The organism is Nonomuraea sp. ZG12 (assembly GCF_052068115.1).
Taxonomy (GTDB): Bacteria; Actinomycetota; Actinomycetes; order Streptosporangiales; family Streptosporangiaceae; genus Nonomuraea.
The window spans coordinates 111,848-222,484 of sequence record NZ_JBQHCW010000008.1 but is presented as its reverse complement, the minus strand read 5'-3'; the positions used below and the strand labels follow the sequence as shown (position 1 = coordinate 222,484).

Annotated in this window: 111 protein-coding genes (2 of these 111 only partly in view); 52 read left to right on the top strand and 59 right to left on the bottom strand. The window is 71.1% G+C overall.

Annotated features, from left to right (window positions below; all coding sequences use genetic code 11):
• Positions 1-60, top strand: partial view of a DUF3866 family protein gene (locus tag ACTMTF_RS23790; protein ID WP_441112657.1) — the 3' portion only. The gene continues 1,041 nt to the left of window position 1, outside the view; 60 of the gene's 1,101 nt are visible here — the last part of the coding sequence; the start codon falls outside the window, past its left edge; its stop codon occupies positions 58-60.
• Here ACTMTF_RS23790 and ACTMTF_RS23785 read toward each other — a convergent pair.
• The 9 genes from ACTMTF_RS23785 to prcB all read right to left on the bottom strand — a co-directional run bounded on the left by ACTMTF_RS23785 (position 6) and on the right by prcB (position 7,327).
• Positions 6-497, bottom strand: a complete 492-nt coding sequence (locus ACTMTF_RS23785) for a DUF3291 domain-containing protein (protein ID WP_441112656.1) — start codon at positions 495-497, stop codon at positions 6-8. The genes ACTMTF_RS23790 and ACTMTF_RS23785 overlap by 55 nt on opposite strands.
• A 21-nt stretch (positions 498-518) precedes the next feature.
• Positions 519-1,190: a helix-turn-helix transcriptional regulator gene (locus ACTMTF_RS23780; protein ID WP_441112655.1), complete on the bottom strand. Its 672-nt coding sequence runs from the start codon at positions 1,188-1,190 to the stop codon at positions 519-521.
• A gap of 32 nt (positions 1,191-1,222) precedes the next feature.
• Complete coding sequence (locus ACTMTF_RS23775; protein ID WP_441112654.1) at positions 1,223-1,573, bottom strand: hypothetical protein; 351 nt, start codon at positions 1,571-1,573, stop codon at positions 1,223-1,225.
• Positions 1,574-1,615: 42 nt separating this feature from the next.
• Positions 1,616-2,476 (bottom strand): FKBP-type peptidyl-prolyl cis-trans isomerase, encoded by an 861-nt coding sequence (locus tag ACTMTF_RS23770; protein WP_441112653.1) that lies wholly within the window; start codon positions 2,474-2,476, stop codon positions 1,616-1,618.
• Positions 2,477-2,583: 107 nt separating this feature from the next.
• Positions 2,584-3,525 carry an FKBP-type peptidyl-prolyl cis-trans isomerase gene (locus ACTMTF_RS23765; protein ID WP_441112652.1) on the bottom strand — a complete coding sequence of 314 codons (942 nt, stop codon included), beginning with the start codon at positions 3,523-3,525 and terminating at the stop codon, positions 2,584-2,586.
• 77 nt (positions 3,526-3,602) lie between these two features.
• Positions 3,603-4,961 carry a Pup--protein ligase gene (pafA, locus tag ACTMTF_RS23760; protein WP_397013127.1) on the bottom strand — a complete coding sequence of 453 codons (1,359 nt, stop codon included), beginning with the start codon at positions 4,959-4,961 and terminating at the stop codon, positions 3,603-3,605.
• A 95-nt stretch (positions 4,962-5,056) separates the two neighbouring features.
• Positions 5,057-5,578: a hypothetical protein gene (locus ACTMTF_RS23755; protein ID WP_441112651.1), complete on the bottom strand. Its 522-nt coding sequence runs from the start codon at positions 5,576-5,578 to the stop codon at positions 5,057-5,059.
• 102 nt (positions 5,579-5,680) lie between these two features.
• The gene (gene prcA / locus ACTMTF_RS23750) at positions 5,681-6,457 is read right to left on the bottom strand and encodes a proteasome subunit alpha (protein ID WP_441112777.1); all 777 of its coding nucleotides are present in this window, start codon (positions 6,455-6,457) and stop codon (positions 5,681-5,683) included.
• Between the two features lie 21 nt (positions 6,458-6,478).
• The gene (prcB, locus tag ACTMTF_RS23745; RefSeq protein ID WP_397013133.1) at positions 6,479-7,327 is read right to left on the bottom strand and encodes a proteasome subunit beta; all 849 of its coding nucleotides are present in this window, start codon (positions 7,325-7,327) and stop codon (positions 6,479-6,481) included.
• A 169-nt stretch (positions 7,328-7,496) separates the two neighbouring features.
• Here prcB and ACTMTF_RS23740 point away from each other — a divergent pair, with 169 nt between their 5' ends.
• Together ACTMTF_RS23740 and ACTMTF_RS23735 are read left to right on the top strand one after the other, a co-directional pair.
• Positions 7,497-8,864, top strand: a complete 1,368-nt coding sequence (locus ACTMTF_RS23740) for an extracellular solute-binding protein (RefSeq protein ID WP_441112650.1) — start codon at positions 7,497-7,499, stop codon at positions 8,862-8,864.
• Positions 8,865-8,883: 19 nt separating this feature from the next.
• On the top strand, positions 8,884-9,936 hold the full coding sequence (locus ACTMTF_RS23735; RefSeq protein WP_441112649.1) for a DNA polymerase IV: 1,053 nt from the start codon (positions 8,884-8,886) through the stop codon (positions 9,934-9,936).
• Here the strand turns inward: ACTMTF_RS23735 and ACTMTF_RS23730 are convergent.
• The gene (locus ACTMTF_RS23730; RefSeq protein WP_441112648.1) at positions 9,912-10,592 is read right to left on the bottom strand and encodes an endonuclease VII domain-containing protein; all 681 of its coding nucleotides are present in this window, start codon (positions 10,590-10,592) and stop codon (positions 9,912-9,914) included. The genes ACTMTF_RS23735 and ACTMTF_RS23730 overlap by 25 nt on opposite strands.
• A gap of 347 nt (positions 10,593-10,939) precedes the next feature.
• Positions 10,940-11,149, bottom strand: coding sequence for a ubiquitin-like protein Pup (locus tag ACTMTF_RS23725; protein ID WP_189140514.1), 210 nt, complete (start codon positions 11,147-11,149; stop codon positions 10,940-10,942).
• Positions 11,150-11,299: 150 nt separating this feature from the next.
• On the opposite strand from ACTMTF_RS23725, the gene ACTMTF_RS23720 reads away from it, so the two are divergent.
• A complete protein-coding gene (locus ACTMTF_RS23720) occupies positions 11,300-11,713 on the top strand; it encodes a hypothetical protein (RefSeq protein WP_441112647.1) in 414 nt (137 codons plus the stop codon).
• A gap of 508 nt (positions 11,714-12,221) precedes the next feature.
• Here the strand turns inward: ACTMTF_RS23720 and dop are convergent.
• A complete protein-coding gene (gene dop, locus ACTMTF_RS23715) occupies positions 12,222-13,736 on the bottom strand; it encodes a depupylase/deamidase Dop (RefSeq protein ID WP_397013144.1) in 1,515 nt (504 codons plus the stop codon).
• 85 nt (positions 13,737-13,821) lie between these two features.
• Positions 13,822-14,901, bottom strand: a complete 1,080-nt coding sequence (locus ACTMTF_RS23710) for an acyltransferase family protein (protein WP_441112646.1) — start codon at positions 14,899-14,901, stop codon at positions 13,822-13,824.
• A gap of 184 nt (positions 14,902-15,085) precedes the next feature.
• Between ACTMTF_RS23710 and ACTMTF_RS23705 the strand changes: the two genes are divergently transcribed.
• From ACTMTF_RS23705 to ACTMTF_RS23685, 5 genes are read left to right on the top strand one after another with little or no spacing between them, the layout of a single operon-like run.
• A complete protein-coding gene (locus ACTMTF_RS23705) occupies positions 15,086-15,967 on the top strand; it encodes an ABC transporter substrate-binding protein (RefSeq protein ID WP_441112645.1) in 882 nt (293 codons plus the stop codon).
• A complete protein-coding gene (locus ACTMTF_RS23700; protein ID WP_441112644.1) occupies positions 15,964-16,806 on the top strand; it encodes an amino acid ABC transporter permease in 843 nt (280 codons plus the stop codon). Before ACTMTF_RS23705 ends, ACTMTF_RS23700 begins: the two co-directional genes overlap by 4 nt.
• The gene (locus tag ACTMTF_RS23695; RefSeq protein ID WP_441112643.1) at positions 16,803-17,564 is read left to right on the top strand and encodes an amino acid ABC transporter ATP-binding protein; all 762 of its coding nucleotides are present in this window, start codon (positions 16,803-16,805) and stop codon (positions 17,562-17,564) included. Before ACTMTF_RS23700 ends, ACTMTF_RS23695 begins: the two co-directional genes overlap by 4 nt.
• Entirely contained in the window at positions 17,561-19,165 is a 1,605-nt protein-coding gene (locus tag ACTMTF_RS23690) for an N-acyl-D-amino-acid deacylase family protein (RefSeq protein ID WP_441112642.1), read from the top strand. Before ACTMTF_RS23695 ends, ACTMTF_RS23690 begins: the two co-directional genes overlap by 4 nt.
• Complete coding sequence (locus ACTMTF_RS23685) at positions 19,162-20,055, top strand: serine hydrolase (protein ID WP_441112641.1); 894 nt, start codon at positions 19,162-19,164, stop codon at positions 20,053-20,055. The genes ACTMTF_RS23690 and ACTMTF_RS23685 overlap by 4 nt, the downstream gene beginning before the upstream one ends.
• A gap of 91 nt (positions 20,056-20,146) precedes the next feature.
• On the opposite strand, the gene ACTMTF_RS23680 is transcribed toward ACTMTF_RS23685, so the two are convergent.
• The 3 genes from ACTMTF_RS23680 to ACTMTF_RS23670 all read right to left on the bottom strand — a co-directional run bounded on the left by ACTMTF_RS23680 (position 20,147) and on the right by ACTMTF_RS23670 (position 23,964).
• A complete protein-coding gene (locus ACTMTF_RS23680; protein ID WP_397013158.1) occupies positions 20,147-21,070 on the bottom strand; it encodes a LysR family transcriptional regulator in 924 nt (307 codons plus the stop codon).
• Positions 21,071-21,144: 74 nt separating this feature from the next.
• A complete protein-coding gene (gene arc / locus ACTMTF_RS23675; protein ID WP_441112640.1) occupies positions 21,145-22,908 on the bottom strand; it encodes a proteasome ATPase in 1,764 nt (587 codons plus the stop codon).
• 204 nt (positions 22,909-23,112) lie between these two features.
• Positions 23,113-23,964, bottom strand: a complete 852-nt coding sequence (locus tag ACTMTF_RS23670) for a tRNA (adenine-N1)-methyltransferase (protein ID WP_397013162.1) — start codon at positions 23,962-23,964, stop codon at positions 23,113-23,115.
• Between the two features lie 55 nt (positions 23,965-24,019).
• Here ACTMTF_RS23670 and ACTMTF_RS23665 point away from each other — a divergent pair, with 55 nt between their 5' ends.
• Positions 24,020-25,117 carry a GNAT family N-acetyltransferase gene (locus tag ACTMTF_RS23665; RefSeq protein WP_441112639.1) on the top strand — a complete coding sequence of 366 codons (1,098 nt, stop codon included), beginning with the start codon at positions 24,020-24,022 and terminating at the stop codon, positions 25,115-25,117.
• 388 nt (positions 25,118-25,505) lie between these two features.
• Here ACTMTF_RS23665 and ACTMTF_RS23660 read toward each other — a convergent pair whose 3' ends face one another.
• A complete protein-coding gene (locus ACTMTF_RS23660; RefSeq protein WP_441112638.1) occupies positions 25,506-26,933 on the bottom strand; it encodes an FHA domain-containing protein in 1,428 nt (475 codons plus the stop codon).
• Positions 26,934-27,272: 339 nt separating this feature from the next.
• Positions 27,273-28,409 (bottom strand): site-2 protease family protein, encoded by a 1,137-nt coding sequence (locus ACTMTF_RS23655; protein ID WP_441112637.1) that lies wholly within the window; start codon positions 28,407-28,409, stop codon positions 27,273-27,275.
• Positions 28,410-28,523: 114 nt separating this feature from the next.
• Between ACTMTF_RS23655 and ACTMTF_RS23650 the strand changes: the two genes are divergently transcribed.
• Genes ACTMTF_RS23650 through ACTMTF_RS23640 form a run of 3 tightly spaced genes read left to right on the top strand, consistent with a single transcriptional unit; the run spans position 28,524 to position 31,299 of the window.
• Positions 28,524-29,384: a RecB family exonuclease gene (locus ACTMTF_RS23650; RefSeq protein WP_441112636.1), complete on the top strand. Its 861-nt coding sequence runs from the start codon at positions 28,524-28,526 to the stop codon at positions 29,382-29,384.
• A 59-nt stretch (positions 29,385-29,443) separates the two neighbouring features.
• Entirely contained in the window at positions 29,444-30,619 is a 1,176-nt protein-coding gene (locus tag ACTMTF_RS23645; protein WP_441112635.1) for a sensor histidine kinase, read from the top strand.
• On the top strand, positions 30,616-31,299 hold the full coding sequence (locus tag ACTMTF_RS23640; protein ID WP_397013171.1) for a response regulator: 684 nt from the start codon (positions 30,616-30,618) through the stop codon (positions 31,297-31,299). Before ACTMTF_RS23645 ends, ACTMTF_RS23640 begins: the two co-directional genes overlap by 4 nt.
• 37 nt (positions 31,300-31,336) lie before the next feature.
• On the opposite strand, the gene ACTMTF_RS23635 is transcribed toward ACTMTF_RS23640, so the two are convergent.
• The 8 genes from ACTMTF_RS23635 to metH form a co-directional block, all read right to left on the bottom strand.
• On the bottom strand, positions 31,337-32,359 hold the full coding sequence (locus tag ACTMTF_RS23635; RefSeq protein WP_441112634.1) for an ABC transporter ATP-binding protein: 1,023 nt from the start codon (positions 32,357-32,359) through the stop codon (positions 31,337-31,339).
• Positions 32,356-33,381 carry an ABC transporter ATP-binding protein gene (locus ACTMTF_RS23630; RefSeq protein WP_441112633.1) on the bottom strand — a complete coding sequence of 342 codons (1,026 nt, stop codon included), beginning with the start codon at positions 33,379-33,381 and terminating at the stop codon, positions 32,356-32,358. The genes ACTMTF_RS23635 and ACTMTF_RS23630 overlap by 4 nt, the downstream gene beginning before the upstream one ends.
• The gene (locus ACTMTF_RS23625; protein ID WP_397013175.1) at positions 33,378-34,391 is read right to left on the bottom strand and encodes an ABC transporter permease; all 1,014 of its coding nucleotides are present in this window, start codon (positions 34,389-34,391) and stop codon (positions 33,378-33,380) included. The genes ACTMTF_RS23630 and ACTMTF_RS23625 overlap by 4 nt, the downstream gene beginning before the upstream one ends.
• A gap of 83 nt (positions 34,392-34,474) precedes the next feature.
• Positions 34,475-36,241 (bottom strand): ABC transporter substrate-binding protein, encoded by a 1,767-nt coding sequence (locus ACTMTF_RS23620; protein ID WP_441112632.1) that lies wholly within the window; start codon positions 36,239-36,241, stop codon positions 34,475-34,477.
• Between the two features lie 46 nt (positions 36,242-36,287).
• Positions 36,288-37,280: an ABC transporter permease gene (locus ACTMTF_RS23615; RefSeq protein ID WP_441112631.1), complete on the bottom strand. Its 993-nt coding sequence runs from the start codon at positions 37,278-37,280 to the stop codon at positions 36,288-36,290.
• Positions 37,281-37,505: 225 nt separating this feature from the next.
• Positions 37,506-38,012, bottom strand: a complete 507-nt coding sequence (locus ACTMTF_RS23610) for a cellulose synthase (protein WP_441112630.1) — start codon at positions 38,010-38,012, stop codon at positions 37,506-37,508.
• Between the two features lie 281 nt (positions 38,013-38,293).
• Positions 38,294-38,938, bottom strand: a complete 645-nt coding sequence (locus ACTMTF_RS23605) for an HAD family hydrolase (RefSeq protein WP_441112629.1) — start codon at positions 38,936-38,938, stop codon at positions 38,294-38,296.
• A 113-nt stretch (positions 38,939-39,051) separates the two neighbouring features.
• Positions 39,052-42,513: a methionine synthase gene (gene metH / locus ACTMTF_RS23600; RefSeq protein WP_441112628.1), complete on the bottom strand. Its 3,462-nt coding sequence runs from the start codon at positions 42,511-42,513 to the stop codon at positions 39,052-39,054.
• Between the two features lie 147 nt (positions 42,514-42,660).
• Between metH and ACTMTF_RS23595 the strand changes: the two genes are divergently transcribed.
• Complete coding sequence (locus tag ACTMTF_RS23595; protein ID WP_397013184.1) at positions 42,661-43,515, top strand: PAC2 family protein; 855 nt, start codon at positions 42,661-42,663, stop codon at positions 43,513-43,515.
• 84 nt (positions 43,516-43,599) lie between these two features.
• Positions 43,600-44,154, top strand: coding sequence for a hypothetical protein (locus tag ACTMTF_RS23590; protein WP_441112627.1), 555 nt, complete (start codon positions 43,600-43,602; stop codon positions 44,152-44,154).
• Here ACTMTF_RS23590 and ACTMTF_RS23585 read toward each other — a convergent pair.
• Positions 44,151-44,846, bottom strand: a complete 696-nt coding sequence (locus ACTMTF_RS23585) for a sirohydrochlorin chelatase (protein WP_441112626.1) — start codon at positions 44,844-44,846, stop codon at positions 44,151-44,153. The two genes, ACTMTF_RS23590 and ACTMTF_RS23585, sit on opposite strands and share 4 nt — an antisense overlap.
• Positions 44,843-46,018, bottom strand: a complete 1,176-nt coding sequence (locus ACTMTF_RS23580; RefSeq protein ID WP_441112625.1) for a uroporphyrinogen-III synthase — start codon at positions 46,016-46,018, stop codon at positions 44,843-44,845. The genes ACTMTF_RS23585 and ACTMTF_RS23580 overlap by 4 nt, the downstream gene beginning before the upstream one ends.
• A 230-nt stretch (positions 46,019-46,248) precedes the next feature.
• Here ACTMTF_RS23580 and ACTMTF_RS23575 point away from each other — a divergent pair, with 230 nt between their 5' ends.
• Positions 46,249-46,731, top strand: a complete 483-nt coding sequence (locus ACTMTF_RS23575; protein WP_441112624.1) for a peptide deformylase — start codon at positions 46,249-46,251, stop codon at positions 46,729-46,731.
• Here ACTMTF_RS23575 and ACTMTF_RS23570 read toward each other — a convergent pair.
• Genes ACTMTF_RS23570 through ACTMTF_RS23560 form a run of 3 tightly spaced genes read right to left on the bottom strand, consistent with a single transcriptional unit; the run spans position 46,667 to position 48,499 of the window.
• Positions 46,667-46,948: a WhiB family transcriptional regulator gene (locus tag ACTMTF_RS23570; RefSeq protein WP_441112776.1), complete on the bottom strand. Its 282-nt coding sequence runs from the start codon at positions 46,946-46,948 to the stop codon at positions 46,667-46,669. The two genes, ACTMTF_RS23575 and ACTMTF_RS23570, sit on opposite strands and share 65 nt — an antisense overlap.
• Before the next feature lie 34 nt (positions 46,949-46,982).
• Entirely contained in the window at positions 46,983-47,903 is a 921-nt protein-coding gene (locus ACTMTF_RS23565; RefSeq protein ID WP_441112623.1) for a glycosyltransferase, read from the bottom strand.
• Complete coding sequence (locus tag ACTMTF_RS23560; RefSeq protein ID WP_441112622.1) at positions 47,900-48,499, bottom strand: D-glycero-alpha-D-manno-heptose-1,7-bisphosphate 7-phosphatase; 600 nt, start codon at positions 48,497-48,499, stop codon at positions 47,900-47,902. The genes ACTMTF_RS23565 and ACTMTF_RS23560 overlap by 4 nt, the downstream gene beginning before the upstream one ends.
• Positions 48,500-48,673: 174 nt before the next feature.
• Between ACTMTF_RS23560 and ACTMTF_RS23555 the strand changes: the two genes are divergently transcribed.
• Genes ACTMTF_RS23555 through ACTMTF_RS23515 form a run of 9 tightly spaced genes read left to right on the top strand, consistent with a single transcriptional unit; the run spans position 48,674 to position 57,980 of the window.
• Positions 48,674-50,302, top strand: coding sequence for a carbamoyltransferase family protein (locus ACTMTF_RS23555; protein ID WP_441112621.1), 1,629 nt, complete (start codon positions 48,674-48,676; stop codon positions 50,300-50,302).
• Positions 50,302-51,294 (top strand): glycosyltransferase family 2 protein, encoded by a 993-nt coding sequence (locus ACTMTF_RS23550; protein WP_441112620.1) that lies wholly within the window; start codon positions 50,302-50,304, stop codon positions 51,292-51,294. Before ACTMTF_RS23555 ends, ACTMTF_RS23550 begins: the two co-directional genes overlap by 1 nt.
• A complete protein-coding gene (locus tag ACTMTF_RS23545; RefSeq protein WP_441112619.1) occupies positions 51,291-52,394 on the top strand; it encodes a glycosyltransferase family 9 protein in 1,104 nt (367 codons plus the stop codon). Before ACTMTF_RS23550 ends, ACTMTF_RS23545 begins: the two co-directional genes overlap by 4 nt.
• Entirely contained in the window at positions 52,391-53,590 is a 1,200-nt protein-coding gene (locus ACTMTF_RS23540) for a glycosyltransferase (RefSeq protein WP_441112618.1), read from the top strand. The genes ACTMTF_RS23545 and ACTMTF_RS23540 overlap by 4 nt, the downstream gene beginning before the upstream one ends.
• A 2-nt stretch (positions 53,591-53,592) precedes the next feature.
• The gene (locus ACTMTF_RS23535; protein WP_441112617.1) at positions 53,593-54,141 is read left to right on the top strand and encodes a D-sedoheptulose-7-phosphate isomerase; all 549 of its coding nucleotides are present in this window, start codon (positions 53,593-53,595) and stop codon (positions 54,139-54,141) included.
• The gene (locus ACTMTF_RS23530) at positions 54,141-55,487 is read left to right on the top strand and encodes a PfkB family carbohydrate kinase (protein WP_441112616.1); all 1,347 of its coding nucleotides are present in this window, start codon (positions 54,141-54,143) and stop codon (positions 55,485-55,487) included. Before ACTMTF_RS23535 ends, ACTMTF_RS23530 begins: the two co-directional genes overlap by 1 nt.
• Entirely contained in the window at positions 55,484-56,158 is a 675-nt protein-coding gene (locus ACTMTF_RS23525) for an SDR family oxidoreductase (protein ID WP_441112615.1), read from the top strand. Before ACTMTF_RS23530 ends, ACTMTF_RS23525 begins: the two co-directional genes overlap by 4 nt.
• Complete coding sequence (locus tag ACTMTF_RS23520) at positions 56,149-57,021, top strand: glycosyltransferase family 9 protein (RefSeq protein WP_441112614.1); 873 nt, start codon at positions 56,149-56,151, stop codon at positions 57,019-57,021. The genes ACTMTF_RS23525 and ACTMTF_RS23520 overlap by 10 nt, the downstream gene beginning before the upstream one ends.
• Positions 57,018-57,980: a UDP-glucuronic acid decarboxylase family protein gene (locus tag ACTMTF_RS23515; protein ID WP_441112613.1), complete on the top strand. Its 963-nt coding sequence runs from the start codon at positions 57,018-57,020 to the stop codon at positions 57,978-57,980. The genes ACTMTF_RS23520 and ACTMTF_RS23515 overlap by 4 nt, the downstream gene beginning before the upstream one ends.
• A 90-nt stretch (positions 57,981-58,070) precedes the next feature.
• Here ACTMTF_RS23515 and mshC read toward each other — a convergent pair whose 3' ends face one another.
• From mshC to ACTMTF_RS23490, 5 genes are read right to left on the bottom strand one after another with little or no spacing between them, the layout of a single operon-like run.
• The gene (mshC, locus tag ACTMTF_RS23510; RefSeq protein WP_441112612.1) at positions 58,071-59,294 is read right to left on the bottom strand and encodes a cysteine--1-D-myo-inosityl 2-amino-2-deoxy-alpha-D-glucopyranoside ligase; all 1,224 of its coding nucleotides are present in this window, start codon (positions 59,292-59,294) and stop codon (positions 58,071-58,073) included.
• Positions 59,295-59,304: 10 nt separating this feature from the next.
• On the bottom strand, positions 59,305-59,955 hold the full coding sequence (locus tag ACTMTF_RS23505) for an NRDE family protein (RefSeq protein WP_441112611.1): 651 nt from the start codon (positions 59,953-59,955) through the stop codon (positions 59,305-59,307).
• A gap of 23 nt (positions 59,956-59,978) precedes the next feature.
• A complete protein-coding gene (locus ACTMTF_RS23500; protein ID WP_397013221.1) occupies positions 59,979-60,743 on the bottom strand; it encodes an SCO1664 family protein in 765 nt (254 codons plus the stop codon).
• A complete protein-coding gene (locus tag ACTMTF_RS23495; protein WP_397013223.1) occupies positions 60,740-61,288 on the bottom strand; it encodes a DUF3090 domain-containing protein in 549 nt (182 codons plus the stop codon). The genes ACTMTF_RS23500 and ACTMTF_RS23495 overlap by 4 nt, the downstream gene beginning before the upstream one ends.
• 9 nt (positions 61,289-61,297) lie before the next feature.
• Complete coding sequence (locus ACTMTF_RS23490) at positions 61,298-61,984, bottom strand: MSMEG_4193 family putative phosphomutase (protein ID WP_441112610.1); 687 nt, start codon at positions 61,982-61,984, stop codon at positions 61,298-61,300.
• A gap of 64 nt (positions 61,985-62,048) precedes the next feature.
• On the opposite strand from ACTMTF_RS23490, the gene ACTMTF_RS23485 reads away from it, so the two are divergent.
• Positions 62,049-62,996 carry an aldo/keto reductase gene (locus ACTMTF_RS23485; protein WP_397013227.1) on the top strand — a complete coding sequence of 316 codons (948 nt, stop codon included), beginning with the start codon at positions 62,049-62,051 and terminating at the stop codon, positions 62,994-62,996.
• A 126-nt stretch (positions 62,997-63,122) separates the two neighbouring features.
• The gene (locus ACTMTF_RS23480) at positions 63,123-63,989 is read left to right on the top strand and encodes a hypothetical protein (protein ID WP_441112609.1); all 867 of its coding nucleotides are present in this window, start codon (positions 63,123-63,125) and stop codon (positions 63,987-63,989) included.
• 27 nt (positions 63,990-64,016) lie between these two features.
• Here the strand turns inward: ACTMTF_RS23480 and fabI are convergent, their stop codons facing one another.
• Positions 64,017-64,781, bottom strand: coding sequence for an enoyl-ACP reductase FabI (gene fabI, locus ACTMTF_RS23475; RefSeq protein ID WP_441112608.1), 765 nt, complete (start codon positions 64,779-64,781; stop codon positions 64,017-64,019).
• A gap of 1 nt (position 64,782) precedes the next feature.
• Positions 64,783-65,478: a 3-oxoacyl-ACP reductase FabG gene (gene fabG / locus ACTMTF_RS23470; protein ID WP_441112607.1), complete on the bottom strand. Its 696-nt coding sequence runs from the start codon at positions 65,476-65,478 to the stop codon at positions 64,783-64,785.
• Positions 65,479-65,555: 77 nt separating this feature from the next.
• On the opposite strand from fabG, the gene ACTMTF_RS23465 reads away from it, so the two are divergent.
• A complete protein-coding gene (locus ACTMTF_RS23465; protein WP_441112606.1) occupies positions 65,556-67,049 on the top strand; it encodes a TldD/PmbA family protein in 1,494 nt (497 codons plus the stop codon).
• A complete protein-coding gene (locus tag ACTMTF_RS23460; RefSeq protein ID WP_441112605.1) occupies positions 67,046-68,416 on the top strand; it encodes a metallopeptidase TldD-related protein in 1,371 nt (456 codons plus the stop codon). Before ACTMTF_RS23465 ends, ACTMTF_RS23460 begins: the two co-directional genes overlap by 4 nt.
• A 73-nt stretch (positions 68,417-68,489) precedes the next feature.
• Here the strand turns inward: ACTMTF_RS23460 and ACTMTF_RS23455 are convergent, their stop codons facing one another.
• Both ACTMTF_RS23455 and ACTMTF_RS23450 read right to left on the bottom strand, forming a co-directional pair.
• A complete protein-coding gene (locus tag ACTMTF_RS23455; protein WP_441112604.1) occupies positions 68,490-69,500 on the bottom strand; it encodes a linear amide C-N hydrolase in 1,011 nt (336 codons plus the stop codon).
• A 53-nt stretch (positions 69,501-69,553) separates the two neighbouring features.
• A complete protein-coding gene (locus tag ACTMTF_RS23450) occupies positions 69,554-69,766 on the bottom strand; it encodes a dodecin (RefSeq protein ID WP_397013241.1) in 213 nt (70 codons plus the stop codon).
• Positions 69,767-69,864: 98 nt separating this feature from the next.
• Between ACTMTF_RS23450 and ACTMTF_RS23445 the strand changes: the two genes are divergently transcribed.
• Positions 69,865-70,179: a DUF3099 domain-containing protein gene (locus tag ACTMTF_RS23445; protein WP_441112603.1), complete on the top strand. Its 315-nt coding sequence runs from the start codon at positions 69,865-69,867 to the stop codon at positions 70,177-70,179.
• A gap of 312 nt (positions 70,180-70,491) precedes the next feature.
• Here ACTMTF_RS23445 and ACTMTF_RS23440 read toward each other — a convergent pair whose 3' ends face one another.
• The 3 genes from ACTMTF_RS23440 to ACTMTF_RS23430 form a co-directional block, all read right to left on the bottom strand.
• Complete coding sequence (locus ACTMTF_RS23440; protein ID WP_397013245.1) at positions 70,492-70,749, bottom strand: DUF6457 domain-containing protein; 258 nt, start codon at positions 70,747-70,749, stop codon at positions 70,492-70,494.
• 104 nt (positions 70,750-70,853) lie between these two features.
• Entirely contained in the window at positions 70,854-71,843 is a 990-nt protein-coding gene (moaA, locus tag ACTMTF_RS23435) for a GTP 3',8-cyclase MoaA (RefSeq protein WP_441112602.1), read from the bottom strand.
• A gap of 90 nt (positions 71,844-71,933) precedes the next feature.
• A complete protein-coding gene (locus tag ACTMTF_RS23430) occupies positions 71,934-72,728 on the bottom strand; it encodes a phosphotransferase (protein WP_441112601.1) in 795 nt (264 codons plus the stop codon).
• A gap of 105 nt (positions 72,729-72,833) precedes the next feature.
• On the opposite strand from ACTMTF_RS23430, the gene ACTMTF_RS23425 reads away from it, so the two are divergent.
• Both ACTMTF_RS23425 and aroQ read left to right on the top strand, forming a co-directional pair.
• Positions 72,834-73,988 carry an RtcB family protein gene (locus tag ACTMTF_RS23425; protein ID WP_441112600.1) on the top strand — a complete coding sequence of 385 codons (1,155 nt, stop codon included), beginning with the start codon at positions 72,834-72,836 and terminating at the stop codon, positions 73,986-73,988.
• 47 nt (positions 73,989-74,035) lie between these two features.
• A complete protein-coding gene (gene aroQ / locus ACTMTF_RS23420) occupies positions 74,036-74,491 on the top strand; it encodes a type II 3-dehydroquinate dehydratase (protein ID WP_441112599.1) in 456 nt (151 codons plus the stop codon).
• Here the strand turns inward: aroQ and ACTMTF_RS23415 are convergent.
• The 7 genes from ACTMTF_RS23415 to ACTMTF_RS23385 form a co-directional block, all read right to left on the bottom strand.
• On the bottom strand, positions 74,478-75,755 hold the full coding sequence (locus ACTMTF_RS23415) for a ferric iron reductase (protein ID WP_441112598.1): 1,278 nt from the start codon (positions 75,753-75,755) through the stop codon (positions 74,478-74,480). The genes aroQ and ACTMTF_RS23415 overlap by 14 nt on opposite strands.
• Before the next feature lie 63 nt (positions 75,756-75,818).
• On the bottom strand, positions 75,819-76,964 hold the full coding sequence (locus ACTMTF_RS23410; RefSeq protein ID WP_441112597.1) for a type III PLP-dependent enzyme: 1,146 nt from the start codon (positions 76,962-76,964) through the stop codon (positions 75,819-75,821).
• Positions 76,965-77,242: 278 nt separating this feature from the next.
• Complete coding sequence (locus ACTMTF_RS23405) at positions 77,243-78,940, bottom strand: endo-1,4-beta-xylanase (protein WP_441112596.1); 1,698 nt, start codon at positions 78,938-78,940, stop codon at positions 77,243-77,245.
• Between the two features lie 270 nt (positions 78,941-79,210).
• Complete coding sequence (locus ACTMTF_RS23400; protein ID WP_441112595.1) at positions 79,211-79,627, bottom strand: hypothetical protein; 417 nt, start codon at positions 79,625-79,627, stop codon at positions 79,211-79,213.
• A complete protein-coding gene (locus ACTMTF_RS23395) occupies positions 79,624-80,169 on the bottom strand; it encodes a TIGR00645 family protein (protein ID WP_263651970.1) in 546 nt (181 codons plus the stop codon). The genes ACTMTF_RS23400 and ACTMTF_RS23395 overlap by 4 nt, the downstream gene beginning before the upstream one ends.
• Before the next feature lie 72 nt (positions 80,170-80,241).
• Positions 80,242-80,391 carry a hypothetical protein gene (locus ACTMTF_RS23390; protein WP_397013259.1) on the bottom strand — a complete coding sequence of 50 codons (150 nt, stop codon included), beginning with the start codon at positions 80,389-80,391 and terminating at the stop codon, positions 80,242-80,244.
• A 116-nt stretch (positions 80,392-80,507) separates the two neighbouring features.
• Positions 80,508-80,714 (bottom strand): hypothetical protein, encoded by a 207-nt coding sequence (locus ACTMTF_RS23385; protein WP_441112594.1) that lies wholly within the window; start codon positions 80,712-80,714, stop codon positions 80,508-80,510.
• Between the two features lie 242 nt (positions 80,715-80,956).
• Here ACTMTF_RS23385 and ACTMTF_RS23380 point away from each other — a divergent pair, with 242 nt between their 5' ends.
• The 6 genes from ACTMTF_RS23380 to ACTMTF_RS23355 are packed head-to-tail and all read left to right on the top strand — an operon-like array spanning position 80,957 to position 86,974.
• On the top strand, positions 80,957-82,048 hold the full coding sequence (locus ACTMTF_RS23380) for an ABC transporter ATP-binding protein (protein ID WP_441112593.1): 1,092 nt from the start codon (positions 80,957-80,959) through the stop codon (positions 82,046-82,048).
• Complete coding sequence (locus ACTMTF_RS23375) at positions 82,041-83,129, top strand: ABC transporter ATP-binding protein (RefSeq protein WP_441112592.1); 1,089 nt, start codon at positions 82,041-82,043, stop codon at positions 83,127-83,129. Before ACTMTF_RS23380 ends, ACTMTF_RS23375 begins: the two co-directional genes overlap by 8 nt.
• Positions 83,126-84,070, top strand: a complete 945-nt coding sequence (locus tag ACTMTF_RS23370; protein WP_441112591.1) for a carbohydrate ABC transporter permease — start codon at positions 83,126-83,128, stop codon at positions 84,068-84,070. Before ACTMTF_RS23375 ends, ACTMTF_RS23370 begins: the two co-directional genes overlap by 4 nt.
• 5 nt (positions 84,071-84,075) lie before the next feature.
• A complete protein-coding gene (locus ACTMTF_RS23365) occupies positions 84,076-84,894 on the top strand; it encodes a carbohydrate ABC transporter permease (protein ID WP_397013266.1) in 819 nt (272 codons plus the stop codon).
• A gap of 2 nt (positions 84,895-84,896) precedes the next feature.
• Positions 84,897-85,181: a DUF2160 domain-containing protein gene (locus ACTMTF_RS23360; protein WP_225277217.1), complete on the top strand. Its 285-nt coding sequence runs from the start codon at positions 84,897-84,899 to the stop codon at positions 85,179-85,181.
• 14 nt (positions 85,182-85,195) lie between these two features.
• The gene (locus ACTMTF_RS23355; protein ID WP_441112590.1) at positions 85,196-86,974 is read left to right on the top strand and encodes an ABC transporter substrate-binding protein; all 1,779 of its coding nucleotides are present in this window, start codon (positions 85,196-85,198) and stop codon (positions 86,972-86,974) included.
• Positions 86,975-87,047: 73 nt separating this feature from the next.
• Here ACTMTF_RS23355 and ACTMTF_RS23350 read toward each other — a convergent pair whose 3' ends face one another.
• On the bottom strand, positions 87,048-88,586 hold the full coding sequence (locus ACTMTF_RS23350) for an MFS transporter (RefSeq protein WP_441112775.1): 1,539 nt from the start codon (positions 88,584-88,586) through the stop codon (positions 87,048-87,050).
• 143 nt (positions 88,587-88,729) lie between these two features.
• Between ACTMTF_RS23350 and ACTMTF_RS23345 the strand changes: the two genes are divergently transcribed.
• From ACTMTF_RS23345 to ACTMTF_RS23315, 7 genes are all read left to right on the top strand, one after another.
• Positions 88,730-89,308 carry a TetR/AcrR family transcriptional regulator gene (locus tag ACTMTF_RS23345; protein ID WP_441112589.1) on the top strand — a complete coding sequence of 193 codons (579 nt, stop codon included), beginning with the start codon at positions 88,730-88,732 and terminating at the stop codon, positions 89,306-89,308.
• Positions 89,309-89,481: 173 nt separating this feature from the next.
• Positions 89,482-90,375, top strand: coding sequence for an STAS domain-containing protein (locus ACTMTF_RS23340; protein ID WP_441112588.1), 894 nt, complete (start codon positions 89,482-89,484; stop codon positions 90,373-90,375).
• A complete protein-coding gene (locus ACTMTF_RS23335) occupies positions 90,375-90,740 on the top strand; it encodes an STAS domain-containing protein (protein WP_441112587.1) in 366 nt (121 codons plus the stop codon). Before ACTMTF_RS23340 ends, ACTMTF_RS23335 begins: the two co-directional genes overlap by 1 nt.
• Complete coding sequence (locus tag ACTMTF_RS23330; protein ID WP_441112586.1) at positions 90,737-91,138, top strand: anti-sigma regulatory factor; 402 nt, start codon at positions 90,737-90,739, stop codon at positions 91,136-91,138. Before ACTMTF_RS23335 ends, ACTMTF_RS23330 begins: the two co-directional genes overlap by 4 nt.
• On the top strand, positions 91,139-92,140 hold the full coding sequence (locus ACTMTF_RS23325) for an ATP-binding protein (RefSeq protein ID WP_441112585.1): 1,002 nt from the start codon (positions 91,139-91,141) through the stop codon (positions 92,138-92,140).
• Entirely contained in the window at positions 92,137-93,792 is a 1,656-nt protein-coding gene (locus ACTMTF_RS23320) for an ATP-binding protein (protein ID WP_441112584.1), read from the top strand. Before ACTMTF_RS23325 ends, ACTMTF_RS23320 begins: the two co-directional genes overlap by 4 nt.
• The gene (locus ACTMTF_RS23315) at positions 93,785-95,365 is read left to right on the top strand and encodes a SpoIIE family protein phosphatase (protein WP_441112583.1); all 1,581 of its coding nucleotides are present in this window, start codon (positions 93,785-93,787) and stop codon (positions 95,363-95,365) included. Before ACTMTF_RS23320 ends, ACTMTF_RS23315 begins: the two co-directional genes overlap by 8 nt.
• 30 nt (positions 95,366-95,395) lie before the next feature.
• Here ACTMTF_RS23315 and ACTMTF_RS23310 read toward each other — a convergent pair whose 3' ends face one another.
• Positions 95,396-95,728: a YnfA family protein gene (locus ACTMTF_RS23310; protein WP_441112582.1), complete on the bottom strand. Its 333-nt coding sequence runs from the start codon at positions 95,726-95,728 to the stop codon at positions 95,396-95,398.
• A gap of 48 nt (positions 95,729-95,776) precedes the next feature.
• Positions 95,777-96,118 (bottom strand): YciI family protein, encoded by a 342-nt coding sequence (locus ACTMTF_RS23305; RefSeq protein WP_441112581.1) that lies wholly within the window; start codon positions 96,116-96,118, stop codon positions 95,777-95,779.
• Between the two features lie 175 nt (positions 96,119-96,293).
• Between ACTMTF_RS23305 and rfaE2 the strand changes: the two genes are divergently transcribed.
• Both rfaE2 and ACTMTF_RS23295 read left to right on the top strand, forming a co-directional pair.
• Entirely contained in the window at positions 96,294-97,739 is a 1,446-nt protein-coding gene (gene rfaE2 / locus ACTMTF_RS23300) for a D-glycero-beta-D-manno-heptose 1-phosphate adenylyltransferase (RefSeq protein ID WP_441112580.1), read from the top strand.
• A gap of 5 nt (positions 97,740-97,744) precedes the next feature.
• A complete protein-coding gene (locus tag ACTMTF_RS23295; RefSeq protein ID WP_441112579.1) occupies positions 97,745-98,854 on the top strand; it encodes a glycosyltransferase family 9 protein in 1,110 nt (369 codons plus the stop codon).
• A 61-nt stretch (positions 98,855-98,915) separates the two neighbouring features.
• On the opposite strand, the gene ACTMTF_RS23290 is transcribed toward ACTMTF_RS23295, so the two are convergent.
• Positions 98,916-99,119: a cold-shock protein gene (locus tag ACTMTF_RS23290; RefSeq protein ID WP_189140445.1), complete on the bottom strand. Its 204-nt coding sequence runs from the start codon at positions 99,117-99,119 to the stop codon at positions 98,916-98,918.
• A 322-nt stretch (positions 99,120-99,441) separates the two neighbouring features.
• Here ACTMTF_RS23290 and ACTMTF_RS23285 point away from each other — a divergent pair, with 322 nt between their 5' ends.
• The gene (locus tag ACTMTF_RS23285) at positions 99,442-101,502 is read left to right on the top strand and encodes an AAA family ATPase (RefSeq protein ID WP_441112578.1); all 2,061 of its coding nucleotides are present in this window, start codon (positions 99,442-99,444) and stop codon (positions 101,500-101,502) included.
• On the opposite strand, the gene ACTMTF_RS23280 is transcribed toward ACTMTF_RS23285, so the two are convergent.
• Both ACTMTF_RS23280 and ACTMTF_RS23275 read right to left on the bottom strand, forming a co-directional pair.
• The gene (locus ACTMTF_RS23280) at positions 101,399-102,550 is read right to left on the bottom strand and encodes an acyltransferase family protein (protein WP_397013289.1); all 1,152 of its coding nucleotides are present in this window, start codon (positions 102,548-102,550) and stop codon (positions 101,399-101,401) included. The genes ACTMTF_RS23285 and ACTMTF_RS23280 overlap by 104 nt on opposite strands.
• 70 nt (positions 102,551-102,620) lie before the next feature.
• The gene (locus tag ACTMTF_RS23275; RefSeq protein WP_441112577.1) at positions 102,621-103,562 is read right to left on the bottom strand and encodes an alpha/beta fold hydrolase; all 942 of its coding nucleotides are present in this window, start codon (positions 103,560-103,562) and stop codon (positions 102,621-102,623) included.
• A gap of 246 nt (positions 103,563-103,808) precedes the next feature.
• On the opposite strand from ACTMTF_RS23275, the gene ACTMTF_RS23270 reads away from it, so the two are divergent.
• Positions 103,809-104,588, top strand: coding sequence for a lytic polysaccharide monooxygenase auxiliary activity family 9 protein (locus ACTMTF_RS23270; RefSeq protein WP_441112576.1), 780 nt, complete (start codon positions 103,809-103,811; stop codon positions 104,586-104,588).
• A gap of 79 nt (positions 104,589-104,667) precedes the next feature.
• On the opposite strand, the gene ACTMTF_RS23265 is transcribed toward ACTMTF_RS23270, so the two are convergent.
• Together ACTMTF_RS23265 and xylB are read right to left on the bottom strand one after the other, a co-directional pair.
• Complete coding sequence (locus ACTMTF_RS23265; RefSeq protein WP_441112575.1) at positions 104,668-105,903, bottom strand: ROK family protein; 1,236 nt, start codon at positions 105,901-105,903, stop codon at positions 104,668-104,670.
• A gap of 34 nt (positions 105,904-105,937) precedes the next feature.
• A complete protein-coding gene (gene xylB, locus ACTMTF_RS23260; protein ID WP_441112574.1) occupies positions 105,938-107,359 on the bottom strand; it encodes a xylulokinase in 1,422 nt (473 codons plus the stop codon).
• A gap of 90 nt (positions 107,360-107,449) precedes the next feature.
• Here xylB and xylA point away from each other — a divergent pair, with 90 nt between their 5' ends.
• The 3 genes from xylA (at position 107,450) to ACTMTF_RS23245 (ending at position 110,217) form a co-directional block, all read left to right on the top strand.
• The gene (gene xylA / locus ACTMTF_RS23255; protein WP_441112573.1) at positions 107,450-108,625 is read left to right on the top strand and encodes a xylose isomerase; all 1,176 of its coding nucleotides are present in this window, start codon (positions 107,450-107,452) and stop codon (positions 108,623-108,625) included.
• 248 nt (positions 108,626-108,873) lie between these two features.
• Entirely contained in the window at positions 108,874-109,185 is a 312-nt protein-coding gene (locus ACTMTF_RS23250; protein ID WP_397013301.1) for an STAS domain-containing protein, read from the top strand.
• Positions 109,186-109,314: 129 nt separating this feature from the next.
• On the top strand, positions 109,315-110,217 hold the full coding sequence (locus tag ACTMTF_RS23245) for a CAP domain-containing protein (protein WP_441112572.1): 903 nt from the start codon (positions 109,315-109,317) through the stop codon (positions 110,215-110,217).
• Between the two features lie 110 nt (positions 110,218-110,327).
• On the opposite strand, the gene ACTMTF_RS23240 is transcribed toward ACTMTF_RS23245, so the two are convergent.
• On the bottom strand, positions 110,328-110,637 hold the 3' portion of the coding sequence (locus ACTMTF_RS23240; protein ID WP_441112571.1) for an Atu4866 domain-containing protein. The gene runs 98 nt beyond the window's last position; the window shows 310 of its 408 coding nt (coding positions 99-408); its start codon lies off the right edge, out of view — the gene reads right to left on this strand; the stop codon is at positions 110,328-110,330.

Here is a 110,637-nt window from a genome sequence, read left to right as displayed (position 1 = left end):
CTGGCCTACTTCGTGGCCTCGGCGGCGGCGGGCAGGTTCGCCGCTTCGCTGCTGGCGTAGGAGTCCTTGAAGGTGAACGCCTCGGGGCCCGGCCCCTCGGCCCTGAGGCGTTCGAGGCGGCGCATCCCCTCGTCGAGCGCCGGGATGTGGCCTTCGGGGATCCACCACATCACGGTGTACGGCTCCGCCACCCGGTGGAACCACTCCCGGCGGCGGCGCAGCACCTCCAGGTGGCCGCTGCGGTAGACGTAGTTCCACAGCGCGTCCCGGGACTCCCATACCGAGAAGTTGACCAGCAGGTGGTCGCCGTAGTCGTGCGTGACGGTGGCGGTCGGGTCCTCTTCGCTCTCCTTGAGCCGCCACACGAAGCCCGGGGACCGGTCGGCGAGGTCGTTGAGGGGCTCGAGCAGGGCGACGAACTCGGCGAGTTCGGCGGAGTCGACGGGCGCGCGCAGGTGGCCGATGTTGAGCTGGGCGAGATGCATGACGCTCAGCACACCACTCCCTCGCCTTCTATGTCAATCCTCATTTGTTTTAGAGAGGGTGACGCAGCACTCCCCCGGGCGCGGATCCAGCCGCGCCCGGCCGGGATCCTCGCCGAGCCCCTCCAGCAGCCCCTGGCACAGGGCCAGGTTCATCGAGCACACCAGCAGCGGCTGCTCGTCCGACAGCACGTGGAAGGGGCAGTTGCGCATGCGCAGGGCGCCGTTGTCGGAGTACGGCTCGTAGCCGCGCCCGCGCAGCACCGACTCCACCGATTCGCCCGGCTCCCCGGCCTCCCCAGGCCCGCCGCCGTGCCGCCCGGCCAGCCGCCGCCCCGCCCTGCGGGCCGCCCGCTCGGCCCGCTCCTCGGCGCCCAGCTCGTCGACCACCTCGGCCAGCACCGCGGCCAGCGAGACGTAGTCGCGCGGCGGCAGGCTCACCACCCGCTCGCCCGCGGCCCTGCGGTAGACCTTGGCGGGGCGGCCGCTGCCCGGCCCCTTGCGCTCCTGGGGGCGGAACCCGCTCTCCAGCAGCCCCGCCTCGACGAGCTTGTCCAGGTGGTGACCGGCGAGGGCCCTGGACACCCCGGCGGCCTGCGCCGCCTCCGTCCGGCCCACCTCGCCGCCACGGGCCGCCACGGCGTCGTACAGGCTCCGCCGGACGGGATCCTGCAGCAGCCCCAGCGCCTGGAGGTCGTCGTCGCTCACAGCCGCAGTCTAGGGGAGCCCGCGCGACGGGCTCAGAGCCGCTTCTGGATCCCCTTCAGGACGCAGGCGCGGCTCGGCCTGGCATCCGACGCGCCGTACTCACGCCAGCACGCGCCCTTTTTGATCACGTAGATGGTCACTCCCGACGGCGCACCGTACCTCTTGTGCACGGCCTTGGCGTTGCGGAGCAGACGCGCGGCCACCGAGCGGCCCGTGCGCCGGGAAGCGGCGGCGGCGTGCACCCACGTCCAGCCCGCGTCCCCGCCCACCACGCAGGAGCGCACCTTCGCGCAGAACGGCGGCGGCGCGGCGGCCGAGGCGGCGGGCGTCAGGCCGAGCACGAGCGCACAGGCGGCGAGCACCGCCGGCAGGACACGGATCATGCCGCCCATTCGACCCCGATCATCCAGAATCGCGCAAGAGGCTCAGTACGCCGCCAGGACGTCGACCACGAAGACCAGGGTGTCCTGCGGGCGGATGCCGGACGGCGGGTGGCCGGAAGCGCCGTAGCCGTCGGCGGGCGGGACGATCATCAGGACGCGGCTGCCCACCGGGACGCCGAGCAGCGCCCGGTCCCAGCCTCTGATCACGCTCCCGTCGCCGATCGTGAAACTCTTCGGCCGGCCGGTGCTCCAGGTGGAGTCGAAGACCCGCCCGCCGTCCCAGATCGCGCCCGCGTACTGGGCGACGAGGAGCTGCCCGGTCTGCGTGGCGGGGCCGGTGCCGCGGGACAGGACCGTGGCGGCGAACCGGGCGGGGGCGGCCGTCCTCGGCACCGTCAGCCGTGGCCGGGAGTCACCGGTGACGCGCACGCCCGCCAGCGACCCGCCGTCCGCCTCCACCGTGGCGTCCGCGCCGTGGACGCCGAGGATGTCGACCACGTAGACCAGCTCGTCGCGCAGGCCGTCACCCGGCGGGATGGCGGCGACGACGCGGCTGCCCACCCTGCGCCCCCGCAACGCCCGGTCCAGGCCGGGCAGCAGGCGGCCGACGGGGAACGCCGCCGGGGCGCCGCGGTTGAAGCTGGAGTCCACGAGCCGGTTCGCCCCGCCGTCCCACACGTGCGCGGTGTACTGGACGATCGCCACGTCGTCCTGCTCCAGCGTCGCACCCTGGCCCGCGGCGAGCTCGTGGATCCGCAGCCCGGCCGCCGGCCTGCCGGCGGGGAAGACGACCGTGGGCCGGGCGCCGAACGCGCCCGCCACCGTCGGCTCGGGAGGCGAGCCGGTGCACGCCGCCTGGGCCAGCAGCGGGATCAGCAGCAACGCGATGGTGCGGCGGCGCATCGGCGACCTCCCGTGCGGCGAGGCCCGGCGGCGTCATGCCACCGGGCCTCGCGATGCTACCGCTTGCCGTGACCGCCGGTCAGCAGACCGCCGTCAGTAAGCGACGGTCAGTAGGCCGACAGGATGTCCACCACGAACACCAGCGTGCTGTTGGCGGGAATGCCCTGCTGCTCCTGAGCGCCGTAGCCGAGGTCCGGCGGGATGCTCATCACGACCCGGCTGCCGACCGGCACCCCGGCCAGGCCCTTCTGCCAGCCCTGGATGACGTTGCCCAGCGGGAACGCCGCCGGCTCGCCCCGGGTCCAGCTGGAGTCGAACTCCTTGTCGGTGCCCCAGATCTTGCCGGTGTAGTGGACGGTGAGCGTCTGCGTCGCCTTGACCTTCTCGCCGGTGCCCTTGATGAGGGTCTTGACGACGAGCTCCTTCGACGGCTTGTCACCCGTCTTGGTCGTCAGGGTGGGGGCCTTGTCGCCGCCCGGGTTGTCGACCTTGACGCCCTTGAGCTTGTCGCCGGTCTCCTTGCCGGTGGCGGCCTTCAGCGCCTCCGGCGGCGCGCCGACCACGTCCAGCACGAACACCTTCGTCGGCTGCGCGGGCACGCCCGCCTGCTGCTGCGGAGCGGAGTCACTGGCCATCACGGCCAGCAGGCGGCCGCCGTGCTTCACCTTGGTGAAGCCGTCCCGCAGCACCTGCGGGAGCTGCTCGTTGACCGGGATGGTCTCCGGAGCCTTGGTGTCGTAGGAGGACCCCTGGAAGGCGTTCTGCTTACCGTCCCAGTTGTAGACGGTCAGGTTGACGATGACCTTGTCACCGGCCTTCACGGCCGGGCCCGTGCCCGCCGTCAGCACCTCGAAGGAGGACTTGGTGGCGGGCGAGCCGGAGGGGAAGGTCACCGTGGGCTTGGCACCCACCTCACCGGTGACCTTCACCCCCGCGCCCGCCGCCGTGGACGAGCCCCCGGCGGCCGGAGCCGCCGGGGTGTCGGAGCCGCACGCGGCGGCGAAGAAGATCAAAGGCACGGCGGCCAGGACGGCCAGAGCGCGGCGCATGGACTTCCCTCGGAAAAAGACGTCAGATTCGCGTCACACTATCTGACTCCCGGTAGGGCTGAGGTAAACCGCTTTCTTTACATGCCGGCGATGAGTTTGTCGACCCTTTCGTCCACAGATCGGAACGGGTCCTTGCACAGAACCGTTCGCTGCGCCTGGTCGTTGAGCTTGAGATGCACCCAGTCGACGGTGAAGTCGCGCCGCTTCTCCTGCGCCTTGCGGATGAACTCGCCCCGCAGCCGCGCCCTGGTCGTCTGCGGCGGCACCGACTTGGCCTCGAAGATCTTCAGGTCGGAGGCCACCCGCTCCACCGAGCCGCGCTTCTGCAGCAGGTAGAACAGGCCCCGCTTACGGTGCACGTCGTGATAGGCGAGGTCGAGCTGCGCCACTCGCGGCGACGACAGCGGCAGGTCGTACTTCTTGCGGTAACGCTCGATCAGCTGGTATTTCGTCACCCAGTCGATCTCACGGGCCACCAGGTCGAGATTGCCCGTCTCGACCGCCCGCAGCGTGCGCTCCCACAGCTCCAGCACCCGGCGGGCGATGGCGTCGCCGCCGCGCCGGTCGACGAAGTCCTGCGCCTTCGACAGGTATTCCTGCTGGATCTCCAGGCTGGAGGCCTCCCGGCCGTTGGCCAGGCGCACCCTGCGCCTGCCCGTCATGTCGTGGGAGACCTCCCGGATGGCCCTGATAGGGTTCTCCAGCGACAGGTCCCGCATCACCACGCCCGCCTCGATCATGCGCAGCACCAGGTCGGTGGCGCCGACCTTGAGCAGCATGGTGGTCTCGCTCATGTTGGAGTCGCCCACGATGACGTGCAGGCGGCGGAACCGCTCGGCGTCGGCGTGCGGCTCGTCCCGGGTGTTGATGATCGGCCGGGAGCGGGTGGTTGCGGACGAGACGCCCTCCCAGATGTGCTCGGCCCGCTGCGACACGCAGTAGACGGCCCCGCGCGGGGTCTGCAAGACCTTGCCGGCGCCGCAGATGATCTGCCTCGTCACCAGGAACGGGATCAGCACGTCGGCCAGGCGGCCGAACTCCCCGTGCCTGCCGACCAGATAATTCTCGTGGCAGCCATAGGAGTTTCCGGCCGAATCGGTGTTGTTCTTGAACAGATAGATGTCCCCGGCGATGCCCTCTTCGCGCAGCCGTTTCTCGGCGTCGACCAGAAGGCCCTCGAGGATGCGCTCACCGGCTTTGTCGTGCGTGACGAGCTCGATGACGTTGTCACATTCAGGTGTTGCGTATTCAGGGTGGCTGCCCACGTCGAGATACAGGCGTGCGCCATTGCGGAGGAAGACGTTGCTCGATCGGCCCCAGGACACGACCCGCCGGAACAGGTAGCGCGCGACCTCGTCCGGGGACAGCCTGCGCTGTCCCCTGAACGTGCAGGTCACGCCGTACTCGTTCTCCAGCCCGAAGATGCGACGATCCATCACCTCACACTATGCCCACGGATCGGCCAGCGGGAGAGATCTCTCCGGGTGTTTTCCGCGCACCCCCGCCCACCTGCGGTTACGCCCCCGGGCCGTCAGGGCGTGAAGATCTCCTGCAGCTTGACGATCTTGCCCTGGTGGACGGTGATGAGCGCCGGCCGCCGGCCGTCCTTGGACCGCTTGATCAGGTCCGCCCTGGAGCAGCGCTTGCTGCCGAGCCCGGTCCTGCGGTCGACCGTCAGGCTCGTCATCTTCGACCCGCAGCCCAGCGCCGACAGGAAGACCACATCCTTGGCGATGGGCGAGGCATAGGCCCGCACGTCGCCCTCCGCCGGGCCGACGAACTGGCCCTCGGTCACCTTGCCCTTCTTCCACTTGATGGGCTCGTACTCGGCGACGGAACCGCGGAGATAGGTGATCCAGCCGCGCAGGACGCCGTTGTGCCGGGGACGGATCCGCTTGGTGAAGTCGTGCTTCGGATCGGCCTGGAAGCTCGTCCCGAAGATCTTCGGAGCCTTGTACTTCGGGATGGCGGCGGCATCGGCAGCCGCACCGGACGTCAGGATCATCGCCGCGGCGGCGCCAGTCGCGAGGAGGCTACGCGTAAGAGTCTTCACGGATCATTCGATGGCCGCCCGTGTCGCCGGGTTCAGCTCGAACATAGTGATACAAATCACACTCGACGGGCCGCCGGCACCTCGATGCCGGCGGCCAGGGACCTACAGCGGCGAAGAACCGTCGTCCACGTCGCCCTCGGGACCGGTGGGCGGCGGCTTCTCGCCCTCCTCCGCGGCGGGCGCGGGCGCCGCGGCGTCGGACGCAGGCAGCAGACGCTCCAGGCGCGAACCCGCCAGACGCTGGAACTTACGGTGCTCGCGATTGCGATCCAGCACCGCCACCTCCAGCTGCGTCGCCGGCGGCCGCTCCCCACCGGGCTCGGTCAGGGCCGCCAGCGCCACCTCCAGCGCCGCCGACAGCGACATCGACTCCCGGTAGCGCTCCTTCAACCGCGACGACACCGCCTCCGCCTGCCCGCCCATCGCCGCGAACCCGTGCTCGTCGAACACCGAGCCGTCGAACGTCAACCGGTAGATGGCGTCACCGTCGGGCTCGTCACCCACCTCGGCCACCACCACCTCCACCTCCAGCGACTTGATCGAGTCGGTGAAGATCCGGCCCAGGTTGGAGGCGTACAGGTTGGCCAGGCCACGGCCCGTCACATCGGAGCGGTCATAGGTGTAACCGTTGATGTCGGCGTAGCGGATGCCGCCGAGCCGCAACTCCTCGAACTCGTTGTAGCGGCCCACGGCCGCGAACCCGATGCGGTCGTAGATCTCACTGATCTTGTGCAGCGCCTTGGAAGGGTTGGGCGCGACGAACAGGATGCCGTCGACATACTGCAGCACGACGACGGAGCGGCCCCGCGCGATCCCCTTGCGCGCGTAGTCCGCCTTGTCCCGCATGATCTGCTCAGGGGACGCATATCCGAAAGGCATCGACACGTGGGGTGGTCCTTTCTAACGCAGCGGGGCGATGGGGCCGTCAGGGGAGATCAAGCGATCCTCGAGCATCCGCTCGACATAACCGGTCACCTGCTCCTCGCTCAGGCGCCGGAAACCGTCGGCGTCGACCACCGACACGATCGGCCAGATCTTCCGCGTCACATCAGGACCACCGGTCGCCGAATCGTCGTCCGCCGCGTCGTACAGCGCCTGGATCAGCGTCATCGCCATGTCGTCGGCCGAGGCGCCGTCACGGTAGAGCTTCTTCAGCGAACCCCGCGCGAAGATCGAACCAGAGCCGATCGCGTCGAACCGCTCCCGCTCGTAAGGCCCGCCCGCCACGTCATAGCTGAAGATCCGCCCGGCGTCGGCATCGGGGTCGTAGGCGGCGAACAGCGGCACCACCACCAGCCCCTGCATCGCCATCGCCAGGTTGCCCCGGATCATCGTCGCCAGCCGGTTGGCCTTACCGGCCACCGACATGGTGCGGCCCTCGAGCTTCTCGTAGTGCTCCAGCTCCACGCGGTAGAGCCTGGCCATCTCGATGCCGGTGCTGGCCGTGCCCGCGATGCCCATGCAGGAATAGTCGTCGGTGCGGAACACCTTCTCGACGTCACGCTGGGAGATGATGTTGCCCGACGTCGCACGCCGGTCACCGGCCATCACCACACCCCCGGCGAAGGTCGCGGCGATGATCGTGGTCGCGTGCGGGACCTGGTCGCCGATCGGCGTGGCCAGCATCTCATTCCGAAGCGGCAACAGCTCTGGCGCATATGAGCCGACGAAATCGGTGAACGAGGAACTCCCTGTGTTCTGGAAAAGCTGGTTTCTCAAGCCGGCGGGCAGATCCCTGTGCGATGCCACGCGACTCCCTCCAATGTCAGTGTCCCTGAAGCGACCCTACTGTTCTTGCGTCGCTGTCTGCACTTCCCACGATCAGCTCACGGCGAACCGATCACCAGATCGTTTCTTTACGCCCACGACAGCCCGTGCGATCGTCGATATGTCCGGACATCCTCAACAGGAGGCCGCCATGCGACTCCCGAGCCGCTTCGCGACGATCGCGGCCATCGCCGTCCTGGCGCTCACCTCCTGCGGAACCGGCACCCCCGCCCAAGGCGGCGGCATCACCCTCACCATCGCCGCCAACTCCATCTCCGGCGGCAAGAACTCCGAATCCGCCGACTGGATCAAACAGTGGGTCATCCCCCAGTTCGAGAAGACCCACCGCAACGTCAAGGTGCTCTTCCAGCCCAGCGGCGTCGACGACGAGCAGTACAAGACCAAGATCGCACTCGACCTCAAGGCCGGGACCGCCGCCGACGTCATCGACCTCGACGGCATCTGGATCGGCGAATTCGCCCAGGCCGGCTACATCGAACCGCTCGCCGACGTCGGCGGCGCCACCGTCGACTCCTGGAGCGGCTGGTCACAGATCCCCCAGGCGGTCCAGGGGCTCGGCGTCTTCGACGGCAGGAAGTACGGCCTGCCCCAAGGCACCGACGGCCGCGTCCTGTTCTACAACAAGACCCTGTTCGCCAAGGCGGGCCTGCCGGAAACCTGGAACCCCGACAGCTGGCAGGACATCATCGACGCCGGCACCGCGCTCAAAGCCGCGGGCGTGCCCACCCCCATCCAGATCAACGCCGGCAGCGCCATGGGCGAGGCCACCACCATGCAGGGCGTCCTGCCGCTGCTCGCCGGCGCCGGAGCGGAGATCTACGCCCAGGACAAATGGACCGGCAGCGGGCAGGCCATGAAGGACGTGCTCCGCTTCTACCAGCAGATCTACGGCGGCAGCGGCCTCGGCGACCCCGAACTCCAGCAGGAGGCCAAGGGCCGCGACAAATCCTTCGCCCGGTTCGCCGACGGCAAGATCGCCATCCTGGCCGAAAGCGACTACTTCTGGCGCTCCGTCATCGAACCAGGCGCCGGCGTCGCCCCCATGAAGGACCGCGACCAGACCGTCGGCTACACCAGGATCCCCGCCAGGACGCCCGGCGCCGGCATCCGCGGCCAGGACCACGTCAGCATGTCGGGCGGCGCCGTACGCGTGCTCAACCCGTCCTCCGAGAACCCCAGACTCGCCTGGGAACTGCTGGCCTTCATGCACTCCGCCGAGGCCACCACCTCCGAACTCGACGGCCGGGCACGCGTCAGCTCCCGCACCGACGTCAACGACGACGTCCTCGCCGGCGACCCGATGCTGAGCTACATCGCCGACGAGGTGCTGCCCGTCACCGCCTACCGGCCCGGCCTCGCCATCTACCCGCGGGTCTCCGTCCTCCTGCAGGAAGCCACCGCCGCCATCGTCAGCGGCAAGAGCCCCGACGAGGCGGCCGCCGCCTACCAGCGGGAACTGGAGGACCTGGCCGGCGCGGCCCACGTCTCCACCCCCTGACCAGGTGATACTGGACAGCATGAGGGACTGGATCCTGCACCTCGACCTCGACCAGTTCATCGCCGCCGTCGAACTGCAACGCCACCCCGAACTCCGCGGCAGACCCGTCGTCGTCGGCGGCGACGGCGACCCCACCCGCCCACGCACCGTCGCCGCCACCGCCACCTACGAAGCGCGCGAACACGGCGTCCACTCCGGCACGCCCCTGCGCACCGCCCTGCGCCGCTGCCCCGACGCCGTCTTCCTGCCCAGCGACCCACCCGCCTACGACGCCGCCTCCGCCCGCGTCATGGCCACCCTGCGCGACTTCCCCGTCGACGTCGAAGTATGGGGCTGGGACGAAGCCTTCATCGGCGCCCGCACCGACCGGCCGGAGACCCTCGCCACCGCCATCCAGCGAGCCGTGCGCGACCGCACCGGCCTCGACTGCTCCATCGGCATCGGCGACAACAAACACCAGGCCAAACTCGCCTCGAACCTCGCCAAACCCGCCGGCGTCCACCGCCTCACCAGCGACAACTGGGCGCACGTCATGAACGACCGGCCCACCGACGCCCTCTGGGGCATCGGCGCCAGAACCTCGGCCAAACTCGCCGAACTCGGCCTGCGCACCGTCGCCCAGCTCGCCGCCGCCGACCCCCGCGACCTCGCCGCCCGCTTCGGCCCCACCAACGGCCCCTGGCTCCGCTACCTCGCCCTCGGCAAGGGCGAGACCGAGGTCGTCACCACCCCATGGATCCCCAGGGGCCACAGCCGCGAGACCACCTTCACCCACGACCTCACCGAGGCCGCCGACATCACCGCCGCAGTCGCCGGCCTCGCCGAACAGGTCGCCGCCGACACCGCCGACGCGGGCCGCCTCGCCACCCGCGTCACGGTCAAGGTCCGCTTCACGCCCTTCCTCACCCGGACCCGCCAGACCACGCTCCCGGCCGCCACCGCCGACCCGGCCACCCTCACCCACGCCGCGCTCACCGCACTCGGGCGCTTCGACCTCACCCGTCCAGTGCGCCTCCTCGGCGTCGCCGTCGCCTACGACATGCCCGATCAGACTCGTACGGCCCGCTCGTAGAACGCCGACCGCGCCTCCTCCTCAGCCGCGATCAACGCCCGCACCTCCTCATCGGACACCTCGGGCGCCTCGTCGACCTCCAGCGAACTCTCCACGTACGCCAGCGCCCGCCACAGCACCGCCGGATCATCCCGGAACTGCCCGATCCCGGTGTTGCACGGCAGGCAGAGCGCGTACCGCACATCCCCGGTCCGATGACAGTGATCGACATGCTCCGGCGGCCGGACCCAGCACACCACGCACAACCCCTGCTGCCCGGCCACCATCCGCTCGACATCCTCATGCCGCATCCGGTAGCGCCGGGCCAGGTGATAGGACCGGGTGCGCGCCACCGCCCTCTCCGACCCCCGCTCGGGCGGCACCACGAACTCCGGCCAGAGAACCTCCCCCTCCAGGTAGAGAGCGGCCCGCTCCAGCACCGCCATGCCGTCCTCGAAGTGACCGAGCCCGTTGTTGCAGTTGAAACAGAGAACGCCGCGCACCTGTCCGCTCGCATGACAGTGATCGACGAACGTCCCCGGCACGGCCTTGCAGATGGCGCAGAGGCCGCCCTGCCGGGCGAGCATCCGCTCGAAGTCGTCTTCAGTGATGCCGTAGCGACGTTTCAGGTGATAGTTACGCGTGCTGCCGTACTTCTTCACCCGAACTTCCCGCATCACCGTGTTATGACAGGGCTTGCAGTAGGCGGCCAGCCCAGAGCGCTCGGCTCGATTCTTCCCGAACTCCGTGACCGCCTTCACTTCCGTGCAGCGAGGACAGCGCTTGTACCCCTCGGGCACATCGACACCCTCACGGACGGTCTTCCCCTGCGAGGCCCGCCGCTTCCTATAACTCTCAGTGGACCGCCTCCGAAAGCACAGCTTGCAATACCGCGCAAGCCCATCGGCCATGCGCGCATTGCGCCCAAACTCGGAGACGCGCTTCTCCACCCCACAATCCGGGCAAACCTTCAAAGCCTCCGGCGCCTCCACCGTCCCCCCCTTCTGAAGTTGTCCGTTCTACCCTACTGACCGCCCTTCTGTACGTAGCTGCGCACAAATTCCTCTGCGTTCTCTTCGAGAACTTCGTCGATTTCGTCCAGAATCGAGTCCACGTCGTCAGTGAGCTTCTCCTGACGCTCCTGCACCTCCGGCGCCGCCGACGCCTCGGTCTCTTCGACCTCGGACTCACGCCGACCGGTCTGCTTCTGTCCGCCGGTGTCCTTGCTGGCCATGTCCTACCTCCACGGTGGGGGACTACCTCTCTAGCCCATATCTTCCCCGAACGGGGCGACATTTCGCGCCGATCGTCCCGCGATCTTGCCGACTTGACTAGATAGTCCCGCTATCCAATACTGGAACCCCGCCCCACTAGGAGGTTCACCATGTCACCGCTGTCCCCCGCATCCCTGAGCACGGCCGGTGTGCTCCTCATCACGGTCCCGACGATCGCCTTCGGCGGCGTCTCGCTGCTGTCGTTCCTCATGCGCGACGTCCCCGGCTACCTGGACAACCCGGTCCGGCGCGGCCTGTGGCGGGCCGGGCACGCGCACGCCGGCGTGCTGGTCCTGTTCAGCCTGGTGGCGCTGCTGTACGTGGACCAGGCCGACCTGTCCGGCGGCTGGAAGAGCCTGGTGCGGACGTCGATCGTGGCCGCCCCGATCCTGATGCCCCTGGGCTTCTTCCTGTCGGTGGCCCGCCCGAGCGACACCAAGCCCGGCAAGCTGATCTACCTGACGATGGCAGGCGGGGTGTGCCTGGCGGCGGGCACACTGACGCTCGGCATCGGCCTCATCTGACGCCGCCTTTACGATGTAGATCAATGTCGCTGGCAACAGCTCGAAGCGCCAGGTGACAGTACAGCCGGACCACCTACGGCTACCGGCGCTTCCTGGTCCTGGCGTACGTCAGACCGGGTGTGCTCTCGCTCGCACCGATCGCAGCGGCGCCGTCCTGGCGACGGCCGCTATGAGCGCCTCATGCGGGCCGCCGCCCGGCGAGGGCGCCGAGCGGCCCGGAACCACGGTCCCGGCCGGAGGCGCCGGCGCCAGACCGCGCTCCGCTGACGCAGGGTCCGTACGCCCGCGACGGGATGTACGACGGCGTCGAGGCCACGCCTGGCGGTTCGGCAGGCGGCCGCGGTCCCGGCTCGGCCGATGCCGGTCGGCGGCGGGATACTCGATCGGTGGCGTGGGACGGAAGCCAGCCGCTGTATCGGTCGGGGTCCCGACGGGACGGAAGCTAGCCGATCGGTGGGTGGCCGATGGACGTGGCCGATGGGACGGAAGTCGGCCGGTGGGACGGGGGCTAGTCGCCTCCGGTGAGGGCGGCGACGAGGTCGGCGGCCGTGCGGCAGCGGTCGAAGAGTTCGCCCACGTGTGCCTTGGTGCCGCGCAGTGGCTCCAAGGTGGGGACGCGCTGCAGCGACTCCCTGCCGGGGATGTCGAAGATGACGGAGTCCCAGGAGGCTGCGGCGACGGATTCGCTGTACTGGCGCAGGCAGCGGCCGCGGAAGTAGGCGCGGGTGTCGGTGGGCGGGTTCTCGACGGCCCTGTCGACCTCGTCCTCGGTGATGAGGCGGCGCATGCGGCCGCGGGCGACGAGCCGGTTGTACAGGCCGCGGTCGGGGCGGATGTCGGAGTACTGCAGGTCGACGAGGCCGAGGCGGGGGTGGGACCAGTCGAGGCCGTCGCGGCTGCGGTAGCCCTCGAGGAGTTCGAGTTTGGCGACCCAGTCGAGCTCGCCGGCCAGTTGCATGGGATCTTCGGCGAGGCGGGTGAGGACGGACTCCCAGCGGTCGAGGATGTCCTTGTTCATCTCGTCCTGGGCGGTGCCGCGCTCTTCGACGTACTTGCGGGCCTGTTCGAGGTATTCCATCTGCAGCTGGATGGCGGTGAGCTTGCGGCCGTCGCGCATCGGGATCTCGTAGCGGCAGGTGGGGTCGTGGGAGACGGCGCGCAGGGATTGGACGGGGTTGTCGACGGCGAGGTCGCGGGTGAGGAAGCCGTCTTCGATCATGGCGAGGACGAGCGCGGTCGACCCTAGCTTCAAATATGTCGAAATTTCCGACATGTTGGCGTCACCGATGATCACGTGGAGGCGCCGGTACTTCTCCGGGTCGGCGTGCGGCTCGTCCCGGGTGTTGATGATCGGCCGCTTCAGCGTGGTCTCGAGCCCCACCTCGACCTCGAAGAAGTCGGCCCGCTGGCTGATCTGGAAGCCCTCGCCGCGCGAGTCCTGCCCGATGCCGACCTTGCCCGCTCCGACGACCACCTGCCGGGAGACGAAGAACGGGGTGAGGTGGCGCACGATGTCGGCGAAGGGCGTGGCCCGGCGCATGAGGTAGTTCTCGTGACAGCCGTAACTGGCGCCCTTGGCGTCGGTGTTGTTCTTGTAGAGCTGGATCGGCGCGTTGGCGGGGATGGCGCTGGCCCGCTGGGCCGCGTCGTACATGACCCGCTCGCCCGCCTTGTCCCAGATCACGGCGGCCCGCGGGTTGGTGCACTCGGGCGTGGAGTATTCGGGGTGGGCGTGGTCGACGTAGAGCCTGGCGCCGTTGGTGAGGATGACGTTGGCCAGGCCGAGGTCCTCGTCGGTGAGCTGGGTCGGGTCGGCTACCTCTCTGGCCAGGTCGAAGCCCCTGGCGTCACGCAGGGGGTTCTCCTCCTCGAAGTCCCAGCGCGCCCTGCGTGCCCGGGCGGCCGAGGCCGCCAAGTAGGCGTTGACCACCTGTGAGGAGGTCACCATCGCGTTGGCGCCTGGCTGACCTGGTACGGAGATGCCGTACTCGGTCTCGATGCCCATCACCCGACGCACCGTCATGCGCACCCTCTGTTCGTCCGGATCTGTCTATCCGCCGTTTATATGCCCGAGCCTATGCCCTTCACAGTGCCCCAGGGTCACAGAGTTATGGCACCGACGCCTTTTCATCCCGTACGACCGGCGTTGATGTGATTTGAGGTGTTCTGCGGGGCTTGAGTAGCCGCTGGATGGGGCGTTCGGCAAAGAAGTAGACGGCATACGACAGCAGGACCGCCACGAGCGTGGTGACCGTGGCCACCACCCAGGGCGGCAGATCGCCGACGAGCAGGGGGATGAGCGCGACCGCGATCGTGGAGTGGAACAGGTAAAGCGGGTAGGTCGTGGCGCCGAGCGCGGTGAGCCAGCCGCGCGGCCGCACGCGTAACAACCCGAGGGCGACCAGGGCCATCACGGTGAAGATGACCGTGATGGTGATGATCACGCTCAGGTCGGTAACGGGCATGTTCCTGAACCCGGCGAGCTCGATGCGCCCGTGCACGCGTTCGAGCGCCGAGTGCAGGGACATGGCCCAGCCGGCGACGACGTAGACCCACGGAAGCCAGGCGCTGCCGTGCTTGTGGATGAGGTAGAGGGCCATGCCGGCGACGAAGTACGGCGCGTAGCGGGGCATGACGATCTCGTTGAGCAGCGGGTCGCCGAGCAGTTCGGCGCCGAGCGCGGCGGCCAGCCAGACGCCCCCGAAGACCAGGACGCGGCCGTAGGTGACGCCCACCAGCACCAGGATCGCGATGAGCAGGTAGAAGCGCAGCTCGGCCCAGAGCGACCAGTAGACGCCGGCGGCGTCGGTGACGTTGAACAACCGCTGGAGCATGCTGGCGTTCACCAGGTAGTCGGCTGGTGAAAGTTTTGGATTGAGCGCCGTGGCGCCGGTCAACCCGTAGAGGGCGGCGACGGCGATCAGGCTGAGCCAGTAGGCCGGGTAGAGCCGGACGAGCCGGGAGCGGGCGAACGCGCCGAGCCCGCGCCCCCAGGCGCTCATGAGGATGACGAAGCCGCTGATGATGAAGAACAGCTCGACGCCGAGGATGCCGAGCCCGGCGATGGGGGCGACGGCGGGGAAGAGCTCGGCGGGCCGGTCTCCCCAGACGGAGGCGTACGCGATCAGGTAGTGGAAGGCCAGCACGGCCAGGGCGGCGGCGAACCGCAGAAGGTCGAGCTCGGCCAACCGGCCGTCTCCGTGAGCGTGCTTCGGCCGGTTGGGATGGTGCACGGCCACTTAGACGTCCCATAGATCACTTCGGTTCCCTTGATTCACAACTGTCACAGCGAGCATCGATATTTTCGTCGCTGAGAGCCGTAAGGCATCACGATCGTTGGGCTCCCGGACATTCGCTCGTCACCATGTCGCCATGCGAAATCACCTGGTCATCGCGTTGGTGGCGGTCTCCCTGCTTGGGGCGGGCTGCGGCAGGTCCACTTCTGGTACGGCGGCGCCGTCCGCTCCTCCCCCGAACGGCACGAGCACAGGCGGCACGAGCACGGAGCTGGTCCCCGAGGCGATCCGCGCGTCCGGGGTGCTGCGGGTGGCGACGGCGGAGGGGTATCCGCCGATGGAGATGTACAAGCCGGGCACGCAGGAGCTGACGGGCGTGGACATCGACCTGGCGAAGGCGATCGGGAAGCGGCTGGGGCTGACGACCCAGGTGACGAACGCCGCGTTCGACGGGCTCATCCCCGGCCTGCAGGCCGGGCGGTGGGATCTGGCCGTGTCGTCGATGAGCGACACCGAGCAGCGCCGCAACGCGGTGGACTTCGTCGACTACTTCCAGGCGGGCGGCTCGATCCTGGTCAAGAAGGGCAACCCGGAGGGCATCAAGGGCCTGGACGACCTGTGCGGCAGGAAGGTCGTGCTGGCCAAGGGCAGTTCCAACCTGGACATCGGGCTGCGGCAGAACGACAAGTGCGACAAGAAGATGGAGATCCTGCAGAGCGAGGACGCTCCGACGGGCCTGCTGACGATGGACTCGGGCCGGACCGTGGCGACGATCGTCGACTCCCCCGTCGGCCACATGTACGCCAAGGAAACCGGCAAGTACGAGGTGCTGGCGGAGCAGTACGACGCGGGCCCCTGGGGCATCGCGATCGACAAGAAGAACACCGGCCTGCGTGACGCCGTGGCCAAGGCGCTGCAGGAGCTGATGGACGACGGCGAGTACCAGAAGATCCTCGACGGCTACGGCGTCGGCGCGAACGCGGTGCCCAAGGTCACGATCAACACGGGCGTGTCGTGACGGCTCCCGAGCTGCCGATCGACGCGGTGCGTCCGGGCCGTCCCGGCAGGCTGGCCGTGGCCGGCCTGGCGGGGCTGGTCCTGGTCTGGCTCGCGTACACGATCATCGTCAACGAGAACCTGCACTGGGACGTGATCGCCGCGTTCCTGTTCGACGGCCGGATCCTGAACGGGTTGTGGATCACGATCGCGCTGACGATGCTGTCAATGGTGGTCGGGGTGGCGCTGGGCGTGGCGGCGGCGGTGATGCAGCTGTCGGACAGTCCGGTGCTGCGCGGCGCGGCGGGCCTGTACACGTGGTTCTTCCGTGGCACGCCGCTGCTGGTGCAGCTGATCTTCTGGTTCAACATCGGGCTGGTGTTCCCGGTGATCGGGATCGGGGTGCCGTTCGGCGGGCCGATGCTGGTGGAGTGGCAGGCGAACGCGCTGATCACGCCGTTCGTGGCGGCGGCGCTGGGCTTGACGATCAACGAGGGCGCCTACATGGCGGAGATCGTCCGGGCGGGCATCCGCTCGGTGGATCCGGGCCAGCGGGAGGCGGCGGAGGCGCTGGGCATGTCGCACCGGCAGATCCTGCGCCGGGTGGTGCTGCCCCAGGCGATGCGGGTGATCATTCCGCCGACCGGCAACCAGTTCATCTCGATGCTGAAGACGACGTCGATGGTGTCGGTGATCGCAGGCGCCGAGTTGCTGACGGTGGCGCAGCGGATCTATCTGGGGAACTTCGAGGTGATCGCGCTGCTGGTGGTGGCGTCGATCTGGTACGTGGTGCTGACGAGCGTGGCGAGCGTGGGCCAGCACTTCCTGGAGAAGCGGTTCAGCCGTGGGGAGGCCGGATGAGCGGCATGGTGCGGGTCCGTTCGGTGCGCAAGCGGTTCGGCGCGCTGGAGGTGCTGAAGGGGGTGAGCCTGGACGTGCCGGAGGGCGGTGTGGTGTGCGTGGTGGGCCCGTCGGGTTCGGGCAAGTCGACGTTGCTGCGGTGCGTGAACCGGCTGGAGAGCATCGATTCGGGGCGGATCTGGGTGGACGGGGAGCTGATGGGCTTCCGTGAGGTGGGCGGCCGGTTGCATCTGCTGAGCCCGGCGGAGCTGTGCCGCCAGCGGCGGAAGATCGGCATGGTGTTCCAGCGCTTCCACCTGTTCCCGCACATGACGGCGCTGGAGAACGTGATGGAGGGGCCCTGCACGGTGCAGGGCGTCTCGCGGGCGGTGGCGTCCCGCCAGGCCGGTGCGCTGCTGGACCGGGTGGGGCTGGCGGATCGCGCGCACCACTACCCGGCGCAGCTCTCGGGCGGGCAGCAGCAGCGGGTGGCGATCGCCCGGAGTCTGGCGATGGAGCCGAAGGTCATGTTGTTCGACGAGCCGACGAGCGCGCTCGATCCCGAGTTGGTGCAGGAGGTGCTGGGGGTGATGCGGGATCTGGCGACGAGCGGGATCACGATGGTCGTGGTCACGCACGAGATGGGGTTCGCCAGGGAGGCGGGTGATCATCTGGTGTTCATGGACGACGGGATGATCGTGGAGGAGGGGCCGCCGCGCGAGGTGCTGGCCCATCCCGCTCACGAGCGCACCCGCGCCTTTCTTGGGCAGGTGCTTTGAACGCCGAGGTGCTGATCCGCGGCGGGCTGCTGGCCGACGGCACGGGCGCCCCGCTGCGCCCCGCCGACGTGGCCGTGTCGGGCGGGCGCGTGGTCGTCCTGCCCGCGAGCCCGGACGACGGTACTGGCGGTACGGGCGGGTCCGGGGCGGCGCGTGAGGTGGTGGACGCGACCGGGTCGGTGGTGGCGCCGGGGTTCATCGACGTGCACACCCATTCCGACGCCGTCACCCTGCTGGGTGAGCGGGCGTGGGAGCTGGCGGTGGCGCCGGTGCGGATGGGCGTGACGACGGAGATCTGCGGCAACTGCGGCTCGGGCCTGTTCCCCGGGTTGCCGGAGCGGCTGGCGGAGATGAGGGGATCGAGCCGGGTCACCTTCGGCGGCCAGGTCCCGATATTTCGTGACTTCGAGGGGTTCGCGGAGGCGCATCGGGCCGCCCCCCGCTCCAATCATCTGAGCTCCCTCGTCGGCCACGGCACGCTGCGGGCGGGCGTGGTCGGCTACGCGGACCGGCCGGCCTCGCCGCGGGAGCTGGACCTGATGTGCGGCCTGCTCGGCGACGCGCTCGAAGCGGGCGCCACCGGCCTGTCCACGGGCCTGATCTACACGCCAGGCACCTACGGCGGCACCGACGAGGTCGTGGCCCTGGCGGCGGTGGCGGCCCGGTACGGCAGGCCGTACGTGACGCATCTGCGTGACGAGATGGCGCGCGTGGAGGAGGCGCTGGAGGAGGCGGTGCTGATCGCCCGCAGGAGCGGCGCGGCGCTGCACGTCTCCCACCACAAGACGGCGGGGCGGCACGCGTGGGGCAGGACCGAGCGGACCCTGGCCAGGATCGCCGGCCTGCGCGCCGACGGCATGGACATCACCTGCGACGTCTACCCCTACACCGAGGCCAGCACGTCGCTGGCGGCGATGCTGCCGCCGTGGGCCAACGACGGCGGCACGCGCGCGCTGCTGGACCGGCTCAAGGACGCCGGGCAGCGGGAGCTGATGCGGCACGCGATCGCCGACGGCGTGCCCGGCTGGGAGAACACCGTGGGCAACGGCGGCTGGGACCGCATCTCGGTGGCGTGCGCGCCCCGCAACCCGGCGTTGGAGGGCCGTACCATCGCCGAGCTGGCCGGCGATCCGGTGGACGCGGCGGCGGAGCTGCTGCTGTCGGAGGACGGCGAGGTGACGATCATCAGCCATTCGATGCGGGAGGACGACGTGCGGCGGGTGCTGGCGAGCTCGTTCTCGATGATCGGCTCGGACGGGGTGCCCAAACCGGGCCACCCGCATCCGCGGCTGGCGGGCACGTTCCCGCGCGTTCTGGGCCGGTACGTGCGCGAGCAGGGGTTGATCTCGCTGGAGGCGGCCGTGCACAAGATGACCGGGATGGCGGCGGCCAGGTTCGGCCTGCGCGAGAGGGGGGTGTTGCGGGACGGGGCGCACGCGGACCTGGTGGTCTTCGATCCGGCGACGGTCGCGGACGGCGCCACGTACACGGACCCCCTGCTGCCGCCGTCGGGCCTGAGCCTGGTGATGGTGGCCGGCGAGGTGGCCGTGCGTGACAACGCGGTCACCTCCGCCCGGCCGGGAAGGATCGTCACGCCATGACGGCTCTGGCGCGGATAGCCGCCGCCTCCCCCGGCACCCTGGCCGTCGCGGTGCGGCCCATCGCGGTGCGGCCCATCGGGGAGCCGCCCATCGGGGAGCCGCCCGTCGAGGTGCCTAATGTCGGGGAGCCGCCCCTCGCTCTGGGCGACGTCGCGGCCCCTGCCCGTCCGCCCGCCGGTCTGAGCCTCAACGAGGATGTGGAGCTGCCGCTGGCGAGCGTGGGCAAGCTGCTGTTGCTGGCGGAGGTGGCGATGAGCGTGGACGGCGGCATCCTGGACCTTGAGGAGCCGGTGGTGCTGCACGAGGACGACTACTGCGGCGGGTCCGGCCTGCTGCCGAGCCTGGCGGCGCGAACCTGGACCGCCGGCGACCTGGCGCTGCTCACGGCGGCGGTGAGCGACAACACGGCGACGAACGCGCTGCTGCGCCGGATCGGGCTCGACCGGGTGAACGCCGCCGCGGCGGCGCTCGGGCTGACCCGGACCCGGCTGCTGGACCGGATCAGGGAGCCGCGCGGGCCCGGACACCCGCCGACGTTCGCGCTGGGCACCGCCGGGGAGTTGGCGGGCCTGGCGGCGCTGGTGGCGGGCGAGGAGGGCTGGCAGGTGCTGATGCGCGGCTGGATGCTGGCCAACACCGACCACGGCCTGGTGCCGGCGCTGCTCGGGCATGACCCGGAGGGCGGCCGGGTGGCCAACAAGACGGGGACCGACGACGGCATCCGGGCCGATGTGGGCCTCATGGGCTCGCTGGCGTACGCGGTGCTCGCCTGCGGCCCGCCGGGCTCCGACGCGGGCCTGGTGCGGGCGGTCCGCGGGGCGGGCGTGCTCATCGCCACCCAGGCGGGAACGCTGACGCACACCGGCCCTGCGCGACCGGGCCACGAATGACCCCGCTCCGAGTGACCCGCCCTTAGCGACCCCGCCCTAAGCCACCCCGTTCTGAGTGACCCGCCTTGCATGACGCGACGCTGGGACCGCGTCAGCGCAGCATGGGGTCGAGGGAGTTGCGGAGCTGGGCGGAGGCGGTGCGGAGGTAGGCGACGAAGGAGCGGGCCGCCGGGTTGGGGTTGGTGGGCCGCCGCGCGACGCCGATGCGGCGGAACAGCTGCGCGGTCTGGAGGCGGCGCAGCTGGACGCCGGTGACGCCCTGCAGGCCAAGGCTGGGCACCAGGGCCACGCCGAGCCCGGCCCTGACCAGCCCGACCGTCACCTCGTAGTGGTCGCTGCGGCAGCGGATCCGCGGGGTGAAGCCTTCGAGCGCGCCGGCCCGCTCCAGGATGGAGACGGGATGCTCAGCCCCGAAGGTGGTGATCCACGGCTCGTCGGCCAGGTCGGCGAGGCGGACCCGGGGCCGCTGCCCGGCCTGGTGGCCGTTGGGGACGACCAGGAGCTGCGGCTCCTCGAACAGCGGGAGTACCTCCACTCCTTCCGGCGGGGTCCACGGGTCGAGCGCGTGCTCGAACACGACGAGGATGTCCAGGGCACCGCGTTCGAGGTCGGGCAGCAGCTCGAACGGCTGCCCCTCGACGAGGTCGAGCGCGACGCGCGGGTAGCGGGCGGCGAACCTGGACAGGGCGAGCGGCAGCAGCCGGTATCCGGCGGAGGCGAAGAACCCGATCCGCAGTCCTCCGGCGTCGACCCGGGCCTGGGCGCCCAGGTCCTGCTCGGCGGCCTCGATGATGTCGACGACCTCCTGCGCCCGGTGCGCGAGGCGCAGCCCGGCCTCGGTGAGCCGCAGGCTCTGCGCGTTACGTTCGACGAGGCCGACGCCGGCCTCGTCCTCGAGGCGGGCGAGCTGGTGGGAGACGGCGGAGGGAGAGAGTTTCAGCACCCGCGCCGCCGCGGCGATGCTGCCGGTGCGGAAGACCTCAAGGAGGACGCGGAGCCGGTTGCTGCTGAGCACGCCCCCACATTATGAGCCCGCGACCAGCGATGATGACGCCGGAAGGGGCTTTTCGGCCCCTTCCGGCGTCGGTGCTACAGATACTGGCCGGTGTTGGCGACGGTGTCGATCGAACGACCGGCTTCGGCGCCCTGCTTGCCGGAGACGAGCGTGCGGATGTAGACGATCCGCTCGCCCTTCTTGCCGGAGATGCGGGCCCAGTCGTCGGGGTTGGTGGTGTTGGGCAGGTCCTCGTTCTCGGAGAACTCGTCCACGCAGGCCGTGAGCAGGTGCTGCACCCGCAGGCCCTTCTGGCCGTTCTCCAGGAACTGCTTGATCGCCATCTTCTTGCCCCGGTCGACGATGTTCTGGATCATCGCGCCGGAGTTGAAGTCCTTGAAGTAGAGGACTTCCTTGTCGCCGTTGGCGTAGGTCACTTCGAGGAAGCGGTTCTCTTCGCTCTCGGTGTACATGCGCTCGACGACGCTCTGGATCATGCCGTGGATGGTGGCCTCACGGGAACCACCGTGCTCGGTCAGATCTTCCGGATGGAGAGGCAGCTCGGAGACGAGGTACTTGGAGAAGATGTCCTTGGCCGCCTCGGCGTCCGGCCGTTCGATCTTGATCTTGACGTCCAGGCGGCCGGGCCGCAGGATCGCCGGGTCGATCATGTCCTCGCGGTTGGAGGCGCCGATGACGATGACGTTCTCCAGGCCCTCGACACCGTCGATCTCCGACAGCAGCTGAGGGACGATGGTGTTCTCCACGTCGGAGGACACGCCCGAGCCGCGGGTGCGGAAGATCGAGTCCATCTCGTCGAAGAACACGATCACGGGGGTGCCCTCTGATGCCTTCTCGCGAGCACGCTGGAAGACCAGGCGGATGTGCCGCTCGGTCTCGCCGACGTACTTGTTGAGCAGCTCGGGACCCTTGATGTTGAGGAAGAAACTCTTGCCGGACTGGCCGGTCTTCTCCGCGACCTGCTTGGCCAGGGAGTTGGCGACGGCCTTGGCGATGAGCGTCTTGCCGCAGCCGGGCGGGCCGTAGAGCAGGACGCCCTTGGGCGGGCGCAGCTTGTGCTCGCGGAACAGGTCGGCGTGCAGGTAGGGGAGCTCGATGGCGTCCCTGATCTGCTCGATCTGCCGCATGAGGCCGCCGATCTCCTCGTAGGAGATGTCGGGGACCTCTTCGAGCACGAGCTCTTCGACTTCGGACTTGGGAATGCGCTCGTAGACGTAACCCGAGCGAGGCTCGAGCAGGAGTGAGTCGCCCGCCCTGATGGGCTGGCCGACCAGCGACTCGGCCAGTCGCACGACGCGCTCCTCGTCGGCGTGCGAGATGACCAGGGCGCGCTTGCCCTCGTCGAGCAACTCCTTGAGCATCACGATCTCGCCGACCTCTTCGTAGCCGAGAGCCTCGACCACGTTGAGCGCCTCGTTGAGCATGACCTCCTGGCCACGCCGCAGCGAGTCGACGTCGACGGCTGGGCTGACGTTCACCCGCAGCTTGCGGCCGCCGGTGAACACCTCGATCGTGCCGTCTTCTCTGGTCTCCAGGAAGGTGCCGAATCCGGATGGCGGCTGCGCCAGCCGGTCGACCTCCTCCTTGAGAGCGACGATCTGGTCCCGGGCCTCCTTGAGTGTGGACACCAGGCGTTCGTTCTGGCCGGTGACGGCCGCGAGGTTCGCCTGTGCCTCATGGAGACGTTCTTCCAGGACCCTGGCCTGACGGGGTGACTCGGCCAGCTTCCGCCTCAGCGCGGTGATCTCCTCCTGGAGGAAGGAGACCTGTGTTGAAAGATCAGCGACCTCCCGTTCGCGCTGCGCGGCTCGAGCCTCAGCATCATCGCGAGCTGCCACGCCCCGTCACCTCCTTCCCAGTCGAGGGCGACTACTAAGGACCTTACCTATCTCGGGCCCCTCCGTAACCTGGCCGGGCAGTGTTCGTAGAGTGACAATCAGTATTCGGTGAATAATCCCCAATAGGGCGTTTAATACTTCCAGCATATGAACACGGCGAAGTGTTCCCGTGTCACGCACCAACGCACCCTTGTGGCCAAATTGTCATAGTTCTTCGGTGGTTCCCTTCGGTCGTCGACGGCGCGGCGGCGGGGTGACGCCGTCGGCCATGCGGCGGGCGGTGACGAGGAACCCGGTGTGCCCGATCATCCGGTGATCGGGCCGAACGGCGAGCCCTTCGACATGCCAGTCGCGAACCAGGGTCTCCCACGCATGAGGCTCCGTGAAACTCCCGTGATCGCGAATCACCTCGACGGTTTTCGACAGCTGGGTCGTCGTGGCCACGTAACAGCAGATCACGCCGCCCGGTGTGAGGGCCTTGGCGACGGCGTCGACGCACTCCCAGGGAGCGAGCATGTCCAGGATCACCCGGTCGACGTCGGAGGTGTCCAGGGCGGACACCAGGTCGCCGACGACCAGGCGCCAGTTGTCGTCCATCGAGCCGCCGTAGAACTTCTCCACGTTCGTGCGGGCGATGTCGGCGAAGTCCTGGCGGCGCTCGTAGGAGGTGACGTGTCCCTCAGGACCGACGGCACGCAGCAGGAAGCACGTCAGCGCGCCGGAGCCGACGCCCGCCTCGACCACCCGGGCGCCGGGGAAGATGTCGGCCATGCCGACGATCTGCGCCGAGTCCTTCGGGTAGATCACGGCCGCGCCGCGCGGCATCGCCAGGGTGTAGTCCTGCAGCAGATGGCGGAAGGCGAGATAGGCCGTGCCGCCGGAGGAGCGGACCACGGAGCCTTCGGGCTGCCCGATCAGTTCGCTGTGCGGGATGGCGCCCTTGTGGGTGTGGAAGACGCCGTCGTCCTTGAGCGTGATCGTGTGGCGCTTGTTCTTGGGGTCGGTGAGCTGCACCTGATCCCCCGCCTGAAACGGCCCATGCCTGCGGAAACCCATGGCGGCAAGGTTATAGGGCTTTCGAGTACGTCTTGACGCGCGATATCTATGGGGGATGTTCCCGCGTGAAGTGATCGCCGTCGGCTCCCTGGTACTCCGTCCCCCGGTCGATGACGACGTGGAGGCCATCGTGGCCACCTGCGACGATCCCGTGACGGCCCGGTTCCTGCCGCTGATCCCGTCGCCGTACACCGCGCAGGACGCGCGTGAGTTCGTACGCCGCTCGCGGGCGAAGTGGGACGGCGGCGGGACGGAGTACTCGATCACCGAGGACGGCCGCTACATCGGCTCCATCGGCACGAGCGCGCCGTCCGCGTGGGGCTCGGTCGAGCTCGGCTATCTGGTGGCGCCGTGGGCGCGCGGCAAGGGCGTGGCCGGGGCGGTGGCGCGCGGGCTGGCCGAGTGGCTGCTGGACCGGGGCGTGGAACGGGTGGAGCTGATGGCCGAGGTGGCGAACCTGCCCAGCCTGCGGGTCGCGTACAAGGCCGGTTTCCGCGAGGAGGGGCGCAAGCGGGACGCCAAGGCGCTGCGCGACGGCCAGCGGGTGGACCACGTGATGTTCGCCAGGCTCGCCCGCGACGCGGGCGAGGCGGTGGAGCCCTATCTGCCGTTCTTCGAGGGCGGCGAGCTGAGCGACGGCGTGGTGCGGCTGACGCCGCTGGACGAACGGGACGCCGCGGACTTCCACCGGATGATGGCCGAGCCGAGCGTCGCCCAGTTCGGCATGGGCCCGCTCGGCACGCTGGAGGACGACGAGCGGCGCTGCCGGTGCACCGGCTACTTCTGGCTGTCGGGGCAGCGGGTCGAGCTGGCGGTCAGGGACGCGGCCACCGGCGAGTTCGCCGGCCACCTGCAGCTGACGCGGATCGTCCCGGCGTTCGGGGAGGCCATGGTGGGCTACTCCCTGGTGCCGCGTTTCCGCGGCCGCGGGTTCATGACGCGCGCGGTCGGGCTGCTGGGCGACTGGGCCTTCGCCCGCACCCGGTTGCACCGGCTGGTCGCCGGGACCGACGTGGCCAACGCCGCCTCGCAGGCGGTGCTGCGCCGGGCCGGGTTCGTCCAGGAGAGCGTGCGCAGGCAGGTGTTCCCGAAGCCGGACGGTTCCCGCTCGGACGAGATCGAGTGGTGCCTGCTGCGCCCCGGCACTCCCTGAGCGGCGCGACGCGCCTCCCGCTCCGAGCAGGCGCGCCTCCGGCTCCGAGCGGCGCGGCTCCGGCTCTGGCTCCGAGCGCGCGGCCCGCCTCCGGGAGGCCCCTGGAGGCCTCCAGGGGCTGGACGCCGTCGCCCGGCTCCCCCTCCGGCGTGCGGGCCCTCATCGGGCGCGCACGGCCCTTCTGGTACGTGCGCGGCCGTCCTCTGCGCGGCGTGTGCCGGCCACGCGACCCGACCGCAGCGCCCGGCGCCAGGGCTCCCTTCCTCGCCCAGGCGCCTCTGGAGGACGCTGACGCCGGAAACGACATCTCCTGCGCTGTGAACCGGCGGCGATGACGTACCGGCAGATCAAGGAAGGACTCCCGCGCCCCGGGCGGGGCGCGGGGTGGTCAGCCGCGGTGCGCCTCGAAGCGCAGGGTGCGGGAGACGCCCACGCGCACGGTGGTGCCGGGCGCGATGGTCACGGGCTCGTTGGGCGGGATGTCGTAGAAGTTCGGGTCGCCGGGCGGCTGGATCTGGGTGCCGTTGACGGAGCCGAGGTCGACCAGGTTGACGTCCCAGCCGTCCAGGGCCACCCGCAGGTGCCTGCGGGAGACCGACCCGTCGGGGCTGGTGACCTTGGCGGGCCGGGCGGTGCCGCCGGCCACCTCGGGGGCCCGCTCGGGGTCGCGGCCCAGGAGGTAGTCGCTGTCGAGCGGCAGCGCGGTGCCGTCGTCCAGGACGAGGACGCCGAGCGGCGGGCGCGGCCCCTTGTAGGGGACGAGCGTGCGCTGGACGAGGGCGATGCCGCACACCGCGCAGTAGGGGGCGCGCGGATCGTTGAAGTGGTCGTTCTTGCAGTCGACCCCGTAGACCAGCGGCCGGTCGCCGTGGTCCTGCTGCTCCTGTGACGGAGGCGGCGGGCCCTGCTCGAAGTGGTCCTGCGGGGGCGGCCCCATGAGCGGCGGCGGGCCCGGGTCCTGCGTCGGCGGGCCCAGGAGAGGCGACGGCCCGGGGTCGAAGTGGTCCTGCGGCGGCGGCCCCATGGGCTGGTCGTACGGCTCGGGGACCGTGCCGTTGCCGGCGGGGGCGGGCTCGTCGTAGGAGGGGAAGGAGACGGGCTCCGGCGGCGCGGGGGGCTGCTCCAGCACGGGCTGCGGCTGGAACTGCGGGCCGGAGACCGGCTGCTGCCGCAGGGGCGGCTGCTGGTCGGCTCCGGACATCGGGTAGGGGGGCGCCTGGACGGGCTGCGGCGACGGCCGGCTCGGCGGCTCGGCGCGCGGCGGCAGCAGGTCGGCCTCCATGTGGTAGGCCGTGTTGGGCATCTCCTCGGTGAGCGGCCGGGACGGGCCGGCGGAGGCCAGCTCGCCGAGCCGCGCGGCGACGCCGCCGCCGTGCACGACGCCGCCGCCGTCGAAGCGGACGGCGGGGTGCGCGCTGCCGGCGCCGGGCAGGCTCAGCTCCACGCTCTCGACGGGACCGCCGATGAGCCGGTCGGCCCAGGTGAGGGAGTCGCTGCCGGCCAGGCGGGTCTGGCCCGCCGGGGTGGTGATCGTAGCCGAGGCGGAGCCGCTCACCAGGACGGCCACGCCGTCGCCGACGGGGCCCGCCACGGCGCAGGTGGCCGGGTCGCGCGCCATGTTGGCGGCGAGCACCTGGGCGGCCCGCCGGGCCAGGGCCCTGCCGTCGCCGCCGGAGGCGGCCGTCTCGCGCAGCGCCTCGAGCAGGCCGGTGTCCGCGGTCTCGTCCGCGTCGCACACCAGCAGCAGCCCGCCCTCGTAGGCGACCAGCCCGTTGCCGGGAAGCGGACGCACCGCTTGGAAACCCTGGTCCGTCATGAGTCCTCCCTCATGACCGTGCTGCGCTCATCGGTGCCCTCGCTGCGCTCGGTCACTCAACTCTCCTCCCCGGAAGCCGGCGATGTGGCGGCACCCGCACCGCCGTGCCGGCCCAGCCATACGCATACCCAGACGACGGGGCGGTGTCGCGGTCGCCCCATCTCGATTCGGTGAACCGGCGGGCCACGGCAAACCCCCCACCTGTGCAAGCTTGGCCAAACAGCACACTATCGGCCAGAGGTCACATCTTCGAATCGCCGGGGGTGTGAACGGGCCGCAGCGTCCTGATCACTGGACATGACATTAGCCGGGGGCCGCCGCTAAGACGAGTAGGACAAATCAGACGCCGGTGAAGACGCGGTTGACGTCTGCGGTGGCCAGCACCCCGTAGATCTCGCCGCCCCGCTCCACGAGGAGGTACTCCCCCGCCGGGGCCTCGCGCATGGCGTCGATCAGCGGCTCCCCCACCAGGTCGGCGGCGAGCACCAGGGACGGCTCCAGGGACTTGGCCATGGAGCCCACGTTCACCCAGGGGCGGCGGTGCTCGGGGGTGGCCTGCACGGCCGACTCGTTGACGATGGCGAGCGGCCGGCCGTCGTGGTCGACCACGACCAGGGCCCCCGCCCCGCTCTCCGCGGCCTGCCGCAGCGCCTCGGCCAGCGGCGTCTCGGCCGTCACCGGGATCGCCCTGCGGGCCAGGTTACGCGCGTTGACCTGCGGAATCCTGGCGCGGACGCGGGCGACGCGGAGCGACTGGGTGGCGCCCATCCAGATGAAGGAGGCCAGCACGAGCGGCCAGATCAGGTCGCGGTAGTCGACCTCCCGCCCGGCCGACAGCGCCATGGCGAAGGGGGCCGCGATGAGCAGCACCGCGAGCACCCGGCCGCCCCAGGCCGCGGCGACGGTGCCGGTGCCGGGGTTGCTGGTGAGCTTCCACACGCCGGCGCGCAGCATCCGACCGCCGTCCAGCGGCAGGCCGGGCAGCAGGTTGAAGACGCCGACGATGAGGTTGGCGACCCAGAGCTGCCAGATCAGCACCTCCGGGATGCCGCCGCCGTTGATGAGGAAGACGTCGGCGAGCCAGCCCACACCGGCCAGGCCGAGCGACAGCAGCGGCCCTGCGGCGGCCACCAGGAACTCCTTGGCGGGCGTCGGCGGCTCCTTCTCGATCTCCGACACGCCGCCGAGGAGGTAGAGGGTGATCCGGCGGACCGGCAGCCCGTAGGCCTTGGCCAGGACGCTGTGCGCCAGCTCGTGCAGCAGCACCGAGAGGTACAGCAGCACCGCGAAGGCGAAGGCGACGGCGTAGGCGGCGGCGGAGGACAGCTCGGGCAGCATGGCGCGCACGGTGTCGCCGAAAAGCCAGGTGATGAAGGCCGCGACGATGAACCACGTCCATGACACGTAGACGGGAATGCCGAAAGGACTGCCCATCCGGATGCCGGAGAACTCCTGTCGGGGGCTCTGCTCGCTCACCGCGCTCCTTGCCGTTCACCAGTGCCTGTCGCTGCCTTGATGCTACGCGCCGGAGCGAGTGATCCCGGACTCACGAGCCCGGTTATGTCGGGCCGGTGACCTAGAGTGCCGTGCATGACGTTGACCGATCCGGTGATCATCGGAGCCCTCTCCCCGTCCCGGGCGGGCGACTTCATGACCTGTCCGTTGCTCTACCGGTTCCGGGTGATCGACCAGCTGCCGGAGAAACCCTCGCAGGCGGCGGTGCGCGGCACGGTGGTGCACGCGGTGCTGGAGCGGCTCTACGACCTGCCCGCGCCGCGCCGCTCGGTGGAGGCGGCGCTGGGGCTGCTGGAGCCGCAGTGGGAGCGGCTGCTGGCCGAGGACCCCTCCTACGCGGAGATGTTCGCCGACGACGCCGAGCGGGCCGAGTGGCTCTCCCAGGCGCGGGGGATGCTGGAGCGCTACTTCACGCTGGAGGACCCGACCCGGCTGGAGCCGGCCGAGCGGGAGCTCTACGTGCAGGCGGTGCTCGACGGCGGGCTGATGCTGCGCGGCTACGTCGACCGCCTGGACGTGGCGCCGACCGGTGAGGTGCGGGTGGTCGACTACAAGACGGGCAGCGCGCCGGGGCCGGACTTCGAGGCCAAGGCGCTGTTCCAGATGAAGTTCTACGCGCTGGTGCTGTGGCGGCTGCGCGGCGAGGTTCCCCGGCTGCTGCAGCTGGTCTATCTGGGCGGCCGCGGCGAGGTGCTGCGCTACGCCCCCGACGAGGCCGACCTGCTGGCGACCGAGCGCAAGGTGCGGGCGCTGTGGACGGCGATCGAGCGGGCGCTGGAGACGGGCGAGTGGCGGGCCAGGCCGAGCCGCCTGTGCGACTGGTGTGATCATCAGGCGCTCTGCCCGGAGTTCGGCGGCACTCCCCCGCCGGTGCCGGCGCGGCAGCCGGGTGACACGGTGCGCAGCAACCGGCGTTCGGCCACCGACGAGCTGTAGCCGCGTTCTCCTCCTTGGGGAGGAGGTTCCGGGCTCTCACCTGGGCCTACAGTGAAGCGGTGCGCGCAGACCGAACCACGTTCCACGACTCGGTCCTGGCGGTGCTGGTGGCCGCGGTCTCCGTGGTGCTGTTCCTGGCGCAGGACGCCGAGCGGCTGGAGCCGCCGGGCCTGTTCCCGGCGGAGGTCCGCGCCCCCGACGCGGTGGGCGTCCTGCTCGTACTGCTGATGTGCGTGCCGGTGGCCGTGCGCAGGCGCTGGCCGCTGGCCGGGCTGTGCGCGAGCCTGGTGCCCGAGACGCTGCTGTCCGCCCTCGGCTACGGCATCGGCCTGGCGGGGGTGGCCGGCGTGGTGCTGCTGTACTCGGTGGCGTCGCATCGCGGGCTGGCGGCGGCGCTGGGCGGGCTGCTGCTGTCGCTGGTCGTCTACGGCGTGGGCGTGTCGGCCGGTCCGCCCTCCACGGCCCGCTGGAGCGATCATGTGGCGGCGATCGTGGTGCTGGTGGCCGTCTGGGGCGGCGGGCGGAGCCTGCGGCTGCGCCGCGCGTACCTGGAGGAGTTGAGGGACCGCGCCACCCGCCTGGAGCGGGCGCACGCGGCCGACACCCGGGCGGCCAGGGCGGAGGAGCGTTCGAGGATCGCCCGCGAGCTGCACGACGTCGTCGCCCACCACGTGAGCGTGATGACGGTGCAGGCGGCGGCGGCGCGCAAGGTGCTGGCCGCCGATCCGGAGCTGGCCCGTGAGGCGCTGTCGGCGATCGAGTCGACGGGCCGCACCGCGATGGCGGAGATGCGCGACATCGTCGGCGTGCTGCGCGCGGACGCCCGTGCCGAGCTGACGCCGCAGCCGGGCATGCGGGACCTGCCCGCCCTGGTGGAGCAGATGCGGGAGGCCGGCCTGATCACCACGCTGTCGGTGGAGGGCGAGGCGGAGCCGGTCCCCGCCGGGGTGGACCTGGCCGCCTACCGCCTGGTCCAGGAGGGCCTGACCAACTCCCTGCGGCACGCGGGCACGGGCGCGCGGGCCGTGGTGACCGTGCGGCGCGGGCGGGACGAGCTTGAGGTGCGGGTGGAGGACGACGGGCTGGGGGCGGCCGTCTCACCGCGGCGGCCGGGCCATGGTCTGGTGGGGATTCGCGAGAGGGTCGCCCTCTATGGTGGAATCCTGACCATCGGCCCGAAAGCCGGAGGCGGTTTCAAGGTGCGGGCGACGTTCCCGTTGAAGGACGGACAATGACCATCAGAGTGCTGCTGGTCGACGACCAGCCGCTGCTGCGTACGGGGTTCCGCCTGATCCTGGAGGCCGAGCCCGACATCACGGTCGTGGGCCAGGCCGGCGACGGCAAGGTGGCGCAGGAGCAGACACGGGCGCTGCTGCCCGACGTGGTGCTCATGGACATCCGGATGCCGGGTGTCGACGGCATCGAGGCGACCCGCAGGATCGTGCGGGAGGCGGCGCCGAGCGCGCACGTGCCCAAGGTGCTGGTGCTGACGACCTTCGACCTGGACGAGTACATCGTGGAGGCGCTGCGGTCCGGCGCGTCCGGGTTCCTGCTGAAGGACGTGCCGCCGGACGAGCTGGTGCAGGCGATCAGGGTGGTGGCGGCGGGTGACGCGATCGTGTCGCCGAGTGTGACCCGGCGGCTGCTCGACCGGTTCGCCGCCAGGCTGCCGTCGGCCTACGAGCAGAGCACGCCCGCCCGGGTGGACCGGCTCACCGAGCGGGAGCTGGAGGTGCTGCGGCTGATCGCCAAGGGCATGTCCAACGCGGAGATCGCGGCCAAGCTGGTGGTGAGCGAGACCACGGTCAAGACGCACGTCGGCAACGTGCTGACCAAGCTGGGGTTGCGCGACCGGGTGCAGGCGGTGGTGCTGGCCTACGAGACCGGCCTGATCACCCCGGGCGCCCTGTCCTGAGCCGACGACGGCCAGGACAGGGCCGGGTGGGATCCCGTCAGGCCTTGGCCGCGTCCTCGGAGGCGACGGCGACGGGCACGTTCTCCGGGAAGTGGCAGGCGACGCGGTGGCCGCCGGCCAGCTCCTCCAGCGGAGGCTCGACGGTCTTGCAGATCTCCTGCGCCTTCCAGCAGCGGGTGTGGAAGCGGCACGCGGGAGGCGGGTTGAGCGGGCTCGGCACGTCGCCGGTGAGGCGGATCCGATCGCGGTCCCTGCGCACCTTGGGGTCCGGCACCGGCACCGCCGACAGCAGCGCGTTGGTGTACGGGTGCATGGGCGCGGTGTAGAGGCGCTTGCGGTCGGCGATCTCCACGATCTTGCCGAGGTACATGACGGCCACTCTGTCGCTGATGTGGCGCACCACCGACAGGTCGTGGGCGATGACCACGTACGTCAGGTCGAGCTCGCTCTGCAGGTCTTCGAGCAGGTTCACGACCTGGGCCTGGATCGACACGTCGAGCGCGGAGACCGGCTCGTCGGCGATGATGAGCTTCGGCTTGAGCGCGAGCGTGCGGGCGATGCCGATGCGCTGCCGCTGACCGCCGGAGAACTCGTGCGGGTAGCGGTTGTAGTGCTCCGGGTTGAGGCCGACCATCTCCAGGATGTCCTGTACGGCCTTCTTCGTGCCGTTCTCGGTCTTCACACCCTGGATGCGGAACGGGGCGCCGACGATGGCGCCGACGGTGTGCCGCGGGTTGAGCGACGAGTAGGGGTCCTGGAAGATCATCTGCATGTCGCGGCGGAGCGGGCGCAGCTTGCCCTGGCCCATGTGGCTGATGTCGCGGCCCTCGAAGACGATCTTGCCTCCGGTGGGCTCCAGCAGCCTGGTCACCAGCCGGCCGGTGGTGGACTTGCCGCAGCCCGACTCGCCCACCAGGCCGAGCGTCTCGCCCTTGATCACGTCGAAGCTGATCCCGTCGACCGCCTTGACGGCGCCGACCTCCCGCTTGAACAGGCCTTTGGTGACGGGGAAGTGCTTCTCGAGGTTCTGTACCGAAAGAAGCGGCTCGTTCTCGCTCACTGGATCTCCAGCACTGGCTTGATCTCGGTCTCCCACAGCGTCCGCCGTTCGGTCCTGCTCATGTGACAGCGCACCAGGTGCCCGCGCTCGGTCGGAGCGAGGTCCGGCACCTCGGTGGAGGCGCGGCCGTCGGTGCGGTCGGCGTACGGGCAGCGGGGATGGAAGGCGCAGCCCGGAGGCACGTTGATGAGGGACGGCGGAGAGCCCTTGATCGGCAGCAGCCGTTCGGTGCGCTCCCGGTCGAGGCGGGGCATGGAGCTCAGCAGACCCCAGGTGTAGGGGTGCTCGGGCCGGTAGAAGATGTCGTCGGCCTTGCCGTACTCGATGCACTTGCCGCCGTACATGACCAGGATGTCGTCCGACAGCTCCGCCACGACGCCGAGGTCGTGGGTGATGATGATCAGCGCGGAGTTGAACTCGCGCTGCAGGTCGCGCATCAGGTCGAGGATCTGCGCCTGTACGGTCACGTCGAGCGCGGTGGTGGGCTCGTCGGCGATGAGCAGCTCGGGGTCGCACGACAACGCCATGGCGATCATGGCGCGCTGGCGCATGCCGCCGGAGAACTCGTGCGGATAGCTGTCGACGCGACTGGCCGGCGTGGGGATCCCGACGCGGCCGAGCAGGTCGATCGCGTGCTTGCGCGCCACCTGCTTGCTGACGTCGTGGTGGATCCGGTAGGCCTCGATGATCTGGTGGCCGACGGTGTAGTAGGGGTGCATCGACGACAGCGGATCCTGGAAGATCATCGCCATCTTCTTGCCGCGCAGCCCGCGCACCGCCTCGGCCGAGGCGCCGACGAGCTCCTCGCCGTCGAGCCAGATCTCTCCGGAGATCTTGGCCCGGCCGCCCTTGTGCAGGCCGAGGATGCCGAGGCTGGTCACGCTCTTGCCGGAGCCCGACTCGCCGACGATGCCGAGGGTCTGGCCGCGCTCGATGCTGAAGGTCAGGCCGTCGACGGCTCTGACGAGCCCGTCGTCGGTGGGGAACTGGATCCGCAGATCCTTGACGTCCAGGAAGCTCACGACAACCTCACCCTCGGGTCGACCACCGCGTAGAGGAGGTCGACGACGAAACTCGCGACCACCACGAAGCCGGCGGCGAACAGGACCACGCCCATCACCTGGGGCAGATCCTGGTTTCTGATGGCCAGGATGGCGAACTGGCCGAGTCCGGGCAGAGTATAGGTCGTCTCCGTCAGGATGGCGCCGCCGATCAGCAGCCCGAAGTCGATGCCGAACAGGGTGAGGATCGGTGTCAGCGCGGCGCGCAACCCGTGTTTGACCACGACATCGCGTTCGCGCAGGCCTTTGGCCCGGGCGGTGCGGATGTAGTCCTCGCCCATGGTCTCCAGCATGCCCGCGCGGGTGAGCCTGGCGTAGGTCGCCGCGAACAGGAACGCCAGCGTGATCCAGGGCAAGAGCAGGTTGTACGCCCATTCGGCGGGATTCTCCGTCAGGTCGGTCCACGCGCCGCCCGGCGGGGTCCAGCCGAGGCCGTAACTGAAGACGACCAGGGAGACCATGCCGGTGAAGAAGATCGGCAGCGACACCCCGGCGAGCGCGGTGCCCATCGACAACCGGTCGAAGAAGGTGCCGCGTCGCAGCGCGGAGAGCACGCCGACGGACACGCCGAAGACCACCCACAGGAAGGCCGCCCCGATGGCCAGGGAGAAGGTCACCGGCATGCGGTCGAGCAGGTCCGGCCAGACGGGCTGGCCGCTGATGAAGGAGTAGCCCAGGCAGGGCGCCGGGCACTGCTCGACGCCGGCTCCGTAGTCGTACTCGGCACCGGTGAAGATGCCCTTGAGGAACCGGCCGTACTGCACGACGATCGGATCGTTGAAGCCCAGCCGCTCGGCGACCAGGTGCACCGTCTCGGGTGTGGCCGCGCGGCCGACGTACCGCGAGGCGAGAGCCTCCGGGGAGGAACCGGCCCACTGCGGCACCACGAAGAAGATGCCGAAGGTGACCATGCTGATGACGATCAGCATGGCGATGGCGCCGATGACTCGTCTGATGATGTATGTGAACACCGCGTCGGCCGGATGGCCTGCCCGTCTCCGGACAGGCCATCCCTGCCTTCACCTTCCTTCGTTAGATCCCGGACCGCGCCTGGTCACTCGACGCCGAGCAGCACGTAGTCGTACATGCTCTGGCCCTCGTTGTAGGCGACATTGGTCACGCCCTGGCCGCGCAGCAGCAGCGACTTGGCCCAGACCACCGGGAGGAGGGAGGCGTCCTCCATGACGGCCTTGTCGACGTCGACCCACAGCTTGTTGCGGGCGGTCTCGTCGAGCTCGGCGGAAGCCTGGTCGATCAGACCGTCGACCTTGTCACTCTTGACGCTCAGGTTGTAGTTGCCGGCGTCGCGGATGGTACGGCTGTCGACGATGGCCTGCAGGAAGCCGTAGCCGTCAGGCCAGTCGGAGCCCCAGCCGTGGGTGGCCAGGCCGATGCCGTTCTTCTTGACGTACGCGGTGTTGCCGGCGTAGTCGGAGAAGTAGCTGGAGGCCGGGAAGCCCTTGAGGGTGAGCTTGATGCCCACCTTGGACAGCGCCTGCTCCATGGCCTCGGCCAGCGCCTTCTCACGCGGGCGGTCGGCACGGAAGGTCATCGTGGTGGCGAAGCCGTTGGGCTGGCCACAGGCGGCGAGCGCCTCCTTGGCCTTGGCGATGTCGCCCTTGTTGCCCTCGGACGGGTAGATGTCGAACTTCTCCTGGCCGACGATGGGCGGCGGCATCACGTTGGTCGCGATCTCGCCACCGGCGACCTCGCCGCCGAAGGCGGTCTGGTTGGCGACACGGTCCGCGGCGAACATGACGGCCTTGCGGCAGTCGATGTTGTCCAGGGGCGGGTTGTCCGGGATGACGGAGACGTACCAGAGCCTGGGGATCGTCGGGTTGTCCGTGCGGGCCTTCAGGGCCGGGTCCGGCAGGACCTTGCCCAGCGCGGCCGGCTGCATGCCGGTGCCCGGGATGTCGAGGTGGATGTCTCCGGCGATGAGCTGGTTGTCCAGGTCGTCGGCGTTGACGTTGAGCTGGACCTCGATCCGGTCCGGCAGCGCGGGACGGTTCGGGTCGGTCGCCGGGTCCCACTGGTCGTTGCGGACCAGCGCGAACTTCTTACCGATCTCGTTCGACTCGAACTTGTACGGCCCGGAGGAGATGACCTTCTCGCGATACTTCGCGCCGGTGTCCTTGTCCTTCGGCACCGGGGCGGTCATCGGCATCTGGACGATGTAGTCCATGGACGCGAACGGCTTCTTCAGGTGGAAGACGACCGTCGTGTCGTCCGTCGCCTCGACGGCCGACTTGTAGTCGACGTCAGGGGTCTTGTAGACGCCCTTGAAGTCCTTCGGCCAGTCCAGCAGCTCGTTCAGGTAGGACGGGCCGTGCGGGAAGGTCTCCTTGTCGAAGGTCCTGGCCACCGCGTAGGCGACGTCCTTCGCCCCGATCGGGGTGCCGTCCTCGAACTTCAGACCAGACTTGATCTTGTACGTCCAGGTCTTGCCCTCGTCGCTCGGCTCACCCAGCGACTCGGCCAGGTCGGGCACGACGGTGTTGCCGTCGGGGCCGGGGCCCGTCTTGTACATCGTCAGCGTCCGCCAGTAGAGCCGGCCGAAGTTGAACGAGTAGCCGTAGTAGGTATCGCCCGGGTCGAGGCTGTCCCAGTCGGCGGAGTGGGCCGCCTTGAGCGTGCCGCCCTTCTTGGTGGAGGGGTTGAAGATCTCGGTCAGCGCGGCGTTGGCCACGGGTTGCGCGGCAGCGCCCGAAGCGGACTGGGCGGGCTGCTGGGTTGTGCCGCCCCCTCCGCCGCCACAGGCGGAGAGCACCAGGGCCAGCGCCGCTGTCGCGGCGGCGGCCAGTGCGGATTTCCTTCTCATTGACTACCCCTTGTTAGTGGAGATGGGGATGGAGCGTAGGCGAAGGTCAGTGCGCCCGTGGGTCGAAGGCGTCCCTCAGACCGTCGCCGAACAGGTTGAACGCCAGGACCGTGATGAAGATCGCCAGGCCGGGGAAGATCACGAAGTGCGGGAGCGTGTAGAAGCGCACCGCCTCCGAGAGCATGCCACCCCAGGTGGGGGTGGGCGGGTTGATGCCGACGCCAAGGAACGACAGGGCGGCCTCGAACAGGATGTTGGCCGGGATGAGCAGCGTCGCGTAGACCAGGATCGGCGCGATCAGGTTGGGCAGGATCTCGCGGAACAGGATGTAGCCGTTGCGGGCGCCCAGGCTCCGCGCGGCGTCGACGAACTCGCGCTCGCGCAGGGACAGGGTCTGGCCGCGGACGATGCGGCCGATGCTGGGCCAGCTGAAGAAGCCGATGATGAAGATCAGCATGGCGATGCGCAGCCCGTTGCCCTCCAGGCCGAACCCCTTGTCGGGGACGACGCCGGCCAGCGCGATGGCGAAGACCAGCAGCGGGAAGGCGAGGAAGACGTCCATGAGGCGGCCGATGATCTGGTCGACCCAGCCGCCGAAGTAGCCGGCGATGACGCCCATCACGGTGCCGATGACGACCGACACGAGCGTGGCCAGGAAGCCGATCAGCAGCGAGACGCCGGCGCCGGCGACGATGCGGCTGAAGATGTCACGGCCGTTGACGGGCTCGACGCCGAGCAGGTATTCGGAGCCCATGCCGCCGAAGTCGCCCTTGGGCAGCAGCGTGGACGAGTCGATCATGTCCTGGTGGAACTCCAGGGGTGGATGCCCGAACACCGCGATGATCGGTGTCGCGAAGACGGCCACCAGGATCAGCAGGACCACCGTGATCCCGCCGGCCAGCGCGATCTTGTCTCGCCGCAGCCGCATCCAGGCGATCCCGGTGAGGGATCGTCCCTGTACAGCTCGGCCCGCTCCCGAGAGCACGACCTCCGGCTGCGCTTCGGAAGCCGAACCGGAAACGTCTAGCGGTGCGGTCATGCCGGAATGCCCCCTGATTTTCAGACGACGTTGTCTGTGAGTTCTTGATACAGACCGCTCGTCGCGACCTCAGGAGGCAGGATCTATGGCCTGAGCTGCGCTGACTAGTCCCTAGGGCACCTATGTGGCTCAACTGTGATTGTCGCGAAACTCATTCGTATCGATCTTGAGGGGTTTGTCTGGGACCAGTCTCGGTTACGTCCCGGAACTGTGACACAGCGGGCTTCAGCTGATGCCCCGCTTCTTGAGGATGTCCTCGATGTCGGAGAAGTCGTCGTCGGCGCTCTTCTTCTTCGACTCGACCGCCGGCTTGGACGCGGACTTCGGCGCGGACTTGGCCGCCGCGGGTCGCGCCGCCGGCGACTGCCGTCCGGCAGGGGCCTCGGCCGCCGCCTCGCCGGCCTTCTTGCCGCCGCCCGCCTTGGCCAGCTTGCGCCCGCGCAGCACCCCTGACACCACGAACAGCACCACCGACAGCCCGGCCACGGCCACGCCCGCCCACACCAGCGGGTTGAACACCAGGCTCGTCACGAAACCCACGAGGGTCGAGCCGATGGTCCACAGCGCCTGCAGCGCGTTCGTCAGGTAGGCCGCCAGCGGCAGCAGCGCCCACGCCATCATCCGCATCCCGGACGCCGCACCCCGGCGCCGGAACGCCATGAAGCTCAGCACCAGCCCGGCCACGGTCAGTCCCACGCACAGCGGGAACCATGCGATCTGGTCAAAAGGCATTCGGGGCCACCCCTCCGTCTTCGGCTACACCTCCATCCTGGCACGCGATATGGCGCGTGTTCCTCCTCCGCGAGAACCACCCTTCCCCTAGGGGACGGACAGACCATCCCGTACGGGGCCTAGGTCACCGTACGGCTCAAGAACGTCACGCACGGTGAGGGGGACGGGCCCCGGACGTCAGGACCCGGACCAGCAGGACGGGCCCGGATGTCCGGGCCTGGAACAGCAGGACGGGGCTTCGGGCTTCAGGACCCCGGATCAGTGGGGCGGGAGGGGGCGCGTCAGACGGGGACGTGGGCGCGCAGGGTGGCGACGGTGACCTCGGTGAGGGAGGGGACGACGAGGCGGCCAGGGGCCGCCTCGATGGGCAGGAGGCTGGGCACCGCCACCACGGCGCAGCCCGCCGCCGTGGCCGCGGCCACCCCGGTGGGCGAATCCTCCAGGACCACGCTGCGGACCGGCTCCGCGCCGAGCAGGCGGGCGGCCGTCAGGTAGGGCTCCGGGTCAGGCTTGGGCCGGACCACGTCGCCGGCCGTGACGATGGCGTCGAAGCGGTCCCGGCCGACGCTCTTGAGCACCGCGTCGGCGATCTCCGGCAGGGACGAGGTGACCAGCGCCACCGGCACCCCCTCGTCTCGCAAGGCCTCGAGCAGCTCGTCCGCGCCCGGCATCACCCGCACGCCGCCCGCCAGCCGCGCCACCATGCCGGTGATCATCGACTCGCGCACCTCCGCCGGGGAGGCGGAGGAGCCGGACACCGCGAGCATGTAGCCGACGGTGCGCTCCATGGAGCCGCCGACCAGGTGCGTCTGGTGCTCCGGCGTCCACTGCCCGCCGAGCCCCGCCATCACCTCGGTCTCGACCTCCAGCCACACCCTCTCGGTGTCGACCAGAAGCCCGTCCATGTCGAAGAAGACCGCTTCCATACATCCCCCGATCGCCCGCACCTTTGGATCCACTGTTGGACCCACTGTCCCGCCCGAACCGTCCACACCGGCCGGACGCTCATCGCCTGCCCGGCGAGCCGGGCGGGCGGACGTCAGACGTTGAAGTACTTGGCCTCGGGGTGGTGGACGATGAGCGCGGAGGTGGCCTGCTCGGGGTGGAGCTGGAACTCCTCCGACAGGGTGACCCCGATCCGCTCCGGGTCGAGCAGCTGGAACAGCTGCCGCTGGTCCTCCAGGTTGGGGCAGGCAGGGTAGCCGAAGGAGTAGCGGCAGCCCTGGATGTTGACCTTGAGCATGTCGTCGAGCGACTCGTCGCCGCCGATCCCCCACTCCGACCTGGTCCGGGCGTGCCAGTACTCGGCCAGCGCCTCGGTGAGCTGCACCGACAGGCCGTGCAGCTCGAGGTAGTCGCGGTAGGCGTCCTTGGCGAACAGCTCGGCCGTGGCGTCGGAGATCTTGCTGCCCATGGTGGCCACCTGGAAGCCGACCACGTCGACCTCGCCGGTGTCCTTGCCGCGGAAGAAGTCCGACAGGCACAGGTGCCGGTCGCGGCGCTGGCGCGGGAAGGTGAAGCGGGTGCGCTCGTCGCCGTCCTCGTCGAGGATGATGAGCGAGTCGCCGTCGGCGACGCACGGGAAGTAGCCGTAGACGACCGCCGCCTCCAGCAGCCCCTCGGTCTGCATGCGCTGCAGCCACATGCGCAGCCGGGGACGGCCCTCGGTCTCGACGAGCTCTTCGTAGCCGGGGCCGTCGCCGCCCCTGGTCGGCTTGAGCCCCCACTGGCCCAGGAACAGCGCCCGCTCGTCGAGGAAGGCCGCGTAGTCGTTCAGCGGGATGCCCTTGACGATGCGGTCGCCGTGGAAGGGCGGGCGCGGCACCGGGTTGTCGGCGGCCACGTCGGAGCGGGACGGCAGCTCCTCGACCGGGGTGCGGGCCAGCACGGCGCCGGTCTTGACCCGGCGCTCGCGCAGCGGCGGCAGTTTGGCGCCCTCGACGCCGCGCTTGACGGCCATGAAGGCGTCCATCAGGCGCAGTCCCTCGAAGGCGTCGCGGGCGTAGCGGACCTCGCCGGTGAACACCTCGGCCAGGTCCTGCTCGACGTAGGCGCGGGTGAGGGCGGCGCCGCCGAGCAGCACCGGGTAGTCGGACATGCCCCTGGAGTTCATCTCCTCCAGGTTCTCCTTCATCACGACGGTGGACTTGACCAGCAGGCCGGACATGCCGATGACGTCGGCCTTCTGCTCCTCGGCCGCCTCCAGGATGGTGGTGACGGGCTGCTTGATGCCGAGGTTGACCACCTGGTAGCCGTTGTTGGACAGGATGATGTCGACGAGGTTCTTGCCGATGTCGTGCACGTCGCCCTTGACGGTGGCCAGCACGATGCGGCCCTTGGTCTCGCCCTCGACCCGGTCCATGTACGGCTCCAGGTAGGCGACGGCGGTCTTCATCACCTCGGCCGACTGCAGCACGAACGGCAGCTGCATCTGGCCGGAGCCGAACAGCTCGCCGACCGTCTTCATGCCGTCGAGCAGCACCTCGTTGATGATCTCCAGGGCGGGGCGCTGGGAGAGCGCGTCGTCCAGGTCGGCTTCGAGGCCCTTCTTCTCGCCGTCGATGATGCGCCGCTTGAGCCGCTCCCACAGGGGCAGTGCGGCGAGCTCCTCGGACCTGCCGGCGCGCACCGCCGCCGCGTCGACGCCCTCGAACAGGTCCATGAAGCGCTGCAGCGGGTCGTAGCCCTCGCGGCGGCGGTCGTAGACCATGTCGAGCGCGACCTGGCGCTGCTCGTCGGGGATGCGCGCCATCGGGACGATCTTGGAGGCGTGCACGATGGCGGAGTCGAGGCCGGCGTTGACGCACTCGTTGAGGAAGACGGAGTTGAGCACCACGCGGGCGGCCGGGTTGAGGCCGAAGCTGATGTTGGACAGGCCCAGCGTGGTCTGCACCGCCGGGTAGCGGCGCTTGAGCTCGCGGATGGCCTCGATGGTCTCCAGGCCGTCGCGCCTGGTCTCCTCCTGGCCGGTGGCGATGGGGAAGGTGAGGCAGTCGACGATGATGTCCTCGACCCGCATGCCCCAGTTGCCGATGAGGTCCTCGATCAGGCGGGAGGCGACGCGCACCTTCCAGTCGGCGGTGCGGGCCTGGCCCTCCTCGTCGATGGTCAGCGCGACGACGGCGGCGCCGTGCTCGCGCACCAGCCTCATGATCTTCTGGAAGCGGGAGTCGGGGCCGGTGCCGTCCTCGTAGTTGACGGAGTTGACGACCGCGCGCCCGCCCAGCATCTCCAGCCCGGCCCGCAGCACCGCGGGCTCGGTCGAGTCCAGCATGATCGGCAGGGTGGAGGCGGTGGCGAGGCGGAAGGCCAGCTCCTTCATGTCGGCGACGCCGTCGCGGCCGACGTAGTCGATGCACAGGTCGAGCATGTGGGCGCCGTCGCGGGCCTGGTCGCGGGCGGTCTCCACGCAGTCGTCCCAGCGGCCCTCCAGCATGGCCGCCTTGAACGCCTTGGAGCCGTTGGTGTTGCAGCGCTCGCCGATCGTCAGGTAGGAGGTGTCCTGGCGGAACGGGACGGTCTGGTAGAGGGAGGACGCGCCGGGCTCCGGGTGCGGGCGACGGGCCACAGGCTGCCGTTCGCGGACCCGCTCGACCACCTGGCGCATGTGCTCGGGGGTGGTGCCGCAGCAGCCGCCGACCAGGGACAGGCCGTAGTCGCGGGTGAAGGTGTCGTGCGCGCCGGCCAGCTCCTCGGCGCTGAGCGGATAGTAGGCGCCGTCGGAGGTCAGCACCGGCAGGCCGGCGTTGGGCATGCACGACAGCTTCAGGCGCGAGTGGCGGGCGAGATAGCGCAGGTGCTCGCTCATCTCGGTGGGGCCGGTGGCGCAGTTGAGGCCGAGCACGTCGACGCCGAGCGGCTCGATCGCGGTGAGCGCGGCGCCGATCTCGGAGCCGAGCAGCATCGCGCCGTTGGTCTCGATCGTCACCTGGGCGATGATCGGCACGTCCCGGCCGGCCGCCTCGATGGCCCGCTTGGCGCCGATGACGGCGGCCTTGACCTGGAGGAGGTCCTGGCAGGTCTCGATGATCAGCGCGTCGGCGCCGCCCGCGATCAGGCCGGCGGCGTTGTCGCGGTAGGCGTCGCGCAGGCTCTCGTAGGGCAGGTGGCCGAGGGTGGGGAGCTTGGTGCCGGGGCCCATCGAGCCGAGCACGAAGCGCGGCTGCTCCGGCGTGGACCAGTGGTCGGCCCGCTCGCGCGCGATCCGCGCGCCCGCCTCGGAGTATTCGAACACCTTGGCGCCGATGTCGTACTCCGCCAGGGCGGCCAGGTTGGCGCCGAAGGTGTTGGTCTCCACGCAGTCGACGCCCACCGCGAAGTAGGCGTCGTGGACGCCCTGCACGATGTCGGGCCGGGTGACATTGAGCACTTCGTTGCAGCCCTCGTGGCCTTCGAAGTCGTCGAGCGTCGGGTCCTGGGCCTGAAGCATGGTCCCCATCGCGCCGTCGGCGACGATCACCCGCTGGGACAGTGCTGCACGGAAGGACGTGGAGAGGCTCATGCGGCAAGCTTATCGGCTGCGCCGAGGCCATCCGGCGACGCCCGTGGCACCGCCGACCTCGGGCGCCCGCGGATCGCGGTCACCGCGTGACACGAGTACCACCTCAACGCATAGGCTTAGCGTGATGGCTGAGACAGGAGGCGACACGTGATCGAGCTCGAAGGGCTCCCCGAGCTCGTCGACCCGGTGCTCATTGCCGCGTTCGAAGGGTGGAACGACGCGGGCGAGGCCTCGAGCGGTGTGATCGCCCATCTCGAGTCCGCCTGGAAGGCCGAGCCGCTGGCCCAGCTCGACCCTGACGACTATTACGACTTCCAGGTCACCCGGCCCCTGGTGGAGATGGGCGAGGGCCTGACGCGGTCGATCGTCTGGCCGACGACCCGGCTGCTGCACGCCCGCCCGCCCGGCGTCGAGCGCGACGTGGTGCTGCTGCGCGGCATCGAGCCCAACATGCGGTGGCGGTCGTTCTGCGCCGACATCGTGGCGGTCTGCCGTGAGCTGGGCGTCGAGTTCGCGGTGATGCTGGGCGCGCTGCTCAACGACTCGCCGCACACCCGCCCGGTGCCGATCCTGGGCAGCGCCACCGACGAGGCCTTGGCGCGCTCGACCCATCTGGAGCTCAGCCGTTACGAGGGCCCGACGGGCATCGTGGGGGTGCTGCAGCACGCCTTCGGCGAGGCGGATCTCGACGCCATCACGCTGTGGGCGTCGGTGCCCCACTATGTGGCCCAGCCGCCCAACCCCAAGGCCACGCTGGCGCTGCTGCGCCGGATGGAGGATCTGCTGGAGATCCCGATGCCGCTGGGCGATCTGGACGAGGAGGCCCGCGCCTGGGAGCTGGGCGTGGACGAGCTGGCCTCGCAGGACACCGAGGTGGCCGAGTACGTCAAGGAGCTCGAGGAGCGCAAGGACGCCGCCGAGCTGCCCGAGGCCAGCGGCGACGCGATCGCCGCCGAGTTCGAGCGCTACCTGAGACGCCGGGACCGCGACACCGACAGCTGACCCCACAAAATCCCCGAAGGCCGTGCATTTACGGCAATTGGGGTCATAATCGAGTTTTACGTGTCTGCGCACGTTAGGCGGATCATGGCGACTTCCCCCGGTGACCCGCACCAGACCGGCCAGGACACCAGACGACGCGTGCTCCAGATGGCCGTCCCGCTCAGGGAGAACCGCGTCGACGGCTCGGTCGACCACTTCCTCGCTCTGCTCCAGGACCGGCTGCCGCTCTGGATGCGGATCCTCAACGAGCTGACGCACCGCGCCGGCAAGGGCCGGGTGCCGGACAACCTGGTCCCGGTGGCGCGGGCGGGCATCGACTACTACCTGGACGTGCAGTCGGCGGCGCTGCCCGCCTTCACCTCCCCGGCGGTCACGGTCCGCTTCCGGCAGGCGCTCAGGGACAACGGTCTCGGCCCGCCCGCGGAGATCAGGCCGCTGGCCGCCTACCTGATGGCCGAGCAGCGGCTCGGCCGCGTCGTGGCGCGGGTGGATCCGGAGGCGAGCGCCCGGCTGCTGCTGGCGGGCTGCTTCCACCACGCCTACATCGAGATGTTCGTGGGCGCCGACGCGGGCCCCACGCGCGACGCGTGCGCCGAGGAGATCGTCCGCGAGCTGCGCCTGGAGCCCGTCCCCGGCTAGGAGATGAGCCGGGTGGCGAGCCGCCTGGCCTCGTCGTGGCGGCGCCAGACCAGGGCCGCCACGCCGGGATCGGCGCCGAGGGGGGCGCTGACCAGGTCGGCGCCCGCCGCGCCCAGGCGGGAGTGGAAGTGGCCGGGCGCCAGCAGGTAGGAGGCGACGGCCACCCGGGCGGCCGGTCCCGGGCGGAGGCGTTCCATGGCCTCCTCCAGGGTCGGCGCGCCCGCCGAGGCGAACGCGGCCGTGACCGGGCGGCCCAGGCGTAAGGCGAGCAGGTGCGCGGCGGCGCGCACGTCGGCCAGCCCGGCCGGGTCGGAGGAGCCGGCCGCGCCCAGGATGACGGCGTCGGTGGCGCGCAGGCCCGAGCGTGCCAGCGCGCGGGCGAGCGCCTCGGTGAGCAGCGGGTGCGGCCCGAGCTTGGGGGCGATGAGCGCGTCGGGGCGGTGCTCGGCGATGGCGTTCGGCAGGTCGATGTGGACGTGGTAGCCGCCCGCGAGCAGCAGCGGGACCACGACGACCGGGCCGGGGACGGCGGGCAGCACCCGCGCCAGCGGCGGTGAGCTGATCTCCAGGTAGCTCAGCTCGACCCGGTGGCCGGGGCGGCCCCGCCTGACGGCTTCGGCCAGCGCGGCCAGGGTCCGCTCCCCCCGCTCGCTCCTGGTGCCGTGGGCGGCCAGCACGAGGGTGGGCGTCACGGGCCCGCCTCGAAGCCGTAGGTGCAGGCCAGGCGGTAGCCGCGCTTGACGACCGTCTCGACGATCCCGGAGGCGCCGAGGGCGCGGCGCAGGCGGGTGATGGCCATCTCGACGGCGTGCTCGGCGGTGTCCCTGGCGATGCTGCCGGGCAGCACGAGGCGCAGGTCGGCGCGGGACACGACGTGGCCGGGCTTGTCCGCCAGGCGTTTGAGCACCGACATCGGGGCGGGCGGGAGCGGCCGGAGGTCGCCGTCGACGACCACGGCGTGGCCGCGGATCTCCAGCCGGTGCCCGCCGGCTTCGAGGCGGGTGACGGACCGCTCGGGCAGGTGCCTGGCCAGCGCGCGGGCCAGGGCGCCGAGCCGGGCGCGCTCGGGCTGGAGCGTGGGCACGCCGCGTCCCTCCAGCGGGGCGGCCGTGACCGGGCCGACGCAGGCGGCCACCACGGACCCGGAGAAGGCGGCGATCAGCGCGTCCTCCACGCCTTCGGCGCGGGCCGCGCCGAGCATGGCGTGCACGGCGGGCGCGCTGGTGAAGGCGACCGCGTCGACCGCGCCCGAGACGGTCTGGGTGATCAGGCGGCGCAACGGCGACGGGTCGCGGTACGGCAGCCACCGGTAGACCGGGATCTCGATCACCTCGGCCCCGGCTCCCCGGAGGTCGGCGACGAAGTCGGTCAGCGGCTCGCCGTGCTGCTGCACCGCGATGCGGCGGCCGCGCAGGTCCTGGGCGAGAAGATACTGTTTGACCTCCTCGCACGATTCGGTGGCGGGGGTCCAGTGGTCGTTCAGCCCGGCGGCGCGCACGGCTCCCCTGGCCTTGGGCCCGCGGGTGAGCAGGCGGGCCTTGGCCAGGTGGTCGCCCAGGTCGCCGGACAGGCCCCAGCCCTCCGCCGCCGCCATCCAGCCGCGAAAGCCCACGCCGGTGGTGATGACCACGTCGTCGACGGGGTGTTCGAGGCTCTGCCGGGTGGCGGCGAGCAGGTCGGTGTCCTCGGCGAGCGGCACCAGCCGGATCGCGGGAGCGCTCAGCACGCGGGCGCCGCGCCGTTCGAGCAGCGCGCCGAACTCCTCACGCCGCCTGGTGGCGGTGACGCCCACGGTGAAGCCCGCCAGGGCGTCGGGCGCGGTCTCCGGTGAGGAGGCGGCCCCCTCGATGGGTTGCGCGCTCATGCGAACTCCTCGTCATGGGGGACGCCTGGCCGGGCCCCGAGCACCCGGCCAGGCATCACAGGCACGTGAGCCGATAGTGAGATCACGCACCCGATAGTGCTTTCGGGGGGTTTCCGGGTTGGGTCCCTTCTGTTACCGCTGTGCTACAAGCCAGATCCCGCACGGTTGGCGAGCCCCAGGGGCGGGAAACCACTCCGGTGTGCGACCGATGATCTCTCGGGGAGTTGCGGGTGACAGAGCCCATTCGGATGTTCGACGACCCGGTGCTGCGGACGGTGGCGGCGCCGGTGCGGGACTTCGATCGTGAGCTGCGCAGGCTCGTCAAGTCGCTGACGTTGACGATGCGCGCCGGCGCGGGCCGGGCCGGGCTGGCCGCACCCCAGCTGGGGGTGCCGCTGCGGGTGCTGGTCTACTCCTACGACGGCGCGTCGGGCCATCTGGTCAATCCGCGGCTGGAGCTGTCGCAGCGGCGGATCACGGCCGACGAGGCGTGCCTGTCGGCGCCGGGCGTGTGGTGGCCCCTGGAACGTTCCTACATGGTCACGGCGCGTGGCCGGGACATGTTCGGCAAGCCCGTGACCGTGCGCGCGCTGGGCGTGCTGGCCAGGGTGCTGCAGCACGAGGCCGACCATCTCGACGGCGTGCTGTTCAGCGACCACCTCGAAGCGAGCGAGCGGGAGCGGTTCCTGGCGGCGGCATTGCCCTCGGAATGAGGGTCCGGCGCTGTTCGGGGTCGGTTCCGCCCCAGACGCCGTGGGTCTGGCCGCTGCTGATGGCGTAGTCGAGGCAGGGGCGGCGCACCGGGCAGCCCCGGCACACGGCCTTGGCGCGTTCGACCTGCGACTGGCCGGCGCCTTGGAGTGAGATCGGAAAGAAGAGCTCTGGGTCCAGGTCCAGGCAGGCGGCGCTGCGAGACCATTCCAGCTTCATCACCATGGTCCGCGCCTACCCACGCGAAATCGGGTCATACCTCTTCGAGGAGGCGGTCCCAGTCGTCGTGGAACCTGGCGAGCCCGTACCGGGCCAGCGCGGCAGCCCGCGCCGCCTTGCCCGCCTGGGATGCGCGCTCGGGGTCGTGGACGAAATCCGCCAGCGCCCGTTCGAGCACGTCGGTCCTGGTGGAGATGACGCCCGCCTCGGGTGGCACCGCCTCGATCGCCTCGGTGGCGGCCAGCGCGACCACGGGCATGCCGAGCGTCATCGCCTCGATGAGCGCCAGGCCGAGCGAGGTCCACCGGTAGGGGTGCAGGTAGGCGCGCCGCCTGGCGAGCTCGGCGTGCATCCGCGCCTGCGGCAGGTCCTCGTAGGTGCCGTACGGCAGGCCCTGGACCTTCATGCCGAACACGTCGAGCGGCACGCGGGCGGCGAACCGCGGCAGCAGGTCGGTGCCCGCCACGCGGGTGCGCCGGACGGGCTCGTTCACCACGACGCCGGCCCTGGCCAGCTCGCCGGTGTAGAGGTGGCCGGGGTCGGGGATGCCGTGCTCGATCACCCGCGTGGGCGCCCTGCCGTTGTCCCAGAACAGCTCGTTGAAGTGGGTCACGTGCACCAGGGGGATGTCGTCACGGCCGGCCAGGGGGTGCCTGGTGCGGGGCACGTCGCCGACGGGGGTGTTGTGCTCGACGTAGACGCCGGGCAGGTCGCGGCCCAGCCATTCGCGGGCCAGGTCCAGCTCGTGCGGCCGCTGGTAGACGACCAGGTCGAGGGGCTCGTCGCGGAGCCGGTCCCAGGGCACCTCGCGGGCGGTGGCCGGCCAGTCGTAGGTGGCGGCCCGTCCCCGGCCGTCGGGCCCGCGGCCGGGGACGAGGGGCAGCGTGCAGTCGTGGCGGCCGCGTACGAACGAGGTGGTCCACGAGCCGTGGACGTGCCACAGCAGGATCCTCACCAGCGGCTCCAGCCTGTCGTCCGATCCCAGGTGGCGGAGGTCCCCGCGGTGACGGGGGTGGCGGTGACGGTGCCGGTCAGCACCCGGTCGACGGCGTCGAGCAGGTCGTCGGCCACCTCCGGGGCGCGTCCCACCTCCTCGCGCAGCGTCTGCGAGGTCGGCACCAGGATGCCGCGGGCGCCGGCCGCCCTGGCGGCGTCCATGTCCCGGCCGATGTCGCCCACCACCACGCAGTCGCGCGGGCTCACGTCGAGCACGGCAGCGGCCCTGATCACCAGTCCCGGCGCGGGCTTGCGGCAGGTGCAGCCGTCGTTGTCGTCGTGCACGCAGATCGCCCAGGCGTCGAACGGCCCGAGCAGCTGCTCGACCCTGGCGTTCACCTGCTCCATCTCGTCGGCCGTCAGAAGGCCCTTGGCGACGCCCGACTGGTTGGTCACGACCGCCACCGGCACGTCGGCCCGCCGCAGCCTGCCCAGCGCCTCCTGCGCGCCCGGCATGACCTCCACGCGCGCCGGATCGCCGTTGTACGGGACATCCCTGATCAGGGTTCCGTCCCTGTCGAAGAGCACGGCTCCGGGACGTCGTTGTTCGAACACCACTCACCTCCGGTCGCGTCCTCGCCAGCTACCCGGCGGGTTCTCCGGCAAACAACGCTACTTTCCGTGACCGACCCCAGGCGGTTCAGCCCTTTCACGCACCTCAGGAGCCTCCCCGGTGTTTGAGAGCCGCTTCTCTCGGTAGCGGTTCTCCCATGCTCAGGGGGAGGGACAATGAGATTTCTCGGCATCAACGCGATCTTCCACGACCCGGCCGCCGCCCTGGTGGCCGATGGGAAGGTGGTCGCCGCCGCGGAGGAGGAGCGCTTCAGCCGGCGCAAGCACGGCAAGCGGCCGCTGCCGTTCTCGGCGTGGGAGCTGCCGGAGCAGGCGGCCGCCTGGTGCCTGCGTGAGGCGGGGATCGGGCCCGAGGATCTCGACGCGGTCGCCTACTCCTACGATCCGGCCCTGGTCCGGCAGCGTCCCGACGGCGACTGGGAGGATCTGCGCACCAGGTACGCGGTGCGCGCGCCGCTGTTCCTGTCCACGGCGCTGCCCGGCCTCGACCCGGCGCAGGTGCGTTTCGTGCCGCACCACGTGGCCCACGCCGCCTCGGCGGGGCTCGCCTCGCCATGGCGGGACTGCGCGGTGCTGGTGTGCGACGGCCGCGGCGAGGACGTCTCCCACCTGGCCGGCCGCTACCGCGACGGCGAGCTGGAGGTGCTCGCCGCGCAGCGGCTGCCGCACTCCCTCGGGCTGATGTACGAGGACGTGACCGAGCATCTGGGATTCCTGCGCTCCTGCGACGAGTACAAGGTGATGGCGCTGGCCTCCTACGGCCGGCCCCGGCATCTGGAGGCGCTGCGCGAGCTGATCCGCCCGACGGACGACGGCGGCTTCCGCGTCGAGGCCGTCGACTGGAACGGCTACGCCAAGGCGCTGGCCCGAGGCGAGCCGTGGACCTCCGACCACGCCGATCTGGCCGCCAGCGTCCAGGTCCGGCTGGAGGAGGTGCTGCTGGAGCTGGTCCGCTGGCTGCACGAGCACACCGGGGAGCGCCGGCTGGCGCTGGCGGGCGGGGTGGCGCTGAACTGCGTGGCCAACACCCGACTGCTGGCCGAGGGCCCGTTCGACGAGGTGTGGGTGCAGCCGGCCGCCGGCGACTCCGGCACCGCGCTCGGCGGCGCGCTCCACCTGGCGCAGGCGCACGGCGAGCCCGCCGCCCCCATGCCGGGCGCGGCGCTCGGCCGCGGATTCACCGACGAGGAGCTCGGCGCCTGGCTGGACGTGGCCAAGGTGCCGCACTCGCGGCCCGCCGACCTGGCCGCCGCCGTGGCCGCCGAGCTGGCGGCCGACCGGATCGTCGCCTGGTTCCAGGGCAGGTCGGAGTACGGCCCGCGGGCGCTGGGCAACCGGTCGCTGCTGGCCCATCCCGGTCACGCGCGCAACACCGAACGGCTCAACGACGTCAAGGGGCGCGAGCAGTTCAGGCCGATCGCGCCGATGGTGCTGGAGTCGCGGGCCGCCGAGATCTTCGGCCGGGGTCCGACGCCCTCCCCGTACATGCTGTTCGTGCACGACGTGCGGCCGTCGTGGCGGCCGCGGATCCCCGCGGTGGTGCACGTGGACGGCACCGCCCGCGTCCAGACGGTCTCCCCCGCCGCGCACCCGCTGCTCGCCCGCGTGCTCGCCGAGTTCGAGTCGCGCACCGGCCTGCCGGTGGTGGTCAACACGAGCCTCAACACCGCCGGCCGGCCCATGGTGGACGACCCGCGTGACGCGCTCGAATGCTTCGGCTCCTCGCCGGTGGAGGTGCTCGCCCTGGGGCCGTACCTGGTGCGGCGCGGGGAGGTGTTCGCCTAGTGATCACCGTCGTGATCCCGACGATCGGCCGCCCGAGCCTGCGGGCCACGCTGGCCGCGCTCGGACCGGACGTGCCGGCCGTCGTGGTGGACGACCGCCCGGACGCGCACGCCGCACCGCTGGAGGTGCCGGAGCACGTACGGGTCGTCCGCTCCGGCGGTCGCGGGCCCGCGGCGGCGCGCAACGCCGGCTGGCGGGCCGCCGACACGGCGTGGGTGGCCTTCCTGGACGACGACGTGGTGCCGGAGGCCGGGTGGGCGCAGGCCGTGGGGAAGGACCTGGCGGACCTGGCCGACGACGTGGCCGGCAGCCAGGGGCGCATCGTGGTGCCGCTCCCCCGCGACCGCCGCCCCACCGACGCCGAACGCCACACCGCCGGGCTGGCCGGCGCGCACTGGCCGACCGCCGACATGGCCTACCGCCGCACCGCCCTGGAGCGGGTCGGCGGGTTCGACGAGGGCTTCCCGCGCGCCTACCGGGAGGACGCCGACCTGGCCCTGCGGATGTTCGAGGCGGGCTACCGGCTCGTCAAGGGGGACAGGGTGACGGTCCACCCGGTGCGGGCGGACGGGTTCTGGTCCAGCGTGCGCTTCCAGCGGGGGAACGCCGACGACGCCCGCATGCGCCGCCGCTTCGGCCCCGGCTGGCGAGAGGCCATCGGCGGCGGACCCACCCGGCTGCGCCGCCACGCGCTCACCACCGCCTTCGGCCTCACCGCCGTCGCGGCCTACGCCGCCTGCGCGCTCGCCCCCGTACGCCGCCCCCGCACAGCTCCGATCGTGATGCCGATCGTGATGCCGGTTTCCAGGGCGGTCGTCGGGACGGTGGCCGCCGCCGGGTGGGCCGTGCTCACCGCGGAGTTCGCGTGGGCCAGGGTGGCGCCCGGTCCCCGGACCCCCGGGGAGGTGCTGCGGATGGTGGTCACCAGCGTGGTGATCCCGCCGGTCGCCTGCGCGCACCGGCTTCGGGGGGAATGGAGGGCACGGCGATGAACGGTCGCTTGGGGGTGCTGTCGCGGCCCAGACCGGCGGCGGGTGAACCGGCCGCCCAGCGGTCGCGGCGCCGGGAGCGGGTGCTCGTGGCCCGGCTCGACGACGCGGGGGACGTGCTGCTGGCCGGACCGGCCGTACGGGCCGTACGGGAGGGCGCGCGTGAGGTGGTGATGCTGGCGGGACCGAACGGCAGGGCGGCCGCCGAGTTGCTGCCCGGCGTGGACCGGGTGATCGAGTGGCGGGCCCCGTGGATCGACGGCGACCCGCCGCCGGTGGACGTCGACCGGGTCACCGAGCTGGTCCAGCAGCTCAGGGGGTTCGGCGAGGCGCTGATTCTCACCTCCTTCCACCAGTCGGCGCTCCCACTGGCCTTGCTGCTGCGGCTGGCCGGGGTGCGGCGGATCGCCGCGATCAGCAATGACTACCCGGGCTCCCTGCTCGACGTCCGCCACGTCGTGGACGAGAGCGTCGACGTGCCCGAGGCGGAGCGGATGCTGACGCTCGCCCGCGCCGCCGGATTCGAACTGCCACCCGGCGATGACGGCAGACTCGCAGTTCGCAGGCCCCTTCCGGATATCGGCCGGGATCTGGGGCAGTCCCTGGGCGTCGGCGGCGCTGCCGACGCAGGCGCGTATGTCGTGGTACACCCAGGGACTTCCGCTCCCGCCAGGACCTGGCCGGCCGAAAGGCACCGGCAGGCCGTGCGGGAGCTGGTCGAGGACGGCCATCGGGTCGTCGTCACCGGCAAGGAACGCGAGCTCACCGCCTTCGTCGCCCACGGGGTCGCCGTCGACCTGGGCGGCAGGACGACGCTGGGCCAGCTGGCCGCCGTGATCGAACGCGCCGGTGTGCTCGTGGCCGGCAACACCGGCCCCGCGCACCTGGCGGCGGCTGTCGGCACCCCCGTCGTGAGCCTGTTCGCGCCGGTCGTCCCCGCAGCCCGGTGGGCCCCGTACCGCGTGCCGACGGTGTTGCTCGGCGACCAGCATGCCCCCTGCCGGTTGAGCAGGGCGCGCAGCTGCCCGGTAGCCGGGCACCCGTGCCTGTCCGAGGTGTCCAGTGAGCAGGTGGTCAAGGCAGTGAGGGAGTTGATGCAGTGAAGATCGATCTCGTCTCCGAGCACGCGGATCCGCTGGCTGCCATCGGCGGCGTCGACTCAGGCGGCCAGAACGTGTACGTCGCCAAGCTGGCCGCCGCGCTGGGAGCCCGCGGGCACACGGTGGTCGTGCACACCCGCCGCGCCGATCCGATGCGGCCCGCCTCGGTGCGGCTCGCACCGCGCGTCACGGTCGCCTACGTCCCGGCCGGTCCGGCCGCGCCGCTGCCCAAGGACGAGTTCCCGCCGTACATGCCGGAGTTCACCGACCGCTTGGCGGACCACTGGGCCCGCCGGCGGCCGGACATCGTGCACGCGCACTTCTGGATGAGCGGCCAGGCGGCGCTGCGTGCCACGGAGAGAATCGTGGTGGGAATTCCGGTGGTGCAGACCTTCCACGCCCTCGGCACCGTGAAGCGGCGCTGGCAGGGCGACGCCGACACCAGCCCGGCGCATCGGATCGAGACCGAGCGCGAGATCGGCAGGCGCGCGGACGCGGTGCTGGCCACCTGCGGCGACGAGGTGGACGAGCTGCGCGCCATGGGGGTGCCCGAGCGGCGCATCACGGTCGTGCCGTGCGGCGTCGATGTGGACATGTTCCGCCCGGACGGTCCGGTGGCGCCGCGCACCGGCGGGCCGATGGTGCTCAGCATCGGCCGCCTGGTGCCGCGCAAGGGCGTGGACACGGTGATCGCGGCCCTGCGGCAGCTGCCGGACGCCGAGCTGGTGATCGCGGGTGGCCGGGCCGACGACGAGGAAGCCGTGCGGATGCGGGAGCTGGCCGCCGGGTACGGGCTCGGCCACCGGGTGCACGTGATCGGCAGTGTGCCGCGCGAGCAGGTTCCGCCGCTGATGCGCGCGGCCGACGTGCTGGTCACGGTGCCGTGGTACGAGCCGTTCGGCATGGTCCCGGTGGAGGCGATGGCGTGCGGCGTGCCGGTCGTGGCGTCGGCGGTCGGCGGGCACCTGGACACGGTGGCGGGCTGCGGCCTGCTGGTGCCGCCGCGCCGGCCCCGGGCGCTGGCCAGAGCGCTGAGGGAGGTCCTGGACGATCCGGGCAGGCGGCGGGCGCTCGGCGCGGCCGGGGTGCGCCGGGCCCGTGAGAGGTACGCCTGGCCTCGGGTGGCCGAACGCATCGAGACCGTGTACACGCAGGTCATCGACGGGCAGCTGAGCCGTCTGACCGCACTGGGGGGTTAGCCATGGACGCGCATCTGCGGAAGCTCCGTACCGCCCTGACCCAGGTCGACGACCACGCGGTCACGATCCGCGCCTGGGGAGGCAAGCTCGCCGGTGTGCTGTCCGCCGGAGGCAGGCTGCTCGCCTGCGGCAACGGCGGCTCGGCGGCGGAGGCCCAGCACCTGACGGCCGAGCTGGTCGGCCGGTTCCGGGCCGACAGGCAGCCGTACGCGGCGATCCCGCTGCACGCCGACAGCTCCTCGATGACCGCGATCGCCAACGACTTCGGCGCCGACGAGGTCTACGCCAGGCAGGTGCGCGCCCACGGCCGCCCCGGTGACGTGCTGGTGTGCCTGTCGACGAGCGGCGGCAGCGCCAACGTGGTCGCCGCCGCCCGCGCGGCCCTGGAGCACGGCATCCTCGCCTGGGCGCTCACCGGCCCCGCGCCGAACCCGCTGGCCGGCCTCTGCGACGAGACGGTCGCCGTCCCCGCCGACGACACGGCCACCGTCCAGGAAGTGCACCTGGCGTTGATCCACATGCTCTGCGACGCGGTAGAGGAGGCGCTGTGATGAATCCCGCGCTGGGGCCGCTCGTGGTCATCGGGGACACGCTGCTGGACGTGGACGTCGAGGGGGACACCGACCGGCTGTGCCCGGACGCGCCCGTGCCGGTGGTGGACGTCGCCGCCGAGCACGCCCGGCCCGGCGGCGCGGGCCTGGCGGCGCTGCTCGCCGCCCGCGACGGCGCCGAGGTGGTGCTGATCACCGCGATCGGCGATGACCCGGCCGGCCGCCGCCTGTGCGGCCTGCTGTCGAACGAGCTCGATCTGGTACGGCTTCCGCTGCGGGGCGGCACCGTACGCAAGACCAGGATCAGGGCCAGGGGGCAGACGCTGCTGCGCGTGGACACCGGCGACGGGACGATCACCCGGCCCCCTGAGCACGCCGAGGCCGCCGAGGCGGTGGCGAGGGCGGGTGCGGTGCTGGTCGCCGACTACGGCAGAGGCGTCGCCCGGCTGGCGCGCGCGCTGCTGCCCGGCTGCCGCGTGCCGATCGTCTGGGATCCGCACCCACGAGGCGACACCCCCGTGGACGGGTGCACGTTGCTGACCCCGAGCGAGGCGGAGGCCAGGCTGCTGTGCCCCGCCCCCTACCCCGGCCCCGACCGGGCGGCCCGCCGCCTGGCGCGGGAGCTGCGGGCCGGGGCGGTGGCCGTCACGCTGGGCACGCGCGGCGCGGTGCTGGCGCTGGCCGACGGCTCACTCAGACGGATCCCCGTTCCCGTACGGGCCACCGGCCAGGACGTGTGCGGAGCCGGCGACCGGCTGGCGAGCGCGGCGGCGCTCGCGCTGCGCGCCGGGGCGAACGTGGAGGAGGCGGTCACCATCGGGGTGGGCGAGGCCTCCCGGTTCGTCGAGCGGGGTGGCGCCGCCGCCGTCCGCATCCAGGAGCAGCGGCTCGGCGACCGGCCGCGCACCGCGGTCGAGGTGGCCCAGCTGACCCGGGCCTCCGGTGGCCGGCTGATCGCCACCGGCGGCTGTTTCGACCTGCTGCACGCCGGGCACGTCAGCCTGCTGCGGCGGGCCAGGGCGCTGGGCGACGCGCTGGTCGTCTGCGTCAACTCCGACGACTCGGTCCGCAGGCTCAAGGGCCGCACCCGGCCGGTCGTGGACGCCCTCGACCGGGTGGAGGTGCTGCGCGCGCTGAGCTGCGTGGACGCGGTGCTGGTGTTCGACGAGGACACCCCCGCCCGCGCGATCGAGCTGCTCCGCCCCGACGTGTGGGTGAAGGGCGGCGACTACGAGGGCGAAAACCTGCCCGAATCCGAGGTCCTGGACCGGCTCGGCGCGGAAACGGTCGTGCTGAGCCTGCTGCCGGGACGGTCGACCACCAACCTGATCAGGGAGATCCGATGAACGTTCTCATCACCGGCGGCGCCTCCGGGCTCGGCCTGGCGACCGCCGAGGCCGTGGAGAAGGAGGGCTGGCGGCCGCTGGTCGTCGACGTGCGCGCGGGCGACCAGCGCTTCGAGCATGTCACCGCCGACCTGGCCGACCGGGGCCAGGCCGAGCGGGCGGTACGTGAGCTGGCCGAACGGGCCGGCGGCCTCGACGCCGTGGTCACCGCGGCGGGCATCGACGCGTGCGGCCGGCTGGAGGACGTGCCCGCCGACGACTGGGAGCGGGTGATCCGGGTGAACCTGCTGGGCACGGCCGCGGTCGTGCGCGCGGCGCTGCCGTACCTGAAGCGGACCCGCGGCCGGGTCGTCACCTGCGCCTCCACCCTGGGCCTGCGCCCGCTGAGCGACGCCTCCGCCTACAGCGCGTCGAAGTTCGGCGTCGTCGGCTTCACCAGGGCGCTGGCGGTGGAGCTGCGCGGCGAGGTGGGGGTGACCCTGCTGGTGCCCGGCGGCATGCGCACCGCCTTCTTCGACGGCCGGGCCGAACAGTACAAGCCGGGGCCCGAGGCGGGCCTGAACGACCCCGCCGACGTCGCCGCGACCGTGGTGTTCGCGCTCGGCCAGCCCGCCGGCTGCGAGATCAGGGAGCTCGTCATCTGCCCCGACACGGAGACGTCATGGCCCTAGAACTCCTGGCGCTGCGCGGGCTGGGGCTGGGCGACCTGCTCACGGCCGTCCCGGCGCTGCGCGCCCTGCGTCAGGCCTTCCCCGAGCACCGGGTCACGCTCGCCTGCCCGTCCGCGCTGGACGCGCTGCTGCCGCTGATCGGCGCGGTGGACGACCGTCTCGACGTGTCGGGCCCCGGCCCGGTGCCGTTCGAGCGGCCCGACATCGCGGTCAACCTGCACGGCAAGGGCCCGCAGAGCATCGACGCGCTGCGCCGTACCGATCCCGGCACGCTGATCAGTCACGGTTCGGGACCGCCGTGGCGGGACGGCGTGCACGAGGTGCGGCGCTGGTGCGACCTGCTGGAGTGGTACGGCATCGCCACCGACCCGGAGGACCTGACCCTGGGCACCTCCGACAGGACGGGGCCGGTGATCGTGCATCCCGGCGCCGCCTTCCCCGCCCGCCGCTGGCCGCCGGAGCGCTTCGCGAAGGTCGCCTCGGTGCTGGACGACGTGGTCGTCACCGGCAACGCCGAGGAGGTGGGGCTGGCCCGGCGGGTGGCCGAGCTGGCCGGGCTGCCGGACGAGCGGGTGCTGGCCGGCCGCACCGACCTCGCGCACCTGATCGACCTGGTCAGCCGGGCCCGGCTGGTCGTCTGCGGCGACACCGGCGTCGCGCATCTGGCCACCGCGTTCTGCGTGCCGTCGGTGGTGCTGTTCGGGCCGGTGTCACCGGCGCTGTGGGGGCCGCCACCGGGCTGGCGGCACGTGGCCCTGTGGGCGGGCCGCAAGGGGGACCCGCACGGGGCGCGGACCGACCCGGGACTGCTGAAGATCGAAGTATCCGAAGTCGTCGACGCGGCAATGGAGGTCACGTCATGAAGGCGCTTGTCACCGGCGGAGCCGGGTTCCTCGGCTCCCACCTGTGCGAGCGGCTGCTGGACGAGGGGGCGGACGTGGTCTGCATGGACAGCTTCCTCACCGGTGGGCCGCGCAACGTGGAGCATCTGATCGACCGGCCGTCGTTCCGCATCATCGAGTGCGACCTGACCGGGTACGTGCACGTACCGGACCGGCTGGATCTCGTGCTGCACTTCGCCTCGGCCGCCTCGCCGGCCGACTACCTGCGCTATCCGATCGAGACGCTGCGCGTCGGCAGCGTCGGCACGCTGCACGCGCTCGGCCTGGCCAGGGAGAAGGGCGCCCGGTTCGTCCTCGCCTCGACCAGCGAGGTGTACGGCGATCCGCTGGAGCATCCGCAGCGGGAGACGTACTGGGGCAACGTCAACCCGGTGGGCCCGCGCAGCGTCTACGACGAGGCCAAGCGCTTCGCCGAGTCGCTGACCACGGCCTACCGCCACTCGCGCGGCACCGACACCGGCATCGTGCGGATCTTCAACACCTACGGGCCCCGGATGCGGCCCTTCGACGGCCGGGCCATCCCGACGTTCATCCGGCAGGCGCTGCTGGGCGAGCCGATCACCGTCACCGGCGACGGGTCGCAGACCCGCTCCATCTGCTACGTCGACGACACGGTGCAGGGGATTCTGGCCATGGCCGAGAGCGGCTTCGACGGCCCGGTGAACATCGGCAACCCGGGCGAGCTCACCATGCTGGAGCTGGCCACGATGATCAAGGAGCTGAGCGGGTCGTCGTCGCCGATCGAGTTCATCGACCGGCCGGCCGACGATCCCCGGGTGCGCAGGCCCGACACCGCGCTGGCCGGCGAGCGGCTCGGCTGGCAGGCGCGGGTGCCCGCGCGGGAGGGCCTGCGCAGGACCATCGAGTGGTTCTCGGCGGAGCTGACGGGCTACCGACGACTGGCCCCGGCCCCCGCCTGACACCCGCCCGACACCCGCCCGATACCGCGCGGCGGGCCGGCCGGCCCGAACGAGGTCAGGCCGGCCCGGCTCGGGCGGCGGGTCAGCCGGTCAGAGTTTCAGGCCGAGCAGGGCGTCGGCCAGGTCGCGCACGAGGCCGGGCGCCGAGGCGTCCGTGCCCTGGCCGGCCGTCGCCCGCTCCGCCCAGGCGTCGATCGCGGCCAGCGCGCCCGGCGCGTCCAGGTCGTCGGCCAGCCGCTCACGGACCTCGGCCAGCAGCTCGTCCGCAGGCGGGGCGGCGGCGAGCGCCGTCGCGGCCCGCCAGCGCGCCAGCCTGGCCTCGGCCGCGGCGAGCTGATCGGGGGTGTAGGCCCAGTCCTCGCGATAGTGGTGGGCGAGCAGGACGAGCCGGACGGCCATCGGGTCGTGCTCGGCCCGCAGCTTGGAGACGAACACCAGGTTGCCCTTGGACTTCGACATCTTCTCGCCGTCGAGCGCCACCATGCCCGCGTGCGTGTAGAACTTGGCGAACGGCCACTCCCCCGTGGCGGCGTGCCCCTCGGACGCGCCGCACTCGTGGTGCGGGAAGATCAGGTCGGTGCCGCCGCCGGCCACGTCGAAGCCGGCGCCCAGGTTGTCCAGGGCGATCGAGGTGCACTCGACGTGCCAGCCGGGCCGGCCCCTGCCGAGCGGGGAGTCCCACGCGGGCTCGCCGGGCCGCTCGGCCCGCCAGAGCAGCCAGTCGAGCGGGTGGCGTTTGCCGGGCTTGTCGGGGTCGCCGCCGCGCTCGCCGAACAGGTCCAGCATCGTCTGCTCGTCGTAGCCGGACACCTGCCCGTACTTGGGGGCGTCGGCGACGCTGAAGTAGACGTCGCCGTCGAGGGTGTAGGTGACGCCCTTGGCCGCCAGCTCGGTGATGAGCCCGGCCACCCGGTCGACGACCTCGGTGACGCCGACGTACTCGCGGGGCGGCAGGATGCGCAGCGCCTCCATGTCCGTACGGAACAGCTCGATCTCCCGCTCGGCCAGGCTCTGCCAGGCGACGCCGGTCTGCTCGGCCCGCTCCAGCAGCGGGTCGTCGACGTCGGTGGCGTTCTGCGTGTAGTGGACCTCGTGGCCCGCGTCCAGCCACAGGCGGCCGACCAGGTCGAAGGCGAGGTAGGTGTTGGCGTGGCCCAGATGGGTGGCGTCATAGGGGGTGATCCCGCACACGTACATCGTCGCGACCGGCCCCGGGTCGCTCTGCCGCACCTGGCGGGCCGCCGTGTCGTAGAGCCTCAGCGGGACGCTGGCGCCGGGCAGGTGGGGGACGTTGGGGGCGGACCACGATCTCATGTCTTTGAGCCTATCCGTCCTGATCAGATGTCATGTCGGTGAAGTCGTAGTTGACGCCCTCCGGAGTGAGGGTAAGCAGGGTGACGGAGAGTGTGGCGAAGACGCGGCCGTCGGGCAGCTCGTGCCGGACGATCAGCGCGCCGGGGTCGGCGGAGGGCGGGTCGGTGATCAGCTCTCGCCAGTCGGTGTCGCCGGCGAATCTCGGCCGGAAGCCGGCCACCCGGTCGTTGGCCGGGTCCAGCCCGGTGTTGACGATCATGCTGGTGCCGTCGGGCAGCTCGGCGGCGCTGAGCCGTACACCGTCCCAGCTGAACAGCCGTGTCCGGGTCAGGTCGGCGAGCACGAGATGGAAGGGGTCGTAGCGGGTGAAGTCCAGGTCGGGGAGTTCGCCCGTGGTCACGGCGAGCAGTGGCAGCCCGCCACGGGAGATCTTCGTCGCCTCGGGGGCGGCCTGGCCGTGCCCGTTGAGCAGCGCCGCCGCGCGTCGGGCGGCGGGGTCGACGGCGAGCCAGGTGCCGCCCGCCTTGAGGTCCAGGCCGCCGATCACGCCCGGATGGTCGGGCCAGTGCTCACCGGGGCCCTCCCAGGGCCGGTCGGTGAACTCGTCCCGCACACCCATCAGGGTGAGCGGCTGCCCTGTTCTCACGATCACCGTGCACATGGGGCAAAGCGTACAAAATCGGTTTAGATGGGTGGCCAGGGGATGGCAGGCCAGCCCTCCGAGGGGGACGGATGCACGCCGGTGTCGAGCAGCCGGCGCACCCGCTGCCAGGTGGCCTCCACCTCCGCCAGCGTCAACAGGTCTCGCAGCCTGCGGCCGAGCGAACCGGACTCCAGGTCGCGCTCCAGCTTGGCGAGCACCGCCACCGCCTCGCGGGCCAGCGGCTTGCCCCGCCACTGCCACAGCACCGTGCGCAGTTTGTCCTCGGCGGCGAAACAGACGCCGTGGTCTACGCCGTAGACGTGGCCGGTGGGCAGCGGCAGCAGGTGGCCGCCCTTGCGGTCGGCGTTGTTGACCACCGCGTCGAACACCGCCATCCGGCGCACCACCGGGTTGCGGCTGCGCACCAGCCGCATCAGGTCGACCTCACGCTCGGTGTCGATCCACAGCTGGCACATACCGGGCCCGAACGGCCCCTCGCGGTAGACCGTGGGCGGCACGATGTGCCAGCCGGTCGCCTGGGACACCTCGAACGCGGCCACCTCGCGGGCGGCCAGGGTGCCGTCGGGGAAGTCCCACAGCGGGCGCTCGCCGCGCACGGGCTTGTAGACGCAGGCCGCGCTCCGCGTGCCGAGCTTGACCGAGCAGTAGAGGGTCATGTTGGTGGCCTCGACGAGGCGGCCGGCCACCTCCAGGGTGCCGTCGCGCAGCAGCTTGAGAGTCTCCTCCTCGTCCATGGCCGAAGGGGGGGCGGGCCTGATGGCCGGCTCGCTCTCGGGAGCGGTCATGAAGCCGCCTCACCTCCGCGGTAGCCGTTGAGTCGGACACAGACGTGGCCCCCGGCGTCCAGGGGTTGCGCGCACAGCGGGCACGGCGGACGGCCGGCCGCGACGACCTTGAGCGCCCGCTGCGTGAACGCGCGGGCGGCCCCGGCGCTGATCCGCACCCGCAGCATCGCGGGCTCGGGCGCCTCGAGGTCCTCCTCGTCGATGACCTCCTGCGCCTCGATGACCACCTGAGCGGTGTCGGGGTCCCAGGCGAGCGCCATGGTGCCCACCCGGAAGTCCTCCGCCAGCGGGGCGTCGAGGGGCGCGTCGTCGGAGAGGTCGGCCGGCGCCATCGCGGGCACGTGGGCGGTGCCACCGCTGCGCCGCAGCACCTCGTCGAGCAGCTCGTCCAGCCTGCTCGCGAGCGCGGCCACCTGCAGCTTCTCGAGCGCCACCGTGGTCAGTCTGCCCTCGGCCCTGGCCTGCAGAAAGAAGGCGCGCGCGCCTGGCTGCCCGAGGGCGCCTGCCACGAACCTCTCTGGTGGGTCGTAGTCGAAGACCGGCATAGCCTGACCTTACGTGGTTCCGGGCCCGCCGCCGACGGCGGCATCGCTCCCGGTGGTGTTTTCTCCCCCGTCTTTCTCCTCCGAATCCTCGGGGAGCCGCAATTCCCCCATATCGTTAAGCCTGATAACAAAGGGACGCAAGGGGGCATAGCGAATCACGGTGAGCGCCGCCGGATCAGCAGTAATCCGCTGAAAATGATCGAGGTGGAGGCCCAGCGCGTCGGCGACGATCGCCTTGATCACGTCCCCGTGACTGCACGCCAGGTAGACACTCTTCTCCCCCAGGCGGCTATTCCACTCCCGGACCGCGGTGATCGCCCGATGCTGCATCGCCGCCATCGACTCCCCTTCGGGGAAGGTCGCGGCGCTCGGATGCGCCTGCACCACTCCCCACAGCGGCTCCTTGGCGAGCTCCTTCAGCTCGCGGCCGGTCCATGAGCCGTAGTCGCACTCCAGGAACCGCTCGTCCGTCGTCACCGTCATGCCGCGCCCCCCGGCGATGGCCTGGGCCGTCTCCTGACAGCGCTCCAGGGGGCTGGAGACGATGGCGTCGAGCCGTACGGCCGCGATCCGCTCGGCCAGGGCGGCCGCCTGTGCCCGGCCCGCCTCGCTGAGATGGACGCCGGGGGTGCGGCCGGCCAGGACCGGCCCGGTGAGGTCGGTGAGCCCGTGGCGGGCCAGTAGCAGGGTGGTCACCGGACAAGTGTCTCAGGCGTGGATCACGGCGTTTCCCCCACCCGGACGGTAACCTGGCGGGATCATGGAGCAGCGCTATGTCGGCCGCAGCGGCCTGTCGGTGTCCCGGATGGGCCTCGGCACGATGACGTGGGGGCGTGACACCGACGCGGACGACGCGGCGGCACAGCTGCGCACGTTCATGGACGCGGGCGGCACGCTGGTGGACACCGCCGACGTCTACACCGGCGGCGACGCCGAGCGGCTGCTCGGCCGCATGATGCGCGACTCGGTGCCGCGCGCGGAGCTGGTGATCTCCACCAAGGCCGTGGTGACTCCGCTGGGCCACCGGCCGCGCGACGCCTCCCGGCGTCACCTGATCGCCGCCGTCGACGACTCGCTCAACCGGCTCGGCCTCGACTACGTCGACCTGTGGCAGCTGCACACCTACGACTCCGAGGTGCCGCTGGAGGAGACCATGGCCGCGCTGGACGCGATCGTCTCCTCGGGACGGGCCGTCTACGCGGGCGTCTGCGACTACACCGGCTGGCAGCTCGCCGCCGCGGCGGTCACCCAGCGGGCGATCCCCGGCCGCATTCCCATCACGGCCGTGCAGGCCGAATACTCCCTGCTGGCCCGCGAGCCCGAGCGCGAGCTGCTGCCGGCCGCCCACCACACCGGCGTGGGGGTGCTGGCCTGGTCGCCGCTCGGCCGGGGCGTGCTGACCGGTAAGTACCGCACCGGCATCCCGGCCGACTCGCGGGCCGCCACCCCGCACTTCTCCGAGTTCGTCCGCCCCTACCTCGACGAGCGCAGCCGGCGGGTGGTGGAGTCGGTGATGACCGCCGCCGAAGGGCTGGGCGTCTCGCCGCTGGCGGTGGCCCTGTCATGGGTGCGCGACCAGCCCGGCGTGGCCTCGGCCATCGTCGGCGCCCGCACACTCGCCCAACTCAAGGGCACGCTCCTCGCCGAGGACATAGTGTTGCCGATAGAAATTCGAGAGGCTCTGGATGACGTGTCGTCGCCGGACTGACGGTCAACGAGAGTCACACTCACGTGTCACTAGTCGATACCGAATCGCAACTTTAGCGGGAAATCGCCTGCATCATGTGGCCCAGTCCATCAGGATTTCCTCCGGAGGCGACGCAGGAGGGGACGGATGGGGAGCAGGACCGCGATCTCGGCCGGGATTCTCGCGGTAGCGCTGGCGACCGTCGCGGTGGCCGCGCCGCCCGCGATGGCCTTAGCCGGAGACTGCGAGCGCGGCGGCGGCCTGCTCTCGGGAGTGACCGACGGCCTGTGCGACACCCTCGACGCGGTCACCGGCACGGTCGACGACCTGACCGGCGGCCTCACCGAGCCCGTGACCAAGGGCCTCGACAAGACCACCGACACCGTGCTCGGCAAGGTCGGCGAGGCGGTGCCGACGTCGCGGCCCTCCTCCAGGCCGGACCGGCGCTCGCCCCGGCCCAGCGACTCGGCCGAGCCCAGGCGGACCGAGCTGCTGCCGGAGACGCTCGGCGAGGTCTGCCTGCCGGTGCTGGCCTGCGAGGACCAGGCCGTGCTCGACGGCATCCCCACCCCGACCCCCACGCCCACACCGGACTCGCGGCGGTCGGACCGGGCCACCCCGTCGCCGGAGGCCGAGCGTGAGCCCGGCGACGACCGCGAGCACGCCGACGTGCTGGCGACCGACGCCGCCACCCCGCCCGACACCCGGCCGCACACGCTGGACGAGCGCGAGCCGGCCACCGAGCGGCGGGCGGACCCCGAGGACCTGCGGTTCGACCTGCTGTGGCCCAACCCGTTCGCCGACGAGCTGGCGCTGCCGGTGCAGAAACAGCGCATCGTGCGGCCGAGCGCCCCCGCCTCGGACGTCGTCGGCACGGCGCTGACCATCATCCTGCTGGCCACGGCGGTGCTGGCCACCCGCATCGTGCAGCAGCGCAAGCAGCGCAGCGAGCAGCCGGACTCCATCCCGTTCGAGCCGGCCAGGCAGGGCAACAGCCGCCACCGCCTGGCCTGAAAGGCGCCCGGCGCTCCGCGGGAGCGGCTAGCCGCCGATCGCGTGGACGCCGCCGTCCACGTGCACGATCTCGCCCGTGGTGGCGGGGAACCAGTCGGACATCAGCGCCACACACGCCCTGGCGGCGGGCAGGGTGTCGGACAGGTCCCAGCCGAGCGGGGCCTTCGCCGGCCAGCTGTCCTCGAACTCCTTGAAGCCCGGGATCGACTTGGCCGCCATCGTGCGCAGCGGACCGGCGGCCACGAGGTTGGCGCGGATGCCGTGCTTGCCCAGGTCGCGGGCAAGGTAGCGGTTGCAGGACTCCAGGCCGGCCTTGGCCACGCCCATCCAGTCGTAGACGGGCCAGGCCCTGCTGGCGTCGAAGTCGAGGCCGACGACCGCGCCGCCCTGCTTCATCAGCGGCAGGCAGGCCACCGCCAGCGACTTGTAGGAGTAGGTGGACACGTGCAGGGCGGTCGCGACGTCCTCCCACGTGGTGTTGAGGAAGTTGCCGCCGAGAGCGGTCTGCGGCGCGAACCCGATCGAGTGCACCACGCCGTCGAGGCCGTCGACGTGCTCACCGACGCGGGTGGCCAGGCTGTCGAGATGCTCGGTGTTCTGTACGTCGAGCTCCAGCACCGGCGCCTTCTCCGGCAGCCGCTTGGCGATCCGCTCGACCAGGCTCAGCCGGCCGAACCCGGTGAGCACCACGGTGGCGCCCTCCTGCTGGGCCAGCTTGGCGACCGAGAACGCGATGGAGGCGTCGGTCAGCACACCCGACACCAAGATCCGCTTACCTTCGAGTATGCCCATGTCAGTGCCCCATTCCGAGTCCGCCGTCGACGGGGATCACGGCCCCGGTGATGTAGGAGGCGTCGTCGCTCGCCAGGAAGCGGACGACGCGCGCCACCTCGCCGGGGGTCGCCTGCCGCCCCAGCGGGATGTTCTTGACGATGGCCTCGGTGTCGAGGTCGGCCGTCATGTCGGTCGCCACGAACCCGGGCGAGACCACGTTGACGGTGATGTTGCGCGAGCCGTACTCGCGGGCCATGGAGCGGGCGAAGCCGACCAGGCCGGCCTTGGAGGCGGCGTAGTTGGTCTGCCCGGCCTGGCCGGACAGGCCGACGACCGAGGAGATGAGGATGACCCGGCCGCGCTTGAGCTTCATCATGGGCCGGATGGCCCGCTTGGCGACGCGGTAGGCGCCGGTCAGGTTGGCGTCGATGACGTCGGTGAAGGTGTCCTCCTTCATCATCGCCAGCAGGGTGTCCTTGGTCATGCCGGCGTTGGAGACCAGCACCTCGACCGGGCCCTGCTCGGCCTCGACCTTGTCGAAGGCGGCCTCGACGTCGGCCATGCTGGTCACGTCGCACCTCACCCCGAACAGGCCGTCCGGCGGCTCTCCCGATCGATAGGTGACGGCCACGGAGTCGCCGGTCGCGGCGAGTTCGCGGGCGATCGCGAGGCCGATGCCGCGATTGCCTCCGGTGACGAGTACTGAGCGTGCCATGACACACGACGCTATCTCCTACCCGCCGGTATGCGCTTGTCCGGGGGATACAAGATCACGGCGCTAGGATCGTGGACATGCGCCAGATCGATTCCGATTTCCTCGCGCTGCCGCTCAGGCGGCTCGCGGACGCCGCCCTGCAACGCGCACGCGAGCTGGGAGCCGAGCACGCCGACTTCCGGCTGGAGCGTGTCAGAGCCGAGACGCTCAGCCTCTACGACACCCGGTTGGAGGGCGCCTCCGACGCCGATGACCTGGGCTACGCCGTCCGGGTCGTCAAGAACGGCACCTGGGGGTTCGCCTCCGGCATCCACCTGACCCCCGAGGCGGCCGTGCGGGTCGCCGAACAGGCGGTGCGGGTGGCCGAGGTGAGCGCGCCGATCAACACCGAGCCCATCGAGCTCGCGCCCGAGCCCGTGCACGCCGACACCACCTGGGTGTCGGCCTACGACGTGGACCCGTTCGAGGTGTCCTCGGCCGACAAGGTCGCGCTGCTGGCCGACTGGTCGGCCGGGCTGCTCAAGGGCGCCGACCACGTCTCGGCCCGGCTGCTGCAGGTCAAGGAGCAGAAGTTCTACGCCGACACGGCCGGCACCGTCACCACCCAGCAGCGGGTGCGGGTGCATCCGAAGCTCAACGCGATGAAGGCCTCCGAGTCTGGCTTCGACGACATGTCGACGATCGCGCCCCCGGTGGGCCGCGGCTACGAATACCTCACGGGCACCGGCTGGGACTGGGCGGCCGAGCTGGCCAAGCTGCCGGAGCTGCTGGCGGAGAAGCTCGCGGCGCCGTCGGTGGAGGCGGGCGACTACGACCTGGTGGTCGACCCGTCCAATCTGTGGCTGACGATCCACGAGTCGATCGGCCACGCCACGGAGCTCGACCGGGCGCTCGGCTACGAGGCCGCCTACGCCGGCACCAGCTTCGCCACCTTCGACCAGCTCGGCGAGCTGGTCTACGGCTCCACGCCGATGAACGTGACCGGCGACAGGACCGTCACCCACGGGCTGGCCACGATCGGCTTCGACGACGAGGGCGTGCAGGGGCAGAGCTTCGACATCGTCAAGGACGGCATCCTGGTCGGCTACCAGCTCGACCGCCGGATGGCGCTGATGAAGGGCCTCTGCAGGTCCAACGGCTGCGCCTTCGCCGACTCCCCCGGGCACATGCCGATCCAGCGGATGGCGAACGTCTCGCTGGCGCCCGCCCCGGGCGGGCCCGACACGGAGGAGCTCATCTCCGGCGTCGAGCGGGGCCTCTACATCGTCGGCGACAAGAGCTGGTCGATCGACATGCAGCGCTACAACTTCCAGTTCACCGGGCAGCGGGCGTACAAGATCTCGCACGGCCGGCTCGCCGGGCAGGTGCGCGACTTCGCCTACCAGGCGACGACGACGGACTTCTGGCAGTCCATGGAGGCCGTCGGCGGCCCGCAGACCTACGTGCTGGGCGGCGCCTTCAACTGCGGCAAGGGCCAGCCGGGCCAGGTCGCGCCGGTCAGCCACGGCTGCCCCTCCGCGCTGTTCAGGAACGTCCGGATCCTCAACACCGTTCAGGAGGGCGGAAAGTGACTCCCCAGGAGATGGTGGAAAGGGCCCTGGAGCTCTCCACGACCGACGGGTGCGTGGTGCTGGTGGACGAGGAGTCCACGGCCAACCTGCGCTTCGCCGGCAACACCCTGACGACCAACGGCGTGGCCCGCTCCAGCCGGCTCACCGTGATCTCGATCGCCGGGCAGGGCGTGGGCGTGGTCTCACGCGCGGCCGTGCGCCCCGAGCAGCTCGCCGACGTGGTGGCCGCCGCCGACGCCACCGCCCGCGACGCGCAGCCCGCCGAGGACGCCCGGCAGCTCGTCGAGGGCGGGCCGGCGAGCGCCGGCTGGGACGCGCCGGTGACGCCCACCGACATCGAGGTGTTCCAGGGCTTCGCGCCCGCGCTCGGCGAGACCTTCGCCACCGCCAAGGCCGGCGGCAGGAAGCTGTACGGTTTCGCCGAGCACACGCTGACCTCCACCTTCCTCGGCAGCTCCACCGGCCTGCGGCTGCGCCACGACCAGCCGACCGGGCGGCTGGAGCTCAACGCCAAGTCCGCCGACCTCAAGCGCTCGGCGTGGACCGGGGTGGCCACCCGCGACTTCACCGACGTGGACGTGGCCGTGCTCGACGCCTCGCTGGCGCAGCGCCTCGACTGGGCCAAGACGCGGGTGGACCTGCCGGCGGGCCGCTACGAGACGCTGATGCCGCCGAGCGCGGTCGCCGACCTGATGGTCTACCTGTTCTGGTCGGCGCAGGCCAGGGACGCCGTGGACGGCCGCTCGGTGTTCGCGAAGCCGGGCGGCGGCACCCGGGTGGGTGAGCGGCTCGCCACCATGCCGGTGACGCTGTCCAGCGACCCGGCCGCGGCCGGCATCGGCTGCGCGCCGTTCGTCATGGCGCACGCCTCCAGCCGGGGCAGTTCGGTGTTCGACAACGGGCTGCCGCTGGCGGCGACCGACTGGATCAGGGACGGCCGGCTGGAGGCGCTGCTGCAGACCCGCTACTCGGCCGAGCTGAGCGAGCTGCCGGTGACGCCCGCCATCGACAATCTGATCATGAAAGGGCCGGCGGACGGCCGCTCCCTGGAGGAGATGATCGCCTCCACCGAGCGCGGCCTGCTGCTCACCTGCCTGTGGTACATCCGCGAGGTCGATCCGCAGACGCTGCTGCTGACCGGCCTGACCCGGGACGGCGTCTACCTCGTCGAGCACGGCGAGGTGGTGGGCGAGGTGAACAACTTCCGGTTCAACGAGAGCCCGGTCGACCTGCTCGGCCGCCTGACGGAGATCGGCTCGGCCGAGCCGACGCTGGCCCGCGAGTGGGGCGACTACTTCACCCGTACCGTCATGCCCGCCGTACGGGTGCCCGACTTCAACATGTCGACGGTCAGCCAGGCGAGCTGAAACACGCCGACGGCCAGTCCGGCGGGCTGGAACACGCCGACGGTCAGCCCGGCGGGCCTGACCATGTCGACGGTCAGCCGGGCCGGCCGACGGTGAGCTCGTGCACCCGGCTCCACCGCTGGCCGGTGACCAGCCGGGCGGTGCCCGCCTTCATGTCGTAGACGATCGACCAGCGAGTGTGCGGCTGGACCACCTGGCGCAGCAGGTCGAGGGCCTCGGTCTCGGTGCCGATGCCCTCGGCCAGCCTGCGGTAGCGCGCGTCGGCCATGCGGGTGCGGCGGTCGGCGCCGGCCATGGTGATGTTGGTGAGGATCCGGTCGTCGATGACGTGCAGTTCGCCGCCGCCGTACTCGACGACGACGGACCGGCCCGACCGGTCGGCGATCAGATAGTGCACCTGCGGGCCGTCGGTGAACTCCACGTCGTAGCGGCGCATGAGGGCGACGGCCTCGTCCACGGTGGCGGCCCGGTCGAGCATCAGCCGGATGATCCGCGTGGTGCCCACCAGGGTGCGGCCCGGGGTCCTGGCGGGCAGCTCGGCGTCCGGCACCTGGGCCAGGCCGACGGTGAGGCCCTGGTCGTTCATGCCGTCGAACGGCAGGAGCACCGCGTGCCCGAGCCGCCGCCGGTCGGCGGCGTCCTTGAGGTCGGGCGCGCCGCCGTCGAGCACGTACGAGACGTCCGACAGCGACAGGGAGGCGTAGCCGCCGGGCGGGCTGACGTGCACCACCATGGCCGGGTTCGGGTCCCAGTCGAAGTTTCTGCCGAACTCGGCGCCGCGCACGAACAGCGAGCACGCCCAGTCGTCGTCGCGGCGGGCGAGCTCCGCGTCGGTGAGCGGCGCCTCGGCGTCGTAGCCGCCGTGGTAGGTCATCTCGTACAGCGGCAGGTCGTCGACCTGCCGCAGGCTGCTCACCGTACGAGCGATCTCGTCGGAGTTCTGGCGTAACACCCCTTGCCCCTGCTCGTGCGCGGACTTCTGGGCCGGGTCGCCGGCTGCGGGCGTCCCTCCCGAGCAGGCCATGACCGCGGGCATGATGAGGACGAGCAGTGCCGACAACACCCCTGCCGTACGGCTACGCATATTGGCAGTTTGTCGGCTGAGGTGTCATCTGTCACCCATGCGGCGCAGGATGCCTAGGAGTCCTCCAGCCGGAACCCCACCTTCATGCCGACCTGAAAGTGGGCCACCTCTCCCCCTTCGATGTGTCCGCGCACCTCGGTCACCTCGAACCAGTCGAGGTGGCGCAGCGTCTCGGAGGCCCGCCTGATCCCGTTGCGGACGGCCTGGTCCACGCTCTCCGACGAGGTGCCGACGATCTCGGTCACCCGGTATGTGCGATCCGTCATCTCCACATCCTCCTTACTCCCCGGCCATGATCGCATGACCTGCGCCGATGACCGGGAGCGCCGTCCCGACCGGCTGGTCCGAGGTCTACGGTGGAAGTATGAAAGGTTGGCGGAGGAAAAGGGATGTCCACCAGGTCACGGACGCCAGGCCGTCGCTGACCGCCGACATCCGCCGGCGCGAGATCAGCTACCTCATCAAGATGGGGATACGCACGATCTGCCTGATCCTGGCGGTGGTGCTGCCCCTGCCGTGGCCCTACCGCATGCTGTTCATCGCGGGCGCAGTTCTTTTGCCATACATAGCCGTAATCGGGGCCAATGAGAGGGGCCAACCCGCCCCTCCTCCCACCTTTCACAGCCCTGATGCTGACCAAAGTGAGATACCGATGCACCGACGCGAGATCGGGTCGTGACTAAGTCTTGACGCATCCCACGGGTTGTAGGTGTACGCTTTAGACAAGCGCTCCGGTCCCCCGTCGGAGCGCTGGTGCCGGCGTTCCGGGCCCCCGTCGGAACGCCGATGAAGCGACGCCGGGTGGTTTGCCCCCGTAACCACCCGGCGTTGCCCCTTTTCCGGGCAAATCTTGGATCTAAATGATCTGTCCCGTTACGGGGCGCAGTCGGATAGGGCCGCTTTCCCGAAATCGTTTACACCCCGCCTTCCCCACATTTCACAGGAAACGTTCAGGTTCGGGCGGGGTTGACACTGATAGTTCGTCCATATGTCAGCTGTCAGTCAGTGTCTCCTTCGTCGCCTGACCCCAGTTGCCGGCCAGCGTCGTCAATCGCGCCACCGCGTCGTCGGGGGCGGTGCCCGATCCTTCGGCCAGACCCAGCAGGTAGGCGGTCAACGGCGCGGCCGGCCTGGCCACCCCGTGCGCCACCTCCTTGGTCAGCTCCAGGATCACGTCCCGGTCCACCCGGGCGGGGTCGATGCCCAGCTCCTTGCAGGCCAGCGCGGTCCACTCGGCCAATACGTTCATACGAGCCTCCTCCAGATGTCCCTAGTGTCGCAGCCGGACCAGGGTCCGCCCGAGCGTCGGCGGCAAGGACACCGTGCAGATCACGGGCCGAGTGGGCCGGCGGGCTAGCCGCCGATCGCGGACATGGGGCGGGAAGGCTGGAGGAAGGCCGGGTCGTCGATGCCGTGGCCGGCCTTCTTGCGGGAGACGGCGGTGATCCACCGCTCGGCCAGCTCTTCGTCGGTGGCGCCCGCGCGCATCGCGGTCTTGAGGTCGGACTCCTCGGTGGCGAACAGGCAGTTGCGGATCTGCCCGTCGGCGGTGAGGCGTACGCGGTCGCAGGCGCCGCAGAACGGCCGGGTGACCGAGCCGATCACGCCGACCCGGCCGGGGCCTCCGTCGACGAGGAACCGCTCGGCGGGGGCGCTGCCGCGCTCCTCCAGGTCGTCGGCCGCCAGGTCGAACGAGGCCGACAGCAGCTTGAGGATCTCGTCCGCCGTCACCATGGTGTCGCGGCTCCAGCCGTGCTGGGCGTCGAGCGGCATCTGCTCGATGAACCGCAGCTCGTAGCCCTGTTCCAGGCAGAAGCGCAGCAGCGGCACGGCCTCGTGCTGGTTGACCTCGCGCATCAGCACCGAGTTGACCTTGACGGGGCGCAGGCCGGCCTCGTGGGCGGCGGCCAGGCCGGCAATCACGTCGGGGAACCTGTCGCGGTGCGCGAGCCGCTTGAAGGTGTCGCGGTCGAGGGTGTCGAGGGAGACGTTGACCCGGTCCAGCCCGGCGGCGGCGAGCGGCGCCGCGACACGGGCCAGGCCGATGCCGTTGGTGGTCAGCGACACCTGCGGCCGGGGTTCGAGCGCGGTGGTCCGGCCGACGATGTCGACGAGCTCGCGCCGCAGCAGCGGCTCGCCGCCGGTATAGCGGACCTCGTGGATGCCGAGGCGTTCGACGCCGATCGTCACCAGCCTGACGATCTCGTCCGCGGTGAGGAGCTGCGCGTTGGGCAGCCACTCGAGTCCTTCGGGGGGCATGCAGTAGGAGCAGCGCAGATTGCACTTGTCCGTGAGGGACACCCGCAGATCCGTCGCCACCCGTCCGAACGAGTCTCGCAACATGGGGGCGTCACCTCCTGTCGTTCTTCAGACGGCCAGCCTACGTCTCCCGACCCTCCTGTCCCAAAACGGGTATAGGGCCGCGAATCCCGTTCAATCAGTGCGCAGGAGTCCGGCGTGCGCCGTGACGTGCCGGGCGTCGCGAAGGTAGAGCTCATGATGGCCGTCGGCGAGGTGGCCCGCGAAGGCGGCGCTGCCGGCCGCCGCCCGCTCGCGCATGAACGCCACCAGCGCGTGCAGCCGCTCGACGACCGCCTCGGGCAGGGCCCGGCGGTCGCCTGGTGCCAGGTCGTAGGCGTCGCACAGCAGCCGCAGCCGCCGCGCCTGCTCGGTGACCGGCAGCGCCGCCTCCCCGTTGCCGTCCACATCACCGTCGCCGACGGCGCAGGTGAGCGGCACGAACCGGTAGGCGGCGTAGGCCACGTCCCACAGTCTCGGGGCCGGGTGAGCGGTGTCGAAGTCGATGAAGGCGACGGGCAGGCCGTCGCGGAAGACGCAGTTGTACGGCGCGACGTCGCCGTGGCAGATCACCTCGGCGGGCTCCCGGGCGGGAAAGTACCAGGTGGCGTCGTCGGCGGGCGTGTGGCCGGCGGTGGCGTCGTGATACTCGCGCAGCAGCGTGGCCAGGCGTCGCAGGGCGCCGTCGCTCCGCAGGTGGCCGGGCATCGGGTGGTGGCCGACGACGCCGGGCACGAAGTCGAGGATCTCGCGGCCGCGCTCGTCCAGGCCGTGCGCCCGCGGCGCGCCCGTGAAGCCCCGGGCGGCGAGGTGGCCGAGCAGGCCGTACACGGCGGGCGTCCACGGCCCCACCGGCCGCCGCACGGTCGCGCCGACCCGGACCACCTCGTTGACTCCCCCGCCGGTGAGGATCTCCTCCCGTTGCGTCACGAACCGATCGTACGAGGCGGGCGTAAAGCACGCGACGGAGATAAATGAGTGGGCATTTACCCACGACGGCGGCAGACTTGGATCAAGGACGAACGAGGAGTTCCCATGCCGAACCAGCCCGCACCCAACCTGTTGTCGTGGGCCAGCGAGATCGACGAGGGCACGGTCATGCAGGCCGCGCGCGCCGCCCGGATGCGGATCGTGTCCGGCCACGTCGCTCTCATGCCCGACGCGCACGTGGGCATCGGCGCGACCGTCGGCTCGGTGATCCCCACCGAGGGAGCGATCATTCCGGCCGCCGTCGGCGTCGACATCGGCTGTGGCATGGTCGCGACCGAGACGACGCTGACCGCGGCCGACCTGCCGGACACGCTCGACGCGCTGATGCGGCTGGTGGAGCGCCGGATCCCGGCCGGCGTCGGCAAGGGGCACGAGGACCCGTCCGTCGACCGGGCGCTGAGCGAGCTCGGCAGCCCGCACACCGCCCTGACCGGCAAGCAGGAGACGACGGTCGCCCGGCAGTTCGGCACCCTCGGCTCCGGCAACCACTTCGTCGAGGTCTGCCTGGACGAGCGGGACCGGGTCTGGACGGTGCTGCACTCCGGCTCGCGCGGCATCGGCAACCAGCTCGCGACCCGGCACATCATGGACGCGAAGAAGCTGATGAAGCATCAGGCGATCGGCCTGGAGGACCCGGACCTGGCTTACCTGGTGCAGAACACCCCGGAGTTCGACGCCTACATCGCCGACATGCTGTGGTCGCAGCACTACGCGATGGCCTCGCGTGCCCGCATGGACAAGGTGCTGATCAACGCCCTCTTCGGGGTGGTCGGCCACGGCTCGCGGGTCCGCACGATCAACTGCCACCACAATTTCACCCAGCTGGAGACGCATCACGACAAGCGTCTGTGGATCACCCGGAAGGGCGCGATCAAGGCGGACACCGGTGACGAGGGCGTCATCCCCGGCTCGATGGGGACGCGCTCGTACATCGTCAGCGGCCGGGGCAACCCGCTGTCGTACAACTCGTGCGCGCACGGGGCGGGCCGCCGGATGTCGCGCAGCAAGGCCAAGCGTCAGCTGTCGGCCACGTCGCTGAAGGCGGCGATGCGGGGCCGTACGTGGAACTCCGACCGCGCCGACGCGCTGGTGGACGAGCACCCGGAGGCCTACAAGCCGATCGACGTCGTGATGGAGGACCAGAAGGACCTGGTGATGGTCCAGCACACGCTGCGCCAGGTGTTCAACTACAAGGGCTGAACCGGCGGTAAGATCGTCGACCAGTCCTGGCGAACGGAGCGAGCGGCGTGACATCGGTCTACGTGTTCAACGGTCCCAACCTCAACCTGCTCGGCACCCGCGAGCCGGAGATCTACGGGACGACCACGCTGGCCGACGTGGAGGCGATGTGCCGCGAGGAGTGCGAGGCGGCCGGCCTGGAGCTGGTCTTCGGGCAGTCCAACCACGAAGGCCAGCTCATCGACTGGATCCAGGAGGCGGGCGCCGAGGTGAAGGCGGGCCGGGCGATCGGGGCGGTGTTCAATCCCGGCGCCTTCACCCACACGTCGGTGGCGCTGCACGACGCGATCGAGGGGGTGGAGCTGCCGGTGGTGGAGGTGCACATCTCCAACGTGCACCGGCGCGAGCCGTTCCGGCACCGCTCCTACGTCTCGCCGGTGGCGCGCGGGATCGTGGTCGGGTTCGGCGTGTACGGCTATGTCATGGGGCTTCGGGGGCTGCGGCACGCGGTCACGGGGGGCTGACGCGCCAGGCGGGCCGCTCGCCGGTGTCGACCAGGTTCCAGCGGCCGTCCGGGTTCAGGCGGTCCTCGTAGTAGTAGGTGGTGGCGGGCAGGGGCACGGCGGCGCCGCCGTACGCGGCGAACGCCTCGCGGGCGGCCTGCCTGAGCCGCTCCGGCGGCACGCCGAGGGTGTCGGCGGCGACCTGGGCGAGGCGTTCGAGGGCGTGGTGGCCCATGAAGCTGTCGTAGGTGAGGCTGAGGACCCGCTCACGCGGCTGCCGGATGTCGCGGGAGATGACGTTGACCGGCGGCAGCTCCCGGTTCAGGCCCCGCTCACGCCGGATCAGCGGGTCGACGTAGACGCCGCAGTCACGGTAGAGGATCGCGGTGCGGCGGGCGTCGGGGTCGAATCCGAAAAGGGTGTTCTGGCCATGGAGTTCGAGCGTGCACCCGGTGCGGGTGACGGCTCGCAGCCACAGCCGGACCATGGGGGTGACGACCCGCCGCGCCAGCCAGCTCGCCGGGTCCTCGCCGCTGCGGGCGACGAGCTGCTCCAGCAGTGTCGGGTCGCCGGGGCGCCGGACGTCACCGCCGTACAGCGCGAACAGCGGCACGGTGTGGTGCGGCGGGTCGGCCCCGAATCCGGGCTCGTCCGGCAGGTCGCCGTCGGGGCCGGTCGCCGTGCCCGAGCGCGGCCGGGACTCGCGGATCAGGAAGCCCCACGCCTCCTCCGGCCGGTCGCCGAGCACGCCGCCCCCGACCTCGGGCAGGACGGGCAGCCCGGCGGCCAGCAGTTCCTCGGCGGCCCACAGCTGCACGGAGATGATCGGCCGGCGCAGGCGGCGGGTGAAGCGGGACAGGCGCTTCGGGTAGTGCAGTTTGACGAAGTGCGGCTCGACGGGGTCGCCGCCGATGCGCTCGACGAAGACGGTGCGGGCGTTGGCGGAGGGCACCACCACCAGGTCCGGCCCGCGCTCACGCAAGGCGTCGCGGCCCGGCAGGCCGGGGAAGGCGAGCGTCTCGGGGTGGACGGGCAGCAGGAAGGTGTCGCCGCCCCGATACAGCTTGGTGAGGGTGGACTCCACCGCGTTGCTCAGGAACGTCCCCTCCCCTGCCGCCACCCTGAACGTCGGCACCACGAACCGCTCGGAGCCCCGCTGCGGATGGTAGGGCTCGGAGATCTCCGAGTCGCCGGAGAACCTGCTGTAGGCGCGGGTTCCCACGCCCAGGTAGCGCTCCGCGTACTGCCAGGACGGCAGCGGATCCGATGCGTCGTCGAGGATCATTCAGTGGATTCCATCCGGCTAATGTCGAAATCGGGTATTTACCCGCGCCTGCCCGCTCGACGCCTACGGGCCGTCCACGTAGTGGAACGAGGGCTGCGGATGCATGAGGAAGTCGTGGTGGGACAGGTTCCAGGCGTAGGCGCCGGCCAGGCCGAAGGCGACCAGATCGCCCACCCGCAGGCCGGTGACCTCGGCGTTGCGGTTGAGCACGTCCTTGGGTGTGCACAGCTGGCCGACGAGGGTGGCCGTCCCGGTCAGGGCGGGGCCGGACGTGGCCCGGTGGATGACGGTGAAGGGCTGGTCGTGCCCCCTGGCGACGGGGGTGCGCAGGTGGTGGGTGCCGCCGCGGAGCACGGCGTAATGGCGGCCGTGGGTGCGCTTGACGTCCAGGACGTCGGTGACGTACCAGCCGTCGTAGGCGGTCAGCGAGCGTCCCGGCTCGATCCGCAGCCGCGCGGAGCCGCCCAGATCCGCCAGGGCGGCGCTGTAGGCCTTCCAGTCGAACCGGGTCTGCGGGGCGCCGTAGTCGACGCCCATGCCGCCGCCGAGATCCAGCTCCGGCTCGGTCACCTCCGGCAGGTGCTCGCGCAGCCAGGGCAGCGCCCAGGCGCCGACCCGGCGGGCCAGATCGGCCATCGCGGGGGCGTCGTGCCGGCCCCAGGTCAGGTGGGCGTGGATGCCGTGCGGCGTGATCCGGGGCGCGTCACGCAGCAGCCGCACGCAGGCGGCCAGCCCGTCCGGGTCCATGCCGAACGGGCTGTCCGCCGCCTGCCGGACGTCCTCCCCGGGCAGGTCGGGGTTGGCGCGCAGCAGGATGTCCTGCCGGGCGCCGGTGGCGATCAGCCGGGCCAGCTCGCCGGGGCTCTCCACATGCAGCCGCTCGACGCCCGGATCCAGGGCCAGCGCGAGCTCGGCATCGGTCTTGCCCGGCCCGCTGAACGCCACCGGCGCGTCCGGCAGCAGCTCCCGCACGAGGGCCAGCTCGCCGCCTGAGGCGACCTCGAAGCCGTCCACGAAGGGCCGCAGCGTCCGCAGGATCTCGGCGGCGGGATTGGCCTTGACCGCGTAGAACACCTGGGCGCTGCCGGCCATCGCCGCCTGGACGGCGCCGGCGTGCGCGCGCAGCCCGGGCAGGTCGTAGACGTAGGCGGGCAGCTCTCCCGCCGCCGCCAGCCGCAGCGCCCGCGCCCGCACCGACTCCACCACCATCGCGCCCCCGCAAGACCAGACATCTCGTACGGAACCGTACGGACTTCATCCCGTAGGGGAAAGCCCTCGGTACGAAACCGTACGAGAGATGACAAAACTAGGCGTGAAGGGCGAATGGCTACTTTCATCAATCCGTACGTCCGCCTGCGGCGGATCTCCTACGGGTGGAGGGCGGAGGCGCGACACCGTCTGCCGCGCCTCCGCTGATTCCGCGCGGGCCGTACGGCACCCGACTGCCGCTCCTCCCTCGGCCCGCGCGGAGCTTGTCAGAGTGCCTTTCAGGGTGAGGCGCAGGTGTAGCCGGAGGGGGTCTGGGTGTTGCCGCCGGGCCGGCTCACCTGGAAGCCGAAGCTGGTGGCGGCCCCCGCGGCGAGGGTGCTGTTGTGGTTCACGCTCTTGGCGGTGACCGTCTGCCCGCTGGTGGTGATGGTGGCGTTCCAGGAGCCGGTCAGGGAGTGGCCGGCGGGCAGGGTGAAGGTGACGGTCCAGCCGTTGATGGTGGAGGTGCCGGTGTTGGAGACGGTCGCGGGCTGCACGACGTAGCCGTTGTTCCACTGGGTCTGCACGGTGCCGGTGGCGGTGCAGGGTCCGCCGGGTCCGCCGCCGCCGGAGATGGTGGTGAAGGTGGCGTTGGCCGACGGGGTGGACAGGTTGCCGGCGCCGTCCCGGGCTCGCACGTAGACCTGGTACTGGGTCTGCGGGCTCAGGCCGGTCAGGGTGATGGAGTTGGTGGAGCTCTGGCCGAGCTGCTGGTCGGTGCTGCCCTGCTCACGGTAGACGGTGTAGCCCGCCAGCCCGCTGCCGCCGGAGTCGGTGGAGGCCGTCCAGGTCAGCGTGGCGGAAGTGCCGGTGATGTTGGCCGCGGAGGGGGTGCCCGGCGTGGTGGGCGCGGTGTCGTCATCTCCCCCGCTGCCACCGGCCAGCGCGTCGTGCACGGCGGTGTAGGCGGGTTTCTGCTGGTAGTTCTCGTTGTAGATCAGCGCGGCGCCCTCCCCGCTGAAGGTGTCGGGCACCCAGGAGTACTTGTCGGTGAAGCCCCAGATGGTGACCCCGGCGCAGGCGGTGACGGCCATGCAGGCGTTGACCACGTTGCGGTAGTAGGTGGCCTGGGTGGCGTCCTTCGAGGAGTCCCTGGGCATCTGCATGCGGATGTCCACCTCGGTGATCCGCACCTGGACGCCGAGGTCGGCGAAGCGCTGCAGGTTCTGCTGGAGGTCGTTGGGGAAGCCGTACTGGATGGCCAGGTGGCTCTGGAAGCCGACGCAGTCGACCGGTACGTTCTGCTGCCTCAGCGTCCGGACCAGGTTGTACATCGCGGTGCTCTTGGCGTTGATGCCCTCGACGTTGTAGTCGTTGATGCACAGCCGCGCGTCGGGATCGGCGGCGCGGGCGGCGCGGAAGGCGTCGGCGATGAAGCTCTGCCCGAGCGTGTTGTACCAGAACGAGCTGCGCATGCCGCCGTTGTCGTCGAAGACCTCGTTCACCACGTCCCAGGAGACCACCGTCGGGTTGTCGGCGTAGCGGCCGACGACCTGGCTGATGTGGTTCTGCATGGCGGTGCGCATCGCGCTGGCGCCGAGGCCCTGCACCCAGCCGGGGGTCTGGTTGTGCCAGACCAGCGTGTGCCCGTGCACCTCCTGGTCGTTCTGGGTGGCGAAGTCGACTATGGCGTCGGCGCCGGAGAAGGTGAACTGGTTCTGGTTCGGCTCGGTGGACTCCCACTTCATCGCGTTCTCGGCGGTGATCTGGTTGAACTCGGTGGCCGCGATGTTCCTGTACTGGGTCTCGTTGGACAGCGGGCCGGTGGCCAGCGCGGTGCCGATGAACTTGCCGCGACTCGCGGCGTGCTGGCGCAGGGGCGCCGAGGCGTCGGCGGGGGTGACCGGCATCAGGAACACGACGAGCAGCCCGAGCAGGGCGGCCGCGGCGAGAGTCCTGGTGCGGGCCCCGGATCTGACGAGCGATGACGAAAGCACGAGCACCTACCTCCGGAAGCGTGCCATGACTCGATCCCGAAACTTTCGACCCCTTCGAGATCCATGTCGGGACGGTATTGACATGCAGTGGAACGGGTCAATGCCGGAAGCGGGACGGCGCTGTTTGGGCAGGTGGCGAGCTGAAATTATCAGCTCTTACATGAAACTTTCAGATGCCGGGCGGAAACGCCGCGTGCCCGCCTCGCTGGGGGAGCAGGGGCGGGCACGGTCCCGGGAGGTACCCGGCCTTCCGGGAGAATGGGGTGGCGCTCAGGCGTCGTCGTCCGACACCCGGGAGGCGTCCTGGCAGACGCTGCCGCCACCTTTCGTGAGCACCGGCAGCAGGGCCCCGCAGGTGCTCACCGGCGCGGACACGGGCTCGACGATCTCATCGTTGAAGACGATCACGTCGCCGATGACCGGCGGCGGGCCGGCGGGCGCGGCCGGCTCGACCGGCTCAGGCGGCTCCGCCGGTTCGGCGGGCTCGGCGGCAGGCGCCGGCTCGGCCGCCTCCGCCGCGGGCGCCGGCACGGCCGCTTCGGCGGCGGGCGCGGCGGGGACGGCCGCCTCCGCGGCGGGCGGCGGCGCGACCGCCGCCGACACGGGCGGGGGCGCGACGGCCTCCGCGGCGGGCGGGGGTACGGCCGCTTCGGCCGGGGCCGCCAGCGCGAGCAGGCCGGCGATCATGCCACCGACACCCGCGACGGCGCGTTTGCCGGTCCGCCCGCCTGCTGCCCGAAACGCCCGGGACGTCCGCCCAGCATGATGCGATCGATGATCGCGAGCGCCACCGCCGAGAGGATGAAGGTCAGGTGGATCAGTGTTTTCCATAGGAGTTCCCTGTCGGTCACGGCCGGTCGCGCCGCGTTGATGAAGATCTGGAGAAGGTGGATGGAGGAGATGCCGATGATCGCCATGGCGAGCTTGACCTTGAGCACGTTGGCGTTGACATGCGACAACCACTGAGGCTGGTCCGGATGCCCCTCGATGCGCAGTCGGGAGACGAACGTCTCGTAGCCGCCGACGATCACCATGATCAGCAGGTTGCTGATCATCACCACGTCCACGAGACCGAGGACGATCAGCATGACGGTGGTCTCCGCGGGCTTGCCGCCGAATCCGAGCTGGACGAGGTGGATCAGCTCAGCCATGAACCGCCATACGTAGACCACCTGGGCCACGATGAGACCGAGATAGAGAGGAGCCTGGATCCAGCGGCTCAGGAACATGACATAGCCGAGGCGCCGTAGTGGACTGCGATACCCGTTCGGCGGGCCACCCACGGACTGTAGCTGGTGCATCTACGACGTGAACACGTTCACATGCTGGATGACGGTCTCCATGCCGAATAGCGCTTTCTCACCGGTCAGCTCGGCCACCACGGGCGGCAGCGTGCCCGCGGCGACCGTGACGGCGGCGGCGATCGCGACGGTCAGGGCTCGAATGCTCAATGCGACTCCTTCGGTATCTGTTCGGATGCTCCCGTCAGGATTCAGGGGAGCCTGGAGGCCGGGGCGGCGCGGCGGCGGTCAACCGCGCCGCCCCTACCCGTGGCCGGTCGGCAGGGTCAGGGCGCCAGGCAGGCGGTGGCCGGGATCTCGGTGGGGAGGCCGGGGGCGGACGGGTCGACCAGCGAGCCCACGTCGGCGGCGCTGCTGGTCAGGCAGCCGATCACGGTGATCGGGTCGACGACGGCGTGGGCGGCGGGGGCGACGGCCATGAGCAGCCCGCCGGCCACCATCGTGGCCACGGTGAGGCGGCGCGTGCGGTGCATGAGACCTCCTGGGTCTGGTGTCAACGTTGGGCACTCAACGTATTGCTTCGGTAACGCTAAGTACAGGATCAGCCCACGCCTTCACCCAGAGTTTCTCTATTGTTTCCCTGCGTTACACCAAAAGGGCCGGGCCTTATCCTCTTATGAGGGCCCTTTGCACTCCTATCTAGATCATGTTAGATGGATGAGTAAAGGTGCCTATCGTCGCGATATCCGACATGCTCCGGGAAGGACCGGGCACAGTGACGCTGATCATCGATGGCGTCTCCGTACGGCAGCGCGGGGAGATCTGGCTCGACGACATCCGTCTCGAGTTACCGAGCGGGATGACGACGCTTCTCGGCCCGATGGCGGCGGGGAAGACGACATTGATGCGGGTCGCCGCCGGCCTGTTGCCCCCCGACCGCGGGCGTGTGGCGGTGAACGGGCGCGACGTCACCTCGGTCTCCGTACGCAAGCGCTCGGTCGCCTTCGTCTACCAGCAGTTCATCAACTATCCCTCGCTGTCGGTCTACGAGAACATCGCCTCGCCGCTGCGCCTGGACGCCTCCTTCCCCAAGGACGGCCTGGACCGGCGGGTGCGCGAGGTGGCCGAGCTCATGGGCATCGGCGGCCTGCTCGGGCGCAGGCCCGCCGAGCTGTCGGGGGGCCAGCAGCAGCGCACCGCCATCGCGCGGGCGCTGGCCCGGCCGGTGGACGTGCTGCTGCTGGACGAGCCGCTGGCCAATCTCGACTTCAAGCTGCGCGAGCAGCTCAGGGCCGACCTGAAGAGCATGTTCGCCCAGGCGCCCGGCGTGGTGCTGTACTCCACGGCCGACCCGAACGAGGCGCTGTCGTTCGCGGCGCCCACGGTGGTGCTGGGCGAAGGGCGGGTGCTGCACACCGGTGACGTGGCGGACATGTACGCCGAGCCGCCCACGCTGGCGGTCGCGGCGACGCTCAGCGACCCGCCGCTGAACCTGCTGCCGGGCGTGGTGCGTGAGGGCAGGATCGACTGCCTCGGTGCCTCCTTTCCCGCGCCGGGGGCGCACGGGGACGGCCGGAACGTGGTGCTGGCCGTACGCCCTCATCAGGTGAGCATCGAGCGCGGCGGGCCGGACATGCTGGAGTTCCCCGCGGAGATCCGGCTCGCGGAGGTGACCGGGAGCTCGACGTTCCTGCACCTGGTGCCGGCCGGTGGCAGGCACCTGGTCGCGCATCTGGAGGGGGCGCGGCTGTTCGACCCCGGCGAACCGGCGACGGCGTTCGTGGATCCGGCGCACCTGTTCGTCTTCGACGAGGTCGGCGGCCGGCTGCTGGCCACGTCCGCGGCGGAGGTCGACCTGCATGGCTGACATCCGGCTGGAGGGCGTGGGGCACAGCTATGACGGCGGCCGGACGTGGGCGCTGCGCCCGATGACGTGGACGTGGCGGGCCGGCCGGGCGTACGCGCTGCTCGGCCCGAGCGGGTGCGGGAAGACCACGCTGCTCAACATCATCTCCGGCCTGCTCTCCCCCACCGTGGGACGCGTCTGGTTCGGCGACCGCGAGGTGACCGGCGTGCCGACCGCGGGCCGCAACATCGCGCAGGTCTTCCAGTTCCCGGTGCTGTACGAGGAGATGTCCGTCTACGACAACCTGGCCTTCCCGCTGCGCAACCGCCGCTTCCCGAAGGCAGACGTGGACCGGCGGGTGCGCGAGGTGTCGCGGCTGCTAGGCCTGGAGGAGCACCTGCGGCGCCGGTCGCGGCGGCTGGACCCGGGCCGGCAGCAGATCGTCAGCCTGGGCCGCGGCCTGGTGCGCGCGGACGTGGCGGCGGTGCTGCTGGACGAGCCGCTCACCGTCGTCGACCCGGCCATGAAATGGACGCTGCGCAGCAAGCTCAAGCAGATCCACCGCGACACCGGGCACACGCTCATCTACGTCACCCACGACCAGACCGAGGCGCTGACCTTCGCCGACGAGGTGGTGGTGCTCAACGACGGGGCGATCGTGCAGGCGGGCGAGCCGAGTGAGCTGTTCCTGTCGCCCGCGCACGAGTTCGTCGGCCACTTCATCGGCTCGCCCGGCATGAACGTGCTCCCGGCCGAGCTGGTGGACGGCGTGGTGCGCCTCGGCGACGCCCCGCTCGGGCGGGCGTCCGGCGACCTGCCCTCGGGTCCGGTGCGGGTCGGGGTCCGGCCGGAGTTCGTACGGATCGAGCAGGACGGCGCCGGGCCGGCGGCGCGCGTGACGGGCGTGGACCGGATGGGCGCCTACAACCTGGTGCACGCCCTGGCGAACGGGCATCCGCTGATCGTCAAGACCGATGCCGGGGCCAGGTTCGACCCTGGCGCCACGTGTGTCCTGCGCTTCACCGAGGGCCGCGCGTTCCTGTTCAGGGACGCGGTCAGGTGCGGCGTGATCGAGCCGCTGGACGGGGGGGCCAGGGCATGAGCGAGCGGACGGCGACCGTCGGCGCCGACGACCCACCGGCAGAGAAGGCGGCGGCAGAGGCCGGAGAGAGGCGGGCCGACCCCAGGCGCAGGAACAATCGGGCCTGGCTGCTGGTGCTGCCGGTCGTCGTGTCGGTGGCGTTCACGGCCGTGATCCCGCTGATGACCGTGGTGAACTTCTCCGTGCAGGACATCTTCAGCCCCAGCGACCGGCTCTTCGTCGGGCTGGAGTGGTTCCGGTCGGTGGCGCGTGACCCGGAGGTGCGGGCCGCGTTCGTGCGCACGCTGCTGTTCTCGGCGCAGGTGCTGCTGCTGGAGATCCCCCTGGGCGTGCTGCTCGCGGTGTCGATGCCGCGCCGGGGCGTGTGGGTGTCGGTGTCGCTGGTGCTGGTCGCGCTGCCGCTGCTGATCCCGTGGAACGTGGTGGGCACCATCTGGCAGATCTTCGCCCGCCCCGACATCGGGCTCGGCGGCTGGGCCGTCAACAACGTGCTGGGGCTGGACTTCAACTACACGCTGGACGCCACCGACGCCTGGATCACCGTGCTGGCCATGGACGTGTGGCACTGGACGCCGCTGGTGGCGCTGCTGGCCTACGCGGGACTGCGTTCGATCCCGGACCCGTACTTCCAGGCGGCGCAGATCGACGGCGCCTCCGGCTGGGCCACCTTCCGCCACATCCAGCTCCCCCGGCTGCGCGGCGTGCTGACGATCGCGATCCTGCTGCGCTTCATGGACAGCTTCATGATCTACACCGAGCCGTTCGTGGTGACGGGCGGCGGGCCGGGCAACGCCACGTCCTTCCTCAGCATCCTGCTGTCGAAGATCGCCGTCGGGCAGTTCGACCTGGGGCCGGCCGGGGCGTTCTCGCTGCTGTACTTCCTGGCCGTGCAGATCGTCTCCTACGTCTTCTTCACCGTGCTGACCAGGACCGGGAGGTGAGCGCGATGGCGCGGGGCGACAGGCGGCTGCCCTGGGCGCGGACGGTGTTCTGGCTCTACGGCATCACGCTGCTGCTGCCGCTGTTGTGGATGTTCGGCATGTCCATCCGCCCCAACCAGGACATTCTCGGCAGTTTCTCGCTCATCCCGCAGCGTGTCACCTTCGACAACTACGTCACGTTCTTCACGAACTCGGTGTGGTACTCGAGCTACCTCAACTCGATCATCTACACGTCGATGAACGCGGTCATGTCGCTGGTGGTGGCGCTGCCCGCCGCCTACGCCTTCTCCCGGTTCAGGTTCGCCGGCGACAAGCACCTGTTCTTCTGGCTGCTGACGAACCGGATGGCGCCGCCGGCGGTGTTCCTGCTGCCGTTCTTCCAGATCTATCAGGCGGTGGGCCTGTTCGACACGCATCTGGGGGTGGCCATCGCGCACATGCTGTTCAACGTGCCGCTGGCGGTGTGGATCCTCGAAGGGTTCATGTCGGGCATCCCCCGCGAGATCGACGAGACCGCGGCGATCGACGGCTACTCGCTGCCGCGGTTCTTCGTCAAGATCTTCCTGCCGATGATCCGCTCCGCGATCGGCGTCACGCTGTTCTTCTGCTTCATGTTCAGCTGGGTCGAGCTGCTCATCGCGCGGACCATCACCTCGGTGAACGCCAAGCCGATCGCCGCCACCATGACGCGCACGGTCAGCGCGGCGGGCGTCGACTGGGGGCTGCTGGCGGCGGCCGGAGTCCTGACGATCGTGCCCGGCGCGATCGTGATCTGGTTCGTCCGCAACTACATCGCCAAGGGCTTCAGCTTGGGGAGGGTCTAGCCGTGCTGCCAGGACTGGAGTGGATGGTGTGGACCGGGCCCACGGCGGCCGTCTTCATCGGGCTCGGGCTGCTGCTGTGCGGGATGGCGGTCTGGGCGAAGATCTCCCCGCCGGTGGCGCGGCGGGGGTTCCTGCGCATCGAGACCGATCGGGGGGACCGGCTGTACATCGGCCTCATCAGCGCGGCCGTCGTACTCGCCGGATGGATCGCGGTCACCGACCTGTCCATGTGGCTGGCGCTGGCCTGCGCGTTCCTGGTGGCGCTGACGATCGGGTTGTGGGGCTGACGAAGGAGGCGGCAATGCCGTTCGACAGGAAGATCCCCTACAGGAGCACGGCCTGCGCGGCGGTGCTCATGCTGCTGGCCGCGGCCTGCTCGCAGGGCGGAGGCGGTGGTGGCGGCGGCGACTTCCGGGAGGCCGACGCCAAGGCGGCCGCCCAGCGCTGGGTGTCCACCGAGTTCACCCCGAGCACCCTGTCCAAGGAGCAGCAGCTGGCCGAGATGGACTGGTTCATGAAGGCGGCCGCGCCGTACCGGGGCATGGAGATCAACGTGGTGTCGGAGACGATCACCACGCACGAGTACGAGTCCAAGCAGCTCGCCAAGGCGTTCACCGAGATCACCGGGATCAGGCTCAAGCACGACCTGATCCAGGAGGGCGACGTGATCGAGAAGCTGCAGACGCAGATCCAGGGCGACCAGAACATCTACGACGCCTACGTCAACGACTCCGACCTCATCGGCACGCACTCGCGCGGCGACTACGTGGTGCCGCTGTCGGACTACATCGCCGGGGAGGGCAAGGCGGTCACCTCGCCCACGCTGGACCTGCAGGACTTCATCGGGATCAGCTTCACCACCGGCCCCGACAAGAAGATCTACCAGCTGCCCGACCAGCAGTTCGCCAACCTCTACTGGTTCCGCTACGACTGGTTCACCGATCCGGACGTCAAGAAGCAGTTCAAGGACGCCTACGGGTACGAGCTCGGCGTGCCGGTCAACTGGGCGGCCTACGAGGACATCGCCGACTTCTTCACCAACAAGGTCAACGGGAACGGCACGATGGACGGCAAGAAGGTCTACGGCCACATGGACTACGGCCGTAAGGACCCCTCGCTGGGCTGGCGTTTCACCGACTCGTGGCTGTCGATGGCGGGCAACGGCGACCCGGGCCTGCCCAATGGCCTGCCGGTGGACGACTGGGGCATCAGGGTGGAGAACTGCCGCCCGGTCGGCTCGTCGGTGACCCGCGGCGGCGACACCAACGGCCCGGCTTCGGTGTACGCGCTGACGAAGTACGTGGACTGGCTGAAGAGGTTCGCGCCGAAGGAGGCGGCCGGGATGAACTTCAGCGAGTCCGGCCCGGTGCCCGCCCAGGGCAACATCGCCCAGCAGATCTTCTGGTACACGTCGTTCACGGCCGACATGACCAAGGACGGGCTGCCGGTCGTCAACGGCGACGGCACGCCCAAGTGGCGCATCGCGCCGAGCCCGCACGGCGCGTACTGGAAGGACGGCAACAAGCTCGGCTACCAGGACGCCGGCTCGTGGACGCTGCTGAAGAACACGCCGAAGGAGCGGCGGGCGGCGGCCTGGCTGTACGCGCAGTTCGTCACGTCGAAGACGGTGTCGCTGAAGAAGTCGATCACGGGTCTGACGTTCATCCGCGACTCCGACATCAGGAGCGACTACTTCGAGCAGAACGCCGAGAAGTACGGCGGGCTGATCGAGTTCTACCGAGGGCCGGCGCGCGAGCAGTGGACGCCGACCGGGACGAACGTGCCGGACTATCCGCGGCTGGCGCAGCTGTGGTGGCAGAACGTCGCCACCGCCGTCACCGGCGAGACCACCCCGCAGCAATCCATGGACAACCTGGCCAAGCAGCAGGACGACATCCTGTCGCGGCTGGAGCGGCGGGGGTACGGCGGCGCCTGCGCGCCCAAGCTGAACCAGGAGCGGGACGTCCAGTACTGGCTGGACCAGCCGGGCGCCCCGGCTCCGAAGCTCGCTGACGAGCGGGGCAAGCCGGAGACGCTCGACTACGACCGGCTCGTCGCCCAGTGGAAGAAGGCCGACTGAAGCGCGGATCAGGCTGAGGCGGGTCAGGCTGAAGCGCGGATCAGGTTGAGGCGGGGCCAGGCGGAAACGCGGGTCAGGCTGAGCGCGCCGGTTCGCCGTCGGTGACCGGCGCGGCCGGCTCCAGGTCGAGGGTGTCGCGCAGCTTGATGGGCGGCAGGAACAGCGCCGCGATGACGCCCACCGCGGCGATGCCCGCTGAGACGAGGAAGATGTGCCCGGTGGCGTCGCCGTAGGCGACCTGGACGATCGCCCTGATCGGCGCGGGGAGCGCCGCGATGTCGAGGCTGTCGCCGCCGGAGCCGGAGGCCGGGATGCCCGCCTTGGTCAGGCCCTGCGCGATGCCGGTGGCGACCTGGCCCGCCAGGATGGCGCCGAGGACGGAGACGCCGATGGTGCCGCCCAGCGAGCGGAAGAAGGTGATCGCACCGCTGGCGGCGCCGAGCTCGTTCAGCGGGACGGTGTTCTGGATGGCCAGCACGAGGTTCTGCATGGACAGGCCGACTCCGGTGCCGACCATCAGCATGCCGACGCTGATGACGAGCAGCGACGTGTCGTGGTCCATGGTGCCCATCACCAGGAATCCGGCGGTGAGGACGAGGGAGCCGGTGACGATGTACGGCTTGACGTTGCCGCTGCGGGAGATCATGCGGCCGCTGATCGTCGAGGAGAGCAGCACGCCGGCCATCAACGGGATGGTGAGCAGGCCCGCCTCGGTGGGGGTGTAGCCGCGGCCGACCTGGAAGTACTGGCCGAGGAAGACGGCGCCGCCGAACATCGCCATGCCGACCGCGAGGCTGGCCACGATCGCCAGCGCGGGGGTACGACGGCTGATCACCTTGAGCGGCACGACCGGCTGGGCGGCCCGCGCCTCGACCAGGGTGGCGATCACCAGGATGGCGACGCCGCCACCGGCCATGGCGGCCGTCTGCCAGGAGAGCCAGTCGAAGGAGTTGCCCACGAAGGTGACCCAGATGAGCAGCACGCTGACGCCAGCGGCGATCAGGGTCGCGCCGACGTAGTCGATCTTGACGTCGGTGCGGCGCACGGTCGTGACGTGCAGCGTCCTGTGCAGCAACGCGAAGGCGGCCAGGGTGAACGGCACGGCGACGAAGAAGCACCAGCGCCAGCCGAGCCAGGAGGTGTCGGCGATGAGCCCGCCGAGCAGCGGGCCGCCGACGGTGGCCACGGCCATGACGCCGCCGAGGTAGCCGTTGTAGCGGCCGCGCTCCTTCGGGCTGATCATCGCGGCGATCACCACCTGCACGAGCACCTGCAGGGCGCCCATGCCGAGCCCCTGGATCGCGCGGAAGGCGATCAGCTGCTCGGTGTTCTGCGCGAACCCGCAGGCCAGCGAGCTCACCATGAAAATCCCGATGGAGATCTGGAGCAGCAGTTTCTTACTGAACAGGTCGGCGAGCCGGCCCCAGATCGGGGTGGCGGCCGTGGCGGCCAGCAGCGAGGCGGTGACCACCCAGGTGTACTGGGACTGACTGCCGTCGAGCGCGCCGATGATCTGCGGTAGCGCCACCGAGACCACGGTGCTGCTGATCATCGCGACGAACAGGACGAGGAGCAGGCCGCTGAGCGCATTGAGGACCTGCTTGTGGGTCATCGGCTCGGCGGTCGTGCCGGCGGTTGCGCTCACGCGCGTCCTCCAAAAGGGGAAGTTTCATAACGAACTGGGACACTCTACATGCCCACTGGGCAACTTTGCGCATTGAGCATGTATGCCCAGCCGGTAGAGTTGTCCGCACTATGGACAGCACGCTGGGACTCCGTGAGCGCAAGAAGGCCGAGACGCGTCAGAGCGTCCATGAGGCGGCCGTGCGCCTGGTGGAGGAGCACGGCCTCGACGCCGTCACGGTCGAGGCCATCGCCGACGCCGCCAACATCTCCCGGCGCACCTTCTCCAACTACTTCGACGGCAAGGAGGCCGCGATCCTCTGGGGCGAGGAGCGGCGCTTCCACACCCTGCTGGCCGAGGTCCGCGCCCAGCCGTCGTCCGTTCCCGCCTGGCAGGCGCTGCGCACCGCCGTCCAGGACCTGAGCGTGCGCATAGGGCCGCCCGGGGGCGAATGGGCCACACGCACCCGGCTGGCCAAACGGCACCCCGCGCTGCTGGCCAGGCAGCTCGCCAACCACGCCGCGCTCGAACGCGAGCTGGCCCAGGCCATCTCCGAGCACCCCGGCCCCATCCAGCCACGGGTGATGGCGGCGGCCTGCCTGAGCGCGCTGCGCGTCGCCGTGAACGCGTGGGTCGAGGAGCAGCAGACCCGCACGCTCGCGGAGGTCTGCGACGAGATCTTCGAGGAGATGGGGCGCTCGTTCACCTGAGCGGTGCACGGCGAAAGCGCAGGTGGCGCCCGTCCCGAGAGTTATTCGCCGCGTTGGGGGAATCCCCTCTAGCGGAGCACGCGCTCGCGGCGTGCGCGGCAGACATGGTCGCTCCGGCATCGCTTGGGCAGAATGCCGCATCTGTACCTGGGCCCAGCACCGCCGCCAATACCATGCCCGTCAGTACCGTCGTCCACTTCATCCAGGAGTCACCTTTGACCGTCCAGGCCGATGCAGCGAAACGACGCATCGAAGAGCTGCTACGCACTGACGAGGAGCAGATCCTGCCCCGGTGGCACGCGATCGCCAAGGCACCCGTCGACGAGCTCCAGGAGATCTACCACGCCCTGCTGTCGGCGTTGCGGGAGGGCGAGGACCTGGCGGAGGTCCGGGGCGCGCTCGCCGAGCTGTCACGCACCCGCGCCCGGCAGGGCTACACGCCCTCCGACACCGCCAGGGCGGTGTTCGGTCTCAAGGAGGCCGTCTACGGGACCGTCGAGCGCGATGGGACGGCCGAGGCGCTGCACGGCTTCACCTGGTTCGCCCGGCTGATCGACGATCTGGGCCTGTTCACGTTCGAAAGTTACGCCACCGCCCGCGAGAAGATCATCCTGGACCAGGCCGAGCAGCTCCTGGAGCTGTCGACCCCGGTCGTCAAGCTCTGGGACGGCATCGTGGCGGTGCCCCTGGTCGGCACGCTGGACTCCGCCAGGACCCAGGTGGTGATGGAGAAGCTGCTGCAGACGCTGGTCGACACCGGCGCCGAGCACGCCGTGATCGACATCACCGGAGTCCCCGCGGTGGACACTCAGGTGGCCCAGCACCTGCTGAAGACCGTGGTCGCCGCCCGGCTGATGGGCGCCGAGTGCGTCATCTCCGGCATCCGCCCGCAGATCGCCTACACCATCGTCACCCTCGGCATCGAGTTCGGCGACATCGTGACCAAGGCCTCGCTGGCCGACGCGCTGGCCTACATGCTGCGGCGCCGCGGCATCGAGATCAGCCAGGCCGGGCAGATCGGGCAGATCGGGCAGACCCGCGTCGCGGTGCGGGCGGAGGACCGCTGATGGAGCGCATCCCCATCCTCAAGCTCGGCGACACGCTGATCGTGTCCATCCAGGGGGACCTGGAGGACCAGAGCGTGCTCGCCCTCCAGGAGGACCTGGCCGACAAGGTGGTCGCGGCCGGCGCGCGGGGCGTCATCATCGACATCTCCGCCGTCGAGATCGTCGACTCCTTCATCGGCAGGATGCTCGCCACCATCGCCGACATGCTGCGGGTGCTCGACGCCGACACCGTGGTCGTCGGCATGCGCCCGGCCGTGGCGATCACCCTCGTGGAGCTCGGCCTGTCGCTGGGCGGGGTGCGCACGGCCCTCAATCTGGAGAAGGGCGTGGCGCTGCTGGACCACGTCAGGAGCATGCCACGATGATCAGCGGCGGGCCGCTGCCCATCGGCAGCAACGCCGACATCGTCGCGGTCCGGCAGCAGGTCAGGACCGCGGCCGTGGAGTCGGGGTTCTCCCTCATCGACCAGACCAAGGTGGTGACCGCGGCGAGTGAGCTGGCCCGCAACGCGCTGGTCTACGCCGGAGGCGGCCAGGTGAGCATCGAGATCGTCGAGGCCGGTCGGCGACGCGGTCTGCGGCTCGAGTTTCGCGACGAGGGACCGGGTATTCCCGATGTTGACCAGGCCCTCACCGACGGCTGGACGACCGGGACCGGCCTCGGACTCGGTCTCAGCGGGTCGCGGCGGCTGGTCGACGAGTTCGACCTGACCTCCGTACCAGGAGAGGGCACGACGGTGACCGTGACGAAGTGGACCAGATAGGTGGACCAGGTCAGGCAGACCCGAGATGACGTCTGGGTGCGCGCCGAGGACTCCAGCGCGGTCGGCGCCGTGCGCAGGATGGCCACCCACCTGGCCGAGACCTCGGGATTCAGCCCCGAGCGCACGGGGCAGATCGCGGTGGCGGTCACCGAGGCCGTCTCCAACCTCGTCAAGCACGCCGTCCAGGGCATGGCCCTGGTCCGGCCGTGCCCCGGAGCCCCGGCCCTGGTCGAGCTGATCACACTCGACCGGGGGCCGGGGATGCCCGACGTCGCGCGCGCCCTGCGCGACGGCTACTCCACCTCGGGGACGCTGGGCATCGGCCTGGGCGCGATCGCCCGCATCGCCTCCCGCTACGACGTCCACTCCGTTCCCGGCGAGGGGACGGCGCTGGCCATGCAGTTCGCCGACGGCGACCTGCCCGCGCTGCCACCCGCCAGCGGCCTGACCCGCCCCATCGGCGAGGAGCTGGAGACGGGCGACTCCTTCGCGATCAACGTCGGCGACGAGGCCACCACGGTGCTGGTGTGCGACGGGCTGGGCCACGGGCCGCTCGCCGCACGGGCCTCCCATGAGGCGGTCGAGCTGTTCCTGGGGGCGCCGGACGACGACCCTGCGGCGATCCTGCGCAGGCTGCACCATGGGCTCGGCCGCACCAGGGGCGGCGCGGCGGCGGTGGCCCGCGTCACCGCCGACTCCGTGACCTACACCGGCATCGGCAACATCTCCGGCTGGATCGTCCACGGCGACCAGCGCCAGGGCATGATCTCGGCGCCCGGCATCACCGGCCACCAGGGACGGCGGCCCCGGCAGTACGTCTACGAGATGGACGCGCACGCGACCGTGGTGCTGCACTCCGACGGCCTGACCGACCGCTGGAACCCGGCCGCGCTGCCCGGCCTGTTCGCCCGCTCCCCCGCCGTCATCGCCGCCACGCTGCTGCGCGAGGCGGGCAGCCGCCGCGACGACGCGTGCGTGGTGATCGTGAGGCCGCGGTCATGACCGCGACCGAGCTGGCCAGGATGCGCCTGTCCAGGGAGCAGGACGTCTTCGCGCTGCGCCGGCTCGGCCGGGCCGTCGCCGAGCTGAGCGGGCTGGAGGCGCAGGACCAGATCCGGGTCGCGACCGCGCTCAGCGAGATCGGCAGGGAGGTGGCCGCTTCCGGGGCGGGGGTCGTCTTCACGCTGGACCGCGGCGAGCTGCGCATCGCCATCGAGCACGCCGCCTCGACCGACCCGCGCGGCTGGGAGGGGCTGGCGCTGGCCGCCCGCCTGGTGGACTCGGTCACCGCGGACACCGAGCCAGGGCGGATCACGATCACCAAGCGGCTGCCCGCCCACCCGTCCAGGCCGTCGGCCGAGCACATCCACGAGCGCCTGGCCCACCTGGCACCGATCACCGCGCTCGACGAGCTGCGTGAGCAGAACAAGGAGCTGGCCGAGACCCTGGAGGACGTGCGGCGGCTCAACGCCGAGCTCCAGGAGACCAACCAGGGGGTCATGGCCCTGTACAACCAGCTCTCCAGCGAGCTGGAGGAGACCAACAGGGGCGTGGTCGCGCTGTACGCCGAGCTGGACGAGAAGTCCAGCCAGCTCCGCCAGGCGGCCGAGGCCCGCAACCGGTTTTGGACCACGGTCAGCCACGAGCTGCGCACCCCGCTCAACTCCATCATCGGCCTGGTCAGGCTGCTGGTCGGGCCGGGCGGCGAGCCGCTGACGGAGGAGCAGACGCACCAGGTGGGACTCATCGGCGGCTCCGCCGAGACGCTGCTCTCCCTGGTCAGTGAGCTCCTTGACATGGCCAAGGCCGAATCGGGACGCCTGCGCCCCGAGCTGGCGACGGTGGACCTGGGCAGGCTCGTGCACCAGCTCCACCTGACGATGCAGGCCACCAGCGACGTCACCCTGCGCACCGAGGTCGCCGACGAGGTCACCGAGATCTACACCGACGAGGTGATGCTCACCCGCGTCCTGCGCAACCTGCTGTCGAACGCGCTGAAGTTCACCCGGCAGGGCGAGGTGCGGCTGAGCGCCCGCCTGGACGAACCGGCCGGCCAGGTGGTCATCACCGTCGCCGACACCGGCATCGGCATCCCCCAGGAGTACCTCAGGCAGGTGTTCGAGGAGTTCTTCCAGGTCCCGTCCCCGGCACAGGCCGAGAGCAAGGGGACGGGGATCGGGCTGTCGTACGCGGCCAAGCTCACGGAGATGCTGGACGGCACGCTGGAGCTCGCCAGCACCGTCGGGGAGGGCACGACCGCGACCGTGCGGCTGCCGTACCACGGAGGACGTCCCCAGGTCGGGCGGTTGCTGATCGCCGACGACGACGAGGGCTTCCGCGCCGCCGCCCGTAGAATGCTGTACGGGTTCGCCGGGCAGGTGGACGAGGCCGCCGACGGGGTCGAAGCGCTCGAAGTGATGAAGGACAGACGCCCGGACGTCGTCGTGCTCGACATGCTCATGCCCCGCCTCGACGGTAACGCTCTGCTGCAGCGCATGTCGGAGGACGATGATCTGAGGGAGGTGGCGGTGGTGGTGGTGACGGTGGCGCCGGGCAAGGCCGCGGAGGGGCATCCCGTGCTGTCCAAGCTCGACCTCCGACGCGAGGAGCTGCTGCGCGCGGTGCTCCAGGCGGCCGGGGCCGACCGTGCCTGAGTCCACCGCCTGTGTCCTGGTCGTGGACGACACCCCCACCAAGCGTTACGTCCTGTCGAGCTGGCTGCGGCGGTCGGGCCACCGGGTCATCGAGGCGGCCGGCGGCCAGGAGGCGCTGACCGTGCTGCGGGAGCAGCGCCCGGACCTGGTGGTGCTGGACGTCCTGCTGCCCGACCTCAACGGCTTCGAGGTGTGCGAGCGGATCAAGGCGAACCCGGCGACGGCCTCGATCCCGGTCATCCAGGTGTCGGGCAACGCCATCACCGTGGCCGACCGCACCGAAGGGCTGGAGCGCGGCGCCGACGCCTATCTGGCGGAGCCGATCGAGCCGAGCGAGTTCGCCGCCACGGTGGAGGCGACGCTGCGCTACTCGCGGGCGCGCCGGCAGGCCGAGGTGATGGCCGACCGGCTGGCCATGCTGGCCGAGGTGACCTTGCGGATCAACCGCGCCGACTCCTTCGAGCGGCTGCTGACCGTGGCCGTCCAGGGCACGGTCGACATCATGGGCCGCCACTCCGGCGCGCTGGCGGTACCCGCCGACGGCCGGCTGCGCAACTACCGCGCCCGCCCCGGCGAGGCCCCCAGCAGCAAGAGCGCCGCGCCCAACCTGCTGGACCGGCTGTGCCGGCTCGCTCTGGGCGACGCCGCCGGGGCCGAGGTGCTCACCGTCGAGGCCGGCGAATGGGTCACGCTGATGCCCGACATGGAGCTCACCCGGCCGATCACCGGCGTGCTGTGCCGTACCAAGAAGGGCAGGCCGCCGGTCTTCCTGGGGCTGGAGGCCGCCCCGGAGCTGGACGCCGACGAGCTCAACCTGCTGCTCCAGCTCTCCCAGGAGCTGGCGCTCGCGGTGGACGCGCTGCGCGCCTACACCGAGGAGCACACGATCTCGCTGACCCTCCAGCGCAGCCTGCTGCCCTCGCGGGTGCCGGACGTGCCCGGTCTGACGATGGGCCTGCGCTATCAGCCCGCGGTGGACAACATCGAGGTCGGCGGCGACTTCTACGAAGTGCTCATGATCGACCACCGGGTGCTGGTGGCGATCGGCGACGTCATGGGGCATTCCCTGCACGCCGCGACGATCATGGCCGAGCTGCGCCACGCGCTGCGGGCCTCGGTGATCGACGGCGTGGACCTGGCGGCCTCGATGGACCTGCTGAACAAGATCCTGCGCCGCTACCACCCCGGCATGACGGCCACCGTGTGCATGCTGCTGCTGGACCCGGGGACGGGCGAGATCGAGCTGGCCAACGCCGGGCACATCCCGCCACTGCTGGCCGGCCCGCAGGGGCACTACCACGGCCTGGGCAACCTGCTGCTCGGCGTGACCACCGAGGACTACAAGGTGGAGCACCTGCTGCTGCCGCCGGGGGGCACCCTCATGCTGTTCACCGACGGGCTGGTGGAGGACCGCCACACCCTGCTGGACGACAGCCTGGAACGGGCCAGAACGCTGGCGGAGACGGTCGAGGACGACCTGGAGGCGTTCTGCGACCGCATCCTGGCCGCCTTCGGCTCGCGGGAGGACGACGTGGCCTTCGTCGTGCTCCGCCGCGACGCGGCTCAGCCCTGACGGGCGGCGGGGCCGGGCCGGGCCGGCCGGTCAGCCGCGCGGGGCGTACATGATGACAAGCACGCCGACCAGGCAGATCGCCGCGCCGATGAGGTCCCAGCGGTCGGGCTCGAAGCCGTCCATCAGCATCCCCCACAGCAGCGAGCCGGCCACGAAGACGCCGCCGTAGGCGGCCAGGACGCGGCCGAAGTTCGAGTCGGGCTGGAAGGCGGCGACGAATCCGTAGGCGCCCAGGGCGAGGACGCCGGCGGCGATCCAGAGCAGGCCGCGCTGCTCCCGCAGTCCCTGCCAGACGAGCCACGCGCCGCCGATCTCGGCGACGGCGGCCAGCACGAACAGCAGCAGGGACTTGGCGATCGTCATGGGACGACTGTATGCAGCCGCCCGGCATGGCAGGCGATCAGCGCCGGATCAGCCGGGCCGCGTGACCTGGAAGCCGATCAGCGGGCGGACCTCCACGCCTCCCCTGACGATCGGGGTGAGCTCGGCGAGCTTGACGGCGTGGTCGTGATCCCGGGCCTCGAGCACGAAGACGCCCGCCACCGCCTCCTTCGTCTCGATGAACGGGCCGTCGGTCACCAGGCCGCCGCGAACGGTCGTCGCCGTCTCGGGCTGTTCCAGCGCCAGCCCGGCGACGATCCGGCCGCCGTTCTCGGCGATGAGGCCGGGCAGCCGGTCGTGCGCGTGCTGGACCTCCGATGGAAGGTCGGCCGGCGCCACGGCCTCGTAGATGAGCACCGCGTACTGGGTCATCACGCCACCTCCTCGTGAGGGGAGAAGCTCCTCAGCCTTCCGTCCTGCCCCTGCGGGAAGACCCATCACCGAATCAAGGCGACAGAAGACCATAAAGATGGATATTTACGGACTGCGCGCGGGTCAGCCCCGCGACCGTTTGTTTGAGAGTCGTCTCTCCAGGTAGTCGCCCGGTATGGACAGGGACATCGACGCCGTGGTCGTGGGAGACGTGATGCTCGACTCCTGGCTGCGCGGGCCGGTCAGGCGGATCGCGCAGGAGGCCCCTGTGCCCGTGGTCAGCGTCGAGGCCACCGAGGAGGCGCCCGGCGGCGCCGGCAACACGGCCGCCAACCTGGTCGCGCTCGGCGCCCGGGTCCGGCTGGTCGGCGCGGTCGGGGACGACGCCTGCGCCGACCGGCTCGGCCGGGCCCTCGCCCTGCTCGGCGTCGAGGCGCGCACGGTGACCGTGCCGGGCCGCCGTACCCCCCACAAGCAGCGGCTCATGGTCGGCGAGCAGCTCATCGCCCGTTACGACGAGGAGGACCGCGAGCCGATCGCCGGTGAGGCGGAGGCGCGGATCCTCGCCGAGCTGGAGCGGGCGCTCCCGGGCGCCGACGTGGTGATCGCCTGCGACTACGGGGGCGGGGTCTGTACGCCCGCCGTCCGGGAGGCGCTCGCCGGGGTGCCTCTGCTGCTCGTGGACGCGCACGCGGTCACGCCCTGGCGCGTGTGCGGGCCCGCCGTCGTGCTGCCGAACTACGGGGAGGTGCTGCAGCTCCTGCGTGAGGACGGCGACGTGGCCGACCGGGTGAGCTTCCTCACCCGGCGCTCGGCGCGGCTGCTGGCCGCGTCCGGCGCCGGCATGGTGGTGACGACGCTCGACGGCGAGGGAACGCTGCTGCACCGGCCGGGGCGGCGGCCCTACCGCACGTATGCCGAGCCCGCGCCCGACCACATGGCGACGGGGGCGGGCGACACCTACACGGCCGCCTTCGCGCTGTGGCTGGCGGGCGGCGCCGCTCCCGAGCAGGCCGCGGAGGCGGCGCAGGCCGCCGCGGCGGTGGTGGTGCGTCGGCCCGGCACCGCCACCTGCACCCGGCAGGAGCTGCTACGGGAGCTGCGCAGGGCCGGCGGGCACGAGGACGGGCTGGTGCAGGCCGCCGACCGGCTGGCGCAGCGGCTGGACGGGCACCGGCGGCGCGGGCAGCGGATCGTGTTCACCAACGGCTGCTTCGACGTGCTGCATCGCGGGCACGTGAGCTACCTGGAGGAGGCCTCGCGGCTCGGGGACGTGCTGGTCGTGGCGGTCAACAGCGACGCGAGCACGGCGCGGCTGAAGGGGCCGGGGCGGCCGATCAACTCCTGCGAGGACCGCATGTCGGTGCTGGCCGCGCTCACCTTCGTCGACTACGTGACCAGCTTCGACGAGGACACGCCCGAGCGGCTGCTGCGGATGGCCCGGCCCGACCTGTACGTCAAGGGCGGCGACTACACCCCGGACATGCTGCCGGAGGCCCCGCTGGTCAGGGCCATGGGGGGCGAGGTCAAGGTGCTGGAGTACGTCTCCGACCGGTCCACCACGGCCCTCATCGAACGCGTGCGCTCCCTGCCCGCACCGGGCTCTCCGGGACCTCTGTGAGCGGCATGGGCCACGGTTCGCACGCCGGTGACGAGCGCGCCGGGGACAGGCGTGCCGCAGCGGGTGGGAGCGCGAGGCTGGACGGGATCGAGCGGATCGTGGTGCTGCGCGCCAACGCGCTGGGCGACTTCCTGCTGGCGCTACCGGCCCTGGAGGCGATCAGGAACGCCTGTCCGGGCGCCACGATGACGCTGCTCGGGACGGCGTGGCACGCCGCGTTCCTGGACGGGCGTCCCGGTCCGGTGGACGAGGTGGTGGCGCTGCCGCCGATCACCGGCGTGTCCACCATGGCGGCCGGTCATCGGGCGCCGCCGGAGCTGTTCGAGCGGTTGCGGGAGCGCCGGTTCGGGCTGGCGGTGCAGATCCACGGCGGTGGACGGCACTCCAACCCGTTCGTCCGCGCGCTGGGGGCCCGGACGACCGTGGGCCTGCGCACCCCCGACGCGGAACCGCTCGACCGCTGGGTGCCGTACGCGCCGTACCAGCATGAGACGTTGCGTTTCCTGGAGGTGGCGGCGCTGGTCGGCGGGGTCGCGGACCGGCTCGAACCGCGGGTGGCCCTGACCGGGGCCGACGCCGCCGAGGTGGCGGCGGCGCTCGGCGAGCCGCCCGCCGGTCTGGTGGCGCTGCATCCCGGCGCCATGGATCCGCGGCGGCAGTGGCCGGCGGAGTGCTTCGCCGCGGTCGGCGACCGGCTCGACCGGCCGACCGTGGTGACCGGCACCGAGGCGGAGCGCGAGCTGGTGACGCGGGTCGTCAGGGCGATGCGACGTCCGGCGGTGCCGCTCGTGGGCGCGCTCGGCGTCGGCGGGCTGGCCTCGCTGTACCAGCGGTGCGAGCTGCTGGTCGCCAACGACACCGGGCCCCGCCACCTGGCCGCGGCCGTCGGCACGGCGACGGTGGGGATCTACTGGTGCGGCAACCTGATCAACGCCGGGCCGCTCACCAGGGCCCGGCACCGGCCGCTGGTGTCCTGGACCGCGGCCTGCCCGGTCTGTGGCGCGAGCGGGCTCGATCCCGACGCGGAGCGCTGCGAGCACGACCCGTCGTGGGTGGCGGACATCCCGGTCGACGCGGTCGTCGAGCAGGCCCGGGAGCTGCTGGACGGGGCGTGACAGCACGAAGGCCCGCACCTTCGGGAAGGTGCGGGCCCCAGGTCGTGCAGGTGCGTCGTCCTTAGACGGGAACGATGTTCTCCGCCTGCGGGCCCTTCTGGCCCTGGGTGACGTCGAAGCTGACCTTCTGGCCTTCCCGCAGCTCGCGGTAGCCCTGAGAGGCGATGTTGGAGTAGTGAGCGAAGACGTCGGCGCCGCCGCCGTCCTGCTCGATGAAGCCGAAGCCCTTTTCGCTGTTGAACCACTTAACGGTGCCAGTCGCCATGTCGATCTCCTTCATAGGCGCAAAAGACGGAATCCGCAGGTCACGAACTCCATGTCGCCGCAATCGACCCATCCGGAAATGACCGGCGAAAAGACAAATGCGCCCGAGGGCTTACATCCCGTCAGGCGCACACGAAATCCATGGGTACCAGAACTGCGAACACAGGACCAGCTTACCACGACCTCCCCACCCCCACGCCACCTCGGCAAGTGACCAGTTCAGGGGACCGAGATGACGCGCAAGCGAACAAATGTCGAAAAATATACAAATGTGTCGCTGGTTTACGCAATCCTGACCAGAAGCGAAAAGTTAGGGTTGCTGCATGTTGTCCAGTCTTGACGGGGAATATTCATCGCTGGGGCAGCGCATACAGGCCGCACGCGACCGCGCGTTCGTGGGACGCGGCGAGGAACTGGCGCTTTTCCGGGCCACGCTCGGCACGGACGGATCGTTCGGCGTGCTGTACGTCCACGGCCCCGGCGGCATCGGCAAGTCGGCGCTGTTACGGCGCTTCGCCGCCGAGGCCAGGGCGGCCGGCCGACGGGTGGTGACCGTGGACGGGCACACCGTGGACCCCTCGCCCGCCGCGTTCGAGGCGCAGGCCGGCGAGGTGCTGACCGGCGAGCGGGTGGTGCTCCTGGTGGACACCTTCGAGCTCTGCCAGGGCTTGGCGGGCTGGCTCAGAGAGCGCTTCCTCCCGCGCGTGCCGGTGGGGGCGCTGGTCGTCGTGGCCGGGCGGAACCCGCCCGACCTGCGCTGGCAGGCCGACCCGGGCTGGGCGGAGGTGCTGCGGGTGATCCCGCTGCGCCCGCTGGCGCCGGACGAGGCCATGGAGCTGATCGACGCCCGCGGGGTGGCGTCCGAGCTGCGCGAGCCGTTACTCGCCTTCGCCGGCGGCCACCCGCTGGCGCTCTGCCTGGGCGCGGCGGTCGCGGCCAAGGACGAGCGGGCGTCGGCGCGCTGGACGCTGCGCAAGGACGTCGCGGAGACGCTGCTGGACCAGCTCGTCGGCGAGGTGCCGTCACCGGCGCACCGCCACGCGCTGGAGGTGTGCGCGCACGCCCGCACGACCACCGAGGAGCTGCTGCGCGCGGTGCTGCCGCAGGACGCCGGGCCGCTGTTCGCGTGGCTGCGCAGGCTGCCGTTCATCGAGGCGAACAGGCACGGGCTGTTCCCGCACGACGTGGTCAGGGACGCGCTGGAGGCCGATCTGCGCTGGCGCGACCCCGAGGGGTACGCGGACATGCACCGCCGCATCCACGCGCACCTCGCCGGGCAGGTGCGGGTGGCCTGCGACCAGGCCGCGCCGACGGCCATGGGCTCGCTGTTCTACCTGCACCGCCACGACGGGGTGACCTCGAAGTTCCAGGGCTGGCGGGGCGACGGCGAGGTGCACGAGGAGCCGTACCGGCCCGAGGACCGGGCCCAGCTGCTGCGCATGGCGGCCGAGGCGGAGGGCCCGGAGTCGGCGGCCGACGCCGCCTTCTGGATCAGCAGGCGGCCGGAGTCCTTCTGGGTGCACCGCGACACCGAGACCGGCGAGCCGGTCGGCCTGATGTCGTGGATCGTGATGGCGGAGCCCAGCGAGGAGGAGCTCGCGGCCGACGTGATGCTGGGCCCGGCCTGGGAGCACATCCGGGCCACCGCCCCGCTGCGGCCCGGGGAGTACGTCGCCTTCGGCCGCGCCTGGGTGATGCCCGCCCATCAGGGCCCCTCGCCGGTGATGGACCTGGTCCAGTGGCGCGCCATCGGCGAGTGCCTGCGGGCCGACCGGCTGGCCTGGGCGTTCATGGTGATGCGGGACCCGGAGTCCTGGCGCCGCTACCTGCGCCACCACGACCTGCACGACCTCGCCGTACGCCTGCGCCGGGGCAGGGAGACCTACGGCCTGTTCGCGCACGACTGGCGCACCACGACCGCGGAGGCCTGGCTGGAGCGCATGGGCCGGCGCGGGCAGTCCGGGCCCCGTGCGGCCCCGCCGCCTGAGCCGCCCGGCCTGCTGGTGCTGTCGCGGCCGGATTTCGACTCCGCGGTACGCGATGCGATGCGCAGCCTGTCGCGGCCGGGGGCCCTGATCGGCAATCCGCTGACCCGCAGCAGGCTCGTGGCCGACCACCCTTCGCCGGATCCCGCCCAGGCGCTGCGCGAGCTGCTGGAGGAGGCGGTCGAGCAGGTCGGCACGGATCCGCGGGCGGCCCGCCAGCATCAGGCCGTGGTCTCGGCCTACCTCAGCCGGGTCCCCACCCAGGAGGCCGCGGCCGAGCGTCTCGGCCTGCCGATCAGTACGTTCCGCCGCCACCTGGCGGGCGGGCTGGAGCGAGTGGCGGAGACGCTGTGGCACCGGGAGGTGTACGAGGCTCCCGAGGCCCTGCCAGACGCCTGATCAGCGGGCCGATCGGCCGTTCCACCCAGCGGTTCACCGCGTAGGCGGCCAGGCACATCACCGCGATCAGCGCGGCCAGCACCACGTACCGGTTCACCGCGTCGCCGACCAGGTTGATCAGGATGAACCCGATGTGGGCGTGCAGGAGGTAGAGCGGGTACGTCAGCGCTCCGGCGGTCGCCTGCCAGGGCCGCGCCAGCCGCCGGAGCGCGCGCAACGCGATCAGCGTCATGACCAGGAAGATCGTCGCGACCACCGCGACGATCACCACCGGGTCGTACTCCACCCCGTAGCGGGTCCCGACCGCGTCGGCGTAGCCGATGCCCCGGTAGACGGCGTTGCCCAGGCAGAGGGGGATGATCAGGGCGAGCTGCCAGTTGATCCCGTACTCGTACAGCAGGAACAGCGCCATCCCGGCGATGAAGTAGTGGGAGAACTCCGACTGCACGACCAGGTCGGCGACCCCCGGCACAGGCGCGAACTGGACCAGGGCGGTCAACCCCAGCCATCCCCACAGCATGATCATGACCCGGGTCCTGGTCATGCCGACCAGGGTCAGGAGGCCGATGAGGAAGTAGAACCGCATCTCGGTCCACAGCGTCCAGTAGACGACGTCCACGTTGGCCACGTTCGGCACGGCCTGGAACATGGTCAGGTTGACCAGCACCTGCCCGATCGAGACGTCGAACAGGCCGGCTCCGAGCGTCACGGTCACCAGCGTGGTGGCCGCGATCCCGACCCAGTAGGCCGGGTAGAGCCGGGCCAGCCTGGACACCGCGAAGGCGCGGGGGCTCCTCCCCCACGCGCTCATCAGCACCACGAATCCACTGATCAGGAAGAACAGGTCGACGCCCAGATAGCCGTACTGCGAGAGGCCGGCGAGCTCGGGGAACGCCACCGTGGTGGTCTCGCCCACCGGCCCCGAGAAGGTGTAGTGGAACACCACCACGCACAGCGCGGCCAGCAGCCGTAACCCGTCCAGCTCGTACAACCTGTCCGCGCGCCGCCTCCGGCTGACGTACGGGACTTGTTCTCTCCCCCTGATCACGGAGGCCAGGATGGGACCGATCGGCTCTCAGTTCCCAGACCGTTTCGCTACCAATGTGCGCTCAGTCCGCTCACTTCCAGCGCCCGGCCACCTCCGCGTAGGCCTCGGGCAGCTCCAGCGGCAGCAGGTGCCCGGCGTCCTCGAACACGTGCCGGTCCCAGCCGGGCCGCCGGGTGCCCGGCTCGTCGAACGAGCCGTCGACCGTCAACTGGTCCTGCCCGCCCAGGCACAGCAGCGTCGGCATGGTCAGCCTGGCCATCATCTCGCGCACCGGGCGCTGGTCGACGTACACGGCCGTCAGGAGCGAGGCCACGGCCGTGACGGCGTGGCCGAGCCGGTCGGGCCGGGCGCTGCGCAGCTCGGCGGCCAGCAGCGAGGCCATGTCCGGACTCAGCCGGGAAAGGTCACCGCCGAGGAGCTCGTTCGTCCGCGCGCTGCGCTCGGCGTACACCCTCAGCTTGTAGTCCAGCAGCGGACGGGCGGTCAGGCGCAGCGCGGCGCGGGCGAGGGGCGCCCCGGCGGCCATGATCAATCTTCCCTCGGTACGCCACCACCGCGCCTCCTCCTCGGACAGCGGGCCCGGCAGCGGCGGCGTGACCAGCAGCAGCCGGTCGACCCGCGCCGGCGCCAGATCCGCGAACATCAGCGCGACCAGGGCGCCCATGGACCATCCGTGGAGGGTCACGCCGTCGAGGCCCAGCCTGGCGGTGAACGCGCGCAGGAAACGCGCGTTCGGCTCGGCCCTGGCGGCGCGGGGGTGCGGGGTGCCGGTGTGCCCGAAGAGCGTGCCGGGCAGGTCGGGGGCGATGACCGTGCCCAGCCGGGCCAGCGGGGGGATGGCGTCGAGCCACAGGGTGGCGCTGCCCGCGAGCGGGTGGACGAGCAGATGAGTGGGCCCGTCGGCGGGCCCGTCGGCCCTCAGGTAGTGGACGGTCGTGCCATGGACCTCGGTCTCCTCACTGCGGACCCCGGCCCAGCGGGGGGACAGGACACTCCAGTCGGCGTGGCGCATGCCCGCATTATGATCCCGCCCACGGCGTGACGCGCGGGGCTGGATCGAATCGGCCTCGCGCGGACGCGCGCAGGCCGAACCGGCCTTGGCCGGGCGCCCGGCCTGTCGCCGCCGCGCCCTCGGCCTTTCCGCCCCGTTCTCTCCCACCCGGTCGAGGACCACGTCACTCCGTGCCCTGGTGAACTTGTACGACAGGCGGCTCGTACCTGTTGCCGACGGGTGTTGTCTCGCTGAGGGGGCTTCGACGTGGCCGTGCGACACCGGATCGTGGGCATGGTCGCCACCGTGCTCGGCGCGGGCCTGCTGCTGCCCGTCTGGGCCACCGGGGCGGCCGGGGCGCACGGGGCGTTGGAGCGTCCTGTCAGCCGGGCGGCGGCCTGCGGCGCGGAGAGCGGGCTGAAGGCCGGGCCGGCCTGCGTGGCGGCCGCCGGGGTGAGCGGTCCGGCGATGGCCGAGCGATGGGACGACCTGCGGGTGGCCGACGTCGCGGGCAGGGACCGCGAGCTGATCCCCGACGGGAAGCTGTGCAGCGGCGGCCTCGACCTGTTCAGCGGCCTCGACCTGGCCCGCGCCGACTGGCCCGCCACCGAGCTGACGCCGGGCGCGGACTACACCTTCCGGTATCGGGGCACGATCCCGCATCAGGGGACCTTCCGGATGTACGTGACGGCGGACGGCTACGATCCGTCCCGGCCACTGGCCTGGTCGGACCTGGAGCGGAAGCCCTTCCTCAAGGTCACCGATCCACCGCTGAGGGACGGCTCCTACGCCATGGAGGGCCGGCTGCCCGCCGGCAAGACCGGCCGCCACCTGATCTATACGATCTGGCAGAACTCCGACACACCGGACACGTACTACTCCTGCTCCGACGTGATCTTCGGCGACGCCGCCGTGCCGGGTGCCGAGCCCGCCGCCACGGGCGCACCCGCCGTGCGGGACGGCGACCTGGTGTGGGTGATCGGCGCGGCGGCTCTGCTCGCCGCCGCCACGGCGGGCGCGATCGTGGTGCTCCTGCGCCGCCGCTGACGACCTCACATCTCCGTCGCCGTCGCCGTCGCCGGAGGCGTACGCCCCGGCGAGCCGAGCGTCACAGGGCCGGGGACGCTCAGGACCACAGGGCGGCCGGATCCTCCAGGATGGCGCGGACCGTGACCAGCGCCGCGCCCAGCAGCGGCCCCCGCCTGCCCAGCTCCGAGACGGTCAGCGCGCCGGGATCCCACGAGCGTACGGTGACCCGCTCGGCCAGCTCGCGGCGCATCGACGGCAGCAACCACGTGCCCAGCTCGGCGTAGGCGCCGCCGAGCACCACGGCCGCCGGGTCGAGCAGGTTGACCGCCCCGGCGAGCGCCGTGCCCAGCGCGGTGCCCGCCCGCTGCAGCGCGTCCAGCACCAGGGGCTCCCCCTCCCCCGCCCGGACGGCGAGCGCCTCGATCACGTCACACCGCCCTCCGGAAGCCTCCCGCTGAGCGAGACTCCCGGCATCAGCGGCCAGGCCCGCCATGCGGAGGACCGCCGACTTGCCCGCGTACTGCTCCAGGCAGCCGCGGGCGCCGCAGGTGCACGGGTGGCCGTCCGGGTGGACGGGCATGTGACCGAGCTCGCCCGCCAGCCCCCGCGCGCCGCTGAACAGGCGACCGCCGACGACCAGGGCGGCGCCGATGCCGCTCTCCGCCGAGACGTGCACGAAGTCGGCGGCCACCGGGTGCGCCCACAGCTCGGCGAGCGCGCCCAGGTTGGCCTCGTTCTCCACCCGGAGCGGCAGCTCCCCCGGCCACAGCTCGGAGACGGCGACGTCGTGCCAGCCGAGGTTGGGGGCGTGGTCCACGCGGCCCGGCGCGTCGCCGACCAGGCCGGGCACCGCCACGACCGCCGCCACCGGCCGCAGCCCGAGGGAGGCGGCCTGGCGGGTGGCGTCGTCGGCCAGGGCGGACAGGCGAGTCAGCGCCTCGGCGGGGGTGAGGGCCGCGTTGGCGCTCTCCACCCGTGTCCAGACCCGGACCTCGCCGCGCAGGTCGGTGACGCAGGCGCCGAGGTGTTCGACGCCGACTTCGAGGCCGAGCCCGGCGGGACCGCGCTCGCTGACCGCCAGCGCGCTCCCAGGCCGCCCCACCCGGCCGTTCGAGGCGGGCCCGAGCTCCGTCAGCAGCCCGCCGGCGAGCAGCTCGTCCACCAGGCTGGACACGGCCGCTCTGGTCAGCCCGGTCCGCCCGGCGACGGCCGCCCTGGAGACCGGACCGTCGGCCGCGACGGTGCCCATCACCAGGGCGAGGTTGTGCTGCCGCATCCCCTGCTGCGAGGCGGGCCTGCCCGCCGGACGCCCGGAGCCGGGCCGTACGCGCACGATTGTTGAACGATCCGGTTCGGCCCCGGTGGGGTCACTCATGCCCAGGCGCGGCGAAGAGCTGTCCGGCCCGGGGCAGCGTGGCGGCGATCCGCTCCACCGTCTCGACGTCCCTGGGCAGCGGGTCCAGCAGCTCCCCTTGCGCGGTCCCCCAGCGGCGGGACACCTCGTCCGCCGCCTCGCCGGTGAGCAGCGCGGCCGCCTGCGCCGCGGCCCCCAGCGCGACCAGCTCGCCCGCCTCGGGCACCAGCACCGGCCGCCCCGACAGCCTGCGGATCGTCTGGCGCCAGGCGGTGCCCTTGGCGCCGCCTCCGATGAGCAGCAGCGGCACGTCGTGATCCGGCTGCTCGCCGCCCGCCCGCAGGACGTCGTCCAGCGCGCCCAGCAGCGCGGCCGCGGCGCCGTCGTAGGCCGCCTGGAGCAGCTGCCCGGCGGTGGTGTCGTGCCGCAGGCCGTACAGCAGTCCGGCGGCGTGCGGCAGGTTGGGCGTCCGCTCGCCGTCGAGGAACGGCAGCACGACCGCTTCGCCGCCGGGCTCGACGGCCTCCCGGTCACGCCCCAGCAGCTCGGCGATCTTGTCGACGGCCTGGGTGCAGTTGAGGGTGCAGGCGAGCGGCAGCCAGTTGCCGAGCGCGTCGGCGAAGCCGGAGACGATGCCGGTCGGATCCTGCGGTTGCCGGCGGGAGACGGCGTAGACGGTGCCCGAGGTGCCGAGGCTGAGCACCGGCGTCCCCGGCCGCACGCCGAGGCCGAGGGCGGCGGCCATGTTGTCGCCGGTCCCGGAGGCGACCCGGGTGCCTTCGGCCAGCGGACCGCCCGCCCGCACGGTGCCCGCCAGGCCGGAGACCACGCGCGGCAGCATCGCCGGGTCCAGCTCGACGTCGCGCAGCAGCTCGGCGTCGTAGCCCTGGGACGTCCACCAGCCGGTGCCGGAGGCGTCGCCCCGGTCGGTGACGGCCTCGCCGGTGAGCCGCTCGGTGAGGTAGTCGTGCGGCAGCCGGACCGCCGCGACCCTGGCCGCCGCGGCGGGCTCGTGCTCGCGCAGCCACATCCATTTCGCGATGGTGAACGCCGCGGTCGGCACGCTGCCGGTGCGCCGGGCCAGCTCGTCCGCGCCGTACTTGACGGCCAGGCTCGCCGCCTGGTCCGCGGAGCGGACGTCGTTCCAGAGCAGCGCCGGGCGCACCGGCGCGCCGTCGGCGTCCAGGGTCACCAGCCCGTGCTGCTGGCCGCCGACGGAGACCGCCTGGGCGTCCGCGGCGTACCCGGTGCCCTCGACGGCCGCGCACAGCGCCTGCCACCACTGCTCCGGGTCGCTCTGCCTGCCCGCCCCCGAGCTCACGACGTGCGAGGCACGCCCCTCACCCAGAACCTCGCCGGTGTCCACGTCCACGGCGAGGGCCTTCGACGACTGGGTAGAGCTGTCAATGCCGATGACGACGCGCTGTGCCGACATGCCTCACTCCTCACGATCATGGGGGGTGGTCTTCCCACCACCACCCTTCGCATATTAATTTGTTTTCTGCCCTTACGAATAGGAGTCCCGATGACTGACAGTCTCACGCCCCGCCCGGAACACAAGTTCACCTTCGGCCTCTGGACGGTCGGCTGGCAGGGCCGCGACCCGTTCGGCGACGCCACCCGCCCCGCCCTCGACCCGGTCGAGAGCGTCAACAGGCTCGCCGAGCTCGGCGCGTACGGCGTGACCTTCCACGACGACGACCTGATCCCCTTCGGATCCACCGAGGCCGAGCGGGAGAACCACATCAAGCGGTTCCGCCAGGCCCTGGACTCGGCGGGCCTGAAGGTGCCGATGGCCACCACCAACCTCTTCACGCACCCGGTCTTCAAGGACGGCGGGTTCACCGCCAACGACCGCGACGTGCGCCGTTTCGCGCTGCGCAAGACCATCCGCAACATCGACCTCGCCGTCGAGCTGGGCGCTCAGGTGTACGTCGCGTGGGGCGGCCGTGAGGGCGCCGAGTCCGGCGGCGCGAAGGACGTACGCCTGGCGCTCGACCGCATGAAGGAGGCCTTCGACCTGCTCGGTGAGTACGTTCTCACGCAGGGCTACGATCTGCGGTTCGCCGTCGAGCCGAAGCCCAACGAGCCGCGCGGCGACATCCTGCTGCCGACCGTGGGCCACGCGCTGGCGTTCATCGAGGAGCTGGCCCACCCCGAGCTCGTCGGCGTCAACCCGGAGACCGGCCACGAGCAGATGGCCGGGCTCAACTTCACTCACGGCATCGCCCAGGCGCTGTGGCACGGCAAGCTGTTCCACATCGACCTGAACGGCCAGACCGGCGTCAAGTACGACCAGGACCTGCGCTTCGGCGCCGGCAACCTGCGTGACGCCTTCTGGCTGGTGGACCTGCTGGAGACGGCCGGTTACGCGGGCCCGCGGCACTTCGACTTCAAGCCGCCGCGGACCGAGGACATCGACGGCGTCTGGGCGTCGGCCGCCGGCAACATGCGCAACTACCTGGTGCTCAAGGAGCGCGCGCTGGCCTTCCGCGCCGACCCCGAGGTGCAGGAGGCGCTGAAGGCCTCCCGGCTGGACGACCTGGCCAGGCCCACCCTGGGGGCCGGCGAGTCGCTGTCCGACCTGCTCGCCGACCGCGCCTCCTACGAGGACTTCGACGCCGACGCGGCGGCCGCCCGGGGCATGGCCTTCGAGCGGCTCGACCAGCTGGCGATGGACCACCTCATGGGTGCTCGCTAGGCGGATCACGCCCGGGCCCGTCTCCTTCTGAGGCGGGTCCGGGCGCCGGCCCGTCCCGGAAGAATCAATGCGAATCGCACCGGAAAGGTCGCTTTCCGTAACGGACGGGGAAGACCGGTAATAGAAACTCGTATATGGGATGACTTCGCCAGAGATTCCGGCGATGAACCGGTTTCGACGGTACGTGCCCGAGCAGTCACGTATGAACTCGGTGCCTGCCGGCCCCGATCGGCGAAGGAGGAATCGACATGGACGTGGTGTCGGTCGGCACGGTGACGGACGGCACGCTTCCGGTGGTGTTGCGTGGCGAACTCGACTACACCAACGCGCCCCGGGTCCGGGAGACGATCTCCGCCGCCATCGCCGGGCAACGGCCCTCGGCGGTCCGCGTCGACATGGCCGCGGTGGTGTTCCTTGACTCCTCAGGCGTCGGGGTGCTGGTCGACGCGATGAAGGCGGCCTGGGAGGTCGGGGCCTCCTTCCAGGTGGCGGAGCCCACCCCGAGGGTCCACGACCAGCTGCGCATCGCCGGGCTCCTGAACGCCTTCGGCCTGTCCTGATAGGGCCAATAGACGCCCCTCCTGACACTTTGGTTTACCCCAATATCCGAAATTTCAGGACAGAGGCCTTACCTTCTCGACAGAATGCGGAATCCATCCAGCGTCTACCGCAACTGGAGGGATTCCCTTATGCGTAGACCCTTAGGGGTACTCGCGTGCCTCGTAAGCGTTGCCGCACTGTCGGCGCCCGTCGCCACGGCTCACGCCGCGACGGTGCCGCAGGCCGCGTGCCGCGTCTCCGTGGCCAAACCGCTCGTCAACGACGACGGCAGGATCCAGGCGACCGCCACCCGGCGTGGCTGCCTGTTCAACGCCGTCGTCCGGGTCCGGGTCAAGCGGGCCCAGCCCGGCGCGGACCCGGTCGTCAAGAGCGGCGCCAGGAAGTCCCGCAACGCCCGGGTCACCATCGCCCTGCCCTGCAAGCCGGGCGTCTACTACGCGGTGGCCACGGACTATCGCGGCCACAGCACCAAGTCCCGGCCGGTCAGGCTGTCCTGCCACCCCACGGACACCCCCACGGACAGCCCCTCGCCGTCCCCCACGGTCACGTCGGTCCCCACCCCCAAGCCGACCACCACGCTGACTCCCCGGCCGATCCCGACGCCGACGAAGACCTCGACCGCGCCTCCGTCGGACACGGTCGGATCAGCCGAGGAGAACGAGGTCGTCCGGCTCACCAACGCTGAGCGCGCGAAGGACGGCTGCCGGCCGCTCAAGCATGACGCGCAGCTCCGCAAGGCAGCCTTCGGCCACTCCTCGGACATGGCCGTCAAGAACTACTTCAGCCACACCTCTCAGGACGGCCGCAGCTTCCTGGACCGCATCAGGCAGGCCGGCTTCACCGGCGGCTCCGGCTGGGCGGAGAACATCGCCAAGGGCCAGCGGACCCCCGCCGCCGTGATGAGCGGCTGGATGAACAGTTCCGGCCACAGGGCCAACATCATGAACTGCAAGTACAACCTGATCGGTGTCGGCGCGGTCAAGAACAGCCAGGGCCAGATCGTCTGGACCCAGGTCTTCGCCGCTCGCTGACAGAACCCGCACGATGGTCTCCCGCGCCTGATGCGGAGTCCCGGCGACGCCTCGCGGCCCCTTGGCCGCGAGGCGTCTGCGCTCGCCCGCGACAGTCAGCGCTCGTACGGTCAGCGCTCGCGATGCATGACCATGCCGCCGTGGTGGAGGACGTCGGGGCTGACGAAGGTGCCGTCGGCGGTGAAACCGGTGTCGTCCACGTAGTCGATGTGGTCACCGGTCACCGTGTAGCCACCGGTGTAGGCGCGCTTGCGTCCGTTCCGCTCTTCCTCGTAGCGCCCGTCGGGCAGCAGCTCCTGCCGGATCCGCCCGTCGGCGGTGACCCACATCCCCACGTACGGATGCCCGGAGGAAGCAGGCGAGGACGGCGGATGCCCGGAAGAGGCAGGCGAGGACGCCGGATGCCCGGAGGAAGCAGGC

What these genes read in the sequence shown, in the direction of transcription:
- ACTMTF_RS23555 (WP_441112621.1), top strand. Translation starts at nt 48,674, where the DNA reads ATGAGATTTCTCGGCATCAACGCGATCTTCCACGACCCGGCCGCCGCC.
- ACTMTF_RS23365 (WP_397013266.1), top strand. Translation starts at nt 84,076, where the DNA reads ATGGCGCGGGGCGACAGGCGGCTGCCCTGGGCGCGGACGGTGTTCTGG.
- ACTMTF_RS23245 (WP_441112572.1), top strand. Translation starts at nt 109,315, where the DNA reads ATGCGTAGACCCTTAGGGGTACTCGCGTGCCTCGTAAGCGTTGCCGCA.
- ACTMTF_RS23480 (WP_441112609.1), top strand. Translation starts at nt 63,123, where the DNA reads ATGGGGAGCAGGACCGCGATCTCGGCCGGGATTCTCGCGGTAGCGCTG.
- ACTMTF_RS23730 (WP_441112648.1), bottom strand. Translation starts at nt 10,592, where the DNA reads ATGCGGGAAGTTCGGGTGAAGAAGTACGGCAGCACGCGTAACTATCAC.
- ACTMTF_RS23545 (WP_441112619.1), top strand. Translation starts at nt 51,291, where the DNA reads ATGAACGGTCGCTTGGGGGTGCTGTCGCGGCCCAGACCGGCGGCGGGT.
- ACTMTF_RS23580 (WP_441112625.1), bottom strand. Translation starts at nt 46,018, where the DNA reads ATGAGCGCGCAACCCATCGAGGGGGCCGCCTCCTCACCGGAGACCGCG.
- ACTMTF_RS23310 (WP_441112582.1), bottom strand. Translation starts at nt 95,728, where the DNA reads ATGACGATCGCCAAGTCCCTGCTGCTGTTCGTGCTGGCCGCCGTCGCC.
- ACTMTF_RS23615 (WP_441112631.1), bottom strand. Translation starts at nt 37,280, where the DNA reads ATGACCGCACCGCTAGACGTTTCCGGTTCGGCTTCCGAAGCGCAGCCG.
- ACTMTF_RS23370 (WP_441112591.1), top strand. Translation starts at nt 83,126, where the DNA reads ATGAGCGAGCGGACGGCGACCGTCGGCGCCGACGACCCACCGGCAGAG.
- ACTMTF_RS23670 (WP_397013162.1), bottom strand. Translation starts at nt 23,964, where the DNA reads ATGGGTTTCCGCAGGCATGGGCCGTTTCAGGCGGGGGATCAGGTGCAG.
- ACTMTF_RS23765 (WP_441112652.1), bottom strand. Translation starts at nt 3,525, where the DNA reads ATGCGCCGCGCTCTGGCCGTCCTGGCCGCCGTGCCTTTGATCTTCTTC.
- ACTMTF_RS23275 (WP_441112577.1), bottom strand. Translation starts at nt 103,562, where the DNA reads ATGCGCCACGCCGACTGGAGTGTCCTGTCCCCCCGCTGGGCCGGGGTC.
- ACTMTF_RS23285 (WP_441112578.1), top strand. Translation starts at nt 99,442, where the DNA reads ATGTTGTCCAGTCTTGACGGGGAATATTCATCGCTGGGGCAGCGCATA.
- prcA (WP_441112777.1), bottom strand. Translation starts at nt 6,457, where the DNA reads ATGCCTTTCGGATATGCGTCCCCTGAGCAGATCATGCGGGACAAGGCG.
- xylB (WP_441112574.1), bottom strand. Translation starts at nt 107,359, where the DNA reads ATGTCGGCACAGCGCGTCGTCATCGGCATTGACAGCTCTACCCAGTCG.
- ACTMTF_RS23400 (WP_441112595.1), bottom strand. Translation starts at nt 79,627, where the DNA reads ATGATCGCCGGCCTGCTCGCGCTGGCGGCCCCGGCCGAAGCGGCCGTA.
- ACTMTF_RS23775 (WP_441112654.1), bottom strand. Translation starts at nt 1,573, where the DNA reads ATGATCCGTGTCCTGCCGGCGGTGCTCGCCGCCTGTGCGCTCGTGCTC.
- ACTMTF_RS23525 (WP_441112615.1), top strand. Translation starts at nt 55,484, where the DNA reads ATGAACGTTCTCATCACCGGCGGCGCCTCCGGGCTCGGCCTGGCGACC.
- ACTMTF_RS23640 (WP_397013171.1), top strand. Translation starts at nt 30,616, where the DNA reads ATGACCATCAGAGTGCTGCTGGTCGACGACCAGCCGCTGCTGCGTACG.
- ACTMTF_RS23735 (WP_441112649.1), top strand. Translation starts at nt 8,884, where the DNA reads ATGAGGGACTGGATCCTGCACCTCGACCTCGACCAGTTCATCGCCGCC.
- ACTMTF_RS23450 (WP_397013241.1), bottom strand. Translation starts at nt 69,766, where the DNA reads ATGACGGATCGCACATACCGGGTGACCGAGATCGTCGGCACCTCGTCG.
- ACTMTF_RS23295 (WP_441112579.1), top strand. Translation starts at nt 97,745, where the DNA reads ATGGGCCACGGTTCGCACGCCGGTGACGAGCGCGCCGGGGACAGGCGT.
- ACTMTF_RS23250 (WP_397013301.1), top strand. Translation starts at nt 108,874, where the DNA reads ATGGACGTGGTGTCGGTCGGCACGGTGACGGACGGCACGCTTCCGGTG.
- ACTMTF_RS23665 (WP_441112639.1), top strand. Translation starts at nt 24,020, where the DNA reads ATGTTCCCGCGTGAAGTGATCGCCGTCGGCTCCCTGGTACTCCGTCCC.
- ACTMTF_RS23320 (WP_441112584.1), top strand. Translation starts at nt 92,137, where the DNA reads ATGACCGCGACCGAGCTGGCCAGGATGCGCCTGTCCAGGGAGCAGGAC.
- ACTMTF_RS23520 (WP_441112614.1), top strand. Translation starts at nt 56,149, where the DNA reads ATGGCCCTAGAACTCCTGGCGCTGCGCGGGCTGGGGCTGGGCGACCTG.
- ACTMTF_RS23705 (WP_441112645.1), top strand. Translation starts at nt 15,086, where the DNA reads ATGCGAAATCACCTGGTCATCGCGTTGGTGGCGGTCTCCCTGCTTGGG.
- ACTMTF_RS23685 (WP_441112641.1), top strand. Translation starts at nt 19,162, where the DNA reads ATGACGGCTCTGGCGCGGATAGCCGCCGCCTCCCCCGGCACCCTGGCC.
- ACTMTF_RS23375 (WP_441112592.1), top strand. Translation starts at nt 82,041, where the DNA reads ATGGCTGACATCCGGCTGGAGGGCGTGGGGCACAGCTATGACGGCGGC.
- ACTMTF_RS23350 (WP_441112775.1), bottom strand. Translation starts at nt 88,586, where the DNA reads ATGACCCACAAGCAGGTCCTCAATGCGCTCAGCGGCCTGCTCCTCGTC.
- ACTMTF_RS23610 (WP_441112630.1), bottom strand. Translation starts at nt 38,012, where the DNA reads ATGCCTTTTGACCAGATCGCATGGTTCCCGCTGTGCGTGGGACTGACC.
- ACTMTF_RS23505 (WP_441112611.1), bottom strand. Translation starts at nt 59,955, where the DNA reads ATGTGCACGGTGATCGTGAGAACAGGGCAGCCGCTCACCCTGATGGGT.
- ACTMTF_RS23345 (WP_441112589.1), top strand. Translation starts at nt 88,730, where the DNA reads ATGGACAGCACGCTGGGACTCCGTGAGCGCAAGAAGGCCGAGACGCGT.
- fabI (WP_441112608.1), bottom strand. Translation starts at nt 64,781, where the DNA reads ATGGGCATACTCGAAGGTAAGCGGATCTTGGTGTCGGGTGTGCTGACC.
- ACTMTF_RS23485 (WP_397013227.1), top strand. Translation starts at nt 62,049, where the DNA reads ATGGAGCAGCGCTATGTCGGCCGCAGCGGCCTGTCGGTGTCCCGGATG.
- ACTMTF_RS23695 (WP_441112643.1), top strand. Translation starts at nt 16,803, where the DNA reads ATGAGCGGCATGGTGCGGGTCCGTTCGGTGCGCAAGCGGTTCGGCGCG.
- ACTMTF_RS23605 (WP_441112629.1), bottom strand. Translation starts at nt 38,938, where the DNA reads ATGGAAGCGGTCTTCTTCGACATGGACGGGCTTCTGGTCGACACCGAG.
- ACTMTF_RS23740 (WP_441112650.1), top strand. Translation starts at nt 7,497, where the DNA reads ATGCGACTCCCGAGCCGCTTCGCGACGATCGCGGCCATCGCCGTCCTG.
- mshC (WP_441112612.1), bottom strand. Translation starts at nt 59,294, where the DNA reads ATGAGATCGTGGTCCGCCCCCAACGTCCCCCACCTGCCCGGCGCCAGC.
- pafA (WP_397013127.1), bottom strand. Translation starts at nt 4,961, where the DNA reads ATGGATCGTCGCATCTTCGGGCTGGAGAACGAGTACGGCGTGACCTGC.
- ACTMTF_RS23415 (WP_441112598.1), bottom strand. Translation starts at nt 75,755, where the DNA reads ATGATCCTCGACGACGCATCGGATCCGCTGCCGTCCTGGCAGTACGCG.
- dop (WP_397013144.1), bottom strand. Translation starts at nt 13,736, where the DNA reads ATGACGGTGCGTCGGGTGATGGGCATCGAGACCGAGTACGGCATCTCC.
- ACTMTF_RS23515 (WP_441112613.1), top strand. Translation starts at nt 57,018, where the DNA reads ATGAAGGCGCTTGTCACCGGCGGAGCCGGGTTCCTCGGCTCCCACCTG.
- ACTMTF_RS23395 (WP_263651970.1), bottom strand. Translation starts at nt 80,169, where the DNA reads ATGTTCCTGAGCCGCTGGATCCAGGCTCCTCTCTATCTCGGTCTCATC.
- ACTMTF_RS23305 (WP_441112581.1), bottom strand. Translation starts at nt 96,118, where the DNA reads ATGACCCAGTACGCGGTGCTCATCTACGAGGCCGTGGCGCCGGCCGAC.
- ACTMTF_RS23355 (WP_441112590.1), top strand. Translation starts at nt 85,196, where the DNA reads ATGCCGTTCGACAGGAAGATCCCCTACAGGAGCACGGCCTGCGCGGCG.
- ACTMTF_RS23530 (WP_441112616.1), top strand. Translation starts at nt 54,141, where the DNA reads ATGAATCCCGCGCTGGGGCCGCTCGTGGTCATCGGGGACACGCTGCTG.
- rfaE2 (WP_441112580.1), top strand. Translation starts at nt 96,294, where the DNA reads ATGGACAGGGACATCGACGCCGTGGTCGTGGGAGACGTGATGCTCGAC.
- moaA (WP_441112602.1), bottom strand. Translation starts at nt 71,843, where the DNA reads ATGTTGCGAGACTCGTTCGGACGGGTGGCGACGGATCTGCGGGTGTCC.
- ACTMTF_RS23770 (WP_441112653.1), bottom strand. Translation starts at nt 2,476, where the DNA reads ATGCGCCGCCGCACCATCGCGTTGCTGCTGATCCCGCTGCTGGCCCAG.
- ACTMTF_RS23410 (WP_441112597.1), bottom strand. Translation starts at nt 76,964, where the DNA reads ATGGTGGTGGAGTCGGTGCGGGCGCGGGCGCTGCGGCTGGCGGCGGCG.
- ACTMTF_RS23465 (WP_441112606.1), top strand. Translation starts at nt 65,556, where the DNA reads ATGCGCCAGATCGATTCCGATTTCCTCGCGCTGCCGCTCAGGCGGCTC.
- ACTMTF_RS23720 (WP_441112647.1), top strand. Translation starts at nt 11,300, where the DNA reads ATGTCACCGCTGTCCCCCGCATCCCTGAGCACGGCCGGTGTGCTCCTC.
- ACTMTF_RS23335 (WP_441112587.1), top strand. Translation starts at nt 90,375, where the DNA reads ATGGAGCGCATCCCCATCCTCAAGCTCGGCGACACGCTGATCGTGTCC.
- fabG (WP_441112607.1), bottom strand. Translation starts at nt 65,478, where the DNA reads ATGGCACGCTCAGTACTCGTCACCGGAGGCAATCGCGGCATCGGCCTC.
- xylA (WP_441112573.1), top strand. Translation starts at nt 107,450, where the DNA reads ATGACTGACAGTCTCACGCCCCGCCCGGAACACAAGTTCACCTTCGGC.
- ACTMTF_RS23590 (WP_441112627.1), top strand. Translation starts at nt 43,600, where the DNA reads ATGGCGACTTCCCCCGGTGACCCGCACCAGACCGGCCAGGACACCAGA.
- ACTMTF_RS23290 (WP_189140445.1), bottom strand. Translation starts at nt 99,119, where the DNA reads ATGGCGACTGGCACCGTTAAGTGGTTCAACAGCGAAAAGGGCTTCGGC.
- ACTMTF_RS23340 (WP_441112588.1), top strand. Translation starts at nt 89,482, where the DNA reads ATGCCCGTCAGTACCGTCGTCCACTTCATCCAGGAGTCACCTTTGACC.
- ACTMTF_RS23725 (WP_189140514.1), bottom strand. Translation starts at nt 11,149, where the DNA reads ATGGCCAGCAAGGACACCGGCGGACAGAAGCAGACCGGTCGGCGTGAG.
- ACTMTF_RS23570 (WP_441112776.1), bottom strand. Translation starts at nt 46,948, where the DNA reads ATGAAGCTGGAATGGTCTCGCAGCGCCGCCTGCCTGGACCTGGACCCA.
- ACTMTF_RS23650 (WP_441112636.1), top strand. Translation starts at nt 28,524, where the DNA reads ATGACGTTGACCGATCCGGTGATCATCGGAGCCCTCTCCCCGTCCCGG.
- ACTMTF_RS23440 (WP_397013245.1), bottom strand. Translation starts at nt 70,749, where the DNA reads ATGAACGTATTGGCCGAGTGGACCGCGCTGGCCTGCAAGGAGCTGGGC.
- ACTMTF_RS23660 (WP_441112638.1), bottom strand. Translation starts at nt 26,933, where the DNA reads ATGACGGACCAGGGTTTCCAAGCGGTGCGTCCGCTTCCCGGCAACGGG.
- ACTMTF_RS23620 (WP_441112632.1), bottom strand. Translation starts at nt 36,241, where the DNA reads ATGAGAAGGAAATCCGCACTGGCCGCCGCCGCGACAGCGGCGCTGGCC.
- ACTMTF_RS23445 (WP_441112603.1), top strand. Translation starts at nt 69,865, where the DNA reads ATGAAAGGTTGGCGGAGGAAAAGGGATGTCCACCAGGTCACGGACGCC.
- ACTMTF_RS23425 (WP_441112600.1), top strand. Translation starts at nt 72,834, where the DNA reads ATGCCGAACCAGCCCGCACCCAACCTGTTGTCGTGGGCCAGCGAGATC.
- ACTMTF_RS23495 (WP_397013223.1), bottom strand. Translation starts at nt 61,288, where the DNA reads ATGCCGGTCTTCGACTACGACCCACCAGAGAGGTTCGTGGCAGGCGCC.
- ACTMTF_RS23500 (WP_397013221.1), bottom strand. Translation starts at nt 60,743, where the DNA reads ATGACCGCTCCCGAGAGCGAGCCGGCCATCAGGCCCGCCCCCCCTTCG.
- metH (WP_441112628.1), bottom strand. Translation starts at nt 42,513, where the DNA reads ATGAGCCTCTCCACGTCCTTCCGTGCAGCACTGTCCCAGCGGGTGATC.
- ACTMTF_RS23385 (WP_441112594.1), bottom strand. Translation starts at nt 80,714, where the DNA reads ATGCACCGCACGCGCCGCCTCACCGTGGCCACGATGGTGGCCGGCGGG.
- ACTMTF_RS23455 (WP_441112604.1), bottom strand. Translation starts at nt 69,500, where the DNA reads ATGCGTAGCCGTACGGCAGGGGTGTTGTCGGCACTGCTCGTCCTCATC.
- ACTMTF_RS23535 (WP_441112617.1), top strand. Translation starts at nt 53,593, where the DNA reads ATGGACGCGCATCTGCGGAAGCTCCGTACCGCCCTGACCCAGGTCGAC.
- ACTMTF_RS23330 (WP_441112586.1), top strand. Translation starts at nt 90,737, where the DNA reads ATGATCAGCGGCGGGCCGCTGCCCATCGGCAGCAACGCCGACATCGTC.